This is a genomic window from Streptomyces sp. NPDC032721 (genome assembly GCF_055579625.1).
Genome location: NZ_JBVIMX010000022.1, coordinates 1 through 101,210, shown reverse-complemented (window position 1 = coordinate 101,210; position 101,210 = coordinate 1). Strand labels below are relative to the sequence as shown.

The window sequence follows — 101,210 nt, the reverse complement described above, 5'->3', positions numbered from 1 at the left end:
GGGGGGGGGGAAGGAATTTGGTGGTTGTCGGCGGGGTTCCCGGCGCCCCGGGGCACCGGGGGGCGCGGGGAACTGCGCGAGCAACCACCCACCGGCCCGCGCGTAACGAACCCCCGGCCCCGCGGCCAGCGGTCTAGGGAAGGGGCGGGGAGGGGCACCTGCCCGCCGCAGGCGCGACCCCGCACGCCGGAACGTCGAAGGGCCCGCCCCCGGAAACCCGGTAGCAGGCCCTTCACACACGTACCCCGGCGACCGCCGGATCAGCGCAGGCGTGCCATCAACGCATGTTCCACCAGCGTGATCAACGCGCTCTTGGCATCCGCACGATGCCGGGCGTCCGTCGTGATGATGGGGGTGTCCGGGCCGATCTGGAGGGCCTCGCGGACCTCCTCCGGGTTGTACGGCTGGTGGCCGTCGAAGCCGTTGAGGGCGATGACGAAGGGCAGGCCGCTGTTCTCGAAGTAGTCGACCGCGGGGAAGCAGTCGGCGAGACGGCGGGTGTCGACGAGGACGACGGCGCCGATGGCGCCGCGTACCAGGTCGTCCCACATGAACCAGAAGCGGTCCTGGCCCGGCGTACCGAAGAGGTACAGGATCAGGTCCTGGTCCAGGGTGATGCGGCCGAAGTCCATGGCGACCGTCGTGGTCGTCTTGTCACCGGTGTGGGTGAGGTCGTCGATCCCCGCCGAGGCGGAGGTCATGACGGCTTCGGTACGCAGCGGGTTGATCTCCGACACGGCTCCGACGAACGTCGTCTTGCCGACGCCGAAGCCGCCCGCCACCACGATCTTCGCGGAGGTTGTGGAGCGGGCTGCTCCGCTGCTAGAGCTTGCGAAGTCCACTGAGCACCCTTTCGAGCAGTGTCACATCTGGCTGACCGCCCGCGGCTTCGTCGCCGCCGGGCTGGTGAATGGCGACGAGTCCGGCCTCTGCCAGGTCGGCGACGAGGATTCGGGCTACGCCGAGGGGGATGGAGAGGAGTGCCGAGATCTCGGCGACCGACTTGATCTCACGGCACAGGTGGCAGATCCGCTGGTGCTCGGGCAACTGCCCTTGCAGCCTGGCGGGTTCCGCCGTGGTGTGCACCAGCGCCTCGATGGCGAGCTGGTAGCGGGGCCTGGTACGGCCGCCCGTCATCGCGTACGGACGCACCAGAGGGTTGTGGGTGCCACCGCCCGCCGAGGACGAGGACGAAGAGCCCGCATGCCGGCCGCGGCCGCCCTGCGCGCGCGGCGCCACCGGCTGGATGCCGGGCGACTGCGGCTGCCCACGGTGCGGCGGCTGCTGCTGGGGCGGCTGCTGCTGGTACGGGCGCTCGTAAGGGGAACGGCTCGGAGTGGAGGGGAAGTTGAACCGGTTCTGCGAAGGGTCACCGGGACCCCCCGGCTGACCACCCTGACCCTGGGCCGGGCCACGGCCATAGGGCCAGTCGGCCGACGAACCGTTTGGGGGCGTTGCCACGTTCTCCTCCTCCGACTGCACTGCGGGCACCATGCACTGTGGAGCCACGTCCCCGAACCCTAAAGCCCGGGGACGCCAATACGCACGGGGTGTCTGCTAGTTGAGAACACTTGTGTCTGCTTGTTCGACTCTTCGGCTAGTTGAGCAGACTTCCCTGGAGCTCGGCCCGGAGATCCGGGGTCAGGACGGTGCCCGCACGGTCCACGAGAAGTGCCATCTCGTAGCCTACGAGGCCGATGTCCGCGTCGGGGTGCGCGAGCACCGCGAGCGAGGATCCGTCGGAGATGGACATGATGAAAAGGAATCCTCGCTCCATCTCCACCACGGTCTGGTTGACGGCGCCGCCCTCGAAGATCCGAGAGGCACCGGCCGTCAGTGACGTCAGACCGGAGGCCACGGCCGCCAGTTGATCGGCACGGTCACGGGGGAAACCTTCGGACATCGCCAGCAGGAGTCCGTCGGCGGAGACCACCACCGTGTGGGACACCCCGGGGGTGTTGTCCACGAAGTTGGTGATCAACCAGTTCAGATTCTGCGCCGCCTGGCTCATCGGGCTCACACTAACGCTCCTGGTTGTAGGTACTACCCGGTCCACTGTGCTGATCGTAAGTGGCCGCTTGGTTCTGGTCTGTTCCCGCTTCGCGCCCGCGCTGGACACCGCGCCGCAGGTTGCTCAGCCGGCCCCGGACGTCCTCCGGTGCGCGGGAGACCTGGGGGCCGCCCTGCGGGGTCTGCTCCGCGGCGCCCTCGATCAGGTTGGCCTTGGGCACCCGCTTGGGGAGGCCGGAGGGAGTGACCCCGCCCGCCTTCGGGTCCTTGAGCTTTTCCGCACGCTGCCAGCGCTCGTCGTTCGACGTGCGCCAGTCACTGTCGCCTTCGCTCCCCCCGGGAGCGCCCGGTGCACTGTCCTGGGGTGCCTGCGCCGGAGGAGCCGGGGGAGTCGGAAGAGTCGCCCGGGGGGCCTGCTCCGCCTGTTCCGCCTGGTCCGCCTGCTCAGGACGGCCGGCCGTCTTGCTGTGCCGGCTGAGCATGCTCTCCGGGCCGGACTGGCTGCCGCGGCGCGGAAGACCCGCGTCGGTCATCGCGTGACCGGCGCGCGGTGCGGGAGGAGTGGGTTCCGGACGGTCGAAGCCTACGCGCTCGGAGTTGTCCGAGGGGAGCCCCTGACCGGACTGGCCAGATTCCGTTTCGGTCTCGTACGAAGAATCGTAGGAGGGCTGGAATCCGTTCTGGTCCTGCCAGTTCGCCTGGTGGGACTGGGCATCACGGTTTTCGTCGTACCCCTGCTGGGGCACCTGCGGGTCCTGGTACTGGGGTTCCGCATACGACTGCTGCGACGGGGTCGCGTACCGCTCGGTCGAACCGAAGGAGTCCCGCGGGCCGAATCCGTCGAAGCCGTCGCCCTGCTGGGGCGCCTCCGTGACCGGGGGCATCTGGGCCGTCGGGTAGTTGCCGTTCTGGTCGTACGAGGCCTCCTGGTACGGAGCCTCCTCGTACGCGGCGTAGGAGGGGTCCTGGTACGGCGCCGCGTACGCACCGTCGCCGTAACCCTGCTTTTGGTAGCCGGAAGGCGGCTGCTGCTGCGGCTGCTGGGCCTCGCCCGGCACCTCGTCCCGGAACAGCGGGCGCTCGTCGTCCTGGCTGCCGCGGCCCTCCAGCGCCGCCCTGCGCTCCTCGCGGAGCAGCGAGCGGTTCACCGGGTCGAGCGGCACCGGGTTCTGGCCGCCGTCGTACTGCGAGTCGTCGAAGCCGAGTTCGGCCGCGGTCCGCATCGGAGTGGTGCCGAAGGCGGGCGGCTCGGGGGCGGACTGCTGCTCCGCGATGATCGAGGAGACGGTGAAGTCGCCCTCGATCTCCTCGCCACCACCACCGTGCGTGATCGCGTCCGGGAGCATGACCAGCGACGTCGTACCGGCCTGCTCGCCCGAGGGGCGGAGCTGGACGCGGATGCCGTGCCGGTCGGCGAGGCGGCCGACCACGAACAGGCCCATCCGCTGGGAGACGGCGGCGTCCACCGTCGGCGGGTTGGCCAGCTTGTGGTTGATGTCCGCGAAGTCCTCGGCGGTGAGGCCGATGCCCTTGTCGTGGATCTCGACCATGACGCGGCCGTCGGGCAGCCGGGTCGCGGCGACCCGGACCTTGGTCTGCGGGGAGGAGAACGTGGTGGCGTTCTCCAGCAGCTCGGCGAGCAGGTGCACGAGGTCGGTCACGGCCTGGCCGTGGATCTCCGACTCCGGGACACCGGTCAGCTCGATGCGCTCGTAGTTCTCCACCTCGGAGGAGGCGGCGCGCAGCACGTCGACCAGCGGAACCGGCTGGTTCCAGCGGCGGCCGGGCTCCTCGCCCGCGAGGACCAGGAGGTTCTCGCCGTTGCGGCGCATACGGGTGGCCAGGTGGTCCAGCTTGAAGAGGTTCTCCAGCTGGTCCGGGTCGGCCTCGTTGTTCTCCAGGTCGGTGATCAGGGTCAGCTGGCCCTCGATCAGCGACTGGTTGCGGCGCGAGAGGTTGGTGAAGATCGCGTTGACGTTGCCCCGGAGCATGGCCTGCTCGGCGGCGAGCCGGACGGCCTCGCGGTGCACCTGGTCGAAGGCGCGCGCCACTTCACCGATCTCGTCGTGCGAGGTGATCGGGATGGGCTGCACCCGGGTGTCGACCCGGCCGGGCTCGGTACGGGAGAGCTGGTCGACGAGCATCGGCAGCCGCTGCTCGGCGATGCCGAAGGCGGCGGTGCGCAGGCGCTTCATCGAGCGGCTCATCTGACGGGCGACCGTACCGGCCAGGACGAAGGCGGCCAGTACGGCGATCACGACGATGGCACCGTTGATGATCGCGTCGTTGCGCGAGTCCTCGGAGATGACCGCGGCGTCCTTCACGGCCTTGTCGACGAGCTCGTTCTCCAGCTGGGTGTAGCCCTCGAACTTGCCGGTCGCGGCGGCCGACCAGGTCATCGGCACGATGCCCTTGGCGGCCAGGCGCTGCGGGGACTGGCCCTTGCAGATCTCGGCGGCCATGCCGTCGAAGACCGAGCCGTTCTTCACCGGCGGGGCCGGGAACTTCTTGCCGGCCGCCTCCGCGGCGGCCTGCGCCTCGCCGAGCTTCTTGGCGCCTTCCTCGGCCTTGCCCTTCATGACCTCGCGGAGCCGGTCCACGTCGTGCTGCGTACCGCCGGAGACGTACTCGCCCAGTGCGATGGTCTCCAGGTAGTTGTACGAGCAGAACGCCTTGACCTGGCCCTCGAAGACGGTCTCGCTGCCGTTCGGGCGGATCAGCAGGTGCATGCCGATGGCGCGCTGGAGCGACTCGGCGGCCTTCGCCAGCTCGACCGCGTACACGGTCCTGCCGTACGAGGTGATGTTGCCGGAGCCCAGGCTCAGCTCGTTCGACACCTCCATCAGGAAGTGCTGGACGTCGCGGTAGCCCTCTTCGGTGCTGACCGGGTTCTGCTTCTCGACGCCCTCGGTGTACGCGTTCTGGCGCAGTGCCGGCAGCTTCGGCTCGGCCTGCCGGATGCGCTTGATGCGGTTGGCCAGGCCCTGGTTGTCCGGCATGTCCTTGACGGCCGTGTCGAACTTCTTCTTCGCGGCGTCGGTGACCGAGCGGGCGTCGGCGACCGAGGGGTCCTGCCGCTTGTTGCCGAGCAGCGGTTCGGCGGTCAGGTCGCGCTCGTTGAGCAGCGCGTGCCCGTACTCGGCGGCGGCGCGCACGATGAGCGCGGTCTTCTCCGCGTCCTGTGCCTGACGCCAGTTGTTGATGGAGCCGTTGACCTGGAAGCCACCCATGACGAGGGCCACCAGGACGGGTATGAGGAGAATCGCGTTCAGCCGGGTGGCCACCCGCCAGTTGCGGGGGGACATCCGGCTGGAGCTGCCGCCCGGCGCGGGGGCGGCGGACGCCTCAGCGGCAGGCGGCACCGCAGCGCGCGACGGCGGGGTGAAGTTGCCCCTCGTCTGCTGCTCTGCGGAGCTCTTCTTGCTTCGCCTCACTCGACCAACAACCTCTCGGCGTCGGCACCTACGCTGTGCCGTGTTTCGTTCAGGGCGGTACTTACTCAGGAGTTTCGCCGAATTCCAGCACGGCCGACGGGTATGGGCCAAACAGCCCGCGCCCCGGCGCGTGCGTGTCCGATCCCTCAGATAAAACGGGCATAAAGAACGAGCCCCGTCAAAAGACGGGGCTCGTGTGTGCGCAGCGACACCAGTTGAACGCGCCGGGTTGCCTTGCTCCTGCAATTCTCTTTCGAAACGTTATGAACCGAGGGGCGGAGAGTGTCAAACACCACAACCCGCCCCTGAATCCCTACAACAACTGCCGTATGCGGGGCCCTACTTGTGTATCGGCCGATTTGCTACTTGAGCCGCGCCATCAGCGCGTGCTCGACCAGCGTGATCAATCCGCTCTTCGCGTCCGCGCGGTGGCGGGCGTCGGTCGTGATGATCGGGGTGTCCGGGCCGATCTGGAGGGCCTCGCGCACCTCGTCCGGCGTGTACGGCTGGTGGCCGTCGAAGCCGTTGAGGGCGATGACGAAGGGCAGGCCGCTGTTCTCGAAGTAGTCGACCGCGGGGAAGCAGTCGGCGAGACGGCGGGTGTCGACCAGGACGACGGCGCCGATGGCACCGCGCACCAGGTCGTCCCACATGAACCAGAAGCGGTCCTGGCCCGGCGTACCGAAGAGGTACAGGATCAGGTCCTGGTCCAGCGTGATGCGGCCGAAGTCCATCGCCACCGTGGTGGTGGTCTTGCCCCCGGTGTGGGTGAGGTCGTCGATCCCCGCGGACGCGGAGGTCATGACGGCCTCCGTGCGCAGCGGGTTGATCTCCGAGACCGCACCCACGAACGTGGTCTTGCCGACGCCGAAGCCGCCCGCGACCACGATCTTCGCGGAGGTGGTGGAACGGGCGGCGCCCGTCGCGCCGTCAGAGCTTGCGAAGTCCACTGAGCACCCTTTCCAGCAGCGTGACGGCCGGCGTTCCGTCGGCGTCCGCGCCCTCGCCCGGCTGGTGGATGGCGACCATACCGGCTTCGGCGAGGTCGGCGACGAGGATCCGGGCAACACCCAGCGGCATCGACAGCAGCGCCGAGACCTCGGCGACCGACTTGACCTCGCGGCACAGGTGGCAGATCCGCTGGTGCTCGGGGAGCAGCGTGGACAGGTGCGCCGGGTCGGCCGTGGTGCTGACCAGCGCCTCGATGGCGAGCTGGTAGCGCGGCCTGGTCCGGCCACCGGTCATCGCGTAGGGACGTACCAGCGGCTGATCGCCCTCGTAGGAGTCGTACGGAGCGTCGGTATGCGCGCCGCCGTACGGATCGTGAGAGGCGGGGGGCGGGGTCATGGGTGGTCCTCCGGGCGTGACAGCAGGGTGTCGGCGTGCCGTCTGACTGGGCCGGTGGGGGTTCGGTTGCGGCCGGACGGTGTGGAGCGGGGGTGTGGGGGGTCGTGCGGGGTGCGGCGCCTAGTGCAGCAGGCTGCCCTGGAGTTCCGCGCGGAGGTCCGGGGTGAGGACGGTGCCCGCACGGTCGACCAGCAATGCCATTTCGTACCCGACCAGGCCGATGTCCGCGTCGGGGTGCGCGAGCACCGCGAGCGAGGACCCGTCCGAGATCGACATGAGGAAGAGGAATCCTCGCTCCATCTCCACCACGGTCTGGGCGACGGGGCCGCCCTCGAAGATCCGGGACGCGCCGGCCGTCAGCGAGGTCAGCCCGGAGGCCACCGCCGCCAGCTGGTCGGCACGGTCGCGGGGGAAACCTTCGGACATGGCCAGAAGGAGTCCGTCGGCGGAGACCACCACCGTGTGGGACACCCCTGGGGTGTTGTCCACGAAGTTGGTGATCAACCAGTTCAGATTCTGCGCCGCCTGGCTCATCGGACTCAACTAACGCTCCTGCTGGTGAGTGGGGTCAACGGTGCGGAACGTGCCAGTGTTGCCGTTGCTTCCGGCCTGGCGGCCCTGCTGAATACCCCGACGAAGATTGGTCAGCCGGCCGCGCACGTCATCGGGCGCACGGGAGACCTGCGGACCTGTCTGGTGGTTCTGTTCCTGCGCGGTGCCCGGGACCAGGTTGGCCTTCGGGACACGACGCGGAAGTCCTGAGGTGGTGATCCCGCCGGCAGCGGGCTTGCGGACCTTCTCGGCCTGCGAGGCGAGCTCGTCGTTCGGCGACGGCCGCCAGTTCACCTCGGCGTCCCGCTCGGGAGCGGGGGACGAGGGCTGCTGCGGTACGGAGGGCGCGGCCTGCGCCTGCGCACGGCCCTGCGGCGCCTGGGCCGGAGCCTGGCTTCCCGGCTGCTCGCCGTGGAACCAGTTCGACTCCAGCGTGTCGAAGAGCGGCGTACGGCCGTCCCCGGGACCGGCGGCCGGCGGCAGCGAGTTGGAGTGCTGCTGCGGCTGCTGCTGCGGCTGGCGGTCCTGCTGGGGGTTCTGGTGCTGCGGCTGGGGCTGCTGCGGGGCGGACCTGACGGGACGCTGCGGCATGCCCTGCGGGGCCTGCTGCGGCGAGGGCTGCGAGGGCAGGCTCGCGACGGGACGCGGCGGGGCGAAGTCGGCGGGACCGCGCCCGCCACCCTGCTGACCCTGGCCCTGGCCGCTCTGAGGCCCGCGCTGACGCGGGGCGTCGGGCGACTGCGGCAGCCCGGTGGGCGGCGCCGGAGTGGCACCGGCCGGACGCTCGTACTGACCCGTCTCGTACTGACCGGCCTCGTACTGGCCCGTCTCGTACTGACCCGTCCGGCCCGTCTCGTACTGCCCGCTCTGCTGACCGGCCGGGAACTGGCCCGTCCGGTGCTGATCGGTGTCGTACGGGTCGGCCTGGTGCTGGCCGGTGTGGTACGGGTCCACCTGGTGCTGACCCGTCTGGTACGGGTCGACCCGGTGCTGGCCGGTGTCGTACGGGTCCACCTGGTGCTGCCCGGTGGTGCTGTTGCCCTGCGGCTCCCGTATGTCGGGACGCTCGAACTGCCCCGTGGTGGCCGGGTTCTGGAAGGCACGCGTGTCGGCCTGCGGGAACTGGCCCGTGGCCGCGGGGTCCTGGAAGCCACCGCGCGCCTGCGGGTTCTGCGCCTGCGGGAACTGGCCGGTCGCCGCCGGGTCCTGGCGTACGTCGGCACGCTCGAACTGGCCGGTGGCGGACGGGTTCTGCCGTACGTCGGGACGCTCGAACTGCCCCGTCGTCGAACCGGCGCCGGGCGGCGGCCCGTTGAAGTCCGGACGGTCGAACTCGGCCGTGGAGCCGGGACCCTGACGGTCCTCCGCCTCCTCGTGGCCGCGCGGCACGTCCGGGTTCTGGTTCTGGTTCGGGCGGGCGCCCCAGCTCGGCCCCTGCGGCTCGGGCCGCTGCGGGGCCGCCGGGTTGCCGCCGGGCAGCTCCGCACGCGGACCGCCGGCCCTCGGGAGCGAGGCGGGCGCGTTGCCCTGCGGAGCGTTGCCCTGGGCCGCGTGGCTCTGCTGTACGTCCTCACGGCCGCCCCGGCCACCGCCGAAGGCACCGGCGAGACCGCCGCGCTTGGCGGGAGCGGGAGCCGCGTTGCCGAGACCGGCACCGGGGGTGCGGCCGGGCAGCGCGGCCCGCGGACCGGAACCCGCGCCGACCTCACGGCGCGGCCCGTCGCCGCCGCCGAGCAGACCGGGACCGCCCTGCGGCGCACCCGGACGGCTGCCGGGGCCACCGCCCGCACCGGGACCGGCGGGCAGACCCGGACGGCCGCCGGGGCCCGCGGGCATCTGCGGCGCACCGCCCTGGGCGCCGGGACCACCGGGCTTGCCGGGGAGCTTCTTGCCGCCCTGCGCGACGTCGACCGGGAGCATGACCAGCGCGGTCGTACCACCGGAGTCGGACGGGCGGAGCTGGATGCGGATGCCGTGTCGCAGGGACAGCCGGCCGACCACGAACAGACCCATGCGGCGGGAGACGGAGACGTCCACGGTCGGGGGAGCGGCGAGCCGCTCGTTGATCGCGGACAGGTCCTCGGGGGACAGGCCGATACCGGTGTCGTGGATCTCGACGAGCACCCGGCCGTCGGGCAGCGCGTGACCGGTGACGCGCACCTTGGTCTGCGGCGAGGAGAACGAGGTGGCGTTTTCGAGCAGCTCTGCGAGGAGGTGCACGAGGTCGTTGACCACGCGGCCCGCGACCTCGGTCGAGGGCACCGAGGACAGTTCGATGCGCTCGTACTGCTCCACCTCGGAGGCGGCGGCACGGAGCACGTCGACCAGCGGCACGGGGCGGGTCCAGCGGCGGCCCGGCTCCTCACCGGCGAGGACGAGGAGGTTCTCGCCGTTCCGGCGCATACGGGTCGCGAGGTGGTCGAGCTTGAAGAGCGAGGACAGCTGGTCCGGGTCGGCCTCGCGCGCCTCCAGCTCGGAGATGAGCGAGAGCTGACGCTGGATGAGGCCCTGGGAACGGCGCGAGAGGTTGGTGAACATCGCGTTGACGTTGCCTCGCAGCAACGCCTGCTCGGCGGCGAGCCGCACCGCCTCGCGGTGCACGTCGTCGAACGCGGAGGCCACGCGGCCGATCTCGTCCCGGCTGTGTACACCGACCGACTCCACGGACGTGTCGACGTCCTGCGGGTCGGACTCGGAGAGCTGCTTGACGAGCTCGGGCAGCCGGTCCTGGGCGACCCGGGTCGCGGTGTCCTGGAGGCGGCGCAGCGAGCGGATCATCGAGCGGGCCACCACGAAGGCGCCGACCAGCGAGACGCCGAGCACCAGGAGGATGACCGCACCGGAGATGATCGTCGAGCGCTCGGAGTCGCTCTTCAGCTCGCGGGCCTTCTGGTCCATCTCGCTGAGCAGCGTCGCCTCGATGCGCTTCATCGCCTCGATCTCGATGCCCGCCTGGTCCGTCCAGTCCTTGTGGGACCGTACGGAAACCTGGCTGACGCCCTTCTCGCTGCCCAGGAGCTTCGCCGCGTAGTCCTCGGCGCGCTGCGAGTCGGGGGAGCCCTTCTGCAGGATGTCGAGGAGCTCGTTGGCGCGCGGCGAGCCGTAGATGCGCGAGAAGGTGCCCAGGGCGTTCTTCTCGTTGTCCATCGCGGTCTTGCCGAAGAGCCGGTCGTTCTCGTAGAGCCGGATCCGCGCGCCCGCGCCGTCGGGGGAGTCCGGCAGCGAGGCGGCGATGACGGCACGCTGGATCGACGCGTACTCCTTGGCGGAGGAGAACGCCGCCAGGGCGCTGGTGCGCTGGATCATCTCCGGGCTCGAGGTGGCCTGGGCCATGTCCTGGGAGAGGTTCAGCAGCGAGGTGATCAGGGCGTTGTAGGCGCTGATGGTCTGCGAGTTACCGGCGTCGGTCTTGTTCTGGAAGGCGCCGGCGCGCAGGTTCGGCAGTCCCTTCAGCGCGACCGTGATGTCGATCAGGCTGCCCCGGATGTTCTTCAGGGCCGGGTCGTCCTCGTCACCGGCGTTGACGCCCGCGGTCTCGCGGATGAACGCCGACTGCACGCGGTCGGTCTGGTCGGTCTCGCCCTTGACGGACGGTGCCGAGCGGGGCGTGCCGTTGGCGAGCGGACCGGCCGTCTCGTCGCGCTCGTTCTGCAGCGCGGCGGCGAGCTCGGTCGCCTGCCGGGTCAGGTTGGTCAGCAGCTGCATGTGCTCCAGCTGCTGCATGTCGCTGAGGGACTCGTTGATACGCAGTCCGCCGAGCGCGGTCGCCGCGACCACGGGAAGGGCCAGCAGCGAGACGAGACGGGTGCTGATGCTCCAGTTGCGCAGGGATATTCGGGTGCCGGCGCTGATGGGCTTGGGCGTCTTGGACGCCTTGGCCGGGGAGTCACCGGCGGCAGCCGGACCCTGCGGGCCACCGGCGTTGCCGCCGCCCGCGCCGAAGGCACCGCCGCCGCCGAACGCACCGGCGGCGCCCCCCGCACCGCCGGAGGGACCGGGCCGGCCGGCTCCACCGGCCTGCGCGGGTCCCTGGTTCTGGGCGTGCGGGGGCTGGGGCGATGAGCCGCGGTCGGTCCCACCGCGCGGCTCCTGCTCGCCCGCGGCTTCCCCTCGGCCCTGATGGGCCTGGGGAGACCCCTTGCCGTCCCTCTTGAAACGTCCCTGCACTAGCGTCGCAACCTCTGGACCAGGCGTTCCACCGCAGAGCGGGGGAACGGTGTCGAGTCTTGGGGTACCGGATCATCCCCATGGGGTGGTCGTGAGTGACCGCGGTCCGGGGAATTCCAGCACAGTGCCGGATCTCCAACAAGGCCCGTGGGACTCGGCCCACCGGGAGTGACGCTTTGTGTCGAGGGTGTCACCAGTCGTAGAATCCTTTCCTGTACGAAATGGACAATTGCTTACGAGTCGCTTACGCGTGGGGGGTGCCCCAGTCGAGGCGATCAGGAGCGGAATGACTCCTTCAGGCATGCAATGTCCGTTTCTGACCACAAGATCATCAGTCCGTATTGCGGCTTTTGCCCAACAACTCGTGAGCAAACTCACACGAAGATCCCTGCACATTCCCGGCTTTGGCCGGGAAGCGGATGTTTAGCCTGACGCTTTACAGGGATTGCGAATCCGACCACCGGCGCCCGTCCGGCGCCCCCACGACAAGGCGCGAGCACTCACATGCAGACCACAAAGACGGCGAAGAAGACGGCCCCGGCGATCCGCAACCTGGCCAACCCGCAGCGCACCACGCTCGCCCACCTGGACAAGCAGACCGGCACCCCCAAGCCGGCCGCCCTCCCGGAGTACGCGCAGGAGCTGCCCACCGTCACCGCCAACACCCGCCGCACCATCCTGATGGTCGCCCCGGAGCAGGCCGAGGCCGTCGCCGCGTAACGCCGCCCCGGCAACAAACGCCGAGCGGCCGCACCCCCCACCCGCGTTAGCCTGGAGCGTCAGACTTCCACCAGCTTCAGTCCAGCTCAGTAAGGGGCGCAGGCATCCCGTGCGCATCGCCAGATTCTCCATCGACGGCAATGTCGCCTTCGGCGCGGTCGAGGGCGAAGGAACCGTCGACTCCGGTGACCTCGTCCTCGACATCATCAAGGGCATTCCGTACGCCGACTTCGAACTCTCCGGCGTCAAGGTCCCGCTGAACAAGGTGCGGCTCCTGCCGCCCGTGCTCCCCAGCAAGATCGTGGCCATCGGCCGCAACTACGCGGAGCACGCGGCGGAGCTCGGCAACGAGGTCCCGGAGGTACCGGTCGCCTTCTTCAAGCCGTCCACCTCCGTGATCGGCCCCGGCGACTCGATCGCGTACCCCTCCTTCTCCTCCGAACTGCACCACGAGGCGGAACTCGCCGTGGTCATCGGCCGCATGTGCCGCGAGGTTCCCGTCGACCGCGTCAAGGACGTGGTCTTCGGCTACACCTGCGCCAACGACGTCACCGCCCGCGACGTCCAGCAGCGCGAGAAGCAGTGGGCCAGGGCCAAGGGCTTCGACACCTCGTGCCCGCTCGGCCCCTGGGTCGAGACCGAGCTGGACCCCGCCGACCTCACCATCCAGTGCACGGTCAACGGCGAACAGCGCCAGCTCGGCCGCACCAGCGACATGGTCCGGGCCATCCCCGAACTGGTCGCGCACATCTCCGAAGCGATGACCCTGCTCCCCGGCGACGTCATCCTCACCGGCACCCCCGCCGGTGTCGGACCCCTGAACGTCGGCGACGAGGTCGCCGTCACCATCGAAGGCATCGGCACTCTCACCAACAAGGTGATCAAGCGTGGCTAACACCCCGTCCTCCCCCGTCCGCGTCCGCTTCTGCCCCTCCCCGACGGGCAACCCGCACGTGGGCCTGGTCCGTACCGCCCTGTTCAACTGGGCCTACGCCCGGCACACCGGCGGCACCATGGTCTTCCGCATCGAGGACACCGACGCCGCGCGGGACTCCGAGGAGTCGTACCACCAGCTCCTCGACTCCCTGCGCTGGCTCGGCCTCGACTGGGACGAGGGCCCCGAGGTCGGCGGCCCGCACGCCCCGTACCGCCAGTCGCAGCGGATGGACATCTACGCGGACGTCGCCGAGAAGCTCCTCGCCGCCGGCCACGCCTACCACTGCTACTGCTCCACCGAGGAGCTGGACGCCCGCCGCGACGCCGCCCGCGCCGCCGGCAAGCCGTCGGGCTACGACGGCCACTGCCGCGACCTCACCGCCGAGCAGAAGGCCGCGTACGAGGCCGAGGGCCGTCCCGCGATCGTCCGCTTCCGGATGCCCGACGAGGCGATCACCTTCACGGACCTGGTCCGCGGCGAGATCACCGTCCAGCCCGAGAACGTCCCGGACTACGGCATCGTCCGCGCCAACGGCGCGCCGCTGTACACCCTGGTCAACCCGGTCGACGACGCCATGATGGAGATCACCCACGTCCTGCGCGGCGAGGACCTGCTGTCCTCCACCCCCCGCCAGATCGCCCTCTACAAGGCGCTGATCTCGCTGGGCCTCGCCAAGGAGATCCCCGCCTTCGGCCATCTCCCGTACGTCATGGGCGAGGGCAACAAGAAGCTCTCCAAGCGCGACCCGCAGGCGTCCCTCAACATCTACCGGGAGCGCGGCTTCCTCCCCGAGGGCCTCCTCAACTACCTCTCCCTGCTCGGCTGGTCCTTCTCCGCCGACCAGGACATCTTCACGGTCCCCGAGCTGATCGAGAAGTTCGACGTCGCCGACGTCAACGCCAACCCGGCCCGCTTCGACCTCAAGAAGGCCGAGTCGATCAACGCGGACCACATCCGCCTCCTCGACCCCAAGGCCTTCGCGGACGCCTGCAAGCCCTGGCTGACGGCCCCGCACGCCAACTGGGCCCCCGAGGACTTCGACGAGGCAGCCTGGGACGCCATCGCCCCGCACGCCCAGACGCGCGTGACCGTCCTCTCCGACATCACCGCCAACGTCGACTTCCTCTTCCTCCCCGAGCCGGTCGAGGACGAGGCCTCCTGGACCAAGGCCATGAAGGGCGACCCCGCCGCCCTCCTCACCACGGCCCGCGCCAACCTCGAAGCGGCCGACTGGTCCAGCCCCGAGTCCCTCAAGGACGCCGTCCTGAAGGCCGGCGAGACCCACGGCCTCAAGCTCGGCAAGGCCCAGGCCCCGGTCCGCGTCGCCGTCACCGGACGCACGGTCGGCCTGCCCCTCTTCGAGTCCCTCGAAATCCTGGGCAAGGACAAGACCCTGACCCGCATCGACGCGGCCCTGGCGAAGCTGGCTGCGTAACCTGGGCCCATGCCGATACGCGCGGTCCTCTGGGACATCGACGACACCCTCTTCGACTACACCAGCGCCGACCGCACCGGCATGCGCCGTCATTTCGAGGCCGAGGGCCTGCCCGACGGGTACGACACCGTCGGGCAGGCCCTCGGCCGTTGGCAGGAGCTGACCGCCCTGCACTGGGGACGGTTCGCGGCGGGGGAGTCCACCTTCGAGCAGCAGCGCCGCGACCGCATCCGCGACTTCCTCGGCGCGGACCTGGCCGACCGGACCGCGGACGAGTGGTTCGCCCGCCACGTCAGCCACTACGAGGCCGCCTGGGAGCTCTTCCCCGACGCCGTGCCCGTCCTGGACGCGCTGGCCGGCCACTACCGGCACGCGGTGCTCTCGAACTCCAGCATCCACAACCAGGACCGCAAGCTGCGCGTCCTGGGCGTCCGCGACCGCTTCGAGGTCGTGCTGTGCGCCGCCGAGCTGGGCGTCTCCAAGCCCGCCCCGGAGGCCTTCCACGCCGCCTGTGACGCCCTGGGGCTGCCGCCCGCCGACGTGGCGTACATCGGCGACCAACCGGACATCGACGCACGTGGGGCGGTGGACGCCGGGCTCACCGGCATCTGGCTGGACCGCTCGGGGGCGGGCGGGCGGCCCGAGCTGGTCAGCGTCACGGGACTGGATCAGCTGCCCGAGCTGCTGCGCGGCAATACCCGTTTTGGAGCCCCGGACACCTTCGGGTAATGTTCTTTCTGCGCCGCCCGAGAGGGCCGAAAGGTCCGGCCGGGAAGCGCAAGCCGAACAGAAACCCCCGACGAGGGGGTTGAGTTTTGGTGGGCTATGGTGTAATTGGCAACACTACGGTTTCTGGTACCGTCATTCTAGGTTCGAGTCCTGGTAGCCCAGCTTGCGAGAGCTGTTGAAGTTCATAGATCAGATGCAGCTCAGCTAGGGCCCCCGTTGTGTAGCGGCCTAGCACGCCGCCCTCTCAAGGCGGTAGCGCCGGTTCGAATCCGGTCGGGGGTACAGATCCTTTCTTTCCGACACCTTCAGGTCGCTCCTGGATGTATCGACGCGAGGATCGCTAGGGCCCCCGTTGTGTAGCGGCCTAGCACGCCGCCCTCTCAAGGCGGTAGCGCCGGTTCGAATCCGGTCGGGGGTACTGGTAGGACCCAATTGAAAATGGTCTCAACCACCATGGGCTATGGTGTAATTGGCAACACTACGGTTTCTGGTACCGTCATTCTAGGTTCGAGTCCTGGTAGCCCAGCGCAGTAAAACTGCAAGTAATAGGCCCCCGTTGTGTAGCGGCCTAGCACGCCGCCCTCTCAAGGCGGTAGCGCCGGTTCGAATCCGGTCGGGGGTACATGGAGAGAAAGCCCTCCGCGTCCATGACGCGGAGGGCTTTCTCGTGTGTCCGTACGTCCGTCTGCGGTACGCCAGTTGTGCAACCGGGGCCCCGAACTCCCGCGTGCGTGGCGGGGGTTCGGGGCCCCGGGGTGAAGTGTCGTACCGGAGAAGGGCGTTGACGGAGTGTCAGCTGCCGCCCGAGCGGCGCAGCGACTCCGAGAGGCGGGCGGCCGCGTCGATGACCGCCTGGGCGTGCATCCGGCCCGGGTGGCGGGTCAGCCGCTCGATCGGTCCGGAGACCGAGACGGCGGCGACCACGCGGTTGGACGGGCCGCGCACCGGGGCGGAGACCGAGGCCACGCCCGGCTCGCGCTCGCCGATCGACTGGGCCCAGCCACGGCGGCGCACCCCGGAGAGGGCCGTGGCGGTGAAGCGGGCGCCCTGGAGGCCGCGGTGCAGGCGCTCCGGCTCCTCCCAGGCCATCAGGATCTGGGCGGACGAACCGGCCTTCATGGTGAGCGTGGAGCCCACCGGGACGGTGTCCCGCAGTCCGGACAGCCGCTCCGCGGCGGCGACGCAGATGCGCATGTCGCCCTGGCGGCGGTAGAGCTGGGCGCTCTCGCCCGTCACGTCGCGCAGATGCGTGAGAACCGGTCCCGCCGTGGCCAGCAGGCGGTCCTCGCCGGCCGCCGCCGCCAGCTCGGAGAGCCGCGGGCCGAGGATGAACCGGCCCTGCATGTCCCTCGCCACCAGCCGGTGGTGTTCCAGTGCCACGGCGAGCCTGTGTGCCGTGGGTCGTGCGAGCCCGGTGGCCGCGACCAACCCCGCGAGGGTGGCCGGACCGGACTCCAGGGCGCTCAGCACGAGCGCCGCCTTGTCGAGAACGCCGACGCCGCTAGAGTTGTCCATGCGTCGATACTCGCGTCTCACTCTGTGAAACGCAAGTTCAATATTCCAACGAACTTGCAACGCTGTACCGGCGGCCGTACAACGGCCCGCGGTCACCGCCCCGTACGGGGGTCCGGGCGGGGTGAACCACATCTCTAGTTGAGCCGGCAAAGCCGCCGGCCGGAGGGAAAGCGATGGGTAGGACACTCGCGGAGAAGGTCTGGGACGACCATGTCGTCCGGCGTGCCGAAGGGGAGCCCGACCTGCTCTTCATCGACCTTCACCTGCTGCACGAGGTCACCAGCCCGCAGGCCTTCGACGGCCTGCGGAAGAACGGCCGCCGGGTACGCCGCCTCGACCTCACCATCGCGACCGAGGACCACAACACCCCGACCCTCGACATCGACAAGCCCATCGCCGACCCGGTCTCGCGCGTACAGCTGGAGACGCTGCGCAAGAACTGCGCCGACTTCGGGGTGCGGCTGCACCCGCTGGGCGACGTGGAACAGGGTGTTGTCCATGTGGTGGGACCGCAACTCGGACTGACTCAGCCCGGTACCACCGTGGTCTGCGGCGACTCGCACACCTCCACCCACGGTGCCTTCGGCGCGCTGGCCTTCGGCATCGGCACCTCGCAGGTCGAGCACGTACTGGCCACCCAGACCCTGCCGATGGCCCGCCCCAAGACCATGGCCATCACGGTCGAGGGCGAACTGCCCGACAACGTCACCGCCAAGGACCTGATCCTCGCCATCATCGCGAAGATCGGCACCGGCGGGGGACAGGGTTACGTCCTGGAGTACCGCGGCCCCGCCATCGAGAAGCTCTCGATGGAAGCCCGCATGACCATCTGCAACATGTCCATCGAGGCGGGCGCCCGCGCGGGCATGATCGCCCCGGACGCCACCACCTTCGACTACCTCAAGGGCCGCGACCACGCGCCGCAGGGCGCCGACTGGGACGCGGCGGTCGAGTACTGGCGGACGCTGAAGACGGACGACGACGCGGTCTTCGACGCGGAGGTCCTCATCGACGCCGCCTCGCTCGCCCCGTTCGTCACCTGGGGCACCAACCCGGGCCAGGGCGCACCGCTTTCCGCCAACGTCCCCGACCCTGCTTCGTACGAAGACGCTTCGGAGCGCCACGCCGCCGAAAAGGCCCTGGAATACATGGGGTTGACCGCCGGACAGGCGCTGCGGGACATCAAGGTGGACACCGTCTTCGTGGGTTCCTGCACCAATGGCCGCATCGAGGACCTGCGGGCCGCTGCCGCGATCGTCGAGGGCCGCTCGGTGGCCGACGGCGTGCGGATGCTGGTCGTTCCCGGCTCGGTACGGGTGGCGCTGCAGGCCATCGACGAGGGCCTGGACAAGGTGTTCACCGCCGCCGGCGCCGAATGGCGGCACGCGGGCTGCTCGATGTGCCTGGGCATGAACCCCGACCAGCTGGCCCCCGGTGAGCGCTCCGCGTCCACCTCCAACCGCAACTTCGAGGGCAGGCAGGGCAAGGGCGGCCGGACGCACCTCGTATCCCCGCAGGTCGCTGCCGCGACCGCGGTGCTGGGCCACCTGGCCGCGCCCGCCGACCTGTCCGACGCAACCGCCCTCGTGGAGGCCTGAGAACCATGGAAGCTTTCACCGCACACACCGGCCGGGCAGTCCCGCTGCGCCGCAGCAACGTCGACACCGACCAGATCATCCCCGCGCACTGGCTGAAGAAGGTCACCCGCGACGGCTTCGAGGACGGGCTCTTCGAGGCCTGGCGCAAGGACCCCGAGTTCGTGCTCAACAAGCCCGAGCGCGAGGGTGCCTCGGTGCTGGTCGCCGGACCCGACTTCGGCACCGGTTCGTCCCGCGAGCACGCCGTCTGGGCCCTGCAGAACTACGGTTTCAAGACAGTTGTCTCCTCGCGCTTCGCGGACATCTTCCGGGGCAATTCGCTCAAGAACGGCCTGCTCACGGTGGTTCTGCCGCAGGAGACCGTGGACGAGCTGTGGGCGCTGGTCGAGAAGGACCCGACCGCCGAAATCACCGTTGATCTCCAGGACCGGCAGGTGCGGGCCGAGGGCATCACCGCCGACTTCGAGTTGGACGAGAACGCCCGCTGGCGGCTGCTCAACGGCCTGGACGACATCAGCATCACGCTCCAGAACGAGGACGCCATCGCTACGTACGAATCAAGCCGCCCGGCCCACAAGCCGAGTACCCTCCCGGCCTGATCGTCGCTCCGGGGCTCTTTCCCCGTCGTTCCGTAGCCCGTTCGGCCTGAGATTCACGCCTCACTTTCGGCGCCCCCCGCCATTCGTGGCAGGGGGCGCCGAACTGTGTTCCGGGTCTCAACTGCGCTTGTGAGTGCGGGAGTTGGGAAGTGGGGTTGATGTGACTCATGGGGCTGATGGAGCCTGGAATTCCGCTAGTTGCCCCCGGCGGAGGCGACAACTCGCCCCAGATGGCACAATCGGTGCATGGAACGTGACAGCCAACTCGAGCTCTACGGGGCAGTCGCGGACCAACTGAAAGAAGCACACACACGGCTGCGTGCACTGCAAGTCCCGGAGGGCGTACGGATGGCGCTGTCCCGGAAGCTGCTGGTCATCACGGCTGCGGCGAAACACGATCTCGCCGATGCGGCTAGACGTCTCAACAGGTTGATGAAGGACCTCGACGAGGGCCGATTCCCTGAAGGCGACTAGGGCTTCGGAACTCCCGCAAGGACTCCCACAAGGCCTACTTCGTTGCGGCACTAGGGTGATTAGCCCGTTTCGTGTTTGATTTGCGGTATATATCTGCCTAACGTGCGAATAAGTCCGGACATTTCGTTCCGGGCAATGTCTCCGAAGGGGAAGACGTGAACAAGGCCCAGCTCGTAGAAGCGATTGCCGACAAGGTCGGTGGCCGTCAGCAGGCCGCTGACGCCGTGGACGCCGTTCTGGACGCGGTCGTCCGCGCCGTGGTCGCCGGCGACCGCGTCTCGGTCACCGGTTTCGGCTCGTTCGAGAAGGTCGACCGTCCGGCCCGTTACGCCCGCAACCCGCAGACGGGTGAGCGCGTTCGGGTCAAGAAGACCTCGGTGCCGCGCTTCCGTGCGGGTCAGGGCTTCAAGGACCTGGTCGCCGGCTCGAAGAAGCTCCCGAAGAACGACGTCGCCGTGAAGAAGGCGCCCAAGGGCAGCCTCTCGGGCGGTTCTTCCACCCGTACGACCGCCAAGGCCGCGGCCAAGAAGGCCACCGCCAAGAAGGCGACCGCCACCAAGAAGGCCACCGCCGCGAAGAAGACGACCGCGACGGCCGCCAAGAAGACCACGGCGACGGCGAAGAAGACCACGGCCAAGAAGGCCGCTCCGGCCAAGAAGGCCACCGCGACGGCGAAGAAGGCCGCACCGGCCAAGAAGGCCGCCACCACGGTCAAGAAGGCCGCGGCCAAGAAGACCGCTCCGGCGAAGAAGGCCACCGCGAAGAAGGCGCCCGCCAAGAAGACCACGGCGCGCAAGACCACCGCGAAGAAGACCACCGCGAAGAAGAAGTAGTTCTCGCGGTCGGGGTACTCACACGCCGGGCCGGGCTCCCTTCGGGGAGCCCGGCCCGCGGTGTGTGTGCCCTCTGGGGCTGAGTGGGTACCTGCGGGTGCGTCGTGGCTGGTCGCGCAGTTCCCCGCGCCCCTGAGACGCCCCTGAGGCGCCCCTGCGGGGCTCCCAGGGTCCGTTCAGAAGGTCTGGAGGGTGATCAGGGTGATCGTGGGTGTGGGGCCCTCTCCGGCCGTCTCGATGCGCACGCGCTGGCCCGGCCGGAGCAGCCGCAGCGCGCCCGCGTCGAAGGCCGGTGCGTCGAAGGGCACCGGGGTGCCGTCGTCGAGCAGCACACTGCCGGTGCGGGTCTCGGGGTCGTATGTGTACGCGGTCGCCTGCATGGCCGCAGCGTACCGAGTGCCGACCGGCTGCCGACTGCCGTCCTAAGCCTGCGCCTGGCGTACGAAAGCCGGGGACAGGGCTTCCGTGTGCGGGCCCACGCCCAGGGTGAACGCGGTGCGGAGGTCGTCGCCGGTATCCACGTCCTGGCGTACGGAATCGACCAATTCGAGCAGGAGTTCCTCGGCGCCCGAAATCATGTGCCGGATACGGGAGGGTCCCCCGAACGTGGGCCGCAATTCCACTTCTGGCGCAGCGGAAAGGAATGTAGTTCCGATTCCGGCCGCATCGGTCAGAAATGCGCGCGGGAATTCCGACGCACGGATGAGCACGCGGCGCAATTCCTCGGGGCGCAGGGCGGGCAGATCGGCGTTCAGCGCGGCGACCGCGGCGCCGGGGCGCACCGCCCGTACCGCACGCACTCCGTGCGCCAGCGCGGCGTTGAGACCGGCCGCCGGGGAATCGGGCACGATGCGCGCGCCCAACTCGGCCAGCGCGGCGCCCGCCGCGGCATCGTCCGTGACGACCACCACATCCCGGACCTCCGGGACGGCCAGCGCGGCAGCCACGGTGTCCTGCGCGAACGCCAGCGCGAGGCCCGGCCTGAGCGTGTCCCCGGCGGCGGGCGCGAGCCTGCTTTTCGCCCGTGCCAAGGGCTTCAAGGGGACGACCAGGGACCAGGAGAGGGTCCGGGGCGGGTTCGTGGCGGGCCTCCGTCCGGGCGGGCGAGCGTGATCTTCCCTACCGTGATCGGCAGCGGAACGGGGCCCATTGTCGCCCGAGGTGCCGGTAACCAGGAGGCCCGGCCCCGGGCCCGGGGCGTACGGTGTTCTCGACAGACGAGGGACCCGGGGCGAGACTTGTCCGCCTGACCGGGCGCACAGGTGCACACGGGGTGCAGTGGCCAGGGTCCTAGAGGAAGGTGTCCGAGTGTCCCGCCGCAGAATCGGCTTCTGGTACCGCCTGGCCGCGGTCATCGCCAAACCCCCGCTGCTGGTTCTGTTCAAGCGGGACTGGCGCGGAATGGAGCACGTTCCGGCGGACGGCGGATTCATCACCGCCGTGAACCACAACTCGTATGTGGATCCGCTGTCCTACGCGCACTGGCAGTACAACACCGGCCGGGTGCCGCGCTTCCTCGCCAAGGCGGGGCTCTTCAAGACCCCGTTCGTCGGCATGATGCTGCGCGGGACCGGCCAGATCCCGGTCTACCGCGAGACCACCGACGCGATGCGCGCCTTCCGCGCGGCCATCGACGCCATCGAGCGCGGCGAGTGCGTGGCCTTCTACCCGGAGGGCACCCTCACCCGCGACCCCGACATGTGGCCGATGGCCGGCAAGACCGGGGCCGCCCGGGTCGCGCTGGAGACCAAGGTGCCCGTCATCCCGGTGGCCCAGTGGGGCGCCAACCTGGCCATGCCGCCGTACGCCAAGGGCAAGAAGACGCACTTCTTCCCGCGCAAGACCCTCCAGGTGCAGGCCGGACCGCCGGTGGACCTGGAGCGGTTCTACGACAAGGAACCCACGCCGGACGTGCTGCGCGAGGCGACCGAGGCCATCATGGCCGCGATCACCGAACTCCTCGCGGAGGTACGGCAGGAGCCGGCGCCCGCCGAGGTCTACGACCACCGCAAGGCACGGGCCGAGCTGCGCCGCAAGGCGGCGGCGAAGCGGGCGGCGCAGAAGGACGACGCCGCGGCGAAGGACGCCGCGGCGAAGGACGCCGCGGCGAAGGACGACGCGGCGAAGGACGACGCGGCGAAGAGCGAAGCCGCCAAGAGCGAGGCCGCCAAGAGTGACTCGGCGGCGCAGGACCGGTCCGGGGAGGACGCGAAGTGACACGGGTCGCCGTCTTCGGCAACGGTTCCTGGGGAACCGCCTTCGGCATGGTGCTCGCCGACGCGGGCTGCGAGGTGTCCCTCTGGGGCCGCAACGCCTCCCGCGCCGACGTCATCAATGCCACGCGCACCAACCCCGAGTACCTGCCGGGGGTCGAACTCCCCGCAGGTCTCACCGCCACCGCCGACGCCGCCCGCGCGGCCGAGGGCGCGGACTTCGCCGTCCTGTGCATCCCCTCCCAGACGCTGCGCGAGAACCTCAGCGGCTGGAAGGACCTGCTGCCCGCCGACTCGGTCCTCGTCTCCCTGATGAAGGGCGTCGAACTGGGCACGGCCAAGCTCATGAGCGAGGTCATCGCCGAGGTCGCCAAGGTCCCCGAGGAGCGCGTCGCCGTGCTCAGCGGGCCCAACCTCTCCAAGGAGATCGCCGCCAGGCATCCCGCAGCCGCCGTCGTCGCCTGCCGCGACGAGGAGGCCGCCGTACGGTTCCAGGCGGCCTGCCACACCCCGTACTTCCGCCCGTACACCGCGACCGACGTGGTCGGCGTGGAGCTGGGCGGCGCGGTCAAGAACGTCATCGCGCTGGCCGTCGGCATCGTCAACGGCATGGGCATGGGCGACAACACCAAGGCGTCGCTGATCACCCGCGGCCTCGCCGAGACCACCCGCCTCGGCCTGGCGATGGGCGCCGACGCGCACACCTTCGCCGGTCTCGCGGGCATGGGCGACCTGGTCGCCACCTGCTCCTCGCCGCTGTCGCGCAACAACACCTTCGGCACCAACCTGGGGCGCGGCATGACCCTCCAGGAGGCCGTCGCCGCCACCAAGCAGACCGCGGAGGGCGTCAAGTCCTGCGAGTCCGTACTGGATCTCGCCCGGCGGCACGGCGTGGAGATGCCGATCACCGAAACGGTGGTGAGCATCGTCCACGAGGGCAAGCCGCCGCTCGTCGCGGTGAAGGAACTCATGTCGCGCAGCGCCAAGCCCGAGCGCTGATTCAGGCCCGTACAGCGGGTACCCTCAAGCCGATATGAGCAGCGAGAACCTCCCCCAGAGCCCTGACCAGGAGCCCCGCAAGCCGCGTGTGGCCGTCGTCTTCGGCGGTCGTAGCTCCGAACACGGCATTTCCATCGTCACGGCCGGGGCCATCATGCAGGCCATCGACCGCGAGAAGTACGACGTGCTGCCGATCGGCATCACCACCGACGGGCGTTGGGTGCTGACCGCCGACGCCCCCGAGCGGATGGCGATCGCCGACCGCAAGGTGCCCGACATGGAGCAGCTCGCGGAGTCGACGGCCGGCAGCGTGGTCCTGTCCGCCGACCCGGCCAACCGCGAGGTCGTCTACAGCGAGCCGGGCTCGGTGCCCAAGGCGCTCGGCGAGGTCGACGTCGTCTTCCCGATGCTGCACGGCCCCTACGGCGAGGACGGCACCCTCCAGGGCCTGCTGGAGCTCTCCGGCGTCCCGTACGTCGGCTCGGGCGTGCTCGCCTCGGCCGTCGGCCAGGACAAGGAGTACATGAAGCGGGTCTTCCTCTCCTTCGGCCTGCCGGTCGGCCCGTACGAGGTGATCCGCCCGCGCGACTGGGCGGCCGACCCGTCCGCCGCCCGCAAGCGGATCGTGGACTTCGCCGGTGAGCACGGCTGGCCGCTCTTCGTGAAGCCCGCCCGGGGCGGCTCCTCGATGGGCATCACCAAGGTCAACGACCTGTCGGGGCTCGACGACGCCATCGCCGAGGCACAGCGGCACGACCCCAAGGTGCTCGTCGAATCGCTGCTCACCGGGCGCGAGATCGAGTGCGGGGTGCTGGAGTTCGAGGACGGTCCGCGCGCGAGCGTGCCCGCCGAGATCCCGCCGGTCTCCGCGCACGACTTCTACGACTTCGAGGCCAAGTACATCGACTCGGCGGCCGGCATCGTCCCCGCGCCGCTGACCGAGGAGCAGACCGCCGAACTCCAGCGGCTCGCGGTCGCGGCGTTCGACGCGGCGTCCTGCGAGGGCCTGGTCCGGGCGGACTTCTTCCTCCAGGACAACGGCGAGTTCGTCATCAACGAGATCAACACGATGCCGGGCTTCACCCCGATCTCGATGTACCCGCGGATGTGGCAGGAGAGCGGCGTCGGCTACGCGGAGCTGGTCGACCGGCTGATCCAGGCGGCGCTGCGGCGGCCGACGGGGCTGCGCTAGCCGCTGCCGTAGCTGTCGTACGGGAGGGACGTGACCGGAGCGGGCCCCATGGGTCCGCTCCGGTCCGGCCACCGGGTCTCAGTCCGCGACGCCGGGCGGGATGGTCTTCTTGACCGGGTCCGCGAGGTCGGTCAACGGGCCGAGGTCGCCCCCGTACTCCTTGCCGAACACCACCTCGACGTACGCCAGCCGCAGTCCGGTGGTCACCCGGAAGCCGCCCTCGGGCAGCTTCTCCAGGAGCCAGCCCACGTCGTTGACGGTGACCCCCTCCTGCTCCGGGTCGAGCATCCTGGCGGGCTTGGGGATCCCGCAACGCAGTACGATCTCGGAGCCTCCCCACGCGGCGGTCAGCGGTGAGGCCGGCTCCGGGTCGGTGCGGTCCATCTCGGCCAGGCTGCCGGGGAGTTCCTTGTCCAGCTTCGCGCACAGGGCGGCGACGTCCGGGGACGGGGACGGAACCGTGATCGTCGCCGTCGCGTCACCAGAGGAACAGCCCGCGGCCGCCAACAGGACGAAGGCGGCAGCGGGCAGCACGACGGAACGTCGAAGACGATCAAAACCGCTCAGCGGGCGACAGAGAGACATCACCGGCCAAGCGTAGACGGGGCTACAGGTGGACGACCGGGCAGGTCAGAGTGCGGGTGATGCCGTCCACCTGCTGGATCTTGGCGACCACCATGCGGCCGAGTTCGTCCACCGTGTCCGCCTGTGCACGGACGATGACGTCATAGGGTCCGGTCACGTCCTCGGCCTGGATGACTCCCGCTATTTTGCCGATCAGGTCGGCGACGGTCGAAGCCTTGCCGACTTCGGTCTGGATGAGGATGTATGCCTGTACCACGGAACCTCCAAGGCGGCCACGAGGATCATGTGGGGTGGGGGAAAGAGACGCCACCGTACCGTGTCGTCGCGGGCGGTGGGGAGACCTGCGCGGCCCGTGACGCGGGGGCCGGTGCGCAGGAGAAGTCGTACGGCGAAGAGAAGTTGACGTACGTGTTGACGGTACCTACAGCAGTGTCGGCTCGCGACCGCAAGCGCACTGGGGCAGAAGGGGCACACATATGAAGGGCACCGTGGGCGAGCTGGGGGAGTTCGGCCTCATCGAGAAGCTGACCTCCCGGCTCACCTCCACCCCGGCCGTACGGCTCGGGCCCGGCGACGACGCGGCGGTCGTGTCCGCACCCGACCGGCGGGTCGTCGCCAGCACGGACATCCTGCTGGAGGGCCGCCACTTCCGGCGCGACTGGTCGACGGCGTACGACGTGGGCCGCAAGGCGGCGGCGCAGAACCTCGCCGACATCGCCGCCATGGGCGCCGTACCGACGGCCCTGCTGCTCGGTCTCGTCGTCCCCGCCGAGCTCCCGGCCACCTGGCCGATCGAGCTGATGGACGGGCTGCGCGACGAGTGCCAGGTGGCGGGCGCGGCGGTGGTCGGCGGTGACGTGGTGCGCGGCGAGACCATCACGGTCGCGATCACCGCGCTCGGCGACCTGCGCAACCACGACCCGGTGGTGCGCTCCGGCGCCCAGCCCGGCGACGTGGTCGCGGTCACCGGCTGGCTGGGCTGGTCGGCGGCCGGGCACGCGGTGCTCTCCCGGGGCTTCCGCTCGCCGCGCGCCTTCGTCGAGGCGCACCGCAGGCCGGAGCCGCCGTACCACGCGGGCCCCGCCGCGGCCGGGCTCGGTGCCACCGCGATGACCGACGTCAGCGACGGTCTGGTCGCGGACCTCGGGCACATCGCGGAGGCCAGCAAGGTCCGCATCGACCTGCGCTCGGGCCTCATCGACATCCCCACCCAGATGTCGGACATCGGGCAGGCGGTCGGCGTCGACCCGCTGCAGTGGGTACTGACCGGGGGAGAGGACCACGCGATCGTGGCGACCTTCCCGCCGGACGTGAAACTGCCCGCCCGCTGGAAGGTGATCGGCGAGGTGCTCAATCCGTCCGCGCTGCCGCAGGTCACCGTCGACGGGGCGCCCTGGACGAGCAAGGGCGGCTGGGACCACTTCGGCGACATCGAAGGCTGAATGCCCTTATGGAGGGTGCTGCCGCAGGCGCGGTACCTTCGCTGTCATGCGAATACCTCCTGCCTCCCCCGGTGTGCTTCCCTGCGTGCTCACCGTCGCCGGATCCGACTCCGGCGGCGGTGCGGGAATCCAGGCCGACCTGAAGACGATGCTGGCGCTGGGCGTGCACGGAATGAGCGTGCTCACCGCCGTCACCGCCCAGAACTCCCTCGGCGTGCAAGGGGTTTGGGACCTGCCGGTGGAGGCGGTCCGCGCCCAGTACCGCAGCGTGGTCGACGACATCGGCGTACAGGCGGTCAAGACCGGAATGCTGTCGTCGGCCGGGCTGGTCGAGGAGGTCGCCGACCTGCTGGCCGGCACCGACGCACCGGTGGTCGTGGACCCGGTGGGCGTCTCCAAGCACGGGGACCCGCTGCTCGCCGCCTCGGCGGTGGACTCCGTACGCAAGTGCCTGCTGCCGACCGCCACCGTGGCCACCCCGAACCTCGACGAGGTGGCCCAACTCACCGGCGTACGCGTGGAGTCGGAGGACGACATGCGGCGGGCGGCCGACGCGCTGCTGGCGTGCGGGACGCGCTGGGTGCTCATCAAGGGCGGCCATCTCCCGGGCGACGCCGTCGACTTGCTCACCGACGGCACCGACGCACACTGGCTGCGCGCCCCCCGGCACGACAACCGGCATACGCACGGCACCGGTTGCACCCTCGCCTCGGCCATCGCCTCCGGCCTCGCCAAGGGCCTCGACGTACCGCAGTCGGTGCACGCGGCGAAGGAGTACGTGACGGAGGCCATCGCGGCGGGCTTCGCCCTGGGCGCGGGCATCGGCCCCGTCGACCACGGGTGGCGGCTGCGGGAACCGGCCCGGGCCGGGGACCAGCGGGGATAGCTCGGCGGGGATGGCTGCGCGCGGGGTAGCTCGGCGGGGATGGCTCAGCGCGGATAGCTCTTCAGCTCGATGGCGGTGGCGGCCTTCTCGGTCAGCCGCTTGAAGAAGCCGCCGAGCAGCCGCGAGGAGAGGATCCGGTAGGTGCGGTCCCGCTGCCGGATCTTCCGCTCGGACGCGGGGGCCAGGAACGGGCCCGCGTTGCCCGCGATCTTCTGGCACCCCTTCGCGAAGTCCCGGAACCCGGCCTCGTACGCGGCGAAGGCGGTGCGGTGGTCGCCGCCCGCCGCCGCGAGTTCGCCCGCCAGGACGTACGCGGCGACGATCGCGGCTCCGGTGCCCATGCCGCCCATCGTCGCCCCGTAACCCGCGTCGCCGATCAGTACGACGCGGCCGGTGGAGAGCCGGTCGACGTGGATCTGGGCGATGGCGTCGAAGTAGAGCTCGTCGACGGATTCGAGCGCGGCGAGCGCTTCCAGCACCTTCGGGGCCTCCCAGCCCATGCCGGTGAACCGCTCGGTGAGGATCTTCTGCTGCTGGGCGAGGTCGCGCCGGTCGAAGTCCAGCCGCTCGGCCGAGGAGAACACGAGGGAGGCCCCGGCGTGGGACGGGACGCCGTCGGCGTTGCCGATGCTCACCATCCGGCCGGGATCGCTGTGCAGGCGTGCGGTGCGGTCGAGGCCCAGGTGGTTGGGGACGTCGAAGGCGGCGACGTAGTAGCCCAGGAAGCGCAGGTAGCGGGACTCGTCGCCGAAGGCCAGGGCGCGGGTGCGGGAGTGCAGGCCGTCGGCGCCGGCGACGAGGTCGAAGGTGCGGGGGGCCGCCCGCTCGAAAGTGACGTCGATGCCGGTCGGTGTCTCGTCCAGGGCGGTGATCGAGTCGCCGAAGACGTACTCGACGTTGGCGAGGTCCTTGGTGCGCCCGTACATGATCCGGGCGAGATCACCGCGCGCGATCTCGACGTCGCCGCTCATCAGGGCGGCGGGCAGATCGAGGCGGCGGCGGCCGTCGGCGCCGACGACGGTCTGCACCCCCATGCGCGTCTGGTGGGCGTGCACCTCGTCCCAGATCCCCATGTCCTGGAGGACCTCGCGGTGCACGTGCCCCCGGAAGTCGACGGCGAAGCCACCGGGCCTGAGGGCGGGCGCCTTCTCGACGACGGTGATCCGCGCACCGTACCGGGCGAGCTGGAGGGCGAGGGCGGGTCCGGCGATGCTGGCGCCGGAGATCAGGACGCGGAGGTGGGAGAGGGGGCCGGACGCCGCGGTGCTGCTCTGTGGGTTCGTCATGCGGTGCAGCGTGCGGGGAGCGGCTTACCGGGCGCTGACCGAGGGCTGACCGGCCCCTGCCGTGGGCGTCGGCTACTCGATCCCGATCAGCAGCGGTGCCGACTGACGGCCGCCCCGGTAGGTCACCGTGTCCACCGCCAGGTGCCGGCCCCGTACATGGGCTTCGAGCGTCTCCGCGAGACCGTCCGGGACCTCGTCGCCCAGGACCAGCGTGACCAGCTCGCCGCCCGCCGCCAGCATCCGGTCGAGGACCGTCCGCGCCGTCTCCGCGACGTCCGTGCCGATGACGGCGACGTCGCCGTCGATCAGCCCGAGGACGTCGCCCGCCTGGCAGACCCCCACCGTCGTCCACGACTGCCGCTCGGCGACGGCCAGTTCGGCGTACCGGGTGGCGCCCGCCGCCGACGTCATCGCGACCACGTCCTCGTCGAAGCGCCGGTCCGGCTCGTGCACCGCGAGGGCCGCGATGCCCTGGACCGCCGCCCGGGTCGGGATCAGGGCCACCCGCACGCCCTCGGTACGCACCTGCTGGGCGGCGGCAGCGGCCGTGTGCCGCAGGTCCGCGTCGTTGGGCAGCAGCACCACCTCGCGCGCGTGCGCCCGCCGGATCGCGTCCACCAGCTCCCCGCTGGCCGGCGGCTCCCCGGGCCTGGCCAGCACGGTGGTCGCACCCGCCTCCGTGCACAGGGCGAGCAGCCCCTCGCCCGGGACCACCGCCACCACGGCCCGCTGCGCCCGCTCGCGCGGCGGTGCCACGCGGTCCGCGCCGAAGTGCGTGATGCGGATGCGGTACGGGCGGCCCGCCTCGACCCCCGCCTCCACGGCGGCACCCGCGTCGTCGACGTGGACGTGCACGTTCCACAGGCCGTCGCCGCCGACCACGACGAGGGAGTCGCCGAGCCCGTCGAGCCGGGTGCGCAGCCGGTCCACGGCCGCGTCGTCCGCCTCCAGGAGGTAGATCACCTCGAAGGCCGGACCGCCCTCGTCCGCGTGGTCGGCCGAGCAGTCGTCGACCAGGATGCCGTGCGGCGCGTGGGCCCGTACCGCCACCGCCTCGCCGGTCAGGGCCTCCACCAGCGCGCCCAGCACCGTCACCAGGCCCCGGCCGCCCGCATCGACGACCCCGGCCCTGCCCAGTACGTCCAACTGCCCGGTGGTCTCGGTGAGAGCGCGGCGGGCGCCCTCGTAGGCGGCCTGCGCCACGGCGGCTGCCGTCTTCCCGGCACCCGCGGCGGAGGCCGCCCCGGCCGCCGCCGTCGCCACCGTCAGGACCGTGCCCTCGACGGGATGGGCGACCGCCCGGTACGCGGAGGCCGCGGCCCGCTCCAGGGCCCGCCGCAGGTCCTCGCCGTCCGCGCTCTCGCGCTGCGACAGCTCCTGGGACATCCCCCGCAGCAACTGGGAGAGGATCGTCCCCGAATTGCCCCGGGCCCCTATCAGCGCCCCGTGCGCCATCGCCCGTACGGCATCGGACAGCAGGGGAACGGAGGGAGCGGGTCCGGTGACCGTCCCGTGGGCCGCGAAGACCGCTTCGAGGGCCTGGGCGGCGGACTCCACGGTGAGGAAGAGATTGGTTCCGGTGTCCCCGTCCGCGACCGGATAGACATTGATCGCGTCGATCTCCTCGCGCTCCGCGCCCAGCGCCTCCAGGGCCAGCGAGCACCAGGTGCGTACCGCGACGGCATCGAGATCGTCGGGGGACTGCGGCACCTGGGCCTCCTCCTTGAGCAGCGGGAACGGTTCGCAGACTAGCCCTCGGAGGGTGGCCGACGGGAGACGGGGCCGGGGCGGGGGTCCCCCGAGCCGTGGTAGTTTCGTTGTACGAGAGCAGTCGTTGTATGCTGCTCCGGTTGCCCGATGAAAATCGGGACATTCCCCCGGCTACGCCACAAGATCTTCGGATCCTCGGCATGCCGGAATTCACTGTAAGTGCATCTGAAGTCTTTGGAGTGACCGTGGCTGCCAACTGCGACGTCTGCGGCAAGGGGCCGGGCTTCGGCAACAACATTTCGCACTCGCACCGCCGTACCCCGCGTCGTTGGAACCCCAACATCCAGCGCGTGCGTGCAGTGGTCGGTCGGACGCCGAAGCGGCTTAACGTCTGCACCTCGTGCATCAAGGCCGGCAAGGTCTCGCGCTGACGTCTAGATAGCGCGGCCACCTAGCTGGTTGCTTAAAGGACCGGTCCACCCTCGGGTGGGCCGGTTTTTTTCTTGCCCTTTTGCTCGTCCTTTTTCTTGTCCTTTACGTCCGGACCACGCTCCGGACCTGCGCGGAGCAGCAGAATCGGCGGGTGCGCTTCGAACTGCTGGGCCCCATCGAGATCCGTACCGACGACGGCTCCGCCCTCGACCCCGGCGGGGAACGGCCCCGGGCCCTGCTCGCCCTGCTGGCGCTCGAAGCGGGCCGTCCGGTCTCCCCGGAGCGGCTGAAGGACGGGCTGTACGGGGACCAGCCGCCGGCCGGGGCCGCCAACGCCCTCCAGTCGCAGGTCTCCCGGCTGCGCAGGCGGCTGGGCGCCGAGGGCCTGCGGATCGAATCGCTGCCCGCCGGATACCGGCTCGACGCCGCCCCGTCCGACGTGGACGTGCACCGGTTCGCGGAGCTGGCGCGGGAGGGGCGCCGGGCGCTGCGCACGGGCGAGTGCGGGCGGGCCGCCGAACTGCTGCGGGAGGCGCTCGGGCTGTGGCGGGGGCCCGCGCTCGCCGACCTGGACCGGCTGCCGTTCGCGCGGGCGCGGGCGCGGCGGCTGGAGGGGGAGCGGCTGGACGTACGGGAGGACCTGGCGGAGGCGCGGCTGGGGCTGGGGCCGGAGCTCGGCGGGGCGGCGGGGCCGGCCGGGGAGGCGGGTGCCGCGCTGGTGGGGGAGCTGCGCGAGCTGGTCTCCGTACATCCGCTGCGGGAGCGGCTGTACGGGCTGCTGATGCGGGCGCTGCGGGCGGCGGGGCGGCCCGCCGAGGCGCTCGCCGTGTACGAGGACGCCCGGCGGGCGCTCGGCGAGGCGCTGGGCGCGGACCCCTCGCCGGAGCTGGCCGCCCTGCATCTGGAGCTGCTGCGTCCGGAGCGGGCCGCCGCCCCGCGCCCGGTGCCCGCCGGGCTCACCGGAATCGTCGGGCGCGCACAGGAGCTGGCGGACCTCGGGGAGCTGCTCGGCAGCACCCGGCTCATCACCCTCACCGGACCCGGCGGCGCGGGCAAGACCCGGCTCGCGGTCGAGACGGCGGCGCGGTGGACGGGCGAGGTCTGTTACGTCGAGCTGGCGCCGGTGCCGGACGCCGCCGGGCTGCCGTACGCCGTGCTGGCGGCGCTCGGGGTCCGCGAGAGCGGATTCCAGGAACGGCAGGGCGCGGCGGACGTCACGCAGCGGCTGGTGGCCGCGCTCGCCGCGTACGAAGGGCGGCGCCTGCTGCTCCTGCTGGACAACTGCGAACACCTGGTGGACGCCGCCGCCCGGCTGACCGGAGTCCTCCTGGCCGGCTGCCCGGGTCTCAGGATCCTGGCCACCAGCCGCGAAGGGCTCGGCATCACGGGGGAGACCCTGGTCACAGTGGGACCGCTCGGCATGCCGGAGGCCGTCCGGCTCTTCCAGGAACGGGCGGCGGCGGTACGGCCCGGCTTCGTACTGCGCCCCGGTGAGCACGGCCACGCGCGCGTGGAGCACATCTGCGCCGCCCTGGACGGGCTGCCGCTCGCGGTGGAACTGGCCGCCGCCCGGCTGCGTACCCTCACCGTCGACGAGATCGCGGACCGGCTCGACGACCGGTTCCGGCTGCTGTCGCGCGGCGACCGTACGAAGGCGGCCAGGCACCGCACGCTGCGGGCGGTGGTGGAGTGGAGCTGGGAGCTGCTCGACGAGGCGGAACGGGAGCTGGCACGGCGGCTGACCGTGTTCGCCGGGGGAGCGACGGCCGGTGCGGTGGAGCGGGTGTGCGGGGGCGAGACCCCAGAGAACGCAGAGAACGCCGCGACCGCAGAGAACGCCGCGACCGCAGAGAATGCCGAGGACACGGACGGGCTGCTCGCCTCGCTGGTGGAGAAGTCCTTCGTCCAGTCGGTGGACGGACGGTACCGGATGCTGGAGACGATCCGGGTGTACTGCGCCGGGCAGCTGGGCGGCGAGGAGCGGCGGCTGCGGGCCGCCCACGCCGCGTACTTCCTGGAGCTGGCCGAGACCGCCCAGCCGTTGCTGCGCGGGGCGGACCAACTGCCCTGGCTGGCGCGGCTCGACGCCGAGCACGCGAACCTGCTGGCGGCGGTGCGCGGCGGCGACCCGGCCGTGGCCCTGCGGCTGCTGGCCTGCCTGACCTGGTACGCGCCGCTGCGCGGGCGGGCCGGGGAACTGGCGGAAGTGGCAAGGGAGTTGCTGGCGAAGGTGGGGGAGGAGCCGCCGGAGGGCCTCGTCGAGGAGTACACGCTGTGCCTGCTGGCAGCGGCCGGGAACCGGGACGGGGGCGGTGCCTGGGAGGACCTGGCCGCCCGCGCCGACGGCCTCATGCGTGGCCTCGCGGGAAAGCTGCGCAAGCCGCACGCCCTGGTGCTCTGGGCGCTGGCCGCCGGACCGCGTACGGACCCGGAGACGACGGAGTCGGCCGAGTCCGGGTACCTCGGCAAGGACCCGTGGGCGGTCGCGCTGCTGCGGCTGGGCCGTGGCTACCAGGACCTCTTCGGGGGCCGGCCCGGGCCCGCGGAGGAGGCGTTCGAGGCGGCGCTCGCCGGATTCCGGGAGGCGGGCGACCGGTGGGGCATCGCCAACGCCCTCGACTCGCTGGCCACCTTCGCGCACTGGCGCGGGGACGGCGCACGGGCGCGCGCACTGCTCGACGAGGCGCTCGTCCTCGTCACGGAGCTCGGGGCGCCCGAGGAGACGGCCGACATGCTGCTGCGGCTGGGCACGGTCCTGCTGCACGCGGGTCAACAGGAGGAGGCCGTGCGCCTGTTCACCAGGTCGGCGGAGCTGGCCGGGAAGATCGGCGTACCGGACAAGACGACGGGCGCGCTGCGCGGTCTCGGGGACGCGGCCCGCCTCTCCGGGGACACCGCACGCGCGCGTGCCCACTACGAGGCGGCGCTCGAAGGGTGCACCGCGACCTGGTTCAGCGTCGGCGAGGCACTGCGGGTCTTCCTCGGGCTCGGGCGCACCGAATGGGCGGAGGGAGCACAGGGGGCGCCGGGCGCGGCTGCCCGGGCACACGAGTGGTTCGACCAGGCGGCGGTGCTGGCCGAGGACCAGCCAGGCCGCCCCGTCCTCGCGGAGATCGCCGAAGCCCGCGCGGAAGCGGTCCCTCCGGAGCGGGCGGCCGAACTGCTGGGGCAGGCGGAGCGGCTGCGGGGAGCGGCGGCGCTGGGCGATCTCGACGTCGCACGGGCCAGGGCGGCGGCCCGCGCGGGCCTCTCCCGCGCCGCCTACGAGAGGGCGTACGCACGCGGCGTGGCCGGGGAAGCACGGTAATCGCGGTAGTCGCGGTATCCGCGCTCATCCCCGGACTGTCAGACCCATGGTGTCCAATGGATCTCGTGCCCTCGCTCGACGAACCACTCAAGAAGACACTCGGCGGCACCACCGCGAAGGTGATGGCCGAGCACCTCGACCTGCACACGGTCGGTGACCTGCTGCACCACTACCCCCGGCGGTACGCCGAGCGAGGCGAGCTCACCCAGCTCGCCGACCTCCCGCTCGACGAGCACGCCACCGTGGTCGCCCAGGTCGCCGACGCCCGCGTCCTGCGCTTCAACAACGGCAAGGGGCAGCGCCTCGAAGTCACCCTCACCGACGGCAGCGGCCGCCTCCAGCTGGTCTTCTTCGGCAAGTCGCTCTACCACCACCAGAAGGAACTGCTGCCGGGCCGCAAGGGCATGTTCTCCGGCAAGGTCGGCGTCTTCCGCAACATCCGCCAGCTCTCCCACCCGGCGTACGAGATGCTCGGCAAGGACGCGGGCGAGGACGCCGTCGCGGCCTGGGCGAACCAGCTCATCCCGCTCTACCCGGCCTGCGCCCAGATGGAGAGCTGGAAGATCGCCAAGACCGTCGACCTGGTCCTGGCCTCCATGGAGGCCACCGGCTGGTCGGAGCTCGTCGACCCGCTGCCGGACACGCTGCGAGAGGGCCGGGGCCTGATCCCGCTGCCCGACGCCTTCCGCGAGATCCACCGGCCGCGCAACAAGGCGGAGATCGCCGAGGCCAGGGACCGGCTCAAGTGGGACGAGGCGTTCGTCCTCCAGGTCGCCCTGGCCCGCCGCCGCTTCGCCGAGACCCAGCTCCCGGCCGTCCCCCGCACCCCGTCCCCCGACGGCCTCCTCGACGCCTTCGACGCCAAGCTCCCCTTCACCCTCACCGAGGGCCAGCAGAAGGTCTCCAAGGAGATCTTCGACGACCTCGCCACCGACCACCCGATGCACCGCCTCCTCCAGGGAGAAGTGGGTTCCGGGAAGACGATGGTCGCCCTGCGCGCCATGCTCACCGTCGTCGACGCGGGCGGGCAGGCGGCCATGCTCGCGCCCACCGAGGTGCTCGCCCAGCAGCACCACCGGTCCATCGTGGAGATGATGGGCGAGCTCGCCGAGGGCGGCATGCTCGGCGGGTCCGCGCTCGGCACGAAGGTGGTGCTGCTCACCGGGTCGATGGGGATGCCCGCCCGGCGCCAGGCCCTGCTGGACCTGGTGACCGGTGAGGCCGGTCTCGTCATCGGCACGCACGCGCTGATCGAGGACAAGGTGCAGTTCCACGACCTGGGGCTGGTCGTGGTCGACGAGCAGCACCGGTTCGGCGTCGAGCAGCGCGACGCGCTCCGGTCCAAGGGCAAGCAGCCCCCGCACCTCCTCGTCATGACGGCGACGCCCATCCCGCGCACCGTCGCCATGACCGTCTTCGGCGACCTGGAGACCTCCGTACTGGACCAGCTCCCGGCCGGGCGCTCGCCGATCGCCACCCATGTCGTCCCCGCCAAGGACAAGCCGCACTTCCTGGCCCGCGCCTGGGAGCGGGTACGCGAAGAGGTGGAGAACGGGCACCAGGCGTACGTCGTCTGCCCGCGCATCGGCGACGGCGAGGACGAGCCGAAGAAGAAGTCCAAGAAGGCCGCCGAGGACGCCGAGGACCCCGAGAAGCGGCCGCCGCTCGCCGTCCTGGAGATCGCCGACCAGCTCCGGGCGGGCCCGCTGGCCGGACTGCGCGTCGAGGTCCTGCACGGGCGGATGCAGCCCGAGGACAAGGACGACGTGATGCGCCGCTTCTCCGCCGGCGAGGTGGACGTCCTGGTCGCCACCACCGTCATCGAGGTCGGCGTCAACGTCCCCAACGCCACCGCCATGGTGATCATGGACGCGGACCGGTTCGGCGTCTCCCAGCTCCACCAGCTGCGCGGCCGGGTCGGCCGTGGCTCCGCCCCCGGACTGTGCCTGCTGGTCAGCGAGATGCACGAGGCGAGCCCTGCCAGGGCCCGGCTGGCCGCCGTCGCCGCCACCCTCGACGGCTTCGAGCTCTCCCGCATCGACCTCGAACAGCGCCGCGAGGGCGATGTGCTCGGCCAGGCCCAGTCCGGCGTCCGCTCCTCGCTGCGGGTGCTCGCCGTCATCGAGGACGAGGAGGTCATCGCGGCCGCCCGCGAGGAGGCGGTGAAGATCGTCGCCGCCGACCCCGAACTGGAACGGCTGCCGGAGCTGAGGACGGCGCTGGACGCGCTGCTGGACAAGGACCGGGAGGAGTACCTGGACAAGGGCTGAGGTGCACCCGTTCGCCCCAACTGCCCCTTATCTTTTATGAGTTGACTCGAACATCAGGGGTACACAGGATCATCACGGCACATCCAGAACTCTCCTGGGGGCACGATGAACCACAGCTCGTTACGCAGTACCCGCAGACGTCCGCTCGCCCGCGCCGCGGCGGCTCTCGGCCTGGCCCTGGCCCTCGCCTCCGGCGCGCTGGCGACGGCCGGGACGGCGCAGGCGCAGTCGGTCGAAACCGGGTCGCTCAGCTTCTCGGGCGACGCCGACGACTACATCAGCCAGGGCCGGCCGCACGCGTACTCCATCGCGAACAAGGACCAGCTCACCGTCACCAGCAACAAGGACCAGAACGTCATCTCGGTGTCGGTCAACGGAGCGGACGGCTCCCGGTGGTCGCTCGACCTCGCGGACGGCAAGGCCCTGAAGGCGGGCAGCTACACCGGCGCCATCCGCTACCCCTTCAACGACGCCGGCCAGCCCGGCCTCGACCTGAGCGGCGACGGCCGGGGCTGCAACACCCTCACCGGCTCCTTCGACATCGCCCAGGTCGCCTTCGGGCCCAACGGCTATGTCCACAAGCTCGACGCCACCTTCGTGCAGCACTGCGAAGGAGGCGAGGCCGCCGCCAGGGGCGAGATCCACCTCTCCAACCCGGCGCCGCCCGCCGAGCTCTCCCTCGGCCTCGACGTGTCCCTGGAGGGCCAGGCAAGCGCCCTGAACGGCAAGGCCACCGTGCACGGCAAGGTCAGCTGTGACGTACCGGCCCAGGTCGAGGTCGCGGGCGACGTGACCCAGGTGAAGAAGAAGGTCATCATCCGCGGCGCGTACAGCGCCAGCGTGGCCTGCACCCCCGGCGCCCCCGTCCCGTGGACGGCCAAGGCCGTGCCCACCGGAACCACCCCGTTCCAGAAGGGCCTGGTCGAGGTCGAGGCACGGGCCTCGGCGGTCGACCCGAACTACGGGAACACCGTGACGGTCTCCCGGACCGAGGCGGTCCGCCTCGTCAGGGGCTGAGCCCACCAGCACCACCGCCCCACCAGCTCACCGCTCCACCAGCACCACCGGCCCCGGCCGCGCCCGCCCGCGCGGCCGGGGCCGACGCCTGCCGTGGGGGCGGTGAGCTGAGAGACTGGTCCCACCAGCCACTCAGTGCACCGACCAAGGACCTCACCAGATGACCCGCGTGATCGCAGGCACCGCCGGCGGACGACGATTGGCCGTGCCGCCGGGCAACGGCACCCGCCCCACCTCCGACCGGGCGCGCGAAGGCCTCTTCTCCACCTGGGAGGCGCTGCGCGGCACCCTGGAGGGGGTCAGGATCGCCGACCTGTACGCGGGTTCCGGGGCCGTCGGCCTCGAAGCGCTCTCGCGGGGCGGGGTGCACGCACTGCTCGTCGAGGCCGACGCGAAGGCCGTCCGGACGATCCGGGACAACGTCCGCACCCTGGGACTGCCCGGCGCCGAGGTACGGGCAGCCAAAGCGGAGCAGGTCGTGACCACTCCGCCGCCCGCCGAGCCGTACGACATCGTCTTCCTGGATCCGCCGTACGCGGTCACCGATGACGATCTTCGGGAGATTCTCCTCACACTCCACGCCCAGGGGTGGCTCGCCGAGGACACGATCGCCACCGTGGAACGCAGCACCAGGGGCGGAGAATTCAACTGGCCCAAGGGATTCGAGCCGTTGCGGGCCCGTCGCTACGGCGAGGGAACGCTTTGGTACGGTCGCGCCGCCTCGTCGTGCGAAGACGCACGATGACCGGACCGGAGAGCGAGGGACCACAGATGCGCCGAGCAGTCTGTCCCGGGTCGTTCGACCCCATCACCAACGGACATCTCGACATCATCGGCCGGGCTTCCAGGCTGTACGACGTGGTGCACGTCGCGGTGATGATCAACCAGTCGAAGAAGGGCCTGTTCACGGTCGAGGAGCGGATGGATCTGATCCGCGCCGCCACCGCCGACTACGGGAACATCGTGGTGGAGTCCCACCACGGCCTCCTCGTCGACTTCTGCAAGGACCGCGACATCCCCGCGATCGTCAAGGGGCTGCGCGCGGTCAGCGACTTCGACTACGAGTTGCAGATGGCCCAGATGAACAACGGCCTCTCGGGCATCGAGACCCTGTTCATACCGACCAACCCCACCTACAGCTTCCTCTCCTCCAGCCTGGTCAAGGAGGTCGCGGCCTGGGGCGGCGACGTCGCCCACCTGCTGCCGGAGCACGTCCACGAGGCGCTGACCGCCCGCCTCCAGGAGAAGAAGTCCGGAACCCAGGCCAACTGACGTTCCGTCACCCGGTGTCGGGCGGGAGCCGACTGGCCGTACAGTCGTCCCGTCCGTCTCCAAACCAGGCCGAGAGAGTGGCGAGCACACGGTGGACGTGCAGAAGAAGCTCGATGAGATCGTCGACGCGATCGGCAGTGCCCGGTCCATGCCCATGTCGGCCTCGTGCGTGGTCAACCGCGCCGACCTGCTCGACATGCTGGAAGAGGTGCGCCAGGCGCTGCCCGGCTCCCTCGCCCAGGCGCAGGAGCTGATCGGCGGCCGCGAGCAGCTGGTCGAGCAGGCCCGCCAGGAGGCGGACCGGATCATCGAGTCCGCGCACAGCCAGCGCGGCGACCTGATCTCCGACACCGAGGTCGCCCGCCGCTCCCAGGCCGAGGCCGACCGCATCCTCGCGGAGGCCCGCAACGAGGCCGAGGAGATCCGCGCGGAGGCCGACGAGTACGTCGACTCCAAGCTGGCCAACTTCGAGGTCGTCCTCACCAAGACCATCGGCTCCGTCGGCCGGGGCCGCGAGAAGCTGCTCGGCAGGGGCCCCGGCCTCGACGAGCAGGGTTACGCCGACGAGGACGCCCCGGAGTACAGCCCGGACCCCTCCACCCTGCTGCACCGCGCCGACGAGTACGTCGACACCAAGCTGGGCGCCTTCGAGGCCGTACTCGCCAAGACCCTCGAAGCGGTCGGCAAGGGCCGGCAGAAGCTGCACGGCCGGATCGCCTCCGACGACCTCGGCGCACACATGGCCGAGCAGGACGGCCTCGACCACTCCCAGCTGCGCGGCAGCGACGCCGACTTCCTGGCCGACCTCGCCGAGCCGCAGCCGGCCGTGCCCGCCGCCCCCGCCGCGGCCCCGGCGCACGCCCCGGAACCCCCGCGGGCCCAGCCCCACGTACCGGCCCAGCAGCAGCCCTACGACCCGTACGCGGCGCCGTACCAGCAGCCCCAGGACGCGTACGCCGCCTCGTACCAGCAGCAGGACCCGTACGGCTACCAGCAGGACCCCTACGCGGCCGGCTACCCGCAGCAGGGCTACGACCAGTACGGCCAGCCCGTACAGCAGCAGACGCAGCAGCACCAGCAGCCGCACCAGCCGCAGCAGGGCGCCCTCGACGAGACCAGCATGTTCGACACGAGCATGATCAATCTCGACCAGCTCCGGGAGTACGAGCAGGGTCGTTAGGACCGGATTGGGCCCTGGGCGAAGCGTCAAGTATCCTGGCTCTTCGTCGCGGACCACGTCTGCGATTTCGGCTGCCCGATTCGCCGTCGACGTACCTCCGACGTACTTCGATCGCCACGGCAGCCCGTCTCCACAGCAATCCGAAAGCAGGAAATCCCCTGAGTACGCACCTCGACCACCGCAACCCCCTCGTGTTCGACACACACGAGCTGGGCCGGCGTCCCGGTGCGCTCCAGCGGCTGACCCGCTCCGCGGAGGCCCCCAAGGACTTCGGTGTCGAAGGGGTCATCGGCGTACCGGAAGGTGCGCCCTTGGAGATCAGGCTCCGCCTCGAATCCGTCATGGAAGGGGTGCTTGTCACAGGCACCGTCCGTGCCACGGGTGAGGGGGAGTGCGTAAGGTGTCTGGAGCCGGTGCGGCTTGACGTCGCAGCGGACTTCCAGGAGATGTTCTCGTACCCTGACGCCGACGACCGGGGCCGTGCAAAAGCGGAACCGGGCGACGACGCCGAGGACGACGAGGACACACTCTTCCTCGAGGACGGCTTGTTCGACCTCGAACCCGTGCTGCGTGACGCGGTAGTGCTCGCACTGCCGATGCAGCCGGTGTGCCGGGAGGACTGTGCAGGTATGTGCTCGCAGTGCGGGACCAGCCTGAACGAGAACCCGGACCACCACCATGACGCCGTCGACATCCGTTGGGCGGCACTGCAGGGACTCGTCGAGACCGGCCAGGTCGACGAGAAGGACAACGTGGACGACGCTGAATCTGGCGTCGACGAGAAGCAGGAGAAGTAGCCGTGGCTGTTCCGAAGCGGAAGATGTCGCGCAGCAACACGCGCCACCGCCGGTCGCAGTGGAAGGCTGCGGTCCCCACCCTGGTGTCGTGCGAGCGCTGCCAGGAGCCGAAGCTCCAGCACATTGCGTGCCCGAGCTGCGGCACGTACAACAAGCGCCAGGTCCTCGAGGTCTGAGCGGCTGGTGAGAGGCACCATGTCTGAGTCACACAAGACGGACAATGCCTCGTCTCACACGCTTCTGGAAGGGCGGCTCGGGTATCACCTCGAGTCCGCCCTTCTGGTGCGTGCGCTGACCCATCGTTCGTTCGCGTACGAGAACGGCGGTCTGCCCACCAACGAGCGGCTCGAATTCCTCGGGGATTCGGTGCTCGGCCTGGTGGTCACCGACACGCTGTACCGGACCCACCCCGACCTCCCGGAAGGCCAGTTGGCCAAGCTCCGGGCCGCGGTGGTCAATTCTCGTGCGCTCGCGGAGGTGGGCCGCGGCCTCGAACTCGGCTCCTTCATCCGGCTCGGCCGGGGTGAAGAGGGCACGGGAGGCCGGGACAAGGCATCCATCCTCGCCGACACCCTGGAAGCGGTGATCGGTGCGGTCTATCTCGACCAGGGTCTGGACGCCGCTTCCGAGCTGGTGCACCGGCTCTTCGATCCGCTGATCGAGAAGTCGTCCAGCCTCGGCGCCGGTCTGGACTGGAAGACCAGTCTCCAGGAGCTCACCGCGGCCGAGGGGCTCGGTGTTCCCGAGTACCTGGTCACGGAGACGGGCCCGGACCACGAGAAGACCTTCACTGCTGCCGCCCGCGTCGGTGGTGTCTCGTACGGCACCGGCACCGGCCGCAGCAAGAAGGAAGCGGAACAGCAGGCGGCGGAGTCCGCGTGGCGCGCGATCAGCGCGGCCGCGGCGGAGCGAGAAGCGGCGGCGAAGGCCGGCGCGGACGTTCCGGCAGTCACCGCCCCGGACGCCCCGGCGCCCGAGTCCGACGACAGCACGTCGCCGGTCGCCTGACCGCGAAAACCTGAAGCAGTACGGCATCAAGCAGTACGCATCACCGTCCGGCCCCGCTACGACCCTCACGGGTGGTAGCGGGGCCGGACGCATACCCGAACCCTTTTCCCGAGGAGAGCAGAAGTGCCCGAGCTGCCGGAAGTGGAAGTCGTACGCCGAGGCCTGGAGCGGTGGGTCACCGGGCGGACCGTCGCCGAGGTCGAGGTGCTGCACCCGCGCGCGGTGCGCAGGCACCTCGCGGGCGGCCCCGACTTCGCCGCCCGGCTGACGGGGCACCGCGTCGGGGCGGCCATGCGGCGCGGCAAGTACCTGTGGCTGCCGCTGGACGACGCCCCGCTCGCGGTGCTCGGCCACCTCGGGATGAGCGGGCAGCTCCTCGTACAGCCGCAGGAGGCCGCCGACGAGAAGCACCTGCGGGTCAGACTGCGCTTCGCCGACGTCCTCGGTACCGAGCTGCGCTTCGTCGACCAGCGCACCTTCGGCGGGCTCTCGCTGCACGACACCACCCCCGACGGCCTGCCCGACGTCATCGGGCACATCGCCCGCGACCCCCTCGACGAGGCCTTCGACGACGCCGCGTTCCACACCGCGCTGCGGCAGCGCCGTACGACGGTCAAGCGCGCCCTGCTCGACCAGTCCCTGATCAGCGGCGTCGGCAACATCTACGCCGACGAGGCGCTGTGGCGCTCCCGGCTGCACTACGACCGGCCCACCGGGACCATGACCAAACCCCGCTCGGCCGAACTCCTGGGGCACGTGCGGGACGTGATGAACGCGGCCCTCGACGTCGGCGGCACCAGCTTCGACAGCCTGTACGTGAACGTGAACGGCGAGTCCGGCTACTTCGACCGCTCGCTCGACGCGTACGGCCGCGAGGGCAAGCCCTGCCACCGCTGCGGGACGGAGATCCGGCGCCGCCCGTGGATGAACCGCTCCAGCTACTTCTGCCCGAAGTGCCAGCGGCCGCCGCGACCGTAGGAGGTCGGCGGCGGCCGGCGGGACGACGGGGCGACGGGACGAAAGGGATCAGAAGCCGAAGTCCTGCGTCCACCACGGGCCGCCCTCGGCCATGTGCACACCGACGCCCAGCGTCGTGTAGTCGCAGTTCAGGATGTTCGCGCGGTGGCCCTCGCTCTTCATCCAGGCGTCCATCACCGCCTGGGCGTCGGCCTGGCCGCGCGCGATGTTCTCGCCGCCCAGGTCCTTGATGCCCACCTTGGCGGCGCGGTCCCACGGGGTCGCGCCGTCCGGGTCGGTGTGGTCGAAGAAGCCGCGCGAGGCCATGTCCCGGCTGAAGGACGCGGCCAGCGAGGCGAGGCCGGTGTCCGGGCGGACCGGGCTGCAGCCAGCCTTCGCGCGCTCCTGGTTCACCAGGGAGAGCACGGCGGCGGCCGCGTCGTTCGCCGAGGCGAGGGCCTGGGTCCGGCGGCGCTCCGGGGTGGCGGGCGCCTTCGGTGCGGCCGGGGTCTCCGCGCGCTTCGGGGCGTCCGTCTTCGGCGTCTCGGCGGGCGCCTTCTTCGCGCCGTCGACCGTCTGCTTCTGCGAATCGGCGGCCGGAGTCTTCGGCGTGCCCGACGGGGAGGTCTTCTCCGGAGGGGTCTGCGAAGGCGTCTTGGACGGGCCCTGCGCGCGCTCCCCGCCCCGGGCGGAGGCGGGGGCCGATGCCCGGTCGGTGGGGGAGGCCGAGGCGTCGCCCTGGGCCTTCAGGTCCACGGCGCCGCCGGCCGTCACCCGGTCCCCGGAGCCGTTGCCGCCGCCCCCGAGGCCGAAGTTCTCGGTGCCGGGAAGGATTCCGGAAGCAACGGCCACGGCCCCGAAGGCCACGGCGGCGGAGACTCCGAGCAGTCCGGTCCGCACGGGCGCGGCCCGCTTCCTGCGGCGGTCACCGCCCCGGATACCGCCTGCCTGGGCTTCCGCGGTCACGTCTGCGGCGGGCCCGGCGGCAGTGCGTCGATGGCGTCCCATCTGCTGTGCCTTCCTCAAACTCGACGGTCAATGTGTTCACCCATATGGATGAGGCTCATTGGGTCGGGACTGTACGGCATGACGTGTGGGGGTGAAGTGTCTCGTGAGCATTTGGCCGGTTAGCGTGCAGTCATGAACGAAGATGCACGACCGGACGCGCGACTCACCGCTTGGGTACGCGGCCGAGTACAGGGAGTGGGCTTTCGCTGGTTCACCAGGGCAAACGCACTGGAGATCGGCGGCCTCGCCGGCTTCGCCCTCAACCTCGACGACGGACGCGTGCAGGTGGTCGCCGAGGGGCCGCGTGAGAATTGCCACCGGCTGCTCCAGTGGCTGCACTCCGACGACACTCCCGGCCGGGTCGACGGTGTCACTGAGATATGGGGCACACCGCGTGGGGGCTACACCGGCTTCGCGATCCGCTGACCCGGCCGGTCCCTTCGTACTCCAGTAGTAAGGAGGGGACGCCCGTGCGGGGTGCCACGGGCACCTGCGTTCGGCGGGAATGCCCTGGTGGTTGCCAGAAACGGGTTGTCGTGGAAGGCTGCCCGTACGAGGATGATCTCCAAGCCCCCAGGGCCCCGCAGGTTGAGCGACGCCGTTGTTTCCACGGCCGAACGCTCCCGGGAAGCCCGTCGATACGGGGTGTGATCGTGTTGACCGTCAAACTTTTTGGTGAGACTCTGGAATCCCCGCGCACCTTAGCTGTTTGGCAGCGAGAACAAGTGAGAACCGCAGTGAATCAACATCACTGCCAAGCACCGCGGGTGCGATTCCCTCACGACCCACACCGCTCTCGGTCGGTCACTCAGTGTGGAGGACCACTCATCATGGCAAAGGCGCTTCTCGGTTACGTCGGCGGCTCCGACCCGCGACTCCTCGCCGAGATGCGACGGCTTCAGCAGCGAGTCCAGGATCTGGAGTCCGAGCTCAACCGGATCCAGAACGAGAACGACTCGCTCACCGCCGCCGCTCAGCACCGCGGAGACACTTCTCTGCTCGACGAGGACTTCGACATCGAGGTCCCGCAGGCGGAGCCCGCACTCACCTGATCCCGCTCATCTGATCCCGCTCCTCCTCGGACCGGTTTCATCATCGGAATCTCGGTACCTCGGTAACACGGGCGGCTTCCCGGTACCCGGTACCCCGGTACTCCTGTATCTCGGGCAAGGAAAATCCTTGGGCATCGCCCTGCCCCGAAGCAGTCGCAGCGAGATCTGCAAGGGGCGCTCCGGCGTCCCTTCTTTCTTTGCCGCGCCTTCGCTTCGTGTTCTCGTTTCCTCGACGTTCCCTCAACATCTGATGTGCCCTGCACCTTGATGGGTGAAACCGCCGGCGCCGCGGGCGTGGCGCGCACCGCCGGTGCGGATGCGCGGTGGCGGAAGTGTGCAGGGCGGTAAAGTCCGGCTGCGTGCACCTCAAGGCCATGACCCTCCGCGGCTTCAAATCCTTCGCCTCCGCCACGACGCTCCGCTTCGAGCCGGGCATCACCTGTGTCGTGGGCCCCAACGGGTCGGGCAAGTCCAACGTGGTGGACGCGCTCTCCTGGGTCATGGGCGAGCAGGGCGCCAAATCGCTGCGCGGCGGCAAGATGGAGGACGTCATCTTCGCCGGCACCACCGGGCGGCCCCCGCTGGGTCGTGCCGAGGTGTCCCTCACCATCGACAACTCCGACGGCGCGCTGCCCATCGAGTACGCCGAGGTCACCCTCACGCGCATCATGTTCCGCAACGGCGGCAGCGAGTACCAGATCAACGGCGACACCTGCCGGCTGCTCGACATCCAGGAACTGCTCTCCGACTCCGGCATCGGCCGCGAGATGCACGTCATCGTCGGACAGGGCCAGCTCGACTCCGTACTGCACGCCGATCCGATGGGCCGCCGTGCCTTCATCGAGGAGGCGGCGGGCGTCCTCAAGCACCGCAAGCGCAAGGAGAAGGCGCTGCGGAAGCTGGAGTCGATGAAGGCGAACCTGGCGCGGGTCGAGGACCTGACCGGTGAACTCCGGCGCCAGCTCAAGCCGTTGGGGCGTCAGGCCGCCGTGGCCCGGCGGGCCGCCGTGATCCAGGCCGACCTGCGCGACGTACGGCTGCGGCTGCTCGCGGACGACCTCGTCACGATGCGCCGGGCGCTCGGCGCGGAGATCGCGGACGAGGCCGCGCTCAAGGCGCGCAAGGAGTCCGCCGAGAGCGCGCTCAAGGCCGCCCAGCAGCGTGAGGCGGAGCTGGAGGAGGAGGTGCGGCGGCTGGCGCCCCGGCTCCAGCGGGCGCAGCAGTCCTGGTACGAGCTGTCGCAGTTCGCGGAGCGGGTACGGGGCACGATCTCCCTCGCCGACGCCCGGGTGGCCAGTGCGAACGCGGCACCCGAGGAGGAGCGGCGCGGCCGCGACCCCGAGGACATGGAGCGCGAGGCCGCGCGGATCCGGGAGCAGGAGGCCGAGCTGGAGGCCGCGCTGGAGGCGGCCCGGCACGCACTGGAGGACACCGTCGGGCACCGGGGCGAGCTGGAGCGCGAGCTCGCGGCCGAGGAGCGCCGCCTCAAGGACCTCGCGCGCGCCATCGCCGACCGCCGCGAGGGGCTGGCGAGGCTCGGCGGGCAGGTCAACGCGGCCCGGGGCAGGGCGGGTTCGGCGCGGGCGGAGATCGAGCGGCTCGCCGAGGCCAGGGACGCTGCGCAGGAACGTGCCTCCGCCGCCCAGGAGGAGTACGAGCAGCTCAAGGCGGAGGTCGACGGGCTGGACGCGGGCGACGAGGAGCTGGGCGTACGGCACGACGACGCCAAGCGGGAACTCGCCGACGCGGAGCGGGAACTGACCGCCGTACGGGAGGAGCTGACGGCGGCCGAGCGGGAACGTGCCGCCACCTCCGCGCGGCGCGAGGCGCTGGCGCTCGGGCTGCGCCGCAAGGACGGCACCGGGGCGCTGCTGGGCGCGGGCGAGCAGCTGACCGGGCTGCTCGGGCCCGCGGCGGAGCTGCTGACGGTCGCTCCCGGTTACGAGGTGCAGGTGGCGGCGGCCCTGGGGGCGGCGGCGGACGCGCTCGCGGTCAGTGGCCCGGCGGCCGCCGCCGAGGCGCTGCGGCTGCTGCGCAAGCAGGACGCGGGGCGGGCGGCGCTGCTGGTGGCGGGGGAGGGGGCGGAGCCGTCCGAGCTGCCGCAGGCTCCTGCTCCGTACGCCGTCGAATTCGTGCGGGGGCCCGGGGAACTGATGCCCGCCGTACGGCAGTTGCTGCACGGGGTCGTCGTGGTGGGGACGCTGGAGGACGCCGAGGACCTGGTCTACGCGCACCCCGCGCTGACCGCCGTCACCGCCGAGGGCGATGTGCTGGGGGCGCGCTTCGCGCAGGGCGGGTCGGCCGGGGCGCCGAGTCTGCTGGAGGTACGGGCGTCCGTCGACGAGGCGGACGCGGAGCTGCTGGAGCTGGACGTCCGGTGCGAGGAGCTGGCCGGGGCGCAGCGGGACGCGGCCGAGCGCAAGCGGGCCTGCGCCGTCGCCGTCGAGGAGTGCGCGGAGCGGCGGCGGGCCGGGGACCGGGAGCGGTCGGCGGTGGCGCAGCAGCTCGGGCGGCTGGCGGGGCAGGCGCGCGGGGCGGCCGGTGAGGCGGAGCGCTCGGCGGCGGCCGCGGCCAAGGCGCAGGAGGCGCTGGAGCGGGCCACCGAGGAGGCCGAGGTGCTCGCGGAGCGGCTCGCGGTGGCCGAGGAGGCGCCCGTGGAGGAGGAGCCGGACACCTCGGTGCGCGACCGGCTCGCGGCCGACGGCGCCAACGCCCGGCAGACCGAGATGGAGGCACGCCTCCAGGCCCGTACCCACGAGGAGCGGGTCAAGGCGCTGGCGGGCCGGGCCGACGCCCTCGACCGGGGCGCCCGCGCCGAGCGCGAGGCACGCGCCCGCGCGCAGCAGCGGCGCGAGCGGATGCGGTACGAGGCGCGGGTCGCGGCAGCCGTCGCGACGGGCGCCCGGCAGCTCCTCGCGCACGCTGAGGTCTCCCTCGGCCGGGCGGCCGAGGAGCGCTCGGTCGCGGAGGCCGCCAAGGCGGAGCGTGAGCGCGAACTGGTCGCCGAGCGCGGCCGGGGCAGGGAGCTCGCCCAGGAGCTCGACAAGCTGACCGACTCGGTGCACCGGGGCGAGGTGCTCGGGGCGGAGAAGCGGCTGCGCATCGAGCAGCTGGAGACCAGGGCCCTGGAGGAGCTGGGGGTGGAGCCGGCCTCGCTGGTGGCGGAGTACGGGCCCGACCTGCCGGTGCCCTCCTCGCCCGCCGCCGAGGGGGAGACCCTGCCCGAGGACCCCGAGGACGTGCGCAACCGGCCGCGCCCCTTCGTGCGCGCGGAGCAGGAGAAGCGGCTCAAGGCAGCCGAACGGGCGTATCAGCAGCTCGGGAAGGTGAATCCGCTGGCGCTTGAGGAGTTCGCGGCGCTGGAGGAGCGGCACCAGTTCCTCTCCGAGCAGCTGGAGGACCTCAAGCGGACCCGGACCGACCTGCTCCAGGTGATCAAGGAGGTCGACGAGCGGGTGGAGCAGGTGTTCACCGAGGCGTACCGGGACACGGCGCGGGAGTTCGAGGGCGTCTTCTCGCGGCTGTTCCCGGGCGGCGAGGGGCGGCTGATCCTCACCGATCCCGACAACATGCTGACCACCGGCGTCGACGTCGAGGCGCGTCCGCCGGGCAAGAAGGTCAAGCGGCTCTCGCTGCTGTCCGGCGGCGAGCGCTCGCTGACCGCCGTGGCGCTGCTGGTGTCGATCTTCAAGGCGCGGCCGAGCCCGTTCTATGTGATGGACGAGGTCGAGGCGGCGTTGGACGACACCAACCTCCAGCGGCTGATTCGGATCATGAAGGAGCTCCAGGAGAGCTCCCAGCTGATCGTGATCACGCACCAGAAGCGCACGATGGAGGTGGCGGACGCCCTCTACGGCGTCTCGATGCAGGGCGACGGGGTCTCGAAGGTCATCAGCCAGCGTCTTCGGTGAACCCGGTTGAACCCTTTAACTCTTCAATAACTGAATGACTTGCGGTGATTGCCTCTGTCAAAACCGGGGACACGTCCACAATGGGCGCGACTGGACCCCGGATCGGACTTCAAAAGTTGAAGGCATACGATCTCCTCCGTTCCAGCTGCGTTCAGTCGGTCCCAAGTGGTGCGTGACGTCGAGTTGTGCCCCACTGGGAGTCACCTGAAGGCTGCCCCCCACGGACATACCCGGCAACGCGGCCGGGTCCAGGAGTTCACGTGACCAGCACAGCGAAGACGCCGTCGGCGTCCGGCGGCCAAGCCGCACCGGATCATCTCGGCCATGTCATCTTCATCACCGCGGCCGCGGCCCTCGGTGGCTTCCTCTTCGGCTACGACAGCTCCGTCATCAACGGCGCCAACTCCGGCATCCAAAGCAAGTTCGGCCTGAGCTCCGGGTCCCTGGGCACCGTCGCCGCCATCGCGCTGCTCGGTTGTGCCGTCGGCGCGATGATCGCGGGCAGGATCGCCGACCGGATCGGGCGCATCCGCGTCATGCAGATCGCGGCCACCCTCTTCACCATCAGCGCGATCGGTTCGGGCCTGCCGTTCTCCGTCTGGGACCTGGGCTTCTGGCGCATCCTCGGCGGCATCGCCATCGGCATGGCCTCCGTGGTCGGCCCGGCCTACATCGCCGAGGTCGCCCCGCCCGCGTACCGGGGCCGGCTGACCTCCTTCCAGCAGGCCGCCATCGTCATCGGCATCGCCACCTCGCAGCTGGTCAACTACGCGATCCTGCGGGCCGGCGGTGCGGAGCGCGCCCAGCTGATGGGCCTGGAGACCTGGCAGTGGATGCTGATCGTGATGGTCGTCCCGTCCGTCATCTACGGCCTGATGTCCTTCCTGATCCCCGAGTCCCCGCGCTTCCTGGTCCAGGCGGGACGCACCGAGCAGGCGAAGAAGATCCTCGCCGAGATCGAGCCCCACTCCGACCTGGACGCCCGGGTCGCCGAGATCCACGCCGACGTGCGCAGCGAGCACAAGTCGACCTTCAAGGACCTGCGCGGCGGCAAGGGCGGTCTGCTGCCCATCGTCTGGATCGGCATCGGCCTCTCGGTGTTCCAGCAGCTGGTCGGCATCAACGTCATCTTCTACTTCTCGAACATCCTGTGGCAGTCCGTCGGCATCGACCCGTCGAGCTCGTTCTTCTACTCGTTCGAGACCTCGATCGTGAACATCATCGGTACGGTCATCGCGATGCTGTTCGTCGACCGGATCGGCCGCAAGCCGCTCGCCCTCATCGGCTCCGTCGGCATGGGCGCCACCCTCGCCGTGATGGCGGTGGCCTTCGGCCAGCAGGCCACCGAGGGCGCCACCCTGCCGCACAGCTGGGGCGTCATCGCACTGGTCGCGGCCAACCTGTTCGTGCTCTTCTTCGCCCTGTCCTGGGGTGTCGTCGTCTGGGTCTGGCTGGCCGAGATCTTCCCGAGCCGCATCCGCTCCGCCGCCCTCGGTGTCGCGGTCATGGCCCAGTGGCTGGCCAACTTCGCGATCACCAAGACCTTCCCGAGCATGTCGGACTGGAACCTGTCGCTGACCTACGTGATGTACGCGGCCTTCGCGTTCCTCTCGATCGCGTTCATCGTCAAGTTCGTCCCCGAGACCAAGGGCAAGAAGCTTGAGGACATGAGCTGACGCCCCGCGTCGTACCGGTCACCTTCACCTTCATCTTCATCGTCACCGTCACTGCCCCGGCTCACCCTTGAGCCGGGGCAGTACGTCTTGTGCGAACAGCCGCAGGCTGCGCTGTCCCTCCTCCACCGGCATCCCGCCGCACAGCGGATGCAGCACCAGACTCCGGGTGTCCAGGGCCGCGCACTGCTCGGGCGTGAGGATCCGGTAGACCCCCTCGGCACGCAGCTCCTCGACCGTCGTCGCGGCCGAGCGGACCGCCGAGCTGATGTCCTTCGACTGCCAGGAGGCGTACGTACGTGCCTCGTGCAGGAAGTGCTCGCCGTACGTCGCCCAGGCGCGGTCCGGGTCCTCGCTGAGGTGCAGCAGCGGGGTCACCGCGCCCGGCATCATGCAGAAGCCCGACGTGCCGTGCCGCGCGCACTCCTCCTCGTAGAAGCGCTGGAGCTCCGGCAGGTGGGCGCTCGGGAAGAACGGCAGCCCGAGCCTGGCCGCCCGCCGGGCCGCCGCCTTCGAACTGCCGCCGGCCAGCAGCATCGGGTGCGGCCGGGTGTACGGGCGCGGGGTGACGCGGACGGTGCGGCCGCGGAACGTGAAGGGCTCGCCGGACCACGCCTTGAGGAGGGTCTCCAGGAGCTCGTCCTGGAGCTTGCCGCGCCGGCCCCACTCGGCGCCCAGCTGCTCGTACTCCTCGGGGCGGTAGCCGATCCCGGCGACCGTGACCAGCCGGCCCCCGCTCAGCAGGTCGAGCACGGCGATGTCCTCGGCCAGGCGCAGCGGGTCGTACAGCGGGCCGATGATCGCCGAGACGGTGACCGCGATGCGCTGTGTCGCGCCGAAGACGGCGCCCGCGAAGGTGAAGGGGGAGGGCAGCCAGCCGTTGGCGGCGCCGTGGTGCTCCTCCGTCTGGACCGTGTCGACGCCGTGTTCGTCGGCGTACGCGGCCATCTCCAGGGCAGCGCGGTAGCGGGCGCTCAGGGAGGCGGGCGTCGCCTCGGGATCGACCAGGTTGAACCGGACCACCGAGTAGGCCATGACGAGAGATCCCCCTCCGCCGAAGTGGGTTGGCGAAGGGGGACCGTAGCTGACGAAGCGTCAGATGGACAGGCTTTCGGCGGGCTCCTCGTGGGCCGCGGGGGCCTGTGCGCGCGGCAGGACCGCGTACAGCACACCGGCGGCGACGATTGTGACGACCCAGCCGAGCCCGTTCGCGCCGAGCCAGGTGGTGGCCAGCGGGCCGGTGAACCACTCGACCTTGGTGAAGAGCAGGCCGACCACCAGGGCCACGCCCCAGGCGATCATCGCGGACCAGGCGAAGCCGCCGCTGTACCAGTAGGCGCTGGTCCTCTTGGTGTCCATCAGCGCCTCACCGTCGTACGACTTGCGCTTCAGCATGTCGACCCCGAAGACGCCGATCCAGGCCGAGAACGCCACCGCGAGCAGCGTCAGGAAGGAGATGAACGAGCCGATGAAGCTGGTCGCCACCACCATCAGCAGGAAGCCGAAGACCAGGCTGATGACCGCGTTCACACTGACGGCCCAGGCGCGCGGCACATTGATGCCCAGCGTCTGTGCGGTGAAGCCCGCCGAGTACATCGACATCGAGTTGATCAGCAGCATCCCGATCAGGGCGATCACCAGGTACGGGACCGAGATCCACATCGGCAGCAGCTCGCCGATGAAGGAGACCGGGTCCTGCGCGCTCGCCAGGTTCGGGGTGGAGACGGCCATCACCGCACCCATCAGGACCATCGGGAGGACCACGATGCCCGCGCCGCCGATGGAGGCGCCGACCATGCCCTTGTTGGAGGCGTTGCGGGGCAGGTAGCGGGTGAAGTCAGGACCGGAGGGGACCCAGCTGATGCCGCCCGCGGCGATGGTGCCGATGCCCGCGATCAGCATCGCGGTGGACCCGGCGGGCTTGGCGAAGACGGACGCCCAGTCGGTGTTGGCGATCAGGTAGACCAGCACGAGCACGGAGAAGACGCCGAAGAGGTACGTCGACCACTTCTGGCAGATCTGCAGCGCCTTGATGCCCAGGCCCGAGACGACGAACGTGCAGGCCACGAAGAGCAGCAGGGTGACGACCACGAGGGTGGTGTTGCTCTTGACGCCGAAGAGCAGGTCCAGGACGGTCAGCACCGCGTACGCGCCGGTGACCGCGTTGATCGTCTCCCAGCCCCAGCGGGCCACCCAGATCAGCGAACCCGGGAAGAGGTTGCCGCGCTGGCCGAACACCGCCCGCGAGAGCGCCATGCCGGGGGAGCCGCCGCGCTTGCCGGCGATCGAGATCAGGCCGACCAGGCCGTAGCTGACGATCGGCGCGGCGAAGGCGACGACGAGCACCTGCCAGAAGTTCAGCCCGTTGAAGACGATCAGGCCGGCGCCCATGGTGAGCAGGAGCACGCTGATGTTGGCGGCCACCCAGGTGGGGAACAGCTCGCGGACATGGCCGTTGCGCTCGTTGTCCGGGACCGGTTCGAGGCCTCGGGTCTCGACCGTGCCTTCGGCGGCGGTGGGGGTTTCGGCGGTGGTGCTCATGGGTGGGGGTTCCATGCCTCTCGCTCGGCCCGCGACGTTGCGGACCGGTGGGGGAGTGATCGTCAGGACTCTACGCGCGTTGATACAGGCACGGCCATCGTACTTTGACCCGACTGCCAGCCTTGTGGCGGGTATGTCACTTGGAGGAACGTCCAATTGGGGCCCCGTGGGCTTCCGTGGCCGATACTGGTCGGGTTATGGACATCCTCATCCTTGCTGTAGTCATCGCCCTGGTCGCGGTCGGCGCCATCAGCGGGCTCGTGGTCAGCAGCCGCAAGAAGAAGCAGCTGCCGCCCTCGGCGCCGCCGAGCACGCCGACCATCACTGCCCCGCCCGCCGAACCTCAGGTGGGCGAGGACGCCGCTCCGCCGAAGGACGAAGCGCGCCGCACCATCGAGGAGGTAGACCTCCCGGGGCCCGCCGAGACCCCGGTCGTCGTCGAACCGCCCGTCGAGGAGGCGGCGCCCACCGAGGCCACCGCCCCCGCGCTCGACGTGCCCGAGCCCACCGCCGGCCGTCTCGTACGGCTGCGCGCCCGGCTCGCCCGCTCCCAGAACTCGCTCGGCAAGGGCCTGCTCACGCTGCTCTCGCGCGACAACCTCGACGAGGACACCTGGGAGGAGATCGAGGACACCCTCCTCACCGCCGACGTCGGCGTCGCTCCCACCCAGGAACTGGTCGAGCGGCTGCGCGAGCGCGTCCGCGTGCTCGGCACCCGTACCCCGGACGAACTGCGCAGCCTGCTCCGCGAGGAGCTGCTCGCCCTGATCGGCACCGACGTGGACCGCGCCGTGAAGACCGAGAGCGGCCTCGACACCCCCGGCGTCGTGATGGTCGTCGGCGTCAACGGCACCGGCAAGACCACCACCACCGGCAAGCTGGCCCGCGTCCTGGTGGCCGACGGACGCTCGGTGGTGCTCGGCGCGGCCGACACCTTCCGTGCCGCCGCCGCCGACCAGCTCCAGACCTGGGGCGAGCGCGTCGGCGCCCGTACGGTACGGGGCCCGGAGGGCGGCGACCCGGCGTCGATCGCCTTCGACGCGGTCAAGGAGGGCATCGCCGAGGGCGCGGACGTCGTGCTCATCGACACGGCGGGCCGGCTGCACACCAAGACCGGACTCATGGACGAGCTCGGCAAGGTCAAGCGCGTCGTGGAGAAGCACGGCCCGCTCGACGAGGTGCTCCTCGTCCTCGACGCCACCACCGGGCAGAACGGCCTGGTCCAGGCGCGGGTGTTCGCCGAGGTCGTGAACATCACCGGCATCGTGCTCACCAAGCTGGACGGCACTGCCAAGGGCGGCATCGTCATCGCCGTCCAGCGCGAACTGGGCGTACCGGTCAAGCTGGTGGGCCTCGGCGAGGGCCCGGACGACCTGGCTCCGTTCGAGCCCGAGGCGTTCGTGGACGCGCTGATCGGGGACTGAACCCCGCCCTCCGCCCCCGGCCCGCGGGCCGCGCGACACCGCCGTACGAAGAAGGGCCCCCGCCGCATGGTGCAGATGCGGTGGGGGCCCTTCGGTATGGGGCGCGTGGGGCAGGGGGTGCGGTGGGGGTCCTTCGGCTTTCCGGGGAGAAGGCTTCAGGCCAGGTGGCGGTGGCAGATGTACGCCAGGGTGCCCAGCAGCAGTCGTGCCTGCGGGGGTTTGGTCGCCGTGTCCAGTGCGGGCGGGCGCAGCCAGCGGACCTGGCCCAGGCCCGCGTGGTCCGACGGGGGAGCGGTCACGTACGCCCCGGTGCCCAGGCAGCGCAGGTCCAGCTCCGCGTCGTCCCAGCCCATCCGGTAGAGGAGTTCGGGCAGCGCCGCCGCCGCGCCCGGTGCGACGAAGAAGTGCGCGCGGCCGTCCGGCGTCACCGCCACCGGGCCGAGCGGAATGCCCATCCGCTCCAGCCGGACCAGCGCGCGCCGCCCGGCCGCCTCGGCCACGTCGAGCACGTCGAAGGACGTGCCGACCGGCAGCAGCACCGCGGCGCCGGGGAACTGCGCCCAGGCGGCCGTGACCTCGTCCAGCGTGGCCCCCGCCGGGACCACCGGGGCGAAGTCGAAGGGGTGGGCGCCCGGGGCCGGGCACGCCGCGTCGCCGCAGGAGCAGACGCCCGCGACCGCCCTCGCGCCCGGGACCACGTCCCAGCCCCACAGCCCGGTGTACTCCGCCACCGCTGTGCCCTCTGTCGTACGGCCGCGGCGCCGAGTGCCGGACCGCATGTCCCGGATGCCGCCGATCGTGAAGCCCATGCCCCCTCCAACGGGTCGAACTCGCCGGTGGTTACGACGTGGAGCTGTCCGATGACCCTCTGTCGCATTCTGCTGGTGGACGCGCCCCCGAATTCCGGCATCGGCGGCGTATGGGGTCTTCCGGGGTGGTGCGGAATTCCGTGCGCGCTCCGGCGTGCGTCGTTCCGCCTGCTCCTGATCGTCCTGTGTCAAGTGAATCGCGCCTGCCCGCAGGGGAGTTCACTCGGAGGGGTGGCGAATGGTGGCGTTTCTGTAAGTGCCCTCGCCGGAGGGGTGATCGTAGGATTACTTTTGGTGCATGAACCCGGAAGTGCGCGCGTTCATGGGTATGCCGGAGGCAAGCCGGATTCCCGTTCGAGGGGGCGCATCCTGCGGACAGAGAGCCCCGAACGGCGGCATTCTGTAAGGGATTCAGGCGGATGATTCGAGGAGAGTTCCCGGAGCGCGGTGTGCGGCCCGCTCCGGGTGGGCAGTACGGACGCCCGGCAAAGACGCCGGCACGTCCGGTGCGGACGGCGGCGACGACGGAATGGGGGCGTTCCTGTGGGCGGCAGCAGCGGTAGCGACGGACACGCTGGAAAGCGCCCGAACGAGCAGCTCGGTTCGTGGTTCGCGCGCAGCGGCTGGTCCAAGGGCGAGCTGGCGCGCCAGGTCAACCGCAGGGCGCGGCAGATGGGCGCCCACCACATCAGTACCGACACCTCGCGGGTACGCCGCTGGCTGGACGGCGAGAATCCGCGCGAGCCCATTCCGCGCATCCTCTCCGAGCTGTTCTCCGAGCGCTTCGGCGCGGTCGTCGCCATCGAGGACCTCGGACTGCGGGCCGCGCACCAGTCGCCGTCCGTCTCCGGGGTCGACCTCCCGTGGGCCGGACCGCAGACCGTCTCGCTGCTGAGCGAGTTCTCCCGCAGCGACCTGATGCTGGCCCGCCGGGGCTTCCTCGGCTCCGCGCTCGCACTGTCCGCGGGCCCCGGGCTCATCGAGCCGATGCAGCGCTGGCTGGTGCCCGCGCCCGCGGGCGACCCCGCCCCCGCGGAGTCCGCGAGCGCCTCCCGGCGGCCCTCCCGGCTGTCCGAGCCGGAGCTGCAACTCCTCGAATCCACCACCATGATGTTCCGCCAGTGGGACGCCCAGTGCGGTGGCGGACTGCGCCGCAAGGCCGTCGTCGGCCAGCTCCACGAGGTCACCGACCTCCTCCAGGAACCGCAGCCCGGCGCCACCTCCAAGCGCCTGTTCCGGTGCGCCGCCGAACTCTCCGAACTGGCCGGCTGGATGAGTTACGACATCGGCCTCCAGCCCACCGCCCAGAAGTACTTCGTGCTCGCGCTGCACGCCGCCAAGGAAGCGGGCGACAAGCCGCTCGGCTCGTACATCCTCTCCAGCATGAGCCGCCAGATGATCCACCTCGGCCGGCCCGACGACGCCCTCGAACTGGTCCACCTCGCCCAGTACGGCAGCCGCGACTGCGCCACCGCCCGCACCCAGGCGATGCTGTATGCGATGGAGGCCCGGGCGTACGCCAACATGGGCCAGCCCAGCAAGTGCAAGCGGGCCGTGCGGATGGCCGAGGACACCTTCACCGACGCCGGGCTCGACGACGAGACGGACCCGGACTGGATCCGCTTCTTCTCCGAGGCCGAACTCAACGGCGAGAACTCGCACTCCTACCGCGACCTCGCCTACGTGGCAGGCCGCAGCCCCACGTACGCCTCGCTCGCCGAGCCCGTCATGGACCGGGCCGTGCAGCTCTTCGAGAAGGACACCGAGCACCAGCGCTCGTACGCACTCAACCTCATCGGCATGGCCACGGTGCACCTCCTCAAGAGGGAGCCCGAGCAGGCCGTCGACTTCTCCCAGCGCGCCCTGGAGGTCGCCGGGAAGGTCAGGTCCGAGCGGGTCAACAACCGGATCCGCAAGACCGTCGAAGGGGCGGTGCGCGAATTCGGTGACGTGGCCGAAGTCATCGACCTGACCGACCAGTTGGGGGCGCAGCTGCCCGAAGCCGCAGAGGCGGTGTAGGGCCCACCTACCCGGCCGCGACAGTCATCCCGTGAAGCCCGATTCGGCTCCCCCGCCGCCAGGTCACCCGGGTAGCTGTCGCGGTCGGCTCGTTCGGCCGGCGCCCGCCGCGCACCGCTGCGGCCGGTGATCCGGCAGTTCATTTCCCCGTAACGTGCACGCGGTCATCGTCACTGCCGCGAAACATCGAGCGACGTCTTCCGAAACCGCGCTCCGCCACTCTCTGGGTCCATAACCAGCCACCCCGCACTGGCCCCCGAGGACGAGGAGACGCCGATGCCCCCAGGCATCACGACGGACGCCGTGACGGCGACGGTGACGCTTGCCGCGGACACCCCCACGCTGTCCGCCGCCAATACCGGCTTCATGCTCATCTGCTCCGCCATGGTGATGCTGATGACGCCGGCCCTGGCCTTCTTCTACGGAGGCATGGTCAGGGTCAAGTCCACCCTCAACATGCTGATGATGAGCTTCATCAGCCTCGGGATCGTCACCATCCTGTGGGTGCTCTTCGGCTTCAGCCTCGCCTTCGGCGACGACCTGGGCTCCGTCATCGGCTGGAGCTCCGACTACGTCGGCCTCAGCGGCATCGGCCTCACCGAACTCTGGGACGGCTACACCATCCCGGTGTACGTCTTCGCCGTCTTCCAGCTGATGTTCGCGGTGCTCACCCCGGCGCTGATCAGCGGGGCGCTCGCGGACCGGGTGAAGTTCACCGCGTGGGCGCTCTTCATCACCCTGTGGGCGATCGTCGTCTACTTCCCCGTCGCGCACTGGGTGTGGGGCGCGGGCGGCTGGCTCTTCGAGATGGGCGTCATCGACTTCGCGGGCGGCACGGCCGTCCACATCAACGCGGGTGCGGCGGCCCTCGGCGTGATCCTCGTCATCGGGAAGCGGGTCGGCTTCAAGAAGGACCCGATGCGCCCGCACAGCCTGCCGCTGGTGATGCTCGGCGCCGGACTGCTGTGGTTCGGCTGGTTCGGCTTCAACGCCGGGTCGTGGCTGGGCAACGACGACGGCGTGGGTGCGGTCATGTTCGTCAACACCCAGGTGGCGACGGCGGCGGCGATGCTGGCCTGGCTGGCGTACGAGAAGATCCGGCACGGCGCGTTCACGACGCTGGGCGCGGCCTCGGGCGCGGTCGCGGGTCTGGTCGCGATCACCCCGGCGGGCGGCTCGGTCTCGCCGCTCGGGGCGATCGCCGTCGGTGCCATCGCGGGTGTGGTGTGTGCGATGGCGGTGGGGCTCAAGTTCAAGCTGGGGTACGACGATTCGCTGGACGTGGTGGGTGTCCACCTGGTGGGCGGTGTGCTGGGCTCGCTGCTCGTCGGGTTCTTCGCCACCGGCGGCGTACAGTCCGACGCCAAGGGCCTTTTCTACGGGGGCGGTCTTGAGCAGCTCGGCAAGCAGGCGGTCGGAGTCTTCGCCGTCCTCGCCTACTCCCTGATCGTCTCCGCGGTCCTCGCCTTCGCCATCGACAAGGTGATGGGCATGCGGGTCGAGGAGGACGTCGAGGTCTCCGGCATCGACCAGACCGAACACGCCGAGACCGCCTACGACTTCACCGGCGCGGGCGGCGGGGCGGCGCCCCGCACCTCGGTTCCGACACCGGCCCAGACTCCGACGACGGCTGCGACGGCAGCGGCCGCGAGCAAGAAGGTGGACGTATGAAGCTGATCACGGCGGTCGTCAAGCCGCACCGCCTGGACGAGATCAAGGAGGCGCTCCAGTCCTTCGGCGTCCAGGGCCTGACGGTCACGGAGGCCAGCGGGTACGGGCGCCAGCGGGGTCACACCGAGGTGTACCGGGGAGCCGAGTACACGGTGGACCTGGTGCCGAAGATCCGCATCGAGGTGCTGGTCGAGGACGAGGACGCGGAGCAGCTGATCGAGGTGGTCGTGAAGGCGGCGCGCACCGGGAAGATCGGCGACGGGAAGGTGTGGAGCGTGCCGGTGGAGACGGCGGTGCGGGTGAGGACGGGGGAGAGGGGGCCCGACGCGTTGTAGCTCCGCGTGGGGGGGGTGGGGTGTACGGGGCGGGGGCGAGGGTTCGGCTCCGCCGGGGGCCGCTCCCTTGCCCGCCCGTTCCGCCCCCGGGGGGCGGCCCCGCCGCCCAAGGGAGCGGCGGTATGCCCGTCGCGCGAGGGGGCGGGGCGTTTAGGGGCGCGGGGAACTGCGCGGCCAGCCACGATGTGCCCGCAGGTGGAAACCCCGGCCCCGCGGTCAGCGGTTTAGGGAAGGGGCGGGGAGGGGCATTCGCCCGCCGCAGGCGCGACCCGCTCAGCTCTGTCGAATTGGCAAGGGAGTTACTCGGTGACGAGCAAGCACACGTCGGACGGTCCCAGCGGCTACGCGGCGGCCCGGCTGCAACTCCTCCACGAGGAGTCCCACACCGGCCCCTTCCGCCGCGCCGCCCTGGCAAACCTCACCGACGAGTGGCTCTCGGACCTCCTCGACACCGCCACCCGCGAAACCGGAACCACCGCCGCCCTCGTCGCCGTGGGCGGCTACGGCCGGGCCGAACTCTCCCCCCGCAGCGACCTCGACCTCCTCCTCCTGCACGACGGCGCCCCACCCACCGCCGTCTCCGCCTTCGCCGACCGCATCTGGTACCCCGTCTGGGACCTCGGTCTCGACCTCGACCACTCCGTCCGCACCCCCGCCGAAGCCCGCAAGGTGGCCGGTGACGACCTCAAGGCGCACCTCGGCCTGCTCGACGCCCGCCACCTCGCCGGCGACCTCGGCCTCACCACCGCGCTGCGCACCACCGTCCTCGCCGACTGGCGCAACCAGGCCCACAGACGCCTCCCCGAACTCCACGAGCTCTGCCTCGAAAGAGCGGACCGCGCGGGCGAGTTGCAGTACCTCCTCGAACCCGACCTCAAGGAGGCCAGGGGCGGCCTCCGCGATGCCACCGCCCTGCGCGCCGTCGCCGCCTCCTGGATCGCCGACGCCCCCCGCGAGGGCCTCGCCGACGCCCGCCGCACCCTCCTCGACGTACGCGACGCACTGCACCTCACCTCGGGCCGGGCCACCGACCGGCTCGCGCTCCAGGAGCAGGACCAGGTGGCCGAGGCCCTCGGCGTGCTCGACGCGGACGTGCTGCTGCGGCAGGTGTACGAGGCCGCGCGCACCATTTCGTACGCCGGTGACGTCACCTGGCGCGAAGTGGCCCGGGTGGTGAAGGCCCGCTCCGTGCGCCCCCGGCTGAAGGCGCTGCTCGGCGGGCGGCCCGCCCCCGAACGCACCCCGCTCGCCGACGGCGTGGTCGAGCAGGACGGTGAGGCGGTGCTCGCCCGCACCGCCCGCCCCGAGAAGGACGCGGTGCTCGTGCTGCGTGCCGCGGCCGCCGCCGCGCAGGCCGGACTGCCCGTCAATCTCCATGTCGTACGACAACTGGCGAAGCTGGCCCCGCAGTTGCCGGTGCCGTGGCCCGCCGAGGCCCGCGAGGAACTCGTCACCCTCCTCGGCGCGGGCGAGCCCGCGATCGCGGTGTGGGAGGCGCTGGAGGCGGAGGGCCTGGTCACCCGGCTGCTGCCGGACTGGGAGCGGGTGCGGTGCAGGCCGCAGCGCAACCCCGTGCACACCTGGACCGTGGACCGCCACCTGGTCGAGACGGCGGTACGGGCCGCCGGGATGACCCGCCGGGTCGGCCGCCCCGACCTCCTGCTCGTCGCCGCCCTGCTGCACGACATCGGCAAGGGCTGGCCCGGCGACCACTCGGTGGCGGGCGAGACGATCGCCCGCGACATGGCGGCCCGGATCGGCTTCGGCGCGCCGGACGTGGCGGTCGTCGCCACCCTCGTACGCCACCACCTGCTGCTCGTCGAGACGGCCACCCGGCGCGATCTGGACGACCCGGCGACGGTACGGGCGGTGGCGGACGCCGTCGGCACCGCATCGACGCTGGAACTCCTGCACGCGCTGACCGAGGCCGACGCGCTGGCCACCGGGCCCGCCGCCTGGTCGGCCTGGCGGGCGTCGCTCGTCGCCGACCTGGTGAAACGGGTCGCGGGCGTGCTGGCGGGCGAACCGCTGCCGGACCCGGAACCGGCCGCGCCGAGCGTCGAACAGGAACGCCTGGCGGTGGAGGCGCACCGGACCGGCGGCCCGGTCCTCACTCTGCGGGACGGCGACGAGGACCCGCTCGGGGTGGAACTGCTGATCGCGGTGCCGGACCAGGCAGGGGTGCTGCCCGCGGTGGCCGGGGTCCTGGCGATGCACCGGCTGACCGTACGGACGGCCGAACTGCGCGCGGTGGAACCCCCGGTGCCGGAGCCCGCGCCCGAGCCCGTACTGCTGCTGAGCTGGCGGGTGGCGGCCGCGTACGGCTCGCTGCCGGAGGCGAGCAGGCTGCGGGCCGATCTCGTACGCGCCCTGGAGGGCAGCCTCGACATCCCCGCGCGCCTCGCCGAACGGGAGAAGGCGTACGCGGCCGGCCCCGCGCGGCGCCGGGCGGCGGCGCCCCCCGCCCGGGTGACGGTGGCACCGGCCGCGTCCCGGCAGGCGACGGTGCTGGAGGTACGGGCGCAGGACGCGCCGGGGCTGCTGCACCGGATCGGCCGGGCGCTGGAGGCGGCGGGGGTACGGGTGCGCAGTGCGCACGTGTCGACGCTGGGGGCGAGTGCGGTGGACGCGTTCTACGTGGTCGGAGTGGACGGGGAGCCGCTGGCGGCGGGGGAGGCGGCGGGGGTCGCGAGAAAGGTGGGGGAATCCCTGATCCTCGGGTAGTCCTCCGGGGTTACCCCGCCGGACGCGGCTCATCCGAGGGACGCATGCCGACCTCGTCCGGCGGGGTGAAGGCCGGGCCGAGGGGAGCCGGAAGGATGGAATCCGCACGCAGGCGTGAATCCGGGCCTCGGAAGCGCCGCACGGGAGAGGTGACGGGAGCATCGGCCCCGGAGCCTCTCGGACGGAGGACATTCTCTTCATGCACCGAAGGATCTTCGTGGGGGCACTGGCCCTGGCCGGTGCCGGTGTCGGCGTCGCCGGCTGCACTTCCCCGGCAGGCGTCTCCACCTCCACTTCCACCCCCACCTCTTCCTCCACCTCTGCCTCCGCCTCCACCGAGTCCGCAGCGTCCGCCACGGCCCTGGCGCGGGCCGAGGGCACCTCGCGGTTCGACCGGCAGAAGATCCGCTGGGGCACGTGCGAGGGGCAGGACGTCCAACCGGGCGTGACCTGCGGCCGGCTGACCGTGCCGGTCGACTGGGCGAAGAAGGACTCCCGCACCGTCGACCTCCAGGTCTACCGCTGGGGGAGCGCCGACCGGTCGAAGAAGAAGGGGACGATCCTCAACCTGCCGCCAGGCCCCGGCGACCTCGGCTTCATGGGCTTCGGCACCCTGCGCGAGAACTTCCCGGACTACGACCTCGTCGCCCTCGACCCGCGCGGCATCGGCGGCAGCGGCCAACTCCACTGCCCCACCGACAACGCGCTGAAGATTCCCCTGATCCCGCCCGTCACGGACGCGGGCTTCAGCGCGCTGAAGGCCAATCAGAAGACCCTCTGGTCGAAGTGCGCCACGAAGCCCGAGGGCCTCAAGGGCCACCTCGACGCGTTCAGCAACGCCCATGACGCCGAGGCGCTGCGCAAGGCGATGAACCTCGGGAAGATCAATCTGTACGGGTTCTCGTACGGCACCCTCACCGCGGAGCGCTACCTCGGCCTGTACGGCCGGCACGTCAACGGGTCGCTGCTGGAGGGGGTCATGAACCCGGCGCTCGCGCGCCGCGACTTCGTCACCACGGCCGCCGCGGGCAGCGAGGCCGTGTACGAGAAGTTCAGCCGGTGGTGCGCGACCGACTCCGCGTGCGTGCTGCGCGGGCAGGACCTCGCGGAGGTGCTGAAGAAGGCGCAGCGGAAGGCGGAGGACGGCGAACTGCCCGGGGACCTGTACGGCAAGCCCTGGTCGGCGGCGGCCGTCGTGCAGTTCGTGCAGACGGCTGCGGGGAACGGCCGGTTCGCCGAGGCGGCCAAGGCGCTGAAGGCGCTCTCCGAGGGCAGGAACCCGGCTGCTGGGGGCGGGGCGCCCGGGGGCGGCGAGTCCGGCGGCGAGGGGCCCGGTGGGGAGGGGCCCGGTGGGGAGGAGCAGCTTCCGCCGGAGGTCCCGTACTCCGACCCGATCGTCTGTTCCAGCTTCGACCTGGCCGTCCGCAGCGCGAAGGACGCCGCGGGCGACCTCGCGGCCACCCGCGCCGTCGCACCCTCCGTCGGCTACTCCACCAACGCCAGCGCCTACACCGCGCTGTGCGTCGGCGCACCCGCCCCGGCCCCCGGCTCCGACGCCCCGGTCACCTCCCTGAGCGCGCACCCGACGATGCTGCTCAGCAACACCCAGGACCCGTCGACGCCCAGGGCCTGGGCGGACGCCGTGTCCCGGCAGCTCGGCGGCAAGGCGCTCCACACCGTCACCGACAAGGTCGGGCACGGCGGAGCGTTCGGCTCCGCGGAGACCCTGAAGAAGGTGACCGCCTACCTGGAGCGGGTCAACCGGGGCCCCGCCAAGGGCTGACCGGGCCCGACGTACCACCGCTTCGGCGGGGTGAATCCGACCTGCCAGGGTTCCCCCGCCCGCGAGCCCGATACGCTGGGAGTCAAACTCACCCGCCCCCTACTCCGAGGACCAACGAGCGCCGTGTTCGATACCCTCTCCGACCGCCTCAGCGCGACTTTCAAAAACCTCCGCGGAAAAGGCAGGCTCTCCGAGGCGGACATCGACGCCACCGCCCGCGAGATCCGCATCGCCCTGCTGGAAGCGGACGTGGCCCTGCCCGTCGTCCGGGCCTTCATCAAGCAGGTCAAGGAGCGGGCGTCCGGCGCCGAGGTCTCCAAGGCGCTGAACCCGGCCCAGCAGATCATCAAGATCGTCAACGAAGAGCTGGTCGGCATCCTCGGCGGCGAGACCCGCCGTCTGCGGTTCGCCAAGTCCGGCCCGACCGTGATCATGCTCGCGGGTCTCCAGGGTGCCGGTAAGACGACCCTCGCCGGAAAGCTGGGCCTCTGGCTCAAGGGGCAGGGCCACTCCCCGCTCCTGGTCGCCTGTGACCTCCAGCGCCCCAACGCCGTCAACCAGCTGAGCGTGGTCGCCGACCGCGCGGGTGTCGCGGTCTACGCGCCCCAGCCGGGCAACGGCGTCGGCGACCCGGTCACGGTCGCCAAGGACTCCATCGAGTACGCGAAGACCAAGCAGTTCGACGTGGTCATCGTCGACACCGCCGGTCGTCTCGGCATCGACCAGGAGCTGATGCAGCAGGCCGCGGACATCCGCGACGCCGTCAGCCCCGACGAGATCCTCTTCGTCGTCGACGCGATGATCGGTCAGGACGCGGTCAACACCGCGGAGGCCTTCCGCGACGGCGTCGGCTTCGACGGCGTCGTGCTCTCCAAGCTGGACGGTGACGCCCGTGGTGGTGCGGCGCTGTCGATCGCGCACGTCACCGGCCGTCAGATCATGTTCGCGTCCAACGGCGAGAAGCTGGACGAGTTCGACGCGTTCCACCCGGACCGCATGGCCTCGCGCATCCTCGACATGGGTGACCTGCTCACCCTGATCGAGCAGGCGGAGAAGACCTTCAGCCAGGAAGAGGCCGCTCAAATGGCCTCCAAGCTGGCGTCCTCCAAGGGCAAGGACTTCACCCTCGACGACTTCCTGGCCCAGATGGAGCAGGTCAGGAAGATGGGCTCGATCTCCAAGCTGCTCGGCATGCTGCCGGGCATGGGGCAGATCAAGGACCAGATCAACAACATCGACGAGAAGGAAGTCGACCGCGTCGGCGCCATCATCAAGTCGATGACCCCCGCCGAGCGCGCCGAGCCGACGATCATCAACGGCTCGCGCCGTGCTCGTATCGCCAAGGGCTCCGGCGTCGAGGTCAGCGCGGTGAAGGGCCTGGTCGAGCGGTTCTTCGACGCCCGCAAGATGATGTCGAAGATGGCCCAGGGCGGCGGCATGCCCGGCATGCCGGGCATCCCCGGGATGGGCGGCGGCCCCGGCAAGCAGAAGAAGCAGGTCAAGCAGGCCAAGGGCAAGCGCAAGAGCGGTAACCCGATGAAGCGCAAGGCCGAGGAGCAGGCCGCCGCCGAGCGGCGCGAGCAGGCTGCCCAGGGCGGCGGCGCGTTCGGTCTTCCCGCTGGTCAGGGCGGCAAGGACTTCGAGCTGCCGGACGAGTTCAAGAAGTTCATGTAGCTCATGTAGCTCATGCAGTTCCTGTAGCTCTGTGGCTCACATCGCCGTGGGCACCCTCCCCCGAGGGTGCCCACGGCTTTTTTGTGTCGTAACGTCCGGATATGAGCAACCCCGTGCCGCCGCGCCAGACCCCTGACCAGCCGTGGCGTTCGGAGGGTGCGCCGCCACCGCCGCCCGAGAAGAAGAAGATGCCCGGCGGGTGGGGCCGGCTGGCGATGACGGCGCTGCTCGTCTATCTGCTCACCAACATCGTGCTCGGCTTCTTCAACGAGGGCGACGAGCCGACCATCGCGTACACCGAGTTCAGCAAGCAGGTCACCTCGAACAACGTCTCCAGGATCTACTCCAAGGGCGACGCGATCCAGGGCGAGCTGAAGAAGGAACAGCCCGTTCCCGACTCCGACAAGAAGGACGCGAAGTACACCAAGTTCCTCACCCAGCGCCCGGCCTTCGCCGACGACAAGCTGTGGGACGAACTGACCAAGGACGGCGTCACCGTCACCGCGAAGCCGGTCGTCGAGGAACGCAGCTTCCTCTCCAACCTCCTCATCTCGCTCGCCCCGATGCTGCTCCTGGTCGCGCTCTGGGTGGTCATCGCGCGGCGGATGAGCGCCGGCGGAATGGGCGGCGGGGGCATGGGCGGCCTCGGCCGCAAGGCGCCGCCGAAGCCGGTCGAGATGGCCGAGCACAAGCGCACCACCTTCGAGGACGTGGCGGGCATCGACGAGGTGGAGGGCGAGCTCGAAGAGGTCGTCGACTTCCTCAAGAACCCGGAGGAGTACCGGAAGCTGGGCGCCCGGATGCCCGGCGGGGTGCTGCTGGCGGGTCCTCCCGGCACCGGAAAGACGCTGCTGGCGCGGGCGGTGGCGGGTGAGGCGGGAGTTCCGTTCTTCTCGGCCTCGGCCTCGGAGTTCATCGAGATGATCGTGGGCGTGGGCGCCGGGCGGGTACGTGAACTCTTCGCGGAGGCGCGCAAGGTCGCCCCGGCGATCATCTTCATCGACGAGATCGACACCATCGGCCGGGCCCGCGGCGGCGGCTCCGGCATGGGCGGCCACGACGAGCGCGAGCAGACGCTCAACCAGATCCTCACCGAGATGGACGGCTTCTCCGGCTCCGAGGGCGTCGTCGTCATCGCCGCCACCAACCGCGTCGACGTCCTGGACCCCGCCCTCACGCGGCCAGGACGCTTCGACCGTGTCGTCACCGTCAGCCCGCCCGACCGGGGCGGCCGCGAGGCCATCCTGCGGATCCACACGCGCCCCATCCCGCTCGCCGACGACGTCGACCTCGCCCAGGTCGCCCGTACGACACCCGGAATGACCGGCGCGGACCTCGCCAACCTGGCCAACGAGGCGGCGCTGCTCGCGGTCAAGCGCAAGCAGAGCGCCGTGACGCAGGCGGACCTCTCCGACGCGCTGGAGAAGGTCCAGCTCGGTGCGGAACGGCCGCTGGTCATGCCGGAGGAGGAGCGCCGCAGGACCGCGTACCACGAGAGCGGTCACGCACTGCTCGGCATGCTCCAGCCGGGCGCCGACCCGGTCCGCAAGATCACCATCGTGCCGCGCGGCCGGGCGCTGGGCGTGACGCTGTCCACGCCGGACGCGGACAAGTACGCGTACACCGAGGAATATCTGCGCGGCAGAATCATCGGCGCGCTCGGCGGGATGGCCGCCGAGCAGGTCGTCTTCGACGTGATTACGACAGGTGCCGAGAACGACTTGGAGCAGGTCACCAACCTGGCCAGGGGGATGGTCGGCCGCTGGGGGATGAGCGAACGGGTCGGCCGTCTCACCGCCATCCCGTCCGATGCGCAGCAGGCGTACGGACTGTCGGCCGCGCCCGCGACGCTCGACGCGGTCGACAGCGAGATGCGGCGCATCGTCGACGAGTGCTATGCGCAGGCGCTGCGGCTACTGAGGGAGAACCGGCCGAAGCTGGACGCGCTGTCGCGGGCACTGCTGGAGAACGAAACGCTGGAGGAGGCGGCAGCGTACGAAGCGGCCGGCATCCCCCGCCTCCACAAACCGACCTGAGGGGCCGCGCCCCTGAGTACTCAGGGGCGCGGGGAACTGCGCGGCCGGCCACATGGGACCCGAGCAATGCCCCCCCCGCGCAGCGGGGGTGGTCAGGGTTTGCGGGCGATCAGGTAGCGGAAGACGTTCGGCATCCACACCGTGCCGTCCGCGCGGAGGAAGGGGTGGAGGGCCTCCACCAGTTCCTTCTCGACCTGGGCCGGGTCCGTGGCCCGTTCCGCCGCGTCGAAGAGGCCCGTCGAGAGAAGGCCCCGTACCGCACTTTCCATGTCCCCGTACCCGAAGGGGCACGCCACCCGCCCCGAGCCGTCCGGTTTGAGGCCGGCGCGGGAGGCCACGTCCTCCAAGTCGTCGCGGAGGGCGGGACGCCACCCGCCGGAGGTGCGGAGCGTGTCCGTCAGCCGGGACGCCACCCGCAGCACCGCCGACGTGGCGCAGCGCTCGGCCGGACCCCAGCCGGTCAGCACGACCGCACTCCCGCGACCGGCCAGCCGCACCGCCTCGGCCAGCGCGGGCGTCAGGCCGTCCGTGTCACCGGCCGCGCAGCCGATCGGGGCGAAGGCGGTCACCAGGTTGTACGGAGCGACGCCCGCGTCCGCGGTGGCCGCGGGGCCGCCGCAGACCACGCCCGCCGCGAGGTCCTCCCCGTCCGGCCGGCCGGGAGCACCGTCGCCGTGGAGCCGGGTCCGTGCCAGTGCGATCCGCGCGGCGTCGGTGTCGGCACCGGCGACCCGCGCACCGCGGGAGGCCGCGACGAACAGGGCCAGACCCGCGCCGCAGTCAAGGCCGAGCAGCCGGGTGGCAGGGCCTACCTCCAGCCGCTCGTACACCGCTTCGTAGAGCGGCACCAGCATCCGTTCCTGGATCTCGGCCCAGTCACGCGCGCGTGTGTGCGCGCGCGTGCCCAGAGGTGCCGAGGCCGCGCTCGGGTGGTGCTGGACGAGCGTAGGTGTCATCGAAAGCGCCCCAATCCGCCGAGAGGTCGGTCGTACCCGATATGGCAACCCCCGTGCTGTGTGCGCGTCGGCACTCCCCCCATATGTCAGGGAACTCCGCATCCGTGCCCAAGTCCAGGGGGCGACAGGGCAATTGCTCACGCACTGTGCGAGCGCACCCCCACGGTGCGCCCCGAGGGCCCCGGGGGCCGGGAACCGGTCGTACGGTGTCTGGTCCGCGTGCCCGGCGGGCGGCCGGTGCGGCTCCGGCGGGCCGGGCCCCGGCCGCGCGCGGCACTCCCGTACCGCGGCAGCCGGAGGGGGACGCCGGTCGGCACAGGTGCCCCGGGCGCCGACAGCCGCCCCGGGAAGGGTGGTTCGGGTACGCGTGGGGACGTACGCGGGGATACGTCCCCGGGCGGTGACGGCCGCGCGAGGGCCGCCCGGATCGGCGCAGTCGCCCTCGTCGTGACGCATCAGCGGGAACTGACTGGTACGTGCAAATTATTTGGGATGCCCCGGAATAGGAACACGGGGGCCCTCCGGCTCGTTGTCACGTCGTGAGCACGACACCACCTGTCCTCGCCGCAGAGCTGGCGCAGGCGTGGGCCGACATCCAGCGGTACCACCCCGAGCTGCCCGATCTTGCCGCGCCCGAGTCCCTGATCGGAGAGTCATCGTCCGCCTGCGGCGTGGCTCTCTCCTTCGAACGACTGCTGCACGAGGCAGTACACGGAATCGCCGCAGCCCGCGGCGTCCGCGACACCTCGCGCGCCGGTCGCTACCACAACCGCAGATTCCTCGCGATCGCCGAGGAGCTGGGTCTCGACCACCCGGAGGAGCCGCATCCCAGCAGCGGGTTCTCCCTGGTCGCGCTCAACCCCGAGGCGAAGCGCCGCTACCGCCCCACGATCGAGCGGCTGACCCGCGCCCTCAAGGCGCACACGGTCGCCACGGCCGCGGACACCAAGCGCTCCTTCCGGGGCCCCGCCGCCCGGCACGGATCCTCCGGGGGAGGGGTGCGGGTCAAGGCCGTCTGCGACTGCGGGCGCAATGTGCGCGTGGTCCCCTCGGTGCTGGCCCAGGCCCCGATCGTGTGCGGCGGCTGCGGCAAGCCGTTCCGTATCCCGGACGTGGTGGCCGCCGCTAGCTGAGGCCGTCGAGCGGGCCCCCGGCCGGGGATCGGCGCGTCGCTGGTGTGTGGCACAATGGACAGCTGTACTCGACAGCCGCACAGGACCCCTCTCTCCTCCGGCTGACGCGTCCATCGGGCACCCCGAGTACCGCAACCCCACGTGGCATCCCGTTGTGCCCAACCACGTCAATACCAGGAGAGAACACTCCAGTGCTCAAGATCAAGCTGAAGCGCCTCGGTAAGATCCGTTCGCCTCACTACCGCATCGTCGTCGCCGATGCCCGTGTGCGCCGTGACGGCCGTGCCATCGAAGAGATCGGCCTGTACCACCCGGTGCAGAACCCGTCGCGCATCGAGGTCAACGCCGAGCGTGCCCAGTACTGGCTGTCCGTCGGCGCCCAGCCGACCGACGCCGTGCTCGCCATCCTGAAGCTCACCGGTGACTGGCAGGCCCACAAGGGTCTCCCGGCCCCGGCGCCGCTGCTGCAGCCGGCGACGAAGGAAGACAAGCGCGCTTCCTTCGACGCGTTCGCCAAGGCCCTTGAGGGTGGCGACGCCAAGGGCGAGGCCATCACCCCGAAGGCGAAGAAGGCCGACAAGAAGGCGGACGAGGCCCCGGCCGACGCCGCCGCTGAGTCGACCGAGGCCTGATCATGCTCGAGGAGGCTCTTGAGCACCTCGTGAAGGGCATCGTGGACAACCCCGACGACGTGCAGGTCGCCTCGCGCACCCTGCGTCGCGGACGCGTCCTTGAGGTCCGGGTGCACCCCGACGACCTCGGCAAGGTGATCGGCCGCAACGGCCGTACCGCCCGCGCCCTGCGTACCGTCGTGGGGGCCATCGGTGGCCGTGGAATTCGCGTCGACCTCGTCGACGTGGATGCCGCCCACTGAGCATCAGGCAGCAGAGCATTACCGGCAGGGGCCGGGGAGGGCTGAGAGGCCCGCCTCGGCCCCTTGTCGTTTCCACGTCGTTCCACCGGGAACGTCCGTCGAACAGGAGAGAACGAGAGTGCAGCTGGTAGTCGCGCGGATCGGCCGCGCCCACGGGATCAAGGGCGAGGTCACCGTCGAGGTGCGCACGGACGAGCCCGAGCTGCGGCTCGGCCCCGGCGCCGTACTGACCACGGACCCCGCCGCGGTGGGCCCGCTGACCGTCGAGACCGGCCGGGTGCACAGCGGCAGGCTGCTGCTGCGGTTCGCGGGCGTCAAGGACCGCACGGCGGCCGAGGCCCTGCGCAACACCCTCCTGATCTCCGACGTCGATCCCGAGGAGCGGCCCGAGGACCCGGACGAGTTCTACGACCACCAGCTGGTCGACCTCGACGTGGTCCTCGCCGACGGCACGGAGATCGGCCGGATCACCGAGATCACCCACCTGCCCTCGCAGGACCTGTTCATCGTGGAGCGCCCCGACGGCAGCGAGGTGATGATCCCCTTCGTGGAGGAGATCGTCACCTCGATCGACCTCACCGAGCAGCGCGCGGTCATCGACCCGCCGCCCGGCCTGATCGACGACAGCGAGGCGGTCGTGGCCTCGGCCCGCGACGAGGACGCCGACCAGGACGCCGACGAGGTCGCCGAGAAGGACGCCGACGAGGACGCCACCGGGCCGGAGGGCAAGGCCTGATGCGGCTCGACGTCGTCACGATCTTCCCCGAGTACCTGGAACCGCTGAACGTCTCCCTGGTCGGCAAGGCACGCGCGCGCGGCGTCCTCGACGTCCAGGTGCACGACCTGCGCCGGTGGACGTACGACCGGCACAACACCGTCGACGACACCCCCTACGGCGGCGGCCCCGGCATGGTCATGAAGACCGGCCCCTGGGGCGACTGCCTCGACCAGGCGCTCGCCGACGGTTACGAGGCCGGGGCGCACGGCCCCGCCATGGTGGTGCCCACCCCCAGCGGCCGCCCCTTCACCCAGGAGCTCGCGGTCGAGCTCTCCGCACGCCCGTGGCTGCTCTTCGCCCCGGCACGCTACGAGGGCATCGACCGCCGGGTGATGGACGAGTACGCGACCCGGATGCCGGTGTACGAGGTCTCCATCGGGGACTACGTACTGGCCGGCGGCGAGGCGGCGGTGCTGGTGATCACCGAGGCGGTGGCCCGGCTGCTGCCCGGCGTCCTCGGCAACGCCGAGTCCCACCAGGACGACTCCTTCGCCCCCGGCGCGATGGCCAACCTGCTGGAGGGGCCCGTCTACACCAAGCCCCCCGAGTGGCGCGGGCGCACCATCCCCGAGGTGCTGCTCAGCGGGCACCACGGGAAGATCGCGCGCTGGCGGCGGGACCAGGCACTGCGCCGTACGACCGCCCACCGGCCCGACCTGATCGAGCGCACCGACCCCGCCGCCTTCGACAAGAAGGACCGGGAAATGCTCTCCATCCTGGGCTGGGGCCCCGGCCCCGACGGCCGATTTGGGCCGAGCCCCGAGGCCGTGGAAGAATAGGGCGCTGTTGTCCGTCCACGTGCGCCCCTGCCACAGGGGGAACGACGCCCGTCACGACGCGAACAGCATTCCCTTCAGCTCCGATATGCCGCTGATGACCTGTGGCATCAGCGAAGAAAGCAGACATACATGTCTCACCTGCTCGACGCCGTCGACGCTGCCTCGATCCGCAGCGACGTCCCGTCCTTCCGCCCCGGTGACACCGTGAACGTTCACGTGCGCGTCATCGAAGGCAACCGCTCCCGTGTGCAGCAGTTCAAGGGTGTAGTCATCCGCCGCCAGGGTGCGGGCGTCCGCGAGACCTTCACGGTCCGCAAGGTCTCCTTCTCCATCGGCGTCGAGCGCACCTTCCCGGTGAACTCCCCGATCTTCGAGAAGATCGAGGTCGTGACCCGCGGTGACGTCCGTCGCGCGAAGCTGTACTACCTCCGCGAGCTGCGCGGCAAGGCCGCCAAGATCAAGGAGAAGCGCGACAACTGATCGCGCCTCTGGCGTCCGGGACCGGCCGGATAGGCTCGGATCCGATGGACACCGAAGCAGCAGCACCACACACGGAGCGCGACCGCTCGCCCGAACCCCCACAGGGTCCGGTGCGGCGGTCGCGCTCCGCGCGTTTTCCGGGGTTCGTCGCGCTCGTACGGGCCGTACTGCGCCGCCCGCTGCTGCTCGCCGTCGCCTGTGTGGCCTTCCTGCTGCTGCTCAGCGGCTTTGTGATGCAGCCCTTCCTGATCCCCAGCACCTCGATGCAGCCCGCCCTCCAGGTGGGCGACCGGATCATGGTCAACAAGCTGGCGTACCGTTTCGGCGCCGAGCCCCGGCGCGGTGACGTGGTCGTCTTCGACGGCCGGGGCTCCTTCGTACGGGAGGAACCCGAGGTCAACCCGCTCGGGGGTGCGCTCCGTTGGGGCGGTGCGGCGCTCGGCCTCGTGGAGCCCGCCGAGACGGACTTCGTGAAGCGGGTGGTGGGCGTGGGCGGCGACCGGGTGGTCTGCTGCGACAAGCGGGGGAGGCTCCAGGTGAACGGGACGAGCGTGGCGGAGCCCTACCTGTATCCGGGCAACCCCCCGTCCGAGGTGCCCTTCGACATCGTCGTGCCCGACGGGACGCTGTGGATGCTCGGCGACCACCGGTCCCGCTCCCGCGACTCCCGCGACCACCTGGGCAGCCCCGGCGGAGGCATGGTGCCCCTCGACCGGGTGATCGGCAGGGCGGACTGGACCGGCTGGCCGCTGGGGCGGTTCGGCCCGCTGGAGCGGACCGACGCCTTCAGCGACGTACGACAGCCGGCCGCGTCCCATGGGTAGCCGGGGGCGGGACCGGACACGGACGGCACCGGACACACCCGGCGAGACGCCGCTGCCGACCGGCAGCCGGCCCACCGGGACCCGGGCCCCGGCCGGGCCGGGACGGGCCGAGCGGCGCAAGCTGGCCCGCCGGGTGAAGCGGCGGCGGCGCAGGTCGGCGATCAAGGAGATACCCGTCCTCATAGTCGTGGCGCTGCTCATCGCGCTCGTACTGAAGACGTTCCTGGTGCAGGCGTTCGTGATCCCGTCCGGCTCGATGGAGCAGACGATCCGGATCGGCGACCGCGTCCTGGTCGACAAGCTGAGCCCGTGGTTCGGGTCCCGTCCCGAACGCGGCGAGGTCGTCGTCTTCAAGGACCCGGGCGGCTGGCTGGAGCACGAGAAGAAGCCCGCGGAGCCGGACCCGGTGGGGATAAAGCAGCTCAAGGAAGGGCTGACCTGGATCGGGCTGCTGCCGTCCGCGGACGAGCAGGACCTCATCAAGAGGGTGGTCGCGGTCGGCGGTGACACCGTGAAGTGCTGTGACAAGAATGGTCAGGTCACCGTCAACGGCGTGCCGCTCAGTGAACCCTATGTATTTCCGGGCGACCGGCCCTCCAAGATCCCGTTCGAAGTGAAGGTGCCCGAGGGGCGGCTCTTCGTCATGGGCGACCATCGGTCGAATTCCGCCGATTCCCGCTATCACCTGGACGAAAAGTTCCAGGGAACGGTCTCGGAGGAGGACGTCGTCGGCCGCGCCGTCGTCATCGGCTGGCCCATCGGGCACTGGCGGCAGCTGGAGGTGCCCGAGACGTTCGCCCGGATCCCCGAGCCGCGTGCCAAGTCGGCCGCTGCGGGGGATCGGTCGAATAGGGTGGCGTCCCAGGATCGTTGAGGTCCTACTCCCGAGCCCAGGGGAACTCCCGCTCGTTATGGGAGTGGTGGGCCTGCGCCTTGTCGGGTGCGGGCTGTGGCACGGAGTGAGGAGTGGACGTGGGGGATGTGGCGGTCGGGGCCCGGTCCGGGCACGACGGATCCGAGGAGAACCCCGAGCCCGGGCGGCGCAGCGAAGCCTCCCCGCCCGGCACCACGGACCCGGCTCCGACGAGTGCGGCTCCCGGAGGTGCGGCCGTCAACGGGCCGGTGCCCACGGGTGCGGCTCCCGCGGGTCCGGTTCCCACGGGTCCGGTTTCCGGGGGCGCGGTGACAGGGCAGACGAATGGTGAAGCAGTGAGCGACTCGGACAACGGCCCGCAGCGCGGCGGCGGTGGCGGCGAAGGCGGCGGCCACGGCGGCAGCGGCGACGACCCCGAGGGCGACGGGTCCTCGGGCGGCGGGCGCAAGCAGCGTTCCTTCTGGAAGGAACTGCCGCTGCTGATCGGCATCGCGCTGCTCCTCGCCCTGCTGATCAAGACTTTCCTGGTGCAGGCGTTCTCGATTCCCTCGGAGTCGATGCAGGAGACCCTCCAGAAGGGCGACCGCGTCCTGGTCGACAAGCTCACCCCGTGGTTCGGCGCGGAGCCGGAGCGCGGCGAGGTCGTCGTCTTCCACGACCCGGGCGGCTGGCTCCTCGACACCAAGGTGGCCGAGCCCAACGCCGTACAGACCTTCCTCAGCTGGATCGGCCTGATGCCGTCCACCGAGGACAAGGACCTCATCAAGCGGGTCATCGCGATCGGCGGTGACACGGTGGAGTGCAAGACCGGCGGTTCGGTCAAGGTCAACGGCGTCGCGCTGGACGACAAGTCGTACATCTCGCCGCAGGGCACCCCGTGCGACGACAAGCCCTTCGGCCCGCTCAAGGTGCCGGACGGCAAGATCTGGGTGATGGGCGACAACCGGAAGAACTCCCTCGACTCCCGCTACCACCAGGACATCAAGGGCGGCGGCATGGTCGACAACGAGGAGGTCGTCGGACGGGCCGTCGTCGTGGCCTGGCCGATCAGCCGCTGGGCGACGCTCCCCGTACCCGACACCTTCGACCAGCCCGGTCTGGCGAAGGCCACCGCCGCCGCCGTCTCGGTCGCGCCCGGCGCACTCGGTCTGGCCGGTGCGGTCCCGCTGGTGATCTGGCGCCGCAGGAAGCTGACCGTCCGGCGTACCGACGGGTAGGGTGCCGTCCCAGATCGTTGATCTCCGATACAGGGGGAGCGCTGGGATGGGCGAAGCAGGGCGTACGGAAGAACGTACGGCAGACGGCCGCGGCCGCCTCGGCAATGTGCTGTCGGGGCTGGCCGTGGCCGTCGGCTGTGTGCTCTTCCTCGGCGGATTCGCCTGGGGCGCGGTGGTCTACAAGCCGTACACGGTCCCCTCGGACTCGATGACTCCGTCGATCAACACCGGGGACCGGGTGCTCGCCGAGCGGATATCCGGCGACCAGGTGCGGCGCGGGGACGTGGTGATCTTCACCGACCAGGCGTGGGCGGCGATGCCGATGGTGAAGCGGGTGGTCGGCGTCGGCGGCGACAAGGTGGTCTGCTGCGACAAGCAGAGCCGGCTGCTCCTCAACGGGAAGCCGCTCGACGAACCGTATCTGCGCTCCCAGGCCGACACCGCCACCCAGACCTTCAGCTCCACCGTGCCGGAGGGCCAGCTCTTCCTCCTCGGCGACGAGCGGCGCACCTCGGTGGACTCCCGGGGCCACCTGATGGACGCGGGCAAGGGCACGGTCCCGGTGTCCGAGGTGGATGCCAGGGTGGACGCGGTCGCCTGGCCCGTCGGCGGCGTGCTGGAGCGGCCGCAGACCTTCGCGGGGCTGCCCGGCGGGGTCTCGGAGCCGGGGCCGGTGAAGCTCCTCGTGACGGCGATCGTGGCGGGTGTGGTGCTGATCTTCGGCGGGGCCGCCTACGGGCCGCTGTCGAAGCTGGGCGGACGACGGAAGGCGCGCGCATGAGCACGGTGGACAAGGCACGGAACCGGCTGCGGAAGGTCGCGCGGGTCATCCTGCTCGACCCGCAGGACCGCGTACTGCTGATGCACGGCTTCGAGCCCGATGACCCGGACACCCGGTGGTGGTTCACGCCGGGCGGCGGTCTGGAGGGCGACGAGAGCCGGCCCGAGGCGGCACTGCGCGAGCTCGCCGAGGAGACCGGGATCACGGACGTCGAGCTCGGTCCTGTCCTCTGGCAGCGGATCTGCTCCTTCGACTTCGACGGGCGGCGCTGGGAGCAGGACGAATGGTTCTATCTGGCGCGTACGCGGCAGACCGAGGCGGTGCTGACCGGGCTGACGGAGCTGGAGCGGCGCAGCGTCGCCGGTCTCCGGTGGTGGTCCTCCGCCGCACTTCTCGCGACGCGTGAGACGGTGTACCCGACCAGGCTCGCCGAGTTGCTGCGCACGCTGCTCGACGAGGGTCCCCCGAGTACGCCGATCGTCCTGGCCCCGGAAACCGAATAGGGGCGTACGGGGCTGGCGCACAATAGGGGGACGCACGGCTGAAGGGGAACATGCCATGAGCGCCGAGGACCTCGAAAAGTACGAGACCGAGATGGAGCTGAAGCTCTACCGGGAGTACCGCGATGTCGTCGGTCTGTTCAAATATGTGATCGAGACCGAACGGCGCTTCTACCTCACCAACGACTACGAGATGCAGGTGCACTCGGTCCAGGGCGAGGTGTTTTTCGAAGTATCGATGGCGGACGCGTGGGTCTGGGACATGTACCGGCCCGCCAGGTTCGTCAAGCAGGTGCGGGTGCTCACGTTCAAGGACGTGAACGTGGAAGAGCTCAACAAGAGCGATCTGGAGCTGCCGGGCGGCTGAGGACTTCCGGGGGGCTGAGGACCCCGTAGGGCTGAGGACCCCTGTGGGAGTGAGGACCCCCGTGGGAGTGACGGAGTTTTCCACAGGGACGAGGTTGTCCACCAAGATCCACTAGTTCGCGGGGATTGCGTCACATTCGGTTCCGGAGGTGGAACCGAATGAACGCGAAGACAAGCACACCGAGCGGGAGCCTGGGCCGGTACGGCGAGGACCTGGCGGCCCGCTGGCTGGCCGAGGTCGGGATGTCCGTGCTGGAGCGCAACTGGCGCTGCCGGGCGGGCGAGATCGACATCGTGGCCAGGGACGGCGACGCACTCGTCGTCTGCGAGGTCAAGACCCGCCGTACCAGCCCCTTCCAGCACCCGATGGAAGCCGTCCCGCCGCGCAAGGCCCGCCGCCTGCGCGCCCTGGCCGAACTCTGGCTGCACGAGCACGGCGGACCCCCGCCCGGCGGCGCCCGGATCGACCTCGTGGGCGTCACCCTGCCCAGGCGCGGCTCCCCGGTCGTGGAGCACGCGCGGGGGGTGGCCTGATGGGATTCGCGCGTACGTGTTCCGTGGCGCTGGTCGGCGTCGAGGGCGTGGTCGTCGAGGTCCAGGCCGATCTGGAACCGGGGCTCGCGGCATTCGCCCTGGTGGGACTGCCGGACAAGAGCCTGGTGGAGAGCCGGGACAGAGTGCGGGCGGCCGTGGCCAATTCCGGGGTCGCATGGCCGCAGAAGAAGCTGACCGTGGGGCTGAGCCCGGCGTCGGTGCCCAAGAGCGGCAGCGGGTTCGATCTGGCCGTCGCCGTCGCCGTGCTGGGGGCTGCCGAGCGGATCGACCCGAGGGAGATCGCCGATCTTGTCATGGTCGGGGAGCTGGGGCTCGACGGCAGGGTCAGGCCGGTGCGCGGGATCCTGCCCGCCGTGCTCGCCGCGGCCGAGGCCGGATACCGGCAGGTGGTGGTGCCCGAACAGTGTGCGGCGGAGGCCGCGTTGGTCCCGGGGATCTCGGTGCTCGGGGTACACAGCCTGCGCCAGCTCATCGCGGTGCTCGCCGGGGAGGAGGTGCCCGACGAGGAGCCGGTGGAGGAGGGGCGGCCCGACGCGATGCTGGCCGGGCTCATGGTGCCCGGCGCGGGGGCGGGCACCGGACTGTCGCCGGGCCGCGCGGACGAGGGGCCCGACCTCGCGGACGTGGGCGGACAGGAGGTGGCCCGGTTCGCGCTGGAAGTGGCGGCGGCGGGCGGGCACCACCTCCTGCTGCACGGGCCGCCGGGCGCGGGCAAGACCATGCTCGCCGAGCGGCTGCCGGGGATCCTGCCGCCGCTCACCCGGCAGGAGTCCCTCGAAGTCACCGCCGTGCACTCGGTGGCCGGCATCCTGCCGCCCGGCGAACCCCTGGTCACCAGGGCGCCCTACTGCGCACCGCACCACTCCGCGACCATGCAGTCGCTGGTCGGCGGGGGCAACGGGCTGCCGAGACCCGGAGCGGTCTCGCTCGCGCACCGGGGAATTCTTTTTATGGACGAAGCGCCCGAATTCACCGCGAAATCCCTCGATTCGTTGCGCCAGCCGCTGGAGGCCGGGTACGTGGTGGTGGCGCGCAGCGCGGGAGTGGTGCGGCTGCCCGCCCGGTTCCTGATGGTGCTCGCGGCCAATCCCTGCCCCTGTGGGCGGCACGGGCTGAAGGACGCGGCGTGCGACTGCGGGGCGGCGACGGTGCGCCGTTACCAGGCGAGGCTGTCCGGGCCGCTGATCGACCGGGTCGACCTCAAGGTCAGGGTCGAACCGGTGCAGCGCACCGACCTGATGGCGCAGGGCGGGCGCGGGGAGTCCACCGCCGAGGTGGCCGCCCGGGTGCGCGCCGCGCGGGAGCGGGCCGCCGCCCGGCTCGCGGGCACCCCCTGGACCAACAACAGCGAAGTGCCCGGCCATGAACTGCGCACCCGCTGGCAGTCAGTTCCTGGTGCGCTCGGCGCCGCCGAACGCGACATGGAGCGCGGGATGCTGACCGCACGCGGCTTCGACCGGGTGCTCCGGGTCGCCTGGACCGTCGCCGACCTCTTCGGGCACGAGAGGCCCGACCAGGAGGACCTGGAAATGGCACTGGAGCTGCGGACCGGCGTGGACCGGGGAGCGATCCGGGCCTGCCGGGCGGCCCACGGCGCCCTGGCGGCCGGGGGAGCGGGATGAGCGCCGCGGCAGGACCGTCCGAGGCGGAACGGCTGGCCAGGGCCGCCCTCACCGGGATCATCGAACCGGGCGACGAGACCGGCGGGCGCTGGCTGCGCGAGCACGGGCCCGTGGAACTGCTGCGTCGGCTCACCGCGACCGCACCCGGCGAGGACGAAGCACTGGCCGGGGCCAGTGGCAAGCGCGTCGCGGGCTGCCGGAACAAGGCCGCCGCCGTCGACCCGCTGCGCTACCTCGCGGCGGCGGAGGCCGTCGGGGGCCGGCTCGTGTGCCCGGGCGAGGAGGAGTGGCCCAGCCAATTGGACGACCTGGGGGACGCCAGGCCCGTCGCCCTCTGGGTGCGCGGCCGCGCCGACCTGCGGATCTGGGCCCTGCGCTCGGTCGCCGTCGTCGGCGCCCGCGCCTGCACACCGTACGGGGCCCACATGGCGGCGGCCCTCGGCGCGGGGCTCGCGGAGCGCGGCTGGGTGGTGGCGTCCGGGGCCGCGTACGGAGTCGACGGGGCCGCCCATCGCGGGGTGCTGGGCGCGGGCGGGGCGACCGTCGCCGTACTGGCCTGCGGGATCGACACCGTCTATCCGCGCGGGCACGCCGAGTTGATCGGCCGGATCGCCGAACAGGGCCTGGTGGTCGGCGAGTTGCCGCCGGGCGGCCATCCGACACCGAGCAGGTGTGTTAACTGCACCTTCTCCGCCTCGTTAGACAGGGCGATTCGAGCCCCAGGAGATGTGACGTGCAGGAGCTTTGTCGTGCCCTGATCGAGGGCCGGGTGAGTGTGCCCCGGGTTGGTTCCGTCGTCGAGCTGAAGACGATGCACCCGAAGTACGCCGTCCTTGATCCTGACGGTGGGGCCGTCGAGCCCGCCGTTCCCTACCTGCGAGAGCTGGCGCTGAACGACAACCGGCCGCTCACCAGCAGAAGCTATGCCTACGACTTGCTGCGTTGGTTCAGGTTGCTGTGGTTCCTCGACGTGGCATGGGACCGAGCGACCGAGACCGAGACATCGGCCCTGGTCGGGTGGATGCGAACCTCAGTGAACCCGCAACGTCAGCGGAAGTGCCCTACCGCCCCGTTGCCTGGCTCGGTCAACATCAAGACCGGGAAGCGCTACCTCAAGGCGGGATACGCTCCCTCGACGATCAACCACAACCTCACGGTCGTCAGCAGCTTTTACGCCTTCCACCGCCACCACAGTCGCGGGCCAGTGATCAGCCCAGTTCCGGAGTCGTCTGCCCAGCGGAGGGCTCTGGCCCACCGGGACCCCGATGCCAGCAGGCAGGAATTTAGGCGGTCACGGCTTCGTCAGCGGGTTCCGAAGACCGAGTCCCGAGCGATTCCGGACAGGATGTGGGACGAGCTGTTCGAGGTCATGACCCATGATCGTGACCGGGCTGCGGTCCTGCTCTATGTCTCCAGCGGTGCTCGCGCGGGTGAACTTCTGGGGGTCACTCCGGGCGACATCGACTGGCCTGGCCAGATCATCCACGTTGCTACCAAGGGCACCGACGATCGAGAGCCGGTGCCAGCCAGTCCGCAGGCTCTGGTCGTTCTGGCGGCCTACCTTGACCGCGCGGGCCTGCCACCGGCCCACGAACCGGTCTTCCGGACACGCCGGGGCCCGGAAAGGCCGCTCACTTACTGGGCGATGAGGCGGGTAATCCAGCGCGCGAACGACAAGCTCGGCACGAACTGGACCCTGCACGACCTGCGGCACACGGCGGCGACCCGCATGGCCAACGACCCGAACCTCACGCTCGCACAGGTCCGGGCGATTCTGCGGCACGCAGACCTCGCGACGACCGGCCGCTACCTGAACGCCCGGGTCGAGGATCTCTTCGACGCGCTGCAAGCGCACTACAACCGGCCACGGGTCGAGCGGACAATGGCACCTGGCTACGACGCCGACGACTTCAGGGCGGTGTTCGGTGGCTAGCCGCGCGACGATCGAGACCTTCACCCCCCGACACCGACGGCAGAACTACAGCGAGGCCAAAGAGCCCCAGCCCTGGACCCAGTTCCAGCGGGCTCGGCTCCGGGCCGAACCCGCCGAGAGGCCCGAGAATCCGCCGGCCCCGTTCGGTGACCTCTCCAGGATCGGCATCGAGGAGCTCTGCGTTCTGATCACGCAGCTCCTGAAGGACAGGAACCGGTCCGTCGCAGAGAAGAGACGGGCGGGCATCCGCGCACTCTTCCGCCACCTGGCGACCCTTCCGGGGGACACCTGGCAGGAGCGGTGGGAAGCGAGCCGCTTCAACAGCGAGGACGCCTGCTCTGTCACTGTCCTGGCCCCCGCCGAAAGCACCCACCGGAGGGGCAACCTGGTGGCCGCGGCGAAGCTGGCGTTCTGCATGAGGATCATCCAGCCCTCTCTTTCAGGGTTCCGCGCGAACCGGTTCCCCGGTTACGCCGAACAGTTCCGCCTCGCGCAGAAGGACCCGCGTCTCGACGCCTTCTTCGAAGCGGCCCACTCCCACCCTCGGCTCAGTTCGGTCCACCAGGAGCGGGCACTGTTCGACGTGACCTGCGCGCTGACGACGCAGGGGATCGGGCTGGAGCATCTGACTCCGGCCGCGCTGCTGCACTATTCGATGGAGAACAAGCGGCTCGGGCTCACTCACGGGGCCTGCAACCAGGACCGGACCCGCTTCGCGGCTCGGGGGGCCTGGGAAGTTCTGCACCGCATGGGTCACTTCCCGCACGACACCGCCCCGACTCTGCGCGGAGCCCTCTCCCAGGGGCAGCACTCGGTCGAAGAGCTCGTCGACCGCTACGGGATCAAGAACACCGAAGTCCGTCAGCTTTTGATCGACTACCTTCTCCGGCGGAAGTCGGACACCGACTACACCACCCTTGACGGGCTCTCCCGCCAGTTGGCCAGCGTCTTCTGGGCCACCATCGAGCGCATCAACCCCGACCAGGCGGACCTTGCGCTGAGCCCGGAGGTCTACGACCAGTGGCGGGCAGAGGTTCAGTACTGGCAAAACGACAAGACGAAGCTCCGGATGGACGTCGCGGCCGTGCTGCTGACCGTTCGGGGGCTCTACATGGACCTGCACAGTTGGGCTGTTGCCGAACCCGAGCGGTGGGCTCGGTGGGTCGCTCCCTGCCCGATCCTGCCCCGTGACCTGAAGGGCTTCGGGAAGCGGCGCCGGGAGATCTACCGGCGGATGGCTGACCGGACCCGGGTCCGTCAGCCGCTTCTGCCCGTTCTCGTTCAGCACGTCGAGGCACGGCACGAGCACCTGGCGGGCCTCCTCGAAGCAGCCCGTCCTGTTCCACTGGGGACGATGTTCGTCCATCACGGGCACCGCTACCGCCGCACGGATTCGCAGGAAGACCGCCGCCGGACCAAGATCGCGGAGGGACCTTCGGTCCGGGTCATCGACCAGGGCACCGGCAAGCTGATCAACCTGGACCAGGCCGAAGACCTCGCGTTCTGGGAGTGGGCCGCGGTTGAGATCCTCCGCCACAGCGGTATCCGGGTCGAGGAGCTGACCGAGCTCACTCATCTCAGCATCCGCCAGTATCAGCGGCCCAACGGCGAAGTCATCGCCCTGCTGGTGATCGCGCCCTCGAAAGGTGAACGCGAGCGTGTCATCCCGATGTCTCCCGATCTCTTCCACGCCATTGCCCAAGTCGTCCGCCGCCAGACCCGCGACGGGCAGGCAATCCCTCTCCTGAGCCGCTACGACCCCCAAGAGAGAGTCTGGTCGGAGCCCATGCCCTTCCTCCTCCAGCGGCAGAGCGGGACCCTCCACAGCGTGATCGCAGCCCGCACCGTGCTGCTGATGCTGGACCGGAGCTGCAAAGAGATCGCACAGACGAACCCGGCCTTCGCCGGCACCAAGTTCACCCCGCACGACTTCCGGAGGATCTTCGCCACCGACGTCGTCAACGGAGGTCTGCCCATCCACATTGGCGCCGCCCTGCTCGGACACCTGAACCTGCAAACCACGCAGGGCTACGTCGCGGTCTTCGCCGAGGATGTCGTCAGCCACTACCAGAGCTTCCTCAACAACCGCCGGGCCCAACGGCCCGAGGGCGAGTATGGCGAGGTCACCCCGGAAGAGTGGGCGGAGTTCGAGGAGCACTTCGACAAGCGCAAGGTCGAGCTGGGCAACTGTGCTCGCCCTTACGGATCGCCCTGCCGACATGAGCACGCTTGCATTCGATGCCCGATGCTCCAGATCAACCCGAAGATGCTGGCCCGGCTGGCAGAGCTGGAGAAGGACCTGCTCATGCGCCGCAAGCGAGCCGAAGAAGAGCAGTGGCTCGGCGAGATCGAGGGCATCGATCTGACCCTGACCTTCCTTCGCACCAAGCAAGCCGACGCCGCCCGATCACGACGGGCCCCTGTCGACCTTGGCCTCCCCCTACCTCGCGCAGAACGCAACTGATCCATCCAACAGCCCAGTTGGACAAGTGCAGAGAAGGTTCGTGCTGCGCAACCGGGTCATCGCGGCCCTCACCCGGGGCACCGTCGTCGTGGAGGCCGAGTACCGCAGCGGATCGCTCGTCACCGCCCGCGCGGCCCAGCGGCTGGGCCGCTTCACCATGGGGGTGCCCGGACCCGCCACCAGCGGGCTCTCGGCCGGGGTGCACGAACTGCTGCGCGGCGAGGCCGTCCTGGTCACCGACGCCGACGAAATCGTCGAACTGGTCGGGGAGATCGGCGACCTCGCCCCGAACCGGCGCGGACCCGTACTGCCGAGGGACCTGCTGGATCCCGTCACCGCACGCGTACTTGAGGCGCTACCCGCCCGCAGTGCCGTCGACACGCGGGGCGTCGCACGCGAAGCGGGAACCACCGGGGACGAGGCGCTCGCCAGGCTGTACGAACTGCACTCCCTCGGGTTCGTCGAACGCCACGGCGACGACTGGCAGTTGGCGTCAAGCGCGGTACGCGCGGCACACGCCCGGCGAGGCGGTGCTTGACCAGGGGCGTCCGAGTGAAAAGGTAAAGACGATGACCTTTGAATCATGCTCAGAACCCCGGCCGGAGCAGCCGTGCGCCGTGGTGGCGCCGGCGCGGGGGCGTGCACCGGGGGCGTCAACCGGACGGCTCCGTCCCATATCCTTCGCGCACTGCGACGCCGCAGTCACGCTACGCTCGCAAGGATTTCGCCCCGCTCAGGCATCGAGTACGGCCCCCGGCACCTACCCAGCGCGCACCCAGCACCACATCAAGTCCCGCTCACATCACAGCAGAACGGCTCAAGGCAACGCATGCCCCAGCACACCTCCGGGTCTGACCGCGCGGCAGCTCCCCCCGCTGCCCGCGGTCCCGTACGGCCCCCGGCGCCCTCGTCCGTGGACGAGCTGTGGCGGTCGTACAAGACCACGGGCGACGAGCGGCTGCGGGAGCAGCTGATCCTGCACTACTCGCCGCTGGTGAAGTACGTCGCGGGCCGGGTCAGCGTGGGGCTGCCGTCCAACGTCGAACAGGCGGACTTCGTGTCCTCCGGGGTCTTCGGGCTGATCGACGCCATCGAGAAGTTCGACATCGAGCGCTCCATCAAGTTCGAGACGTACGCCATCACCCGCATCCGCGGCGCGATGATCGACGAACTGCGCGCCCTGGACTGGATCCCCCGCTCGGTACGGACCAAGGCCAAGGCCGTCGAACGGGCCTACGCCACCCTGGAGGCCCAGCTCCGCCGCACCCCCTCGGAGGGCGAGGTCGCCGCCGAGATGGGCATCGCCGTGGAGGAACTGCACGCGGTCTTCAGCCAGTTGTCGCTCGCCAACGTGGTCGCCCTGGAAGAGCTGCTGCACGCGGGCGGCGAGGGCGGCGACCGGCTCAGCCTGATGGAGACGCTGGAGGACACCAGCGCCGACAACCCCGTCGAGGTCGCCGAGGACCGCGAGCTGCGCCGACTGCTCGCCCGCTCGATCAACACCCTCCCCGACCGCGAGAAGACCGTGATCACCCTCTACTACTACGAGGGCCTCACCCTCGCCGAGATCGGGAATGTGCTCGGCGTCACGGAGAGCCGGGTCAGCCAGATCCACACCAAGTCGGTACTGCAGCTCAGGGCCAAGCTGGCGGACGTCGGCCGCTGAGGCGGCGGGGGCTCCGGGGGCCGCTGAATCGTCCCTGCCGGGTGTACCCGTCGTCATCGCGGGCGCACATCCGTAGAGTGGAGCCCGTGCCAAGGATTCGAGCGGCCTCCGTGGCCGAGCACCGGATGATGCAGCGCAGTGCCCTGCTGGACGCTGCACGCTCCCTCCTGTCCGAAGGCGGTACGGAGGCTCTGACCTTCCCCGCCCTCGCCGAGCGCACGGGCCTGGCCCGTTCCTCGGTCTACGAGTACTTCCGCTCCCGGGGGGCGGTCGTCGAGGAGCTGTGCGCCGTCGACTTCCCCGTCTGGGCGGGCGAGGTCGAGACCGCCATGGCGGCCGCAGACACCGCCGAGGGCAAGGTCGAGGCGTACGTGCGGCAGCAGCTGACGCTGGTCGGCGACCGCCGTCACCGCGCCGTCGTCGCCATCTCCGCGAGCGAGCTGGACGCCGGCGCCCGGGAGAAGATCCGTGCCGCGCACGGCGGGCTGGTCACGATGATCGGCGACGCCCTGCGCGAACTGGGCCACGAGCAGCCCCGGCTCGCCGCGATGATGCTCCAGGGCGTGGTCGACGCCGCCGTGCGCCGCATGGAGCTGGGCGGCGCCGCCGAGGAGCCCGCCGTGATCACCGAGGCCGCGGTGTCGATGGCGCTGCGCGGCGTACGGGGCTGATCGGACCCGGACCCGGTCCCGGACCCGGGCCCGGTCCCCGGGGCGGACCCCCGCCCGGGCCCCGTATCCGCCGACGACGCAGTGCGTACGCCACCGCCGCGGCGGCCGTCAGGGCCAGCCCGTGCAGGGCGTCCGGGGCGAGCCCCGCGACGTTCGCCGCACGCCCCACCCCTTCCGGGGGTACGGGCCCTGGAAGCAGAGGTTCCGGCGGCCCCGGCGGCGGGATCCCGAACACCGGCAGCAGCCTGGGCGGCCCCCGGTGCAGCAGCCCCGGCGGCAGCAGCGACAGCGGGTCCAGATAGGTCTCGCCCCGCAGCAGCCCCCAGTGCAGACAGGCCGCCGCCGGACAGTGGTACGCCCCCGGCTCCAGCACCGCCACCACCTGGCCCGCCGTCACCACGTCGCCCTTGTCCACCACGGCGCGCACCGGTTCGTACGTGGTCCGCAGCGGCGGGTCCCCGGAACCCGGCAGCGTGATCGACAGCACTCCGCGGCCCGCCACCCGGCCCGCGAAGGACACCGTGCCCGGGGCGGCCGCCCGCACCTCCTCGCCGGGACCGGCCGCCAGGTCCACCCCCCGGTGCCCCGCCGCGTACGGCGTGGGCGGCGGCTCCCAGCCCCGTACGACAGCGGGCCGCACACCCACCGGCCAGGCGCGGCCGGACGGTCCTTCCGCCGCGCGGACGGGCCCCGCGGACAGGACGAGGGCCAGCGGCAACAGCATCGCGATCACCAGTCGGTACATGCCGGAAACGGTCCCGCAGCGGGCCCGATCGCGGGGATCATGGACCGTTTCTGTGGACGGCCGGACGGTTGTGGACAACGCCGTCACCCGGCACTGTGCGGGTCCCGTACACTTCTTGTGGCGATCCGGGTCACCGGGTCGACTTCGCACGTCCCGCCACCACCCACTCCTCAGCGGTCGGTGGCAGCGTCGCTCGGTCCCCAAGGGTTCACTCCTCAACGGTCACGACGCGTGGGACGTCAGGCGCGACCGCCGTCCGGCGGAAGTGATAACCGAGTACCTCAAGGAGTACGGCCATGGCCGTCGTCACGATGCGGGAGCTGCTGGAAAGCGGCGTCCACTTCGGTCACCAGACCCGTCGTTGGAACCCGAAGATGAAGCGTTTCATCTTCACGGAGCGCAACGGCATCTACATCATCGACCTCCTGCAGTCGCTGTCGTACATCGACCGCGCCTACGAGTTCGTGAAGGAGACCGTCGCCCACGGCGGTTCCATCATGTTCGTCGGTACGAAGAAGCAGGCCCAGGAGGCCATTGCCGAGCAGGCGACCCGCGTGGGCATGCCCTACGTGAACCAGCGCTGGCTCGGCGGCATGCTGACCAACTTCTCCACCGTCTACAAGCGCCTCCAGCGCCTGAAGGAGCTGGAGCTCATCGACTTCGAGGACGTGGCCGCGTCGGGCCTCACCAAGAAGGAGCTCCTGGTCCTCTCGCGCGAGAAGGCCAAGCTGGAGAAGACCCTCGGCGGTATCCGCGAGATGTCGAAGGTTCCTTCCGCGGTGTGGATCGTCGACACCAAGAAGGAGCACATCGCCGTCGGCGAGGCGCGCAAGCTGCGCATCCCGGTCGTCGCGATCCTCGACACCAACTGTGACCCCGACGAGGTCGACTACAAGATCCCCGGCAACGACGACGCGATCCGCTCCGTCACGCTGCTCACCCGCGTGATCGCCGACGCCGTCGCCGAGGGCCTCATCGCCCGCTCCGGTGCCGCCACGGGCGACTCCAAGCCGGGCGAGAAGGCCGCCGGCGAGCCGCTCGCCGAGTGGGAGCGCGACCTGCTTGAGGGCGACAAGAAGGCTGACGAGGCTCCGGCCGCCGACGCCGCTGCCGCTGAGGCCGCCCCGGCCGCCGAGGCCGAGGTCCAGACCTCCGCCGAGACCGAGAAGGTCGCGGACGCCGAGGCTGCCGAGGCTCCGGCCGCTGCCGCGGACGCCGAGCAGGCCTGACCCAGCCCTTAACGGCTGATCGACGGCGGGGGATGGGGCGCCAAGCGCGTCCCGCCCCCGCCGTTCACCCGTAGATCGCGTCGATCCGGTCACCCCGTAGATCGCGCGGATCACGACTCGTAGATCACGACTTTCGAGAAGAGATTCACAGACTCATGGCGAACTACACCGCCGCTGACGTCAAGAAGCTCCGCGAGCTCACCGGCGCCGGCATGATGGACTGCAAGAAGGCTCTCGACGAGGCCGACGGCAGCGTCGACAAGGCCGTCGAAGCCCTTCGGATCAAGGGCCAGAAGGGCGTCGCCAAGCGCGAGGGCCGTTCGGCCGAGAACGGCGCCGTCGTCTCCCTGATCGCCGACGACAACACCTCCGGTGTCATCGTCGAGCTCAAGTGCGAGACCGACTTCGTCGCCAAGGGCGAGAAGTTCCAGGCCGTCGCCAACCAGCTGGCCGCGCACGTCGCCGCCACCAAGCCGGCCGACCTCGCCACCCTGCTCGCCTCCGAGATCGAGGCTGGCAAGACCGTGCAGGCGTTCGTCGACGAGGCCAATGCCAACCTCGGCGAGAAGATCGTCCTGGAGCGCTTCGCCCAGTACGAGGGCGCCTACGTCGCCGCGTACATGCACCGCACCATGCCCGACCTGCCCCCGCAGATCGGTGTTCTGGTCGAGCTGGACAAGGCCGACGCCGACCTGGCCCGTGGCATCGCCCAGCACATCGCCGCCTTCGCGCCGAAGTACCTCACCAAGGAAGACGTTCCGGCCGAGGTCGTCGAGACCGAGCGCCGCGTCGCCGAGGAGACCACGCGCGCCGAGGGCAAGCCCGAGGCCGCCCTCCCGAAGATCGTCGAGGGTCGCGTCAACGGCTTCTTCAAGGAGGCCACCCTTCTTGGCCAGCCGTACGCGCTGGACAACAAGAAGTCCGTCCAGAAGGTCCTGGACGAGGCCGGTGTCACCCTGAAGCGCTTCGCGCGCATCAAGGTCGGCATCTGATCCGTACGTCCGACTTCGTCGACGTAACGCGAACATCGCCAGACCCGGCTAGGGTCTAATGCAGCCGCCCGGCGTACGCGCCGGGGGGCCGCAGATCTGACGAGGAGGCCATTGCCGCAGAGGGAACCGCGAGTTCCACCGGCAATGGCCTTCTTCGTATGTGCACGAGGAGAACCCCCATGGATCAGGGCATGAATCAGGGCGCGGACGCCAACCAGTCCCACGACAACGGCAAGAAGACCGGCCGCTTCATGCTGAAGCTGTCCGGCGAGGCGTTCGCCGGCGGCGGTGCGCTGGGCGTCGACCCCGACGTCGTGCACGCCATCGCGCGCGAGATCGCCGCAGTGGTGCGCGACGGCGCGGAGATCGCGGTCGTCATCGGCGGCGGCAACTTCTTCCGCGGCGCCGAACTCCAGCAGCGCGGCATGGACCGGGCCCGCTCCGACTACATGGGCATGCTCGGCACGGTCATGAACTGCCTCGCCCTCCAGGACTTCCTGGAGAAGGAGGGCATCGACTCCCGCGTCCAGACCGCCATCACCATGGGCCAGGTCGCGGAGCCGTACATTCCGCTGCGCGCCGTACGGCACCTGGAGAAGGGCCGCGTCGTGATCTTCGGCGCGGGCATGGGCATGCCGTACTTCTCGACGGACACCACGGCCGCCCAGCGCGCCCTGGAGATCGACGCGGAAGCCCTGCTCATGGGCAAGAACGGGGTCGACGGGGTCTACGACTCCGACCCCAAGAAGAACCCGGCGGCGGTGAAGTTCGACGCGCTGGAGTACAGCGAGGTGCTGTCCCGCGACCTCAAGGTCGCCGACGCCACCGCCATCACGCTGTGCCGCGACAACGACCTGCCGATCCTGGTCTTCGAGCTGCTGGCCGAGGGCAATATCGCCCGCGCGGTCAAGGGTGAGAAGATCGGCACGCTCGTCAACGCGCAGGGTACCCGCGCCTGACCCCTCGCCCCGGGGATGGACAATGTCCTGCCGGTCGGACACCGTGCAGGAGAAGACGCACGCAGCAGCAGACGCACGCAGCAGCAGTCCAAGACATGCAGCAGCAGTTCCAGACATGCAGGAGTACGTGGTGATTGAAGAGATCCTCCTCGAGGCCGAGGAGAAAATGGAGAAGGCCGTCGTGGTCGCCAAGGAGGACTTCGCCGCGATCCGCACCGGCCGTGCGCACCCGGCGATGTTCAACAAGATCGTGGCCGACTACTACGGCGCACTGACGCCGATCAACCAGCTGGCGTCGTTCTCGGTGCCCGAGCCGCGGATGGCCGTGGTGACCCCCTTCGACGCGAGCGCACTGCGCAACATCGAGCAGGCGATCCGCGACTCCGACCTCGGCGTCAACCCGAGCAACGACGGCCGCATCATCCGAGTGACGTTCCCCCAGCTGACGGAGGAGCGCCGCAAGGACTACATCAAGGTCGCGCGCAACAAGGCCGAGGACTCCCGGATCTCCATCCGCGCCGTGCGCCGCAAGGCCAAGGACACCCTTGACAAGCTGGTCAAGGACAAGGAGGCCGGCGAGGACGAGGTCCGCCGTGCGGAGAAGGAGCTCGACGACACCACCACGAAGTACGTGGCCCAGGTGGACGAGCTGCTGAAGCACAAGGAAGCCGAGCTGCTCGAGGTCTGATGAACGACTCTTCCTGGGGGGCCCAGCCACGGGCGGGCTATGCCGGTGAATGGACCGCCCCCGACCAGGGGCCCCTCCCGGCGGGTCCCGCGTACGATGCGCATGACGCCCAGCACACTCGGCCCATGCCCATCGTGCCCGAGACAGGTCCCCCGTCAGGTCCCGAGTCAGGCCCTGAGTCAGGCAGAGGCGCCGACCACCGCGACGACCGGACGCGGGGGGCCGCTTCCGCTGCGAGTCACGACTTCGCAGCGCAGAGCGGTCCCCTGTTCCGCGACGAGATGCCGCAGGAGCCCATGTCCACCCCGTCGTCCCCGGCCCCCAAGCCGCCCGAGAAGAAGCGCGCGGGCCGCGATCTGCGTTCCGCCATAGGGGTGGGTCTCGGGCTCGGCGTGGTGATCGTCGCGTCCCTGTTCGTCTGGAAGGCCGCCTTCATCGGCGTCATAGCGGTCGCCGTCGTCGTCGGTCTCTGGGAGCTGACCTCCCGCCTGGAGGAGCGCAAGGGAATCAAGGCTCCGCTGGTACCGCTCGCGGTCGGCGGAGCGGCGATGGTCGTCGCCGGTTACGTGCGCGGACCCGAGGGTTCCTGGGTGGCCATGGCGCTCACGGCGCTGGCGGTGCTGGTCTGGCGGATGACCGAACCGCCGGAGGGGTACCTCAAGGACGTCACCGCGGGTGTCTTCGCCGCGTTCTACGTGCCGTTCCTGGCCACCTTCGTCGCGATGATGCTCGCCGCGAACGACGGGCCGCAGCGGGTGCTGACGTTCCTGCTGCTCACCGTGGTCAGCGACACCGGTGCGTACGCGGTGGGCTGGCGCTTCGGCAAGCACAAGCTGGCCCCGCGGATCAGCCCCGGCAAGACCCGCGAGGGCCTGCTCGGTGCGATCGCCTTCGCGATGGTGGCGGGCGTGCTGTGCATGACGCTGCTGGTCGACGGAGGTACGTGGTGGCAGGGCGCGCTGCTCGGCCTCGCGGTCGCGGCCAGTGCCACCCTCGGTGACCTGGGCGAGTCCATGATCAAGCGGGACCTCGGGATCAAGGACATGGGCACGCTGCTGCCGGGCCACGGCGGCATCATGGACCGCCTCGACTCGCTGCTGCCGACCGCTCCGGTGGTCTGGCTGATGATGGTGATCTTCGTGGGATCAGCCTGACCTCGCATGACCTCGCGTCTGTGACCTGCTGAGACGTACGAGAAGGGGCCCGCCGTCCACAGGACGGCGGGCCCCTTCTCGTACATCTGAGACACTGGTTTGACCATGCCTGTACCCGGAGAACTCACTTTCGTCGCGCCCCGCGGAGCCAAGAAGCCCCCGCGGCACCTCGCCGACCTCACGCCCGCCGAGCGCAAGGAGGCCGTGGCCGAGATCGGTGAGAAGCCGTTCCGCGCCAAGCAGCTTTCCCAGCACTACTTCGCCCGGTACGCCCACGACCCCGCCCAGTGGACCGACATCCCGGCCGGCTCGCGGGAGAAGCTGCGCGAGGCGCTGCTGCCCGAGCTGATGACGGTCGTGCGCCATCTGTCGACCGACCAGGAGACCACGCGCAAGACGCTGTGGAAGATGCACGACGGGACGCTGGTCGAGTCCGTGCTCATGCGGTACCCGGACCGGGTCACCATGTGCATCTCCTCGCAGGCCGGGTGCGGGATGAACTGCCCGTTCTGCGCGACCGGGCAGGCCGGGCTCGACCGGAACCTGTCGACCGCGGAGATCGTGCACCAGATCGTGGACGGCATGCGCGCGCTGCGTGACGGCGAGGTGCCCGGTGGTCCGGCGCGGCTGTCGAACATCGTCTTCATGGGGATGGGCGAGCCGCTCGCCAACTACAAGCGCGTCGTCGGGGCGATCCGCCGGCTGACCGACCCGGAGCCCGACGGTCTTGGGCTGTCGCAGCGCGGCATCACCGTGTCGACCGTGGGTCTGGTGCCCGCGATGCTGCGGTTCGCCGACGAGGGCTTCAAGTGCCGTCTCGCCGTGTCGCTGCACGCGCCGGACGACGAGCTGCGCGACACCCTGGTGCCGGTCAACACCCGCTGGAAGGTGCGCGAGGTGCTGGACGCGGCGTGGGAGTACGCGGAGAAGTCCGGCCGCCGGATTTCGATCGAGTACGCGCTGATCAGGGACATCAACGACCAGGCGTGGCGCGGTGACCTGCTGGGCCGGCTGCTCAAGAACAAGCGGGTGCACGTCAACCTGATCCCGTTGAACCCGACGCCGGGTTCGAAGTGGACCGCCTCGCGGCCCGAGGACGAGAAGGCCTTCGTCGAGGCCATCGCGGCCCACGGGGTGCCGGTGACCGTACGGGACACCAGGGGCCAGGAGATCGACGGGGCCTGCGGCCAGCTGGCGGCCTCCGAGCGGTAACGCGCACAGGCCTGGTAGTACGCTGGGCTGCACATTTGCATATTCCGACAGGGGAGCGCCACAGCGCTGAGAGTGCAGTCCTGACTGCAGACCCTCTGAACCTCGCTCAGGTCATTCTGGGTAGGAAGTTCGGTCGTTACTCAAGCTGTTGCGCCCTGCCCGCGTTCCGGTCGTCCGGAAGCGGGCGGGGCCGCGTCTCTTCCTGGTCATTTCCAGGAGGAATTCACCAGTGAGCACCACCCACACCGTCAAGAGGTACGCGGCGATATCCGTCGCCGCCGCGCTCGGCGTCAGCACCCTCGCGGCCTGCGGCGGGAAGGCGTCGCCCGAGAAGGACAGCGCCGAGTCCAAGACGGTCACGCTCGTCAGCCACGATTCGTTCAACGTCTCGGAATCCGTGCTGAAGGCGTTCACCCAGCAGACCGGCTACACCGTCAAGCGGCTGAAGGGCGGGGACGCCGGGACCGCGCTCAACCAGGAGGTCCTCACCAAGGGCTCGCCGCGCGGCGACGTCTTCTTCGGCGTCGACAACACCCTGCTGTCGCGGGCGCTCGACAACGGGATCTTCACGCCGTACGAGGCCAAGGGGCTCGACGGCATCCCGGCCGACCTCCAGCTGGACAAGGGCGAACACCGCGTCACCCCCGTCGACACCGGCGACATCTGCGTCAACTACGACAAGAAGTACTTCGCCGACAAGAAGCTGGCGCCGCCCAGGACGCTGGACGACCTGACCAAGCCCGCGTACAAGAACCTGCTGGTCACCGAGAACGCGGCGACCTCCTCGCCCGGTCTCGGCTTCCTCCTCGCGACCGCGGGCAAGTACGGCGACGACGGCTGGCAGGCGTACTGGCAGAAGCTGAAGGACAACGGCGTCAAGGTCGTCGACGGCTGGGAGCAGGCCTACAACGAGGAGTTCTCCGGTTCCGCCGGCGGGAAGAAGGCCAAGGCGGACCGGCCGCTGGTCGTCTCGTACGCCTCCAGCCCGCCCGTCGAGGTGCTCTACGCGAAGCCGCAGCCCACCGAGGCGCCGACCGGGGTGCTCACCGACACCTGCTTCCGGCAGATCGAGTTCGCGGGGCTGCTCAACGGGGCGAAGAACGAGGCCGGTGGCAAGGCGCTGCTCGACTTCCTCGTCGGCAAGCAGTTCCAGGAGGACCTGCCGCTGCAGATGTTCGTCAACCCGGCGGTCAAGGGCACCAAGCTGCCCGAGGTGTACGAGAAGTTCGGCGCGAAGGTCGGGGCGCCGGTGACCGTGGACCCGAAGAAGATCGCCGAGAACCGCGAGAAGTGGGTCAAGTCGTGGTCCTCGCTGGTGAACAAGTAAAGGGCGACAGCGAGAGCACGCGGCCCGGCGGCCGGAAGCGGGACACGGCCGCCGGGCGGGGCTCGTGGCGCGGGAGCGCGGTGCGGCTCGGTCTGATGGCCGGGCCCGTCGCGTTCTTCGCGCTGTTCTTCGCCTGGCCGGTCGTCGCCATCGTCGGGCGCGGGCTGAAGACCGGCGACGGCTGGCAGCTCGGGCGGATCGCCGAGGTGCTCGGCGACGCGGACATCCGTGGCGTGCTGTGGTTCACCACCTGGCAGGCGGTCGCCTCGACCCTGCTGACACTGCTGCTCGCGCTGCCGGCCGCGTACGCCTTCGCACGGCTGGACTTCCCCGGCAAGCAGTTGCTGCGGGCGGTGGTGACCGTGCCGTTCGTGCTGCCGACGGTCGTCGTGGGCACCGCCTTCCTGGCGGTGCTGGGGCGCGGCGGGCTGCTCGACGAGCTGTGGGGGGTACGGCTCGACACCACGGTCTGGGCGATCCTGCTCGCGCACGTGTTCTTCAACTACGCGGTGGTCGTACGGACCGTGGGCGGGCTCTGGTCGCAGCTCGACCCACGGCAGGAGGAGGCCGCCCGGGTGCTCGGCGCGGGGCGGTTCGCCGCCTGGCGGCGGGTGACGCTGCCCGCGCTGGGGCCCGCCGTGGCCGCCGCCGCGCTGATGGTGTTCCTGTTCACCTTCACCTCCTTCGGCGTCGTCCAGATCCTGGGCGGACCCGCCTTCTCCACCCTCGAAGTGGAGATCTACCGGCAGACCGCGCAGCTCCTCGACCTGCCGACGGCCGCGGTGCTGACACTGGTGCAGTTCGCGGCGGTGGGCGCGATCCTCGCCGTCCACGCGTGGACCGTACGGCGCCGGGAGAGCGCGCTGAAGCTCGTCGACCCGGCGCTGACCTCGCGGCGGCCCAGGGGGTTCGGGCAGTGGGCGCTGCTGGGCGGCGTCCTCACGACCGTGCTGGTGCTGATCCTGCTGCCGCTCGGGGTGCTCGTGGAGCGGTCCTTCGACGGGCCCGAGGGGTACGGGTTCCTGTACTACCGGGCGCTCCAGTCGGTCGGGGACGGTGGCGGGGCCTTCCTCGTACCGCCGCTGGAGGCCGTCTGGAACTCCCTCCAGTACGCCGTGGTGGCGACCGGGATCGCGCTGGTCGTGGGCGGTCTGGCGGCCGCCGCGCTGACCCGGCGGGCCGGGCGGCTGGTGCGGGGCTTCGACGCGCTGCTGATGCTGCCGCTCGGGGTGTCCGCGGTGACCGTGGGCTTCGGCTTCCTGATCACGCTCAACCAGCCCCCGCTGGACCTGCGGACCTCGTGGATCCTCGTACCGCTGGCGCAGGCGCTGGTGGGGGTGCCCTTCGTCGTACGGACGATGCTGCCGGTGCTGCGGGCGGTGGACGGGCGGCTGCGGGAAGCGGCGGCGGTGCTCGGGGCGTCGCCGCTGCGGGCGTGGCGGGAGGTCGATCTGCCGCTGGTGCGGCGGGCGTTGCTCGTGGCGGCGGGGTTCGCCTTCGCGGTGTCGCTGGGCGAGTTCGGGGCGACCGTCTTCATCGCGCGGCCCGACAATCCGACGCTGCCGGTGGCCGTGGCCCGGCTCCTGGGGCGGGCCGGGGACCTCAACTACGGGCAGGCGATGGCCCTGAGCACGATTCTGATGGTGGTGTGCGCGGTGTCGCTGCTGGTGCTGGAGCGCATGCGGCCCGACCGATCCGTATCCGGGGAGTTCTGAGACGAGATGACCGACCAGTTGCTTTCCTTGGAGGACGTGACCGTACGGTTCGGGGCGCGGGCGGCGCTCGACGCGGTGGACCTGACGGTTGCCGCGCACGAGATCGTCTGCGTGCTCGGCCCGAGCGGCAGCGGGAAGTCGACACTGCTGCGGGTGGTGGCCGGGCTTCAGGGTCTGGACGGCGGGCGCGTACTGCTCGACGGTGTCGACCAGGCGGGGGTGCCGGTGCACCGGCGGGGGGTGGGCCTGATGTTCCAGGACCACCAGCTCTTCCCGCAGCACGACGTCGGCGGCAACGTCGCCTTCGGGCTGCGGATGCGGGGTGACGGCAGGGCCGAACAGGCGCGCCGGGTCGAGGAGTTGCTCGAACTGGTCGGACTGCCCGGCGCCCGGCACCGTGCGGTGGCCAACCTCTCCGGCGGCGAACAGCAGCGGGTCGCGCTCGCCCGCGCACTGGCCCCGCAGCCCAAGCTGCTCATGCTGGACGAGCCGCTGGGCCAGCTCGACCGGGGCCTGCGTGAGCGGCTGGTCGTCGAACTGCGCCAGCTCTTCGGGCAGTTGGGCACCACCGTGCTCGCCGTCACCCACGACCAGGGCGAGGCCTTCGCGCTCGCCGACCGGGTCGTGGTGATGAACGAGGGCCGGATCGCACAGGCGGGCAGCCCGCTGGAGGTGTGGCAGCGGCCCGCGTCGGAGTTCGTGGCGCGCTTCCTCGGCTTCGACAACGTGGTGGCGGCGACCGTCAGCGGCGAGGCCGCCGACACGGTGTGGGGCAAGGTTCCCGTTCCGGCGGGTGCGGCCCAGGGGCAGGGCCGGCTGCTGGTGCGCCCGGCGGGCGTGCGGCTGGTGCCGGTCGCGGACGGGCTGCCCTGCACGGTCCTCGCCCGTACCTTCCGGGGCCACCACGTCGCCGTACAGCTGCGGCCGGTGGACGGCGGGGCCCCGCTGGAGGCGGAGGTCGCGCTGCGGGACGCGCCGGAGGAGGGCGCCGAGGTGGGTGTGGCCTTCGTGGCGGACGAGGTCGTGCTGCTGCCGGAGTAGCGGCGGGGGAGTGGCTCCCGTAGTGCCACGGGGTGACGCGGAGGTGGGTACTGCGGTGTGATGCCTCGCGGGTGAGGTCTCGCGGATCTTGTCCGCATGACCGTGAGCATCGCCAAGTCCGCGCCCCTGTACGGCACTTCGTCCCTCGCGCCGTCGGTGGTCCTGGGCGGCTGCGCCGTCGCCTCGCTCGGCTTCGGGCTCGTCTCGGAGCTCGGTCCGCACCGCATGTGGGGCCTGTCGGCCGCGCTCGGTTACGGGGCCGCCGCCTGGGTCGCCGTACGGCCGCCGGTCCTTCGCGGCAGGCGGCTGACACCGGTGCCGGTCGCGGTGGTGGGGGCCGTGGTGCTGCCGCTGGTGCTGCTGGTGGCGCTGGGGCAGGAGCAGTTGGAGGTACGGGTGGTGGAGCGGTCGGCGCGGCTGCTGCTCGCCACCGGCAGCCCGTACGTACCGGACCCGGCCGTGGTGGCGGACTTCAACCCGTATCTGCCCGGCATGGCGGTCTTCGGGCTGCCGCACGCGCTCTTCGGGGGCGGGGTGCTCGGGGATGCCCGGTGGTGGATGGCCGGGGTGTTCGTCGCGGCGGTGGTGCCGGCGCTGGGGAGGCGGGCGGCCGGGTGGGTGGTGGTGTGCCCGTTGGTGGCGTTGCCGCTGGTGGTGGGCGGGATCGACCTGCCGGTGGTGGGGCTGATGTGCCTCGGCCTGGTGCTGGCGGGGCGGGGCCGGGCGGGCTGGGCGGGGGTGGTGCTGGGGGTGGCCGCAGCGCTGAAGTGGACGGCTTGGCCTGCGCTGCCGGTGGCTTTGGTGTTGCTGGTGGGGGTGGGTGGGGGGAGGGGGGCTTGGTCGGCCAGGAGTGCTTGGCGGGTCGCGGGTGCCTGGCGGGCGGCCGGGTGGTGCGGTGGGGTGGCGGGTGTGGTGGCCGGGGGGCTGGTGGTGCCGGTGGGGGTCGGCGATGGCCCGGGGTTTTTCCGTAACGCCGTCGCGTTTCCGCTTGGGATGAGCGACGTCGAGTCACCGGCCGCCAGCCCGCTGCCCGGACGGCTGCTCGCCGCATACGTGCCGGGCGGCACGGCGATCGCCGCCGTGCTGCTGGCCGTGAGCGCCGTGCTCGTCGCGGTGTCGCTCGTGGTACGGCCGCCGACGACGGTGCGTGCGGCGGCCGTACGACTGGCGGGCGGGCTCGCGCTGGCCATGGCGCTGATGCCGGCCAGCAGGTTCGGGTACCTCGTCTACCCGTTGGTGCTGCTCGGCATCGGCCGGCGGGGGCGTCCGCTAGCGGGGCGTCTCCACCAGAGGGCGTGGCAGCTCCGGCTCCGTACCCGATTCCTCGCCGTGCTTTCCGAACCAGGCGACCGCCACCGCGCCCGCCACGGCCAGCACGAAACCGACGATCGCCACCCACGCGAAACCGGGGCGCGAGGCGTCGCCCAGCCAGACCACGCCGATCATGCCCGGCAGTACGGTCTCGCCGACCACCAGCGCGGCGGTGGCACCGTTGACCGAGCCGATCTGCAGCGCCACCGTGTGCAGGTACATGCCGCCGATGCCGGCGACCAGGATCGCGTACAGGGCCGGGTCCGTGAGGAAAGTGCCCAGGTCGAAGGGGTCGACACCGTTCAGGATGCGTACGCCCACGCCCAGCGCGCCGAAGCCGAGGCCGGACAGCAGACCGGCCAGGATCGCGGCGCCCGCGCCCATCAGCCGTACCGCCACCGTGCCGCCGACCATCAGGAACACGGAGATCGCCAGCAGCCACCAGTGGGTCGCCATCTCGGTGTGGCCGCTGCCCTCGTGGCCCGCCGCCGTCGCCAGCAGCACCAGTGAGCCGCAGACGACCGCGATGGACGTCCACTCCTTGCGGGTCAGCTTGATGCCGAGCATCTTGACGCTGAGCACCGCCGTGACCACCAGGTTGGCGCTGATCACGGTCTGGGAAAGGAAGAGCGGGAGCATCCGGGCGGCCAGCGCGCCGAGTCCGAAACCGATGAAGTCCAGGATGGTTCCGACGATGAATTCCCAGGTCATCGCAGCCTTGGCGGTGGACTGCAAGCTGGGTCCGCCGTGCTGGGTGACACCGGTGGTGGAAGCCTGGGCCGCCTCCCGGCGGGCGGACTTCCGCGATCCGACGGCTTGCAGGACCGAGCCTGTGCCGTAACAGATCGACGCCACGATGGCGGTGATGAGGCCGATGAGCACCAAAAGCTCCGTTCACGGATGGTCTGTTGTTCTCCGACTACCAGACGTCGGATTCGCCGTGAGCGTTGCTTTTGGCGCGGCCGGATGTGTCGGGGAGTGCGTTCAGCTCTGGAGTTCCGCGGCGCTGCGTTCGACGCAGAACTCGTTGCCCTCGGGGTCGTGGAGGGTGACCCAGCCCCTGCCGTCGGGCCTGCGGTGGTCCTCGAACACGGTGGCGCCGAGGGCCAGGAGCCGGTCGACCTCCTCGTCGCGGGTGCGGTCCTGCGGCTGGAGGTCGAGGTGGACCCGGTTCTTGACCGTCTTGCCTTCCGGGACCTGGATGAAGAGGACCCCGAGGCCCTCGGTGGTCACCAGGGCCTCGGGGTCGCCGGGGCTGTCGTCGTCGGACACGGCGGAGTTGAGGACCTTGGCCCAGAAGGAGGCCAGCTTGTGGGCGTCGGCACAGTCGATGGTCACGTGGCGCACGAGAGAGGACATGGGCGCCACTATGACGGTGCGGGTGGGCCGGGGCCAGCGAATTCGGGGTGGCTCAGCTTTGAGGGTGGTGGCTCAGGCGTTCCTGAGGCGCTCCAGCGCGGCCGGTGCTTCGGCGACCGTGTCGACGAGGGCGATACGAGGTTCCATGGCGCGGCCCTGGGCCAGGGACCGGAGCAGGGGCCAGGCCGGGAGGCGCTCGGTCCAGTGGACGCGGTCGACCAGGACCATGGGGGTGGGCTCGCCGCGCGACTCGTAGTAGTTGGGGGTCGCGTTGTCGAAGATCTCCTGGACCGTGCCGGCGGCGCCCGGCAGGAACACCACGCCCGCGGTGCAGCGGGCCAGCAGGCCGTCCTCGCGGGTGGCGTTGGCGAAGTACTTGGCGATGTGCGAGGCGAAGGGGTTCGGCGGTTCGTGGCCGTAGAACCAGGTGGGGATGCCGACGGAGGCACCGCCGTCCGGCCACCGGTCGCGTACCGAGAAGGCGGCGCCCGCCCAGTCCGTGATCGACGGGTCGAAGGACGGCACCTTGCCGAGGAGGCCGAGGGCCTCGTCCAGGGCGGGGTCCGGGTGCGGGGCGAGGTACGCGCCGAGGTTCGCCGCCTCCATCGCCCCGGGGCCGCCGCCGGTCGCCACCGTGAGGCCCGAGCGGGCGAGGGTGCGGCCGAGGCGGGCCGCGCCCGCGTAGGCGTCGGTGCCGCGGGCCATCGCGTGGCCGCCCATGACGCCGACCACCGGGGCGTCCAGGAGGTGTTCGTCGAGGGCGTCGGAGACGGCGTCGTCGTGGATCGAGCGGAGCATGGAGGCGAATATGTCGCCGTCGCTCTTGGTGCGCTGGAACCAGGCGTAGGCGAGGGCGTCCGGGGTCGCCTCGTACTCGTGGGCGGCCAGGCCCTCGAAGAGGTGGTCGGGGCTGTAGAGGAGCCCCCGGTACGGGTCGAAGGGGAGGTTCGGGACGGGCGGGAACACCATGGCGCCGTCCGCGCGGACCTTGGCGGTGGCGGGGGCCTCCATGGGGCAGCCGAGGAAGATGACTTCGGCGGTGTCGGTGGCGAGGAGGGCCGAGGTACGGGCGGTCAGGTCGACGGACTGGATCCGGTAACCGGTGAGGGGGCCGCGGGCGAGGACCTGGTCGAACTCGGCCAGGGTCTCGATCTCGTGGTCGTGGGCGGGGTGTTGGTGTTGGGGCACGGGGTCATGGTAGGGGGGTGGGGGAGTGGGCTTGTGGGGAGCCCATGGGGGGTGTGGGGGTGGGTGGGGGCGTGCCGTCCGGGCGGTCCAGGGCTAGGGGGCGTGGATTGGGCGTGCTGCCCAGGCTGTTGAGCGGTGTCGCGCCTGCGGCGGGCTGTGCCCCTCCCCGCCCCTTCCCTAGACCGCTGGCCGCGGGGCCGAGGGTTTTTACCTGCGGGTCGAGTGTGGTTGCTCGCGCAGTTCCCCGCGCCCCC

The 101,210-nt window shown here is 70.7% G+C and carries 87 protein-coding genes, 5 tRNA genes and 3 pseudogenes; 70 read left to right on the top strand and 25 right to left on the bottom strand.

Going from position 1 to position 101,210, the window contains the following annotated elements; genetic code table 11:
* Positions 1–260: 260 nt before the first annotated feature.
* The 8 genes from ACZ5PB_RS35460 to ACZ5PB_RS35425 form a co-directional block, all read right to left on the bottom strand.
* Positions 261–842, bottom strand: coding sequence for a GTP-binding protein (locus ACZ5PB_RS35460; protein ID WP_185034326.1), 582 nt, complete (start codon positions 840–842; stop codon positions 261–263).
* Positions 823–1,461, bottom strand: coding sequence for a DUF742 domain-containing protein (locus ACZ5PB_RS35455; RefSeq protein WP_468696977.1), 639 nt, complete (start codon positions 1,459–1,461; stop codon positions 823–825). Before ACZ5PB_RS35455 ends, ACZ5PB_RS35460 begins: the two co-directional genes overlap by 20 nt.
* Positions 1,462–1,597: 136 nt before the next feature.
* Positions 1,598–2,011 (bottom strand): roadblock/LC7 domain-containing protein, encoded by a 414-nt coding sequence (locus ACZ5PB_RS35450; protein ID WP_030980891.1) that lies wholly within the window; start codon positions 2,009–2,011, stop codon positions 1,598–1,600.
* Between the two features lie 10 nt (positions 2,012–2,021).
* Positions 2,022–5,444, bottom strand: a complete 3,423-nt coding sequence (locus ACZ5PB_RS35445; protein WP_468696975.1) for a sensor histidine kinase — start codon at positions 5,442–5,444, stop codon at positions 2,022–2,024.
* 362 nt (positions 5,445–5,806) lie between these two features.
* Positions 5,807–6,394, bottom strand: coding sequence for a GTP-binding protein (locus tag ACZ5PB_RS35440; protein ID WP_266658794.1), 588 nt, complete (start codon positions 6,392–6,394; stop codon positions 5,807–5,809).
* A complete protein-coding gene (locus tag ACZ5PB_RS35435; protein WP_389245021.1) occupies positions 6,375–6,791 on the bottom strand; it encodes a DUF742 domain-containing protein in 417 nt (138 codons plus the stop codon). The genes ACZ5PB_RS35440 and ACZ5PB_RS35435 overlap by 20 nt, the downstream gene beginning before the upstream one ends.
* Positions 6,792–6,911: 120 nt before the next feature.
* Positions 6,912–7,325, bottom strand: coding sequence for a roadblock/LC7 domain-containing protein (locus ACZ5PB_RS35430; protein ID WP_185034582.1), 414 nt, complete (start codon positions 7,323–7,325; stop codon positions 6,912–6,914).
* Between the two features lie 9 nt (positions 7,326–7,334).
* Positions 7,335–11,510 carry a sensor histidine kinase gene (locus ACZ5PB_RS35425; protein WP_468696973.1) on the bottom strand — a complete coding sequence of 1,392 codons (4,176 nt, stop codon included), beginning with the start codon at positions 11,508–11,510 and terminating at the stop codon, positions 7,335–7,337.
* A 504-nt stretch (positions 11,511–12,014) separates the two neighbouring features.
* Between ACZ5PB_RS35425 and ACZ5PB_RS35420 the strand changes: the two genes are divergently transcribed.
* The 9 genes from ACZ5PB_RS35420 (at position 12,015) to ACZ5PB_RS35380 (ending at position 15,953) form a co-directional block, all read left to right on the top strand.
* Positions 12,015–12,230 (top strand): hypothetical protein, encoded by a 216-nt coding sequence (locus ACZ5PB_RS35420; RefSeq protein WP_468696971.1) that lies wholly within the window; start codon positions 12,015–12,017, stop codon positions 12,228–12,230.
* A 109-nt stretch (positions 12,231–12,339) separates the two neighbouring features.
* Positions 12,340–13,125 (top strand): fumarylacetoacetate hydrolase family protein, encoded by a 786-nt coding sequence (locus tag ACZ5PB_RS35415; RefSeq protein ID WP_468696969.1) that lies wholly within the window; start codon positions 12,340–12,342, stop codon positions 13,123–13,125.
* Positions 13,118–14,602, top strand: coding sequence for a glutamate--tRNA ligase (gene gltX, locus ACZ5PB_RS35410; RefSeq protein ID WP_468696966.1), 1,485 nt, complete (start codon positions 13,118–13,120; stop codon positions 14,600–14,602). Before ACZ5PB_RS35415 ends, gltX begins: the two co-directional genes overlap by 8 nt.
* 9 nt (positions 14,603–14,611) lie before the next feature.
* The gene (locus tag ACZ5PB_RS35405) at positions 14,612–15,331 is read left to right on the top strand and encodes an HAD family hydrolase (RefSeq protein WP_468696965.1); all 720 of its coding nucleotides are present in this window, start codon (positions 14,612–14,614) and stop codon (positions 15,329–15,331) included.
* 90 nt (positions 15,332–15,421) lie between these two features.
* Positions 15,422–15,493: transfer RNA gene (locus tag ACZ5PB_RS35400), tRNA-Gln, on the top strand.
* A 47-nt stretch (positions 15,494–15,540) separates the two neighbouring features.
* Positions 15,541–15,613 (top strand) — tRNA-Glu (locus tag ACZ5PB_RS35395).
* A gap of 63 nt (positions 15,614–15,676) precedes the next feature.
* A tRNA-Glu gene (locus ACZ5PB_RS35390) sits at positions 15,677–15,749 on the top strand.
* Positions 15,750–15,785: 36 nt separating this feature from the next.
* A tRNA-Gln gene (locus ACZ5PB_RS35385) sits at positions 15,786–15,857 on the top strand.
* 23 nt (positions 15,858–15,880) lie between these two features.
* A tRNA-Glu gene (locus ACZ5PB_RS35380) sits at positions 15,881–15,953 on the top strand.
* 170 nt (positions 15,954–16,123) lie between these two features.
* On the opposite strand, the gene ndgR is transcribed toward ACZ5PB_RS35380, so the two are convergent.
* A complete protein-coding gene (gene ndgR / locus ACZ5PB_RS35375; RefSeq protein WP_389245035.1) occupies positions 16,124–16,846 on the bottom strand; it encodes an IclR family transcriptional regulator NdgR in 723 nt (240 codons plus the stop codon).
* 173 nt (positions 16,847–17,019) lie between these two features.
* Between ndgR and leuC the strand changes: the two genes are divergently transcribed.
* The 4 genes from leuC to ACZ5PB_RS35355 all read left to right on the top strand — a co-directional run bounded on the left by leuC (position 17,020) and on the right by ACZ5PB_RS35355 (position 20,350).
* Complete coding sequence (gene leuC / locus ACZ5PB_RS35370) at positions 17,020–18,444, top strand: 3-isopropylmalate dehydratase large subunit (RefSeq protein WP_468696963.1); 1,425 nt, start codon at positions 17,020–17,022, stop codon at positions 18,442–18,444.
* Between the two features lie 5 nt (positions 18,445–18,449).
* On the top strand, positions 18,450–19,043 hold the full coding sequence (leuD, locus tag ACZ5PB_RS35365; RefSeq protein WP_468696961.1) for a 3-isopropylmalate dehydratase small subunit: 594 nt from the start codon (positions 18,450–18,452) through the stop codon (positions 19,041–19,043).
* 246 nt (positions 19,044–19,289) lie between these two features.
* Complete coding sequence (locus ACZ5PB_RS35360; protein WP_468696959.1) at positions 19,290–19,517, top strand: SCO5555 family protein; 228 nt, start codon at positions 19,290–19,292, stop codon at positions 19,515–19,517.
* 155 nt (positions 19,518–19,672) lie between these two features.
* Positions 19,673–20,350: an HU family DNA-binding protein gene (locus tag ACZ5PB_RS35355; protein ID WP_468696957.1), complete on the top strand. Its 678-nt coding sequence runs from the start codon at positions 19,673–19,675 to the stop codon at positions 20,348–20,350.
* A gap of 176 nt (positions 20,351–20,526) precedes the next feature.
* Here ACZ5PB_RS35355 and ACZ5PB_RS35350 read toward each other — a convergent pair whose 3' ends face one another.
* Both ACZ5PB_RS35350 and cofC read right to left on the bottom strand, forming a co-directional pair.
* Entirely contained in the window at positions 20,527–20,730 is a 204-nt protein-coding gene (locus ACZ5PB_RS35350) for a hypothetical protein (protein WP_468696956.1), read from the bottom strand.
* A 42-nt stretch (positions 20,731–20,772) separates the two neighbouring features.
* A complete protein-coding gene (gene cofC, locus ACZ5PB_RS35345; RefSeq protein ID WP_468697057.1) occupies positions 20,773–21,402 on the bottom strand; it encodes a 2-phospho-L-lactate guanylyltransferase in 630 nt (209 codons plus the stop codon).
* A 256-nt stretch (positions 21,403–21,658) separates the two neighbouring features.
* Here cofC and ACZ5PB_RS35340 point away from each other — a divergent pair, with 256 nt between their 5' ends.
* The 3 genes from ACZ5PB_RS35340 to ACZ5PB_RS35330 are packed head-to-tail and all read left to right on the top strand — an operon-like array spanning position 21,659 to position 24,754.
* The gene (locus ACZ5PB_RS35340) at positions 21,659–22,567 is read left to right on the top strand and encodes a lysophospholipid acyltransferase family protein (RefSeq protein WP_468696955.1); all 909 of its coding nucleotides are present in this window, start codon (positions 21,659–21,661) and stop codon (positions 22,565–22,567) included.
* Complete coding sequence (locus tag ACZ5PB_RS35335) at positions 22,564–23,562, top strand: NAD(P)H-dependent glycerol-3-phosphate dehydrogenase (RefSeq protein ID WP_468696953.1); 999 nt, start codon at positions 22,564–22,566, stop codon at positions 23,560–23,562. Before ACZ5PB_RS35340 ends, ACZ5PB_RS35335 begins: the two co-directional genes overlap by 4 nt.
* A gap of 34 nt (positions 23,563–23,596) precedes the next feature.
* Positions 23,597–24,754: a D-alanine--D-alanine ligase family protein gene (locus tag ACZ5PB_RS35330; RefSeq protein WP_468696952.1), complete on the top strand. Its 1,158-nt coding sequence runs from the start codon at positions 23,597–23,599 to the stop codon at positions 24,752–24,754.
* 78 nt (positions 24,755–24,832) lie between these two features.
* Here ACZ5PB_RS35330 and ACZ5PB_RS35325 read toward each other — a convergent pair whose 3' ends face one another.
* Entirely contained in the window at positions 24,833–25,339 is a 507-nt protein-coding gene (locus tag ACZ5PB_RS35325) for a DUF3515 domain-containing protein (protein ID WP_468696951.1), read from the bottom strand.
* A 22-nt stretch (positions 25,340–25,361) separates the two neighbouring features.
* Entirely contained in the window at positions 25,362–25,595 is a 234-nt protein-coding gene (locus ACZ5PB_RS35320) for an Lrp/AsnC ligand binding domain-containing protein (protein WP_468696950.1), read from the bottom strand.
* A gap of 220 nt (positions 25,596–25,815) precedes the next feature.
* Here ACZ5PB_RS35320 and ACZ5PB_RS35315 point away from each other — a divergent pair, with 220 nt between their 5' ends.
* Entirely contained in the window at positions 25,816–26,781 is a 966-nt protein-coding gene (locus ACZ5PB_RS35315) for a thiamine-phosphate kinase (RefSeq protein ID WP_468696948.1), read from the top strand.
* A gap of 46 nt (positions 26,782–26,827) precedes the next feature.
* On the top strand, positions 26,828–27,667 hold the full coding sequence (thiD, locus tag ACZ5PB_RS35310) for a bifunctional hydroxymethylpyrimidine kinase/phosphomethylpyrimidine kinase (protein ID WP_468696947.1): 840 nt from the start codon (positions 26,828–26,830) through the stop codon (positions 27,665–27,667).
* 44 nt (positions 27,668–27,711) lie between these two features.
* Here the strand turns inward: thiD and ACZ5PB_RS35305 are convergent, their stop codons facing one another.
* Together ACZ5PB_RS35305 and ACZ5PB_RS35300 are read right to left on the bottom strand one after the other, a co-directional pair.
* Positions 27,712–28,953: an FAD-dependent monooxygenase gene (locus ACZ5PB_RS35305; protein ID WP_468696946.1), complete on the bottom strand. Its 1,242-nt coding sequence runs from the start codon at positions 28,951–28,953 to the stop codon at positions 27,712–27,714.
* A gap of 72 nt (positions 28,954–29,025) precedes the next feature.
* On the bottom strand, positions 29,026–30,663 hold the full coding sequence (locus tag ACZ5PB_RS35300; RefSeq protein ID WP_468696944.1) for a DAK2 domain-containing protein: 1,638 nt from the start codon (positions 30,661–30,663) through the stop codon (positions 29,026–29,028).
* Positions 30,664–30,908: 245 nt separating this feature from the next.
* On the opposite strand from ACZ5PB_RS35300, the gene rpmB reads away from it, so the two are divergent.
* From rpmB to mutM, 11 genes are all read left to right on the top strand, one after another.
* Positions 30,909–31,094 (top strand): 50S ribosomal protein L28, encoded by a 186-nt coding sequence (gene rpmB / locus ACZ5PB_RS35295; RefSeq protein WP_015036441.1) that lies wholly within the window; start codon positions 30,909–30,911, stop codon positions 31,092–31,094.
* A 152-nt stretch (positions 31,095–31,246) separates the two neighbouring features.
* Entirely contained in the window at positions 31,247–34,402 is a 3,156-nt protein-coding gene (locus tag ACZ5PB_RS35290; RefSeq protein WP_468696942.1) for an AfsR/SARP family transcriptional regulator, read from the top strand.
* A 56-nt stretch (positions 34,403–34,458) separates the two neighbouring features.
* Positions 34,459–36,672: an ATP-dependent DNA helicase RecG gene (gene recG / locus ACZ5PB_RS35285; RefSeq protein ID WP_468696941.1), complete on the top strand. Its 2,214-nt coding sequence runs from the start codon at positions 34,459–34,461 to the stop codon at positions 36,670–36,672.
* Positions 36,673–36,777: 105 nt separating this feature from the next.
* The gene (locus ACZ5PB_RS35280; RefSeq protein ID WP_468696940.1) at positions 36,778–37,689 is read left to right on the top strand and encodes an META domain-containing protein; all 912 of its coding nucleotides are present in this window, start codon (positions 36,778–36,780) and stop codon (positions 37,687–37,689) included.
* A gap of 160 nt (positions 37,690–37,849) precedes the next feature.
* Positions 37,850–38,434 (top strand): 16S rRNA (guanine(966)-N(2))-methyltransferase RsmD, encoded by a 585-nt coding sequence (gene rsmD, locus ACZ5PB_RS35275; protein WP_468696938.1) that lies wholly within the window; start codon positions 37,850–37,852, stop codon positions 38,432–38,434.
* 26 nt (positions 38,435–38,460) lie between these two features.
* Entirely contained in the window at positions 38,461–38,961 is a 501-nt protein-coding gene (coaD, locus tag ACZ5PB_RS35270) for a pantetheine-phosphate adenylyltransferase (protein WP_468696937.1), read from the top strand.
* 91 nt (positions 38,962–39,052) lie between these two features.
* Positions 39,053–40,141 (top strand): cell division initiation protein, encoded by a 1,089-nt coding sequence (locus ACZ5PB_RS35265; protein ID WP_468696936.1) that lies wholly within the window; start codon positions 39,053–39,055, stop codon positions 40,139–40,141.
* 158 nt (positions 40,142–40,299) lie between these two features.
* On the top strand, positions 40,300–40,938 hold the full coding sequence (locus ACZ5PB_RS35260) for a YceD family protein (protein WP_468697056.1): 639 nt from the start codon (positions 40,300–40,302) through the stop codon (positions 40,936–40,938).
* Between the two features lie 2 nt (positions 40,939–40,940).
* Positions 40,941–41,114, top strand: coding sequence for a 50S ribosomal protein L32 (gene rpmF / locus ACZ5PB_RS35255; protein ID WP_003965982.1), 174 nt, complete (start codon positions 40,941–40,943; stop codon positions 41,112–41,114).
* A gap of 19 nt (positions 41,115–41,133) precedes the next feature.
* Complete coding sequence (rnc, locus tag ACZ5PB_RS35250; protein WP_468696934.1) at positions 41,134–41,946, top strand: ribonuclease III; 813 nt, start codon at positions 41,134–41,136, stop codon at positions 41,944–41,946.
* Between the two features lie 123 nt (positions 41,947–42,069).
* Complete coding sequence (mutM, locus tag ACZ5PB_RS35245; protein WP_468696932.1) at positions 42,070–42,924, top strand: bifunctional DNA-formamidopyrimidine glycosylase/DNA-(apurinic or apyrimidinic site) lyase; 855 nt, start codon at positions 42,070–42,072, stop codon at positions 42,922–42,924.
* A 48-nt stretch (positions 42,925–42,972) separates the two neighbouring features.
* On the opposite strand, the gene ACZ5PB_RS35240 is transcribed toward mutM, so the two are convergent.
* A complete protein-coding gene (locus tag ACZ5PB_RS35240; RefSeq protein WP_468696930.1) occupies positions 42,973–43,911 on the bottom strand; it encodes a CAP domain-containing protein in 939 nt (312 codons plus the stop codon).
* Positions 43,912–44,043: 132 nt separating this feature from the next.
* Here ACZ5PB_RS35240 and ACZ5PB_RS35235 point away from each other — a divergent pair, with 132 nt between their 5' ends.
* From ACZ5PB_RS35235 to ACZ5PB_RS35220, 4 genes are all read left to right on the top strand, one after another.
* On the top strand, positions 44,044–44,337 hold the full coding sequence (locus ACZ5PB_RS35235; protein WP_468696929.1) for an acylphosphatase: 294 nt from the start codon (positions 44,044–44,046) through the stop codon (positions 44,335–44,337).
* 404 nt (positions 44,338–44,741) lie between these two features.
* The gene (locus ACZ5PB_RS35230) at positions 44,742–44,963 is read left to right on the top strand and encodes a hypothetical protein (protein WP_468696928.1); all 222 of its coding nucleotides are present in this window, start codon (positions 44,742–44,744) and stop codon (positions 44,961–44,963) included.
* 359 nt (positions 44,964–45,322) lie between these two features.
* Entirely contained in the window at positions 45,323–48,874 is a 3,552-nt protein-coding gene (gene smc, locus ACZ5PB_RS35225; RefSeq protein WP_468696927.1) for a chromosome segregation protein SMC, read from the top strand.
* Positions 48,875–49,134: 260 nt separating this feature from the next.
* The gene (locus ACZ5PB_RS35220; RefSeq protein WP_468696926.1) at positions 49,135–50,550 is read left to right on the top strand and encodes a sugar porter family MFS transporter; all 1,416 of its coding nucleotides are present in this window, start codon (positions 49,135–49,137) and stop codon (positions 50,548–50,550) included.
* 48 nt (positions 50,551–50,598) lie between these two features.
* Here the strand turns inward: ACZ5PB_RS35220 and ACZ5PB_RS35215 are convergent, their stop codons facing one another.
* Positions 50,599–51,582, bottom strand: a complete 984-nt coding sequence (locus ACZ5PB_RS35215) for an LLM class flavin-dependent oxidoreductase (RefSeq protein ID WP_468696925.1) — start codon at positions 51,580–51,582, stop codon at positions 50,599–50,601.
* A 60-nt stretch (positions 51,583–51,642) separates the two neighbouring features.
* Positions 51,643–53,088, bottom strand: a complete 1,446-nt coding sequence (locus ACZ5PB_RS35210; protein WP_468696924.1) for a purine-cytosine permease family protein — start codon at positions 53,086–53,088, stop codon at positions 51,643–51,645.
* 197 nt (positions 53,089–53,285) lie between these two features.
* Between ACZ5PB_RS35210 and ftsY the strand changes: the two genes are divergently transcribed.
* On the top strand, positions 53,286–54,512 hold the full coding sequence (ftsY, locus tag ACZ5PB_RS35205; protein ID WP_468696923.1) for a signal recognition particle-docking protein FtsY: 1,227 nt from the start codon (positions 53,286–53,288) through the stop codon (positions 54,510–54,512).
* A gap of 155 nt (positions 54,513–54,667) precedes the next feature.
* Here ftsY and ACZ5PB_RS35200 read toward each other — a convergent pair whose 3' ends face one another.
* The gene (locus tag ACZ5PB_RS35200; RefSeq protein ID WP_468696922.1) at positions 54,668–55,321 is read right to left on the bottom strand and encodes a bifunctional DNA primase/polymerase; all 654 of its coding nucleotides are present in this window, start codon (positions 55,319–55,321) and stop codon (positions 54,668–54,670) included.
* A 543-nt stretch (positions 55,322–55,864) separates the two neighbouring features.
* On the opposite strand from ACZ5PB_RS35200, the gene nsdA reads away from it, so the two are divergent.
* From nsdA to ftsH, 7 genes are all read left to right on the top strand, one after another.
* Positions 55,865–57,340: a transcriptional repressor NsdA gene (gene nsdA / locus ACZ5PB_RS35195; RefSeq protein WP_468696921.1), complete on the top strand. Its 1,476-nt coding sequence runs from the start codon at positions 55,865–55,867 to the stop codon at positions 57,338–57,340.
* A 276-nt stretch (positions 57,341–57,616) separates the two neighbouring features.
* Positions 57,617–59,011, top strand: a complete 1,395-nt coding sequence (locus ACZ5PB_RS35190) for an ammonium transporter (RefSeq protein WP_468696920.1) — start codon at positions 57,617–57,619, stop codon at positions 59,009–59,011.
* Positions 59,008–59,346 (top strand): P-II family nitrogen regulator, encoded by a 339-nt coding sequence (locus ACZ5PB_RS35185; RefSeq protein ID WP_468696919.1) that lies wholly within the window; start codon positions 59,008–59,010, stop codon positions 59,344–59,346. Before ACZ5PB_RS35190 ends, ACZ5PB_RS35185 begins: the two co-directional genes overlap by 4 nt.
* Before the next feature lie 306 nt (positions 59,347–59,652).
* On the top strand, positions 59,653–62,070 hold the full coding sequence (locus tag ACZ5PB_RS35180; RefSeq protein WP_468696918.1) for a [protein-PII] uridylyltransferase: 2,418 nt from the start codon (positions 59,653–59,655) through the stop codon (positions 62,068–62,070).
* 199 nt (positions 62,071–62,269) lie between these two features.
* Positions 62,270–63,853 (top strand): alpha/beta fold hydrolase, encoded by a 1,584-nt coding sequence (locus tag ACZ5PB_RS35175; RefSeq protein ID WP_468696916.1) that lies wholly within the window; start codon positions 62,270–62,272, stop codon positions 63,851–63,853.
* A 123-nt stretch (positions 63,854–63,976) separates the two neighbouring features.
* Positions 63,977–65,527 (top strand): signal recognition particle protein, encoded by a 1,551-nt coding sequence (ffh, locus tag ACZ5PB_RS35170; RefSeq protein ID WP_468696915.1) that lies wholly within the window; start codon positions 63,977–63,979, stop codon positions 65,525–65,527.
* Between the two features lie 101 nt (positions 65,528–65,628).
* Entirely contained in the window at positions 65,629–67,563 is a 1,935-nt protein-coding gene (gene ftsH / locus ACZ5PB_RS35165) for an ATP-dependent zinc metalloprotease FtsH (RefSeq protein WP_468696914.1), read from the top strand.
* A gap of 92 nt (positions 67,564–67,655) precedes the next feature.
* On the opposite strand, the gene ACZ5PB_RS35160 is transcribed toward ftsH, so the two are convergent.
* Positions 67,656–68,519 carry a class I SAM-dependent methyltransferase gene (locus ACZ5PB_RS35160; RefSeq protein WP_468696913.1) on the bottom strand — a complete coding sequence of 288 codons (864 nt, stop codon included), beginning with the start codon at positions 68,517–68,519 and terminating at the stop codon, positions 67,656–67,658.
* Between the two features lie 539 nt (positions 68,520–69,058).
* Between ACZ5PB_RS35160 and ACZ5PB_RS35155 the strand changes: the two genes are divergently transcribed.
* The 20 genes and pseudogenes from ACZ5PB_RS35155 to ACZ5PB_RS35060 all read left to right on the top strand — a co-directional run bounded on the left by ACZ5PB_RS35155 (position 69,059) and on the right by ACZ5PB_RS35060 (position 86,036).
* On the top strand, positions 69,059–69,652 hold the full coding sequence (locus ACZ5PB_RS35155) for a hypothetical protein (RefSeq protein ID WP_468696911.1): 594 nt from the start codon (positions 69,059–69,061) through the stop codon (positions 69,650–69,652).
* A 191-nt stretch (positions 69,653–69,843) separates the two neighbouring features.
* The gene (gene rpsP, locus ACZ5PB_RS35150) at positions 69,844–70,284 is read left to right on the top strand and encodes a 30S ribosomal protein S16 (RefSeq protein WP_398420563.1); all 441 of its coding nucleotides are present in this window, start codon (positions 69,844–69,846) and stop codon (positions 70,282–70,284) included.
* Between the two features lie 2 nt (positions 70,285–70,286).
* Positions 70,287–70,526, top strand: coding sequence for an RNA-binding protein (locus ACZ5PB_RS35145; RefSeq protein WP_384344508.1), 240 nt, complete (start codon positions 70,287–70,289; stop codon positions 70,524–70,526).
* Positions 70,527–70,644: 118 nt separating this feature from the next.
* Entirely contained in the window at positions 70,645–71,262 is a 618-nt protein-coding gene (rimM, locus tag ACZ5PB_RS35140) for a ribosome maturation factor RimM (protein ID WP_468696909.1), read from the top strand.
* Positions 71,262–72,083, top strand: coding sequence for a tRNA (guanosine(37)-N1)-methyltransferase TrmD (gene trmD, locus ACZ5PB_RS35135; protein ID WP_468696907.1), 822 nt, complete (start codon positions 71,262–71,264; stop codon positions 72,081–72,083). The genes rimM and trmD overlap by 1 nt, the downstream gene beginning before the upstream one ends.
* A gap of 129 nt (positions 72,084–72,212) precedes the next feature.
* Positions 72,213–72,563 (top strand): 50S ribosomal protein L19, encoded by a 351-nt coding sequence (rplS, locus tag ACZ5PB_RS35130; protein ID WP_468696906.1) that lies wholly within the window; start codon positions 72,213–72,215, stop codon positions 72,561–72,563.
* Positions 72,564–72,607: 44 nt separating this feature from the next.
* The gene (gene lepB / locus ACZ5PB_RS35125; protein ID WP_468696905.1) at positions 72,608–73,387 is read left to right on the top strand and encodes a signal peptidase I; all 780 of its coding nucleotides are present in this window, start codon (positions 72,608–72,610) and stop codon (positions 73,385–73,387) included.
* Positions 73,380–74,472 (top strand): annotated as a pseudogene (gene lepB, locus ACZ5PB_RS35120) (signal peptidase I); the annotation flags it as partial. The gene lepB (ACZ5PB_RS35125) and the pseudogene lepB (ACZ5PB_RS35120), both read left to right, overlap by 8 nt.
* Positions 74,360–75,478, top strand: a complete 1,119-nt coding sequence (lepB, locus tag ACZ5PB_RS35115) for a signal peptidase I (protein WP_468696903.1) — start codon at positions 74,360–74,362, stop codon at positions 75,476–75,478. The pseudogene lepB (ACZ5PB_RS35120) and the gene lepB (ACZ5PB_RS35115), both read left to right, overlap by 113 nt.
* 46 nt (positions 75,479–75,524) lie before the next feature.
* Positions 75,525–76,259, top strand: coding sequence for a signal peptidase I (lepB, locus tag ACZ5PB_RS35110; RefSeq protein ID WP_468696902.1), 735 nt, complete (start codon positions 75,525–75,527; stop codon positions 76,257–76,259).
* Entirely contained in the window at positions 76,256–76,762 is a 507-nt protein-coding gene (locus tag ACZ5PB_RS35105) for an NUDIX hydrolase (protein ID WP_468696901.1), read from the top strand. The genes lepB (ACZ5PB_RS35110) and ACZ5PB_RS35105 overlap by 4 nt, the downstream gene beginning before the upstream one ends.
* 55 nt (positions 76,763–76,817) lie before the next feature.
* Positions 76,818–77,126, top strand: a complete 309-nt coding sequence (locus ACZ5PB_RS35100) for a DUF2469 domain-containing protein (protein ID WP_185034425.1) — start codon at positions 76,818–76,820, stop codon at positions 77,124–77,126.
* A gap of 158 nt (positions 77,127–77,284) precedes the next feature.
* Positions 77,285–77,659: a YraN family protein gene (locus ACZ5PB_RS35095; protein WP_468696900.1), complete on the top strand. Its 375-nt coding sequence runs from the start codon at positions 77,285–77,287 to the stop codon at positions 77,657–77,659.
* Positions 77,659–79,302: a YifB family Mg chelatase-like AAA ATPase gene (locus tag ACZ5PB_RS35090; protein WP_468696899.1), complete on the top strand. Its 1,644-nt coding sequence runs from the start codon at positions 77,659–77,661 to the stop codon at positions 79,300–79,302. Before ACZ5PB_RS35095 ends, ACZ5PB_RS35090 begins: the two co-directional genes overlap by 1 nt.
* Positions 79,299–79,979: pseudogene (locus ACZ5PB_RS35085) on the top strand (DNA-processing protein DprA); the annotation flags it as partial. The gene ACZ5PB_RS35090 and the pseudogene ACZ5PB_RS35085, both read left to right, overlap by 4 nt.
* Positions 79,980–80,035: 56 nt before the next feature.
* Positions 80,036–81,235 carry a tyrosine-type recombinase/integrase gene (locus ACZ5PB_RS35080; RefSeq protein ID WP_468696898.1) on the top strand — a complete coding sequence of 400 codons (1,200 nt, stop codon included), beginning with the start codon at positions 80,036–80,038 and terminating at the stop codon, positions 81,233–81,235.
* A 388-nt stretch (positions 81,236–81,623) separates the two neighbouring features.
* Complete coding sequence (locus ACZ5PB_RS35075) at positions 81,624–83,699, top strand: site-specific integrase (RefSeq protein WP_468696896.1); 2,076 nt, start codon at positions 81,624–81,626, stop codon at positions 83,697–83,699.
* A 34-nt stretch (positions 83,700–83,733) separates the two neighbouring features.
* A pseudogene (locus ACZ5PB_RS35070) lies at positions 83,734–84,237 on the top strand (DNA-processing protein DprA); the annotation flags it as partial.
* Positions 84,238–84,528: 291 nt separating this feature from the next.
* On the top strand, positions 84,529–85,365 hold the full coding sequence (gene whiG, locus ACZ5PB_RS35065) for an RNA polymerase sigma factor WhiG (RefSeq protein WP_399440276.1): 837 nt from the start codon (positions 84,529–84,531) through the stop codon (positions 85,363–85,365).
* A gap of 110 nt (positions 85,366–85,475) precedes the next feature.
* A complete protein-coding gene (locus tag ACZ5PB_RS35060) occupies positions 85,476–86,036 on the top strand; it encodes a TetR/AcrR family transcriptional regulator (protein ID WP_468697054.1) in 561 nt (186 codons plus the stop codon).
* Here ACZ5PB_RS35060 and ACZ5PB_RS35055 read toward each other — a convergent pair.
* Positions 85,990–86,781, bottom strand: coding sequence for a peptidoglycan DD-metalloendopeptidase family protein (locus ACZ5PB_RS35055; protein ID WP_468696895.1), 792 nt, complete (start codon positions 86,779–86,781; stop codon positions 85,990–85,992). The genes ACZ5PB_RS35060 and ACZ5PB_RS35055 overlap by 47 nt on opposite strands.
* A gap of 296 nt (positions 86,782–87,077) precedes the next feature.
* Between ACZ5PB_RS35055 and rpsB the strand changes: the two genes are divergently transcribed.
* The 9 genes from rpsB to ACZ5PB_RS35010 all read left to right on the top strand — a co-directional run bounded on the left by rpsB (position 87,078) and on the right by ACZ5PB_RS35010 (position 97,098).
* Complete coding sequence (gene rpsB, locus ACZ5PB_RS35050) at positions 87,078–88,010, top strand: 30S ribosomal protein S2 (protein ID WP_468696893.1); 933 nt, start codon at positions 87,078–87,080, stop codon at positions 88,008–88,010.
* A 155-nt stretch (positions 88,011–88,165) separates the two neighbouring features.
* Positions 88,166–89,002: a translation elongation factor Ts gene (tsf, locus tag ACZ5PB_RS35045; protein ID WP_468696892.1), complete on the top strand. Its 837-nt coding sequence runs from the start codon at positions 88,166–88,168 to the stop codon at positions 89,000–89,002.
* Between the two features lie 191 nt (positions 89,003–89,193).
* A complete protein-coding gene (gene pyrH / locus ACZ5PB_RS35040; RefSeq protein ID WP_468697052.1) occupies positions 89,194–89,961 on the top strand; it encodes a UMP kinase in 768 nt (255 codons plus the stop codon).
* A gap of 130 nt (positions 89,962–90,091) precedes the next feature.
* Positions 90,092–90,649 (top strand): ribosome recycling factor, encoded by a 558-nt coding sequence (gene frr, locus ACZ5PB_RS35035; RefSeq protein ID WP_399440379.1) that lies wholly within the window; start codon positions 90,092–90,094, stop codon positions 90,647–90,649.
* A complete protein-coding gene (locus tag ACZ5PB_RS35030; RefSeq protein ID WP_468696890.1) occupies positions 90,649–91,803 on the top strand; it encodes a phosphatidate cytidylyltransferase in 1,155 nt (384 codons plus the stop codon). Before frr ends, ACZ5PB_RS35030 begins: the two co-directional genes overlap by 1 nt.
* Before the next feature lie 105 nt (positions 91,804–91,908).
* Positions 91,909–93,015: a dual-specificity RNA methyltransferase RlmN gene (rlmN, locus tag ACZ5PB_RS35025; RefSeq protein ID WP_468696889.1), complete on the top strand. Its 1,107-nt coding sequence runs from the start codon at positions 91,909–91,911 to the stop codon at positions 93,013–93,015.
* 229 nt (positions 93,016–93,244) lie between these two features.
* Positions 93,245–94,342, top strand: coding sequence for a thiamine ABC transporter substrate-binding protein (locus tag ACZ5PB_RS35020; protein ID WP_468696887.1), 1,098 nt, complete (start codon positions 93,245–93,247; stop codon positions 94,340–94,342).
* Between the two features lie 95 nt (positions 94,343–94,437).
* Positions 94,438–96,057, top strand: coding sequence for an ABC transporter permease (locus tag ACZ5PB_RS35015; protein ID WP_468697051.1), 1,620 nt, complete (start codon positions 94,438–94,440; stop codon positions 96,055–96,057).
* Between the two features lie 6 nt (positions 96,058–96,063).
* The gene (locus tag ACZ5PB_RS35010; RefSeq protein ID WP_468696886.1) at positions 96,064–97,098 is read left to right on the top strand and encodes an ABC transporter ATP-binding protein; all 1,035 of its coding nucleotides are present in this window, start codon (positions 96,064–96,066) and stop codon (positions 97,096–97,098) included.
* Positions 97,099–97,349: 251 nt separating this feature from the next.
* Here the strand turns inward: ACZ5PB_RS35010 and ACZ5PB_RS35005 are convergent, their stop codons facing one another.
* The 4 genes from ACZ5PB_RS35005 to ACZ5PB_RS34990 form a co-directional block, all read right to left on the bottom strand.
* Positions 97,350–98,288, bottom strand: coding sequence for a hypothetical protein (locus ACZ5PB_RS35005; RefSeq protein WP_468696885.1), 939 nt, complete (start codon positions 98,286–98,288; stop codon positions 97,350–97,352).
* Positions 98,289–98,367: 79 nt separating this feature from the next.
* The gene (locus ACZ5PB_RS35000) at positions 98,368–99,291 is read right to left on the bottom strand and encodes a DMT family protein (RefSeq protein WP_468696883.1); all 924 of its coding nucleotides are present in this window, start codon (positions 99,289–99,291) and stop codon (positions 98,368–98,370) included.
* A 102-nt stretch (positions 99,292–99,393) separates the two neighbouring features.
* Positions 99,394–99,768, bottom strand: a complete 375-nt coding sequence (locus ACZ5PB_RS34995; RefSeq protein WP_468696881.1) for a VOC family protein — start codon at positions 99,766–99,768, stop codon at positions 99,394–99,396.
* A gap of 72 nt (positions 99,769–99,840) precedes the next feature.
* Positions 99,841–100,956 (bottom strand): LOG family protein, encoded by a 1,116-nt coding sequence (locus ACZ5PB_RS34990; RefSeq protein ID WP_468696879.1) that lies wholly within the window; start codon positions 100,954–100,956, stop codon positions 99,841–99,843.
* Positions 100,957–101,210: the final 254 nt, after the last annotated feature.

Coding starts and splice junctions, on each gene's coding strand:
- ACZ5PB_RS35450 (WP_030980891.1), bottom strand. CDS start 2,011: ATGAGCCAGGCGGCGCAGAATCTGAACTGGTTGATCACCAACTTCGTG.
- ACZ5PB_RS35435 (WP_389245021.1), bottom strand. CDS start 6,791: ATGACCCCGCCCCCCGCCTCTCACGATCCGTACGGCGGCGCGCATACC.
- ACZ5PB_RS35430 (WP_185034582.1), bottom strand. CDS start 7,325: ATGAGCCAGGCGGCGCAGAATCTGAACTGGTTGATCACCAACTTCGTG.
- ACZ5PB_RS35420 (WP_468696971.1), top strand. CDS start 12,015: ATGCAGACCACAAAGACGGCGAAGAAGACGGCCCCGGCGATCCGCAAC.
- ACZ5PB_RS35405 (WP_468696965.1), top strand. CDS start 14,612: ATGCCGATACGCGCGGTCCTCTGGGACATCGACGACACCCTCTTCGAC.
- ndgR (WP_389245035.1), bottom strand. CDS start 16,846: ATGGACAACTCTAGCGGCGTCGGCGTTCTCGACAAGGCGGCGCTCGTG.
- leuC (WP_468696963.1), top strand. CDS start 17,020: ATGGGTAGGACACTCGCGGAGAAGGTCTGGGACGACCATGTCGTCCGG.
- leuD (WP_468696961.1), top strand. CDS start 18,450: ATGGAAGCTTTCACCGCACACACCGGCCGGGCAGTCCCGCTGCGCCGC.
- ACZ5PB_RS35360 (WP_468696959.1), top strand. CDS start 19,290: ATGGAACGTGACAGCCAACTCGAGCTCTACGGGGCAGTCGCGGACCAA.
- ACZ5PB_RS35350 (WP_468696956.1), bottom strand. CDS start 20,730: ATGCAGGCGACCGCGTACACATACGACCCCGAGACCCGCACCGGCAGT.
- ACZ5PB_RS35330 (WP_468696952.1), top strand. CDS start 23,597: ATGAGCAGCGAGAACCTCCCCCAGAGCCCTGACCAGGAGCCCCGCAAG.
- ACZ5PB_RS35325 (WP_468696951.1), bottom strand. CDS start 25,339: ATGTCTCTCTGTCGCCCGCTGAGCGGTTTTGATCGTCTTCGACGTTCC.
- ACZ5PB_RS35315 (WP_468696948.1), top strand. CDS start 25,816: ATGAAGGGCACCGTGGGCGAGCTGGGGGAGTTCGGCCTCATCGAGAAG.
- thiD (WP_468696947.1), top strand. CDS start 26,828: ATGCGAATACCTCCTGCCTCCCCCGGTGTGCTTCCCTGCGTGCTCACC.
- ACZ5PB_RS35305 (WP_468696946.1), bottom strand. CDS start 28,953: ATGACGAACCCACAGAGCAGCACCGCGGCGTCCGGCCCCCTCTCCCAC.
- recG (WP_468696941.1), top strand. CDS start 34,459: ATGGATCTCGTGCCCTCGCTCGACGAACCACTCAAGAAGACACTCGGC.
- ACZ5PB_RS35280 (WP_468696940.1), top strand. CDS start 36,778: ATGAACCACAGCTCGTTACGCAGTACCCGCAGACGTCCGCTCGCCCGC.
- rsmD (WP_468696938.1), top strand. CDS start 37,850: ATGACCCGCGTGATCGCAGGCACCGCCGGCGGACGACGATTGGCCGTG.
- coaD (WP_468696937.1), top strand. CDS start 38,461: ATGCGCCGAGCAGTCTGTCCCGGGTCGTTCGACCCCATCACCAACGGA.
- rnc (WP_468696934.1), top strand. CDS start 41,134: ATGTCTGAGTCACACAAGACGGACAATGCCTCGTCTCACACGCTTCTG.
- ACZ5PB_RS35240 (WP_468696930.1), bottom strand. CDS start 43,911: ATGGGACGCCATCGACGCACTGCCGCCGGGCCCGCCGCAGACGTGACC.
- ACZ5PB_RS35235 (WP_468696929.1), top strand. CDS start 44,044: ATGAACGAAGATGCACGACCGGACGCGCGACTCACCGCTTGGGTACGC.
- ACZ5PB_RS35230 (WP_468696928.1), top strand. CDS start 44,742: ATGGCAAAGGCGCTTCTCGGTTACGTCGGCGGCTCCGACCCGCGACTC.
- ACZ5PB_RS35215 (WP_468696925.1), bottom strand. CDS start 51,582: ATGGCCTACTCGGTGGTCCGGTTCAACCTGGTCGATCCCGAGGCGACG.
- ACZ5PB_RS35210 (WP_468696924.1), bottom strand. CDS start 53,088: ATGAGCACCACCGCCGAAACCCCCACCGCCGCCGAAGGCACGGTCGAG.
- ftsY (WP_468696923.1), top strand. CDS start 53,286: ATGGACATCCTCATCCTTGCTGTAGTCATCGCCCTGGTCGCGGTCGGC.
- ACZ5PB_RS35200 (WP_468696922.1), bottom strand. CDS start 55,321: ATGGGCTTCACGATCGGCGGCATCCGGGACATGCGGTCCGGCACTCGG.
- ACZ5PB_RS35190 (WP_468696920.1), top strand. CDS start 57,617: ATGCCCCCAGGCATCACGACGGACGCCGTGACGGCGACGGTGACGCTT.
- ACZ5PB_RS35185 (WP_468696919.1), top strand. CDS start 59,008: ATGAAGCTGATCACGGCGGTCGTCAAGCCGCACCGCCTGGACGAGATC.
- ACZ5PB_RS35175 (WP_468696916.1), top strand. CDS start 62,270: ATGCACCGAAGGATCTTCGTGGGGGCACTGGCCCTGGCCGGTGCCGGT.
- ftsH (WP_468696914.1), top strand. CDS start 65,629: ATGAGCAACCCCGTGCCGCCGCGCCAGACCCCTGACCAGCCGTGGCGT.
- ACZ5PB_RS35160 (WP_468696913.1), bottom strand. CDS start 68,519: ATGACACCTACGCTCGTCCAGCACCACCCGAGCGCGGCCTCGGCACCT.
- ACZ5PB_RS35145 (WP_384344508.1), top strand. CDS start 70,287: ATGCTCGAGGAGGCTCTTGAGCACCTCGTGAAGGGCATCGTGGACAAC.
- trmD (WP_468696907.1), top strand. CDS start 71,262: ATGCGGCTCGACGTCGTCACGATCTTCCCCGAGTACCTGGAACCGCTG.
- rplS (WP_468696906.1), top strand. CDS start 72,213: ATGTCTCACCTGCTCGACGCCGTCGACGCTGCCTCGATCCGCAGCGAC.
- lepB (WP_468696905.1), top strand. CDS start 72,608: ATGGACACCGAAGCAGCAGCACCACACACGGAGCGCGACCGCTCGCCC.
- lepB (WP_468696902.1), top strand. CDS start 75,525: ATGGGCGAAGCAGGGCGTACGGAAGAACGTACGGCAGACGGCCGCGGC.
- ACZ5PB_RS35105 (WP_468696901.1), top strand. CDS start 76,256: ATGAGCACGGTGGACAAGGCACGGAACCGGCTGCGGAAGGTCGCGCGG.
- ACZ5PB_RS35100 (WP_185034425.1), top strand. CDS start 76,818: ATGAGCGCCGAGGACCTCGAAAAGTACGAGACCGAGATGGAGCTGAAG.
- ACZ5PB_RS35095 (WP_468696900.1), top strand. CDS start 77,285: ATGAACGCGAAGACAAGCACACCGAGCGGGAGCCTGGGCCGGTACGGC.
- ACZ5PB_RS35090 (WP_468696899.1), top strand. CDS start 77,659: ATGGGATTCGCGCGTACGTGTTCCGTGGCGCTGGTCGGCGTCGAGGGC.
- whiG (WP_399440276.1), top strand. CDS start 84,529: ATGCCCCAGCACACCTCCGGGTCTGACCGCGCGGCAGCTCCCCCCGCT.
- ACZ5PB_RS35055 (WP_468696895.1), bottom strand. CDS start 86,781: ATGTACCGACTGGTGATCGCGATGCTGTTGCCGCTGGCCCTCGTCCTG.
- rpsB (WP_468696893.1), top strand. CDS start 87,078: ATGGCCGTCGTCACGATGCGGGAGCTGCTGGAAAGCGGCGTCCACTTC.
- tsf (WP_468696892.1), top strand. CDS start 88,166: ATGGCGAACTACACCGCCGCTGACGTCAAGAAGCTCCGCGAGCTCACC.
- pyrH (WP_468697052.1), top strand. CDS start 89,194: ATGAATCAGGGCGCGGACGCCAACCAGTCCCACGACAACGGCAAGAAG.
- ACZ5PB_RS35030 (WP_468696890.1), top strand. CDS start 90,649: ATGAACGACTCTTCCTGGGGGGCCCAGCCACGGGCGGGCTATGCCGGT.
- rlmN (WP_468696889.1), top strand. CDS start 91,909: ATGCCTGTACCCGGAGAACTCACTTTCGTCGCGCCCCGCGGAGCCAAG.
- ACZ5PB_RS35015 (WP_468697051.1), top strand. CDS start 94,438: ATGGCCGGGCCCGTCGCGTTCTTCGCGCTGTTCTTCGCCTGGCCGGTC.
- ACZ5PB_RS35010 (WP_468696886.1), top strand. CDS start 96,064: ATGACCGACCAGTTGCTTTCCTTGGAGGACGTGACCGTACGGTTCGGG.
- ACZ5PB_RS35005 (WP_468696885.1), bottom strand. CDS start 98,288: ATGGCCAGCGCGAGCCCGCCCGCCAGTCGTACGGCCGCCGCACGCACC.
- ACZ5PB_RS34995 (WP_468696881.1), bottom strand. CDS start 99,768: ATGTCCTCTCTCGTGCGCCACGTGACCATCGACTGTGCCGACGCCCAC.